Origin of the sequence: Streptomyces odontotermitis (assembly GCF_050510915.1) — a bacterium.
Taxonomy (GTDB): domain Bacteria; phylum Actinomycetota; class Actinomycetes; order Streptomycetales; family Streptomycetaceae; genus Streptomyces.
Window position 1 is genome coordinate 115,344 of sequence record NZ_JBNJLS010000016.1, and the last position, 91,879, is coordinate 207,222.

General features: G+C 70.7%; 89 protein-coding genes, 1 tRNA gene and 1 pseudogene (1 of these 91 running past the window's edge). 39 read left to right on the forward strand and 52 right to left on the reverse strand.

Annotated elements, in window-relative coordinates:
- From icmA to ACQB60_RS32920, 4 genes are all read right to left on the reverse strand, one after another.
- Positions 1-337: the 5' end (the start) of a coenzyme B12-dependent isobutyryl-CoA mutase large subunit gene (gene icmA, locus ACQB60_RS32905; protein ID WP_496929771.1), read on the reverse strand. 1,364 nt of this gene lie to the left of the window's left edge; only the first 337 of its 1,701 coding nucleotides appear in the window; its start codon is at positions 335-337; the stop codon falls past the left edge of the window.
- An 84-nt stretch (positions 338-421) separates the two neighbouring features.
- Entirely contained in the window at positions 422-754 is a 333-nt protein-coding gene (locus tag ACQB60_RS32910; protein WP_496929772.1) for a DUF3817 domain-containing protein, read from the reverse strand.
- Between the two features lie 77 nt (positions 755-831).
- A complete protein-coding gene (locus ACQB60_RS32915; RefSeq protein ID WP_496929773.1) occupies positions 832-1,341 on the reverse strand; it encodes a MarR family winged helix-turn-helix transcriptional regulator in 510 nt (169 codons plus the stop codon).
- A 9-nt stretch (positions 1,342-1,350) separates the two neighbouring features.
- The gene (locus ACQB60_RS32920; RefSeq protein ID WP_496929774.1) at positions 1,351-2,652 is read right to left on the reverse strand and encodes an MFS transporter; all 1,302 of its coding nucleotides are present in this window, start codon (positions 2,650-2,652) and stop codon (positions 1,351-1,353) included.
- 93 nt (positions 2,653-2,745) lie between these two features.
- On the opposite strand from ACQB60_RS32920, the gene ACQB60_RS32925 reads away from it, so the two are divergent.
- Positions 2,746-3,765, forward strand: coding sequence for an ArsR/SmtB family transcription factor (locus ACQB60_RS32925; protein ID WP_496929775.1), 1,020 nt, complete (start codon positions 2,746-2,748; stop codon positions 3,763-3,765).
- Between the two features lie 61 nt (positions 3,766-3,826).
- On the forward strand, positions 3,827-4,846 hold the full coding sequence (locus ACQB60_RS32930; RefSeq protein ID WP_496929776.1) for a glycoside hydrolase family 6 protein: 1,020 nt from the start codon (positions 3,827-3,829) through the stop codon (positions 4,844-4,846).
- Between the two features lie 60 nt (positions 4,847-4,906).
- Here the strand turns inward: ACQB60_RS32930 and glxA are convergent, their stop codons facing one another.
- From glxA to ACQB60_RS32965, 7 genes are all read right to left on the reverse strand, one after another.
- Positions 4,907-6,865, reverse strand: coding sequence for a radical copper oxidase GlxA (gene glxA / locus ACQB60_RS32935; RefSeq protein ID WP_496929777.1), 1,959 nt, complete (start codon positions 6,863-6,865; stop codon positions 4,907-4,909).
- 3 nt (positions 6,866-6,868) lie between these two features.
- Positions 6,869-8,659 carry a glycosyltransferase family 2 protein gene (locus tag ACQB60_RS32940; RefSeq protein WP_496929844.1) on the reverse strand — a complete coding sequence of 597 codons (1,791 nt, stop codon included), beginning with the start codon at positions 8,657-8,659 and terminating at the stop codon, positions 6,869-6,871.
- A gap of 265 nt (positions 8,660-8,924) precedes the next feature.
- A complete protein-coding gene (locus ACQB60_RS32945; RefSeq protein ID WP_496929778.1) occupies positions 8,925-9,617 on the reverse strand; it encodes a TetR/AcrR family transcriptional regulator in 693 nt (230 codons plus the stop codon).
- Complete coding sequence (locus ACQB60_RS32950) at positions 9,614-10,345, reverse strand: DUF4166 domain-containing protein (RefSeq protein WP_496929779.1); 732 nt, start codon at positions 10,343-10,345, stop codon at positions 9,614-9,616. The genes ACQB60_RS32945 and ACQB60_RS32950 overlap by 4 nt, the downstream gene beginning before the upstream one ends.
- The gene (locus tag ACQB60_RS32955; protein WP_496929780.1) at positions 10,342-11,088 is read right to left on the reverse strand and encodes a hypothetical protein; all 747 of its coding nucleotides are present in this window, start codon (positions 11,086-11,088) and stop codon (positions 10,342-10,344) included. The genes ACQB60_RS32950 and ACQB60_RS32955 overlap by 4 nt, the downstream gene beginning before the upstream one ends.
- 167 nt (positions 11,089-11,255) lie before the next feature.
- The gene (locus ACQB60_RS32960) at positions 11,256-11,549 is read right to left on the reverse strand and encodes an MTH1187 family thiamine-binding protein (protein ID WP_496929781.1); all 294 of its coding nucleotides are present in this window, start codon (positions 11,547-11,549) and stop codon (positions 11,256-11,258) included.
- Positions 11,546-11,890 (reverse strand): DUF3817 domain-containing protein, encoded by a 345-nt coding sequence (locus tag ACQB60_RS32965; RefSeq protein WP_496929782.1) that lies wholly within the window; start codon positions 11,888-11,890, stop codon positions 11,546-11,548. Before ACQB60_RS32965 ends, ACQB60_RS32960 begins: the two co-directional genes overlap by 4 nt.
- A 153-nt stretch (positions 11,891-12,043) precedes the next feature.
- On the opposite strand from ACQB60_RS32965, the gene ACQB60_RS32970 reads away from it, so the two are divergent.
- The 4 genes from ACQB60_RS32970 (at position 12,044) to ACQB60_RS32985 (ending at position 14,756) form a co-directional block, all read left to right on the forward strand.
- Complete coding sequence (locus tag ACQB60_RS32970) at positions 12,044-12,682, forward strand: AIM24 family protein (RefSeq protein WP_384844991.1); 639 nt, start codon at positions 12,044-12,046, stop codon at positions 12,680-12,682.
- Positions 12,682-13,332: an AIM24 family protein gene (locus ACQB60_RS32975; protein ID WP_496929783.1), complete on the forward strand. Its 651-nt coding sequence runs from the start codon at positions 12,682-12,684 to the stop codon at positions 13,330-13,332. The genes ACQB60_RS32970 and ACQB60_RS32975 overlap by 1 nt, the downstream gene beginning before the upstream one ends.
- A gap of 17 nt (positions 13,333-13,349) precedes the next feature.
- Positions 13,350-14,162 (forward strand): AIM24 family protein, encoded by an 813-nt coding sequence (locus tag ACQB60_RS32980; protein ID WP_496929845.1) that lies wholly within the window; start codon positions 13,350-13,352, stop codon positions 14,160-14,162.
- A gap of 117 nt (positions 14,163-14,279) precedes the next feature.
- On the forward strand, positions 14,280-14,756 hold the full coding sequence (locus ACQB60_RS32985) for a MarR family winged helix-turn-helix transcriptional regulator (protein ID WP_496929784.1): 477 nt from the start codon (positions 14,280-14,282) through the stop codon (positions 14,754-14,756).
- A gap of 72 nt (positions 14,757-14,828) precedes the next feature.
- Here the strand turns inward: ACQB60_RS32985 and ACQB60_RS32990 are convergent, their stop codons facing one another.
- Positions 14,829-16,310, reverse strand: coding sequence for a sensor histidine kinase (locus ACQB60_RS32990; protein WP_496929785.1), 1,482 nt, complete (start codon positions 16,308-16,310; stop codon positions 14,829-14,831).
- A complete protein-coding gene (locus ACQB60_RS32995; RefSeq protein WP_496929786.1) occupies positions 16,307-16,984 on the reverse strand; it encodes a response regulator transcription factor in 678 nt (225 codons plus the stop codon). The genes ACQB60_RS32990 and ACQB60_RS32995 overlap by 4 nt, the downstream gene beginning before the upstream one ends.
- A gap of 129 nt (positions 16,985-17,113) precedes the next feature.
- On the opposite strand from ACQB60_RS32995, the gene ACQB60_RS33000 reads away from it, so the two are divergent.
- A complete protein-coding gene (locus ACQB60_RS33000) occupies positions 17,114-17,746 on the forward strand; it encodes a PepSY domain-containing protein (RefSeq protein ID WP_496929787.1) in 633 nt (210 codons plus the stop codon).
- Between the two features lie 181 nt (positions 17,747-17,927).
- On the opposite strand, the gene meaB is transcribed toward ACQB60_RS33000, so the two are convergent.
- Both meaB and ACQB60_RS33010 read right to left on the reverse strand, forming a co-directional pair.
- Positions 17,928-18,884: a methylmalonyl Co-A mutase-associated GTPase MeaB gene (meaB, locus tag ACQB60_RS33005; RefSeq protein ID WP_496929788.1), complete on the reverse strand. Its 957-nt coding sequence runs from the start codon at positions 18,882-18,884 to the stop codon at positions 17,928-17,930.
- A gap of 50 nt (positions 18,885-18,934) precedes the next feature.
- Complete coding sequence (locus ACQB60_RS33010) at positions 18,935-20,137, reverse strand: acetyl-CoA C-acetyltransferase (RefSeq protein ID WP_496929789.1); 1,203 nt, start codon at positions 20,135-20,137, stop codon at positions 18,935-18,937.
- Between the two features lie 147 nt (positions 20,138-20,284).
- Here ACQB60_RS33010 and mce point away from each other — a divergent pair, with 147 nt between their 5' ends.
- The 5 genes from mce to ACQB60_RS33035 all read left to right on the forward strand — a co-directional run bounded on the left by mce (position 20,285) and on the right by ACQB60_RS33035 (position 27,831).
- Positions 20,285-20,725, forward strand: a complete 441-nt coding sequence (gene mce, locus ACQB60_RS33015; RefSeq protein WP_496929790.1) for a methylmalonyl-CoA epimerase — start codon at positions 20,285-20,287, stop codon at positions 20,723-20,725.
- 285 nt (positions 20,726-21,010) lie between these two features.
- Positions 21,011-24,868, forward strand: a complete 3,858-nt coding sequence (gene scy / locus ACQB60_RS33020; RefSeq protein ID WP_496929791.1) for a polarized growth protein Scy — start codon at positions 21,011-21,013, stop codon at positions 24,866-24,868.
- A gap of 182 nt (positions 24,869-25,050) precedes the next feature.
- The gene (locus tag ACQB60_RS33025) at positions 25,051-25,986 is read left to right on the forward strand and encodes a cellulose-binding protein (protein ID WP_496929792.1); all 936 of its coding nucleotides are present in this window, start codon (positions 25,051-25,053) and stop codon (positions 25,984-25,986) included.
- Between the two features lie 89 nt (positions 25,987-26,075).
- Complete coding sequence (locus tag ACQB60_RS33030; RefSeq protein ID WP_496929793.1) at positions 26,076-27,056, forward strand: ABC transporter ATP-binding protein; 981 nt, start codon at positions 26,076-26,078, stop codon at positions 27,054-27,056.
- 4 nt (positions 27,057-27,060) lie between these two features.
- Complete coding sequence (locus ACQB60_RS33035) at positions 27,061-27,831, forward strand: ABC transporter permease (protein WP_496929794.1); 771 nt, start codon at positions 27,061-27,063, stop codon at positions 27,829-27,831.
- A gap of 12 nt (positions 27,832-27,843) precedes the next feature.
- On the opposite strand, the gene ACQB60_RS33040 is transcribed toward ACQB60_RS33035, so the two are convergent.
- Entirely contained in the window at positions 27,844-28,713 is an 870-nt protein-coding gene (locus ACQB60_RS33040; protein ID WP_496929795.1) for a hypothetical protein, read from the reverse strand.
- A gap of 284 nt (positions 28,714-28,997) precedes the next feature.
- Here ACQB60_RS33040 and ACQB60_RS33045 point away from each other — a divergent pair, with 284 nt between their 5' ends.
- From ACQB60_RS33045 to ACQB60_RS33055, 3 genes are all read left to right on the forward strand, one after another.
- Entirely contained in the window at positions 28,998-29,888 is an 891-nt protein-coding gene (locus ACQB60_RS33045) for a hypothetical protein (RefSeq protein ID WP_496929796.1), read from the forward strand.
- Positions 29,889-30,030: 142 nt separating this feature from the next.
- Positions 30,031-31,197: an ATP-binding cassette domain-containing protein gene (locus tag ACQB60_RS33050; RefSeq protein ID WP_496929797.1), complete on the forward strand. Its 1,167-nt coding sequence runs from the start codon at positions 30,031-30,033 to the stop codon at positions 31,195-31,197.
- A 158-nt stretch (positions 31,198-31,355) separates the two neighbouring features.
- Complete coding sequence (locus ACQB60_RS33055) at positions 31,356-32,195, forward strand: ABC transporter permease (protein WP_496929846.1); 840 nt, start codon at positions 31,356-31,358, stop codon at positions 32,193-32,195.
- A gap of 21 nt (positions 32,196-32,216) precedes the next feature.
- Here the strand turns inward: ACQB60_RS33055 and ACQB60_RS33060 are convergent, their stop codons facing one another.
- A complete protein-coding gene (locus tag ACQB60_RS33060; RefSeq protein WP_384850439.1) occupies positions 32,217-32,555 on the reverse strand; it encodes an Rv1322 family protein in 339 nt (112 codons plus the stop codon).
- A 210-nt stretch (positions 32,556-32,765) separates the two neighbouring features.
- Between ACQB60_RS33060 and ACQB60_RS33065 the strand changes: the two genes are divergently transcribed.
- Positions 32,766-33,824 carry an LLM class flavin-dependent oxidoreductase gene (locus ACQB60_RS33065; RefSeq protein WP_496929798.1) on the forward strand — a complete coding sequence of 353 codons (1,059 nt, stop codon included), beginning with the start codon at positions 32,766-32,768 and terminating at the stop codon, positions 33,822-33,824.
- A 199-nt stretch (positions 33,825-34,023) separates the two neighbouring features.
- Here ACQB60_RS33065 and ACQB60_RS33070 read toward each other — a convergent pair whose 3' ends face one another.
- Positions 34,024-34,416, reverse strand: coding sequence for an SCO5389 family protein (locus ACQB60_RS33070; protein WP_384850433.1), 393 nt, complete (start codon positions 34,414-34,416; stop codon positions 34,024-34,026).
- Positions 34,417-34,636: 220 nt separating this feature from the next.
- Between ACQB60_RS33070 and nucS the strand changes: the two genes are divergently transcribed.
- The gene (gene nucS, locus ACQB60_RS33075; RefSeq protein ID WP_384850430.1) at positions 34,637-35,308 is read left to right on the forward strand and encodes an endonuclease NucS; all 672 of its coding nucleotides are present in this window, start codon (positions 34,637-34,639) and stop codon (positions 35,306-35,308) included.
- Between the two features lie 71 nt (positions 35,309-35,379).
- On the opposite strand, the gene ACQB60_RS33080 is transcribed toward nucS, so the two are convergent.
- The 4 genes from ACQB60_RS33080 to ACQB60_RS33095 form a co-directional block, all read right to left on the reverse strand.
- Positions 35,380-37,920, reverse strand: a complete 2,541-nt coding sequence (locus tag ACQB60_RS33080) for an ATP-binding protein (protein ID WP_496929799.1) — start codon at positions 37,918-37,920, stop codon at positions 35,380-35,382.
- 213 nt (positions 37,921-38,133) lie between these two features.
- A complete protein-coding gene (locus ACQB60_RS33085) occupies positions 38,134-38,457 on the reverse strand; it encodes an STAS domain-containing protein (protein WP_030792181.1) in 324 nt (107 codons plus the stop codon).
- Positions 38,458-38,604: 147 nt separating this feature from the next.
- Complete coding sequence (locus ACQB60_RS33090; RefSeq protein ID WP_496929800.1) at positions 38,605-39,453, reverse strand: 3-hydroxyacyl-CoA dehydrogenase family protein; 849 nt, start codon at positions 39,451-39,453, stop codon at positions 38,605-38,607.
- 147 nt (positions 39,454-39,600) lie between these two features.
- Positions 39,601-40,281, reverse strand: coding sequence for a TetR/AcrR family transcriptional regulator (locus ACQB60_RS33095; RefSeq protein WP_496929801.1), 681 nt, complete (start codon positions 40,279-40,281; stop codon positions 39,601-39,603).
- A gap of 98 nt (positions 40,282-40,379) precedes the next feature.
- Between ACQB60_RS33095 and ACQB60_RS33100 the strand changes: the two genes are divergently transcribed.
- Genes ACQB60_RS33100 through ACQB60_RS33110 form a run of 3 tightly spaced genes read left to right on the forward strand, consistent with a single transcriptional unit; the run spans position 40,380 to position 42,509 of the window.
- Positions 40,380-41,162, forward strand: a complete 783-nt coding sequence (locus ACQB60_RS33100; RefSeq protein ID WP_496929802.1) for an ABC transporter ATP-binding protein — start codon at positions 40,380-40,382, stop codon at positions 41,160-41,162.
- 5 nt (positions 41,163-41,167) lie between these two features.
- Positions 41,168-41,923 (forward strand): ABC transporter permease, encoded by a 756-nt coding sequence (locus ACQB60_RS33105; RefSeq protein ID WP_496929847.1) that lies wholly within the window; start codon positions 41,168-41,170, stop codon positions 41,921-41,923.
- Positions 41,924-41,936: 13 nt separating this feature from the next.
- Entirely contained in the window at positions 41,937-42,509 is a 573-nt protein-coding gene (locus ACQB60_RS33110) for a cob(I)yrinic acid a,c-diamide adenosyltransferase (RefSeq protein ID WP_496929803.1), read from the forward strand.
- A 33-nt stretch (positions 42,510-42,542) separates the two neighbouring features.
- Here the strand turns inward: ACQB60_RS33110 and ACQB60_RS33115 are convergent, their stop codons facing one another.
- Positions 42,543-43,112 (reverse strand): hypothetical protein, encoded by a 570-nt coding sequence (locus tag ACQB60_RS33115; RefSeq protein WP_496929804.1) that lies wholly within the window; start codon positions 43,110-43,112, stop codon positions 42,543-42,545.
- Between the two features lie 153 nt (positions 43,113-43,265).
- Here ACQB60_RS33115 and ACQB60_RS33120 point away from each other — a divergent pair, with 153 nt between their 5' ends.
- The 3 genes from ACQB60_RS33120 (at position 43,266) to ACQB60_RS33130 (ending at position 47,173) form a co-directional block, all read left to right on the forward strand.
- Complete coding sequence (locus ACQB60_RS33120) at positions 43,266-44,474, forward strand: sensor histidine kinase (protein WP_496929805.1); 1,209 nt, start codon at positions 43,266-43,268, stop codon at positions 44,472-44,474.
- Entirely contained in the window at positions 44,471-45,118 is a 648-nt protein-coding gene (locus ACQB60_RS33125; RefSeq protein WP_496929806.1) for a response regulator, read from the forward strand. Before ACQB60_RS33120 ends, ACQB60_RS33125 begins: the two co-directional genes overlap by 4 nt.
- 183 nt (positions 45,119-45,301) lie before the next feature.
- Positions 45,302-47,173 carry a glycoside hydrolase family 18 chitinase gene (locus ACQB60_RS33130; protein WP_496929807.1) on the forward strand — a complete coding sequence of 624 codons (1,872 nt, stop codon included), beginning with the start codon at positions 45,302-45,304 and terminating at the stop codon, positions 47,171-47,173.
- A 109-nt stretch (positions 47,174-47,282) separates the two neighbouring features.
- On the opposite strand, the gene ACQB60_RS33135 is transcribed toward ACQB60_RS33130, so the two are convergent.
- The 25 genes from ACQB60_RS33135 to ACQB60_RS33255 form a co-directional block, all read right to left on the reverse strand.
- Entirely contained in the window at positions 47,283-47,732 is a 450-nt protein-coding gene (locus ACQB60_RS33135; RefSeq protein ID WP_384850401.1) for a DUF2550 domain-containing protein, read from the reverse strand.
- A 164-nt stretch (positions 47,733-47,896) separates the two neighbouring features.
- Complete coding sequence (locus ACQB60_RS33140; RefSeq protein WP_384850398.1) at positions 47,897-48,271, reverse strand: F0F1 ATP synthase subunit epsilon; 375 nt, start codon at positions 48,269-48,271, stop codon at positions 47,897-47,899.
- A gap of 133 nt (positions 48,272-48,404) precedes the next feature.
- Positions 48,405-49,847 carry a F0F1 ATP synthase subunit beta gene (gene atpD / locus ACQB60_RS33145; RefSeq protein ID WP_384850395.1) on the reverse strand — a complete coding sequence of 481 codons (1,443 nt, stop codon included), beginning with the start codon at positions 49,845-49,847 and terminating at the stop codon, positions 48,405-48,407.
- Entirely contained in the window at positions 49,847-50,764 is a 918-nt protein-coding gene (locus ACQB60_RS33150) for a F0F1 ATP synthase subunit gamma (RefSeq protein ID WP_496929808.1), read from the reverse strand. Before ACQB60_RS33150 ends, atpD begins: the two co-directional genes overlap by 1 nt.
- A 20-nt stretch (positions 50,765-50,784) precedes the next feature.
- Positions 50,785-52,377 (reverse strand): F0F1 ATP synthase subunit alpha, encoded by a 1,593-nt coding sequence (gene atpA / locus ACQB60_RS33155; protein WP_496929809.1) that lies wholly within the window; start codon positions 52,375-52,377, stop codon positions 50,785-50,787.
- Between the two features lie 138 nt (positions 52,378-52,515).
- Positions 52,516-53,337, reverse strand: a complete 822-nt coding sequence (locus tag ACQB60_RS33160) for a F0F1 ATP synthase subunit delta (protein ID WP_496929810.1) — start codon at positions 53,335-53,337, stop codon at positions 52,516-52,518.
- Positions 53,334-53,882 carry a F0F1 ATP synthase subunit B gene (locus tag ACQB60_RS33165; protein ID WP_384850384.1) on the reverse strand — a complete coding sequence of 183 codons (549 nt, stop codon included), beginning with the start codon at positions 53,880-53,882 and terminating at the stop codon, positions 53,334-53,336. The genes ACQB60_RS33160 and ACQB60_RS33165 overlap by 4 nt, the downstream gene beginning before the upstream one ends.
- A 38-nt stretch (positions 53,883-53,920) precedes the next feature.
- Entirely contained in the window at positions 53,921-54,175 is a 255-nt protein-coding gene (gene atpE, locus ACQB60_RS33170) for an ATP synthase F0 subunit C (RefSeq protein WP_384850381.1), read from the reverse strand.
- Positions 54,176-54,253: 78 nt separating this feature from the next.
- A complete protein-coding gene (atpB, locus tag ACQB60_RS33175) occupies positions 54,254-55,072 on the reverse strand; it encodes a F0F1 ATP synthase subunit A (protein WP_496929811.1) in 819 nt (272 codons plus the stop codon).
- Between the two features lie 228 nt (positions 55,073-55,300).
- Positions 55,301-55,753 (reverse strand): Cg1360 family ATP-synthase-associated protein, encoded by a 453-nt coding sequence (locus ACQB60_RS33180; protein WP_384850378.1) that lies wholly within the window; start codon positions 55,751-55,753, stop codon positions 55,301-55,303.
- Between the two features lie 261 nt (positions 55,754-56,014).
- The gene (locus tag ACQB60_RS33185; RefSeq protein WP_496929812.1) at positions 56,015-57,343 is read right to left on the reverse strand and encodes an MraY family glycosyltransferase; all 1,329 of its coding nucleotides are present in this window, start codon (positions 57,341-57,343) and stop codon (positions 56,015-56,017) included.
- Positions 57,344-57,481: 138 nt separating this feature from the next.
- Positions 57,482-58,735: a serine hydroxymethyltransferase gene (gene glyA / locus ACQB60_RS33190; RefSeq protein ID WP_496929813.1), complete on the reverse strand. Its 1,254-nt coding sequence runs from the start codon at positions 58,733-58,735 to the stop codon at positions 57,482-57,484.
- Between the two features lie 225 nt (positions 58,736-58,960).
- The gene (locus tag ACQB60_RS33195; protein ID WP_496929814.1) at positions 58,961-59,641 is read right to left on the reverse strand and encodes an arsenate reductase/protein-tyrosine-phosphatase family protein; all 681 of its coding nucleotides are present in this window, start codon (positions 59,639-59,641) and stop codon (positions 58,961-58,963) included.
- Positions 59,638-60,285, reverse strand: a complete 648-nt coding sequence (locus ACQB60_RS33200; RefSeq protein WP_384850366.1) for an L-threonylcarbamoyladenylate synthase — start codon at positions 60,283-60,285, stop codon at positions 59,638-59,640. Before ACQB60_RS33200 ends, ACQB60_RS33195 begins: the two co-directional genes overlap by 4 nt.
- 53 nt (positions 60,286-60,338) lie before the next feature.
- Positions 60,339-61,184 (reverse strand): peptide chain release factor N(5)-glutamine methyltransferase, encoded by an 846-nt coding sequence (prmC, locus tag ACQB60_RS33205; RefSeq protein ID WP_496929815.1) that lies wholly within the window; start codon positions 61,182-61,184, stop codon positions 60,339-60,341.
- A gap of 51 nt (positions 61,185-61,235) precedes the next feature.
- Positions 61,236-62,312, reverse strand: coding sequence for a peptide chain release factor 1 (gene prfA, locus ACQB60_RS33210; protein ID WP_496929816.1), 1,077 nt, complete (start codon positions 62,310-62,312; stop codon positions 61,236-61,238).
- A 96-nt stretch (positions 62,313-62,408) separates the two neighbouring features.
- Positions 62,409-62,630 (reverse strand): 50S ribosomal protein L31, encoded by a 222-nt coding sequence (gene rpmE, locus ACQB60_RS33215; protein ID WP_016438250.1) that lies wholly within the window; start codon positions 62,628-62,630, stop codon positions 62,409-62,411.
- Positions 62,631-62,790: 160 nt separating this feature from the next.
- The gene (locus ACQB60_RS33220) at positions 62,791-63,912 is read right to left on the reverse strand and encodes an LCP family protein (RefSeq protein ID WP_496929817.1); all 1,122 of its coding nucleotides are present in this window, start codon (positions 63,910-63,912) and stop codon (positions 62,791-62,793) included.
- Between the two features lie 334 nt (positions 63,913-64,246).
- Positions 64,247-66,295 carry a transcription termination factor Rho gene (gene rho, locus ACQB60_RS33225; protein ID WP_496929818.1) on the reverse strand — a complete coding sequence of 683 codons (2,049 nt, stop codon included), beginning with the start codon at positions 66,293-66,295 and terminating at the stop codon, positions 64,247-64,249.
- 381 nt (positions 66,296-66,676) lie between these two features.
- Positions 66,677-67,594 carry a homoserine kinase gene (thrB, locus tag ACQB60_RS33230; RefSeq protein ID WP_496929819.1) on the reverse strand — a complete coding sequence of 306 codons (918 nt, stop codon included), beginning with the start codon at positions 67,592-67,594 and terminating at the stop codon, positions 66,677-66,679.
- Positions 67,595-67,864: 270 nt separating this feature from the next.
- Positions 67,865-68,923 carry a threonine synthase gene (gene thrC / locus ACQB60_RS33235; protein WP_496929820.1) on the reverse strand — a complete coding sequence of 353 codons (1,059 nt, stop codon included), beginning with the start codon at positions 68,921-68,923 and terminating at the stop codon, positions 67,865-67,867.
- Positions 68,924-68,929: 6 nt separating this feature from the next.
- Positions 68,930-70,219 (reverse strand): homoserine dehydrogenase, encoded by a 1,290-nt coding sequence (locus tag ACQB60_RS33240; protein WP_496929848.1) that lies wholly within the window; start codon positions 70,217-70,219, stop codon positions 68,930-68,932.
- 99 nt (positions 70,220-70,318) lie between these two features.
- Positions 70,319-71,710, reverse strand: a complete 1,392-nt coding sequence (gene lysA / locus ACQB60_RS33245) for a diaminopimelate decarboxylase (RefSeq protein WP_496929821.1) — start codon at positions 71,708-71,710, stop codon at positions 70,319-70,321.
- A 23-nt stretch (positions 71,711-71,733) separates the two neighbouring features.
- A complete protein-coding gene (gene nrtL / locus ACQB60_RS33250; protein WP_496929822.1) occupies positions 71,734-72,921 on the reverse strand; it encodes an ArgS-related anticodon-binding protein NrtL in 1,188 nt (395 codons plus the stop codon).
- An 89-nt stretch (positions 72,922-73,010) separates the two neighbouring features.
- Positions 73,011-73,526, reverse strand: coding sequence for a response regulator (locus ACQB60_RS33255; protein ID WP_496929823.1), 516 nt, complete (start codon positions 73,524-73,526; stop codon positions 73,011-73,013).
- A gap of 140 nt (positions 73,527-73,666) precedes the next feature.
- Between ACQB60_RS33255 and ACQB60_RS33260 the strand changes: the two genes are divergently transcribed.
- Both ACQB60_RS33260 and ACQB60_RS33265 read left to right on the forward strand, forming a co-directional pair.
- A tRNA-Arg gene (locus tag ACQB60_RS33260) sits at positions 73,667-73,738 on the forward strand.
- 314 nt (positions 73,739-74,052) lie between these two features.
- Positions 74,053-74,874, forward strand: a complete 822-nt coding sequence (locus ACQB60_RS33265; RefSeq protein ID WP_496929824.1) for a hypothetical protein — start codon at positions 74,053-74,055, stop codon at positions 74,872-74,874.
- Here ACQB60_RS33265 and ACQB60_RS33270 read toward each other — a convergent pair.
- Positions 74,871-75,824 (reverse strand): SDR family NAD(P)-dependent oxidoreductase, encoded by a 954-nt coding sequence (locus tag ACQB60_RS33270; RefSeq protein ID WP_496929825.1) that lies wholly within the window; start codon positions 75,822-75,824, stop codon positions 74,871-74,873. The two genes, ACQB60_RS33265 and ACQB60_RS33270, sit on opposite strands and share 4 nt — an antisense overlap.
- A gap of 55 nt (positions 75,825-75,879) precedes the next feature.
- On the opposite strand from ACQB60_RS33270, the pseudogene ACQB60_RS33275 reads away from it, so the two are divergent.
- Positions 75,880-76,287, forward strand: a pseudogene (locus ACQB60_RS33275) (MerR family transcriptional regulator); the annotation flags it as partial.
- 220 nt (positions 76,288-76,507) lie between these two features.
- Here ACQB60_RS33275 and ku read toward each other — a convergent pair.
- On the reverse strand, positions 76,508-77,629 hold the full coding sequence (ku, locus tag ACQB60_RS33280; protein ID WP_496929826.1) for a non-homologous end joining protein Ku: 1,122 nt from the start codon (positions 77,627-77,629) through the stop codon (positions 76,508-76,510).
- A gap of 91 nt (positions 77,630-77,720) precedes the next feature.
- On the opposite strand from ku, the gene ligD reads away from it, so the two are divergent.
- The 3 genes from ligD (at position 77,721) to ACQB60_RS33295 (ending at position 80,088) form a co-directional block, all read left to right on the forward strand.
- Complete coding sequence (gene ligD / locus ACQB60_RS33285) at positions 77,721-78,611, forward strand: non-homologous end-joining DNA ligase (RefSeq protein ID WP_496929827.1); 891 nt, start codon at positions 77,721-77,723, stop codon at positions 78,609-78,611.
- Positions 78,608-79,477, forward strand: a complete 870-nt coding sequence (locus tag ACQB60_RS33290) for an ATP-dependent DNA ligase (protein ID WP_496929828.1) — start codon at positions 78,608-78,610, stop codon at positions 79,475-79,477. Before ligD ends, ACQB60_RS33290 begins: the two co-directional genes overlap by 4 nt.
- 182 nt (positions 79,478-79,659) lie before the next feature.
- Positions 79,660-80,088 (forward strand): nuclear transport factor 2 family protein, encoded by a 429-nt coding sequence (locus ACQB60_RS33295; protein ID WP_496929829.1) that lies wholly within the window; start codon positions 79,660-79,662, stop codon positions 80,086-80,088.
- 29 nt (positions 80,089-80,117) lie between these two features.
- On the opposite strand, the gene ACQB60_RS33300 is transcribed toward ACQB60_RS33295, so the two are convergent.
- Positions 80,118-80,921, reverse strand: coding sequence for a nuclease-related domain-containing protein (locus ACQB60_RS33300; RefSeq protein ID WP_496929830.1), 804 nt, complete (start codon positions 80,919-80,921; stop codon positions 80,118-80,120).
- Between the two features lie 288 nt (positions 80,922-81,209).
- Here ACQB60_RS33300 and ACQB60_RS33305 point away from each other — a divergent pair, with 288 nt between their 5' ends.
- The 7 genes from ACQB60_RS33305 to ACQB60_RS33335 all read left to right on the forward strand — a co-directional run bounded on the left by ACQB60_RS33305 (position 81,210) and on the right by ACQB60_RS33335 (position 88,388).
- Positions 81,210-81,908, forward strand: a complete 699-nt coding sequence (locus ACQB60_RS33305; protein ID WP_496929831.1) for a hypothetical protein — start codon at positions 81,210-81,212, stop codon at positions 81,906-81,908.
- Positions 81,909-82,007: 99 nt separating this feature from the next.
- Positions 82,008-82,658 (forward strand): class F sortase, encoded by a 651-nt coding sequence (locus ACQB60_RS33310; protein WP_496929849.1) that lies wholly within the window; start codon positions 82,008-82,010, stop codon positions 82,656-82,658.
- A 49-nt stretch (positions 82,659-82,707) separates the two neighbouring features.
- Positions 82,708-83,487 (forward strand): hypothetical protein, encoded by a 780-nt coding sequence (locus ACQB60_RS33315; protein ID WP_496929832.1) that lies wholly within the window; start codon positions 82,708-82,710, stop codon positions 83,485-83,487.
- Complete coding sequence (locus tag ACQB60_RS33320) at positions 83,484-84,881, forward strand: ATP-binding protein (protein WP_496929833.1); 1,398 nt, start codon at positions 83,484-83,486, stop codon at positions 84,879-84,881. The genes ACQB60_RS33315 and ACQB60_RS33320 overlap by 4 nt, the downstream gene beginning before the upstream one ends.
- 208 nt (positions 84,882-85,089) lie before the next feature.
- Positions 85,090-85,473, forward strand: a complete 384-nt coding sequence (locus ACQB60_RS33325) for an SH3 domain-containing protein (protein WP_496929834.1) — start codon at positions 85,090-85,092, stop codon at positions 85,471-85,473.
- Between the two features lie 75 nt (positions 85,474-85,548).
- Entirely contained in the window at positions 85,549-86,934 is a 1,386-nt protein-coding gene (locus ACQB60_RS33330) for an FtsW/RodA/SpoVE family cell cycle protein (protein ID WP_496929835.1), read from the forward strand.
- Positions 86,931-88,388 carry a penicillin-binding transpeptidase domain-containing protein gene (locus ACQB60_RS33335; protein ID WP_496929836.1) on the forward strand — a complete coding sequence of 486 codons (1,458 nt, stop codon included), beginning with the start codon at positions 86,931-86,933 and terminating at the stop codon, positions 88,386-88,388. Before ACQB60_RS33330 ends, ACQB60_RS33335 begins: the two co-directional genes overlap by 4 nt.
- Positions 88,389-88,520: 132 nt before the next feature.
- On the opposite strand, the gene ACQB60_RS33340 is transcribed toward ACQB60_RS33335, so the two are convergent.
- Complete coding sequence (locus ACQB60_RS33340) at positions 88,521-89,627, reverse strand: ferritin-like domain-containing protein (RefSeq protein ID WP_496929837.1); 1,107 nt, start codon at positions 89,625-89,627, stop codon at positions 88,521-88,523.
- A gap of 199 nt (positions 89,628-89,826) precedes the next feature.
- On the opposite strand from ACQB60_RS33340, the gene ACQB60_RS33345 reads away from it, so the two are divergent.
- The 3 genes from ACQB60_RS33345 to ACQB60_RS33355 form a co-directional block, all read left to right on the forward strand.
- Positions 89,827-90,762, forward strand: a complete 936-nt coding sequence (locus ACQB60_RS33345; protein ID WP_496929838.1) for an AurF N-oxygenase family protein — start codon at positions 89,827-89,829, stop codon at positions 90,760-90,762.
- Between the two features lie 175 nt (positions 90,763-90,937).
- Complete coding sequence (locus tag ACQB60_RS33350; RefSeq protein ID WP_384849008.1) at positions 90,938-91,663, forward strand: TetR/AcrR family transcriptional regulator; 726 nt, start codon at positions 90,938-90,940, stop codon at positions 91,661-91,663.
- A 33-nt stretch (positions 91,664-91,696) separates the two neighbouring features.
- A partial coding sequence (locus ACQB60_RS33355; RefSeq protein ID WP_496929839.1) for a DUF8847 domain-containing protein occupies positions 91,697-91,879 on the forward strand: 183 nt, incomplete at its 3' end.

Consider the following 91,879-nt stretch of genomic DNA (forward strand, 5'->3'; position numbering starts at 1 on the left):
GCGTCGGCATGTCGAAGGCGACGCTCAGCCCGCCGCCGCCCGCGGCCAGGATCATCTTGTAGCGCTCGTTCGTCTGCTCGGCGTTGCCGAAGCCCGCGAACTGGCGGATGGTCCAGGTCCGGCCCCGGTACCCGGTCGGGTACAGACCGCGCGTGAACGGATACTCGCCGGGCCATCCGATCCGCTCGAAGCCCTCGTACGTGTCCCCGGGCCGGGGCCCGTAGGCGGGCTCGACCGGGTCGCCGGAGAGCGTGGTGAAATCCGCGTCGCGCTTCTTCGCGGCGTCATAGCGGGCCTGCCAGCGACGGCGGCCTTCCTCGATGGCGTCAGCGTCCATGCTTCAAATTTACTAGGACGTCCTAGTAAATGTCGATGGGCAACCGCCGTGCGCTTGCACACGGCGGGGGGACGCGTCGTCCGGTTACGCCTTGGAGAGGGCCGGGGAGGCGTCGGCGAGCAGCGGCTGGACCTCGCGGACGACCTTGCGCTCGACGAAGAAGGCGGCGGTCGGGATGGTCCCCGAGAGCAGCACCCACAGGAGCTTGCCGAACGGCCACTTCGCCTTGGAGCCCAGGTCGAAGGCGAAGATCAGGTAGATGATGTAGAGCACGCCGTGGACCTGGGAGACGACGAGCGTCAGGTCCTTGCCCGTGCCGAAGCCGTACTTGGCGACCATGCAGGCGCACAGGATGAGGAGCATGACGGCGGTGACGTAGGCCATCACCCGGTACCGGGTCAGCACGCTGGATTTCATGTATCCGAGCGTAACGGCCCCTTTTGCGCGATCTTCAGCACCCCCGGCCGGTCTCCCGCCCGTCCGCTGCTCGCCCGCTACTTGTCCTCGAAATCCTCGGCCGCCACCCGCAGGGGCCGCAGCATCGCGAAGATCTCCGCGCACTCCTCCGCGTCGTACACCCCGAGCCCGAAGTCCATCGCCATCAGCTCGCGCGTGGCCGCGTCGACGACCTCGCGCCCCTTGTCGGTGATGGAGGCGAGCGTGCCGCGCCCGTCGTTGGGGTTGGGCCGCTTGGCGACGAGGCCCGACTTGACCAGCCGGTCCACGGTGTTGGTGACCGACGTGGGGTGCACCATGAGCCGCTCGCCGATCTTCGACATCGGGAGCTCGCCCGCCTTCGAGAAGGTCAGCAGGACCAGGGCCTCATAGCGCGCGAAGGTCAGTCCGTACGGCTTGACGACCGCGTCGACCTCGGCCAGCAGGATCTGGTGCGCGCGCATGATCGAGGTGATGGCGCCCATCGCGGGAACCGAGCCCCAGCGCTGCTTCCAGAGCTCGTCGGCGCGGGCGATGGGATCGAAGGGAAGGCTGAGCGGCTTCGGCACGCTTCGACCTTACCCGCCGGTCATATGCTGGTCAGCCCCGTCTCGTGATTCGGTCGCGCGTTCCCGTACGGAGTGGCGCGTTCCCGTCGCGCCCGCCGCGGGCCCGGCGCCGCCGCGCGCGGTGGCCCGCACCTCGGCCACCAGCAGCAGACAGCAACAGCCCCCGAGCACACCCGCCCCCGCCACCACCGTGCCGACCGCGAAGAACTCGGCGGCGAGCCCGGCGAGCGCCATCCCGACCCCCTGCACCGTCATGAGCCCGGCCGTGTGCACGGTCATGGCCCGCCCCCGCAGCTCCTCGGGGACGGCGTCCACGAACCACCGGTCCAGGCCCAGGGTGTACGCGGATCCGGCCCCGGCGACCACGAGGGCGACGAGCGCCGGACCGAGCCCGGGCGTGAGCGCGAACGCGACGAGCGGCAGCAGCGTGACGGCGGCGAGCGGCAGCACGATCCGGGACCGGGCGGCCGTGGAGAGCGCGGAGCCGGCGTAGAGCTCCCCGGCGATGGTGCCGACGGGCAGAGCGCACATCAGGAGCCCGACGCCCGCGACGCCGATCCCGATCTGGTCCGCGTAGGGGGCGGCGAGCGCCTCCGGGGCGACCATGAACATCGGCGGCACCCAGAAGAGCAGCAGCAGCGCCCGCACCCGCCGGTCGCCGAGCACCTGCCGGGCGCCGCCGAGGGAGTACCGCACGAGGGCGGCGCCGGTGTCCCCGCGCGCGGGGCGCCGTTTCGTCCCGTACCGCAGCAGGAGCGCGGACGCGGCGAACGTGCAGACGGTGAGCACGAGCGCGCCGCGCGGCGTCACGAGGGTGAGCAGCACGCCGCCCAGCCCGAAGCCGACGAGGACGGAGCTCTGCGAGACGATCCGCAGCAGGGAGCGGCCGAGCACGAACAGGTCGCCGTCGCCGAGGACATCGGTGAGGGTCGCCATCCGGGTGCCGTTGAAGACGGGCGAGACGACGGCGATGAGGCAGCGCAGCGCGAGCAGTCCCGCGACGGGGGTGGCGGGCAGCGCCATGAGCCCGGCGCACCCGGCGCAGAGCACGTCGCAGCCGACGAGCACGCGGCGCGGCGGGTACCGGTCGGCGATCCCGGACAGGAGCGTCCCGCCCACCAGATAGGGCAGCATCCCGAGCGCGAAGGTGAGCGCGCCGAGCAGCGGCGAGCCGGTGAGCCCGTACACGAGGACGGTCAGCGCGATCTCGCTGACGACGACGCCGAGCAGCGAGAGGGCGTGCGCGGCGAAGACGGCGCGGAACTCGCGCACGGCGAAGACCCGGGCGTACCCGGCGGGTTCTGCTGGCATGGAGGCACCCTGCACGGGAGGGCGCCGTCCGCCCTAGAGTTTCGGCCCCAGGCGAATCTTCGGCGTCGCACGGGGGCCACGAGGGGGGATTCCGTGCCGTTCCGCATGCACTTCGGACAGGACGACCTGCTGCGCTGCCGGTTCGCGGTGTCGCCGCTGTGGGAGACGCAGGAGGCGGTACGGACCCTGAAGCGGCCCGACCGGCACGGGTACCACCCGCACTGGCTGCGCCGCGTCGCCGAGGCGGGCCGCGGGCTCGACCTCGATGCGCTGTGGCTCCTGATGCCGCGCCGCGGACACTCGCCCGACTTCCTCGGGCCGCCTCCGATCGGCCCCTCGGCCTCCTTCGCGGAGGAGATCGCGGGCGTGCGGGCGGCCGATCCAAAGGCGGCGCGGGAGGACATGGCACGGGCGCTCGCCTGTACGCCGGGCGCCGCCGAGTCGCGCAAGGGACGGGCGCTGCTTGCCGATCCGGCGGGCGCGGTGAGGGAGTTGGCGGATGCCCTGGAGGCCGCCTGGCGCGCCCTGATCGAGCCGGACTGGCCGCGTCTTCGCGCCCTCCTGGAGGCGGATGTCGCCTTCCACTCCCGGCGGCTCGCCGAGGTCGGCCTCGGCGGGCTGCTCGCCGAGCTCGACCCCCGGCTCAGCTGGGACGCGGGCACGCTGACCGTGGAGTGGCGGGACGAGCACGTGCGCCATCTGGCGGGGCAGGGCCTGGTGCTGATCCCGAGCGTGTTCACCTGGCCCGAGGTGATCAGCGGCTTCGAGCCGCCGTGGCAGCCGACGCTCGCCTACCCGGCGCGCGGCATCGGCGGGCTGTGGGACGAGCCCGCCGCCCACACGCCCGACGCGCTCGTGCGGCTCCTCGGCCGCGGCCGCGCCACGGTGCTCACCGCCCTGGAGGAGCCCGCCACCACCACGGGCCTCGCGCACCGGCTCGGCCTCGCGCCGTCGTCCGTCTCCGCCCATCTGGCGGCGCTGCGCGACGCGGGGCTGCTGCTGTCGCGGCGGTACGGGCACCAGGTCCTGTACGAGCGGACGCCGCTCGGCATCGCGCTCGCCGCCGGGGGCGGGGCCGGGGGCGGGGCCGGTGTCGCGCAGGGGCGGACTTAGCCCTTTATGTCACGATTGCCGGGCTGACTGACCGTCACCTTCGCGCGCCCAAGGGGTCTGGATGCACCGGCTGCTCCGCACGTTCACGGCACTCACGGCACTCGCCGCCCTCGGGTTCGCGGCGGGCTGCTCCTCAGGCTCCGGCGCCGAGAAGACGGCCGCCGTGCGCGGCCCCTCCACCGGGCCTTCCCAGCCCCCGCAGAACGCCTTCTGGGTGGACCCGGACAGCGCGGCCGCCCGCCAGGTCGCGCAGTGGCAGGGCGAGGGCCGCGCCAAGGACGCGGAGGTGCTGCGGCGGATCTCCGAGCGCCCGGTGGCGCTGTGGCCCGCGGGCGACAACCCCGCCCCCGACATCAAGACGGCCACCGCGGGCGCGGCCGAGGGCGGCCGCACCACGGTGCTCGTCGCCTACAACATCCCGCACCGCGACTGCGGCCAGCACTCGGCGGGCGGCGCGGGCAGCCCCGAGTACTACCGGAACTGGGTCGACGCCTTCGCGAACAGCATCGGCGCCAGCCCGGCCGTGGTGGTCCTGGAGCCCGACGCGGTCCCGCACATCGTGGACGGCTGCACCCCCGCCGAGTACCACGAGATGCGCTACCAGCTGCTCTCCGGGGCCATCGAGCGGCTCAAGCGCCAGCCGCGGACCAAGGTCTACCTCGACGCGGGCAACCCGGGCTGGATCAACGACGCGAACAAGCTCGCCGAACCGCTGCAGCGGGCCGGGATCGCCCGGGCCGACGGCTTCTCCCTGAACGTCTCCAACTTCCAGAGCGACGAGACGACCAAGGCGTACGGCCGCACCCTCTCCGGCCTCCTCGGCGGCAAGCACTTCGTCATCGACACCAGCCGCAACGGCCGCGGCCCGCTGACCGGCGACCGCCAGGACGCCTGGTGCAACCCGCCGGGACGCGGCCTCGGCACCCCGCCCACCGACCGCACCGGCGACCCGCTGCTCGACGCCATCCTGTGGATCAAACGGCCCGGCGACTCGGACGGCCCCTGCCGGGGCGGCCCGGCGGCCGGCAAGTGGTGGCCGGACTACGCGCTGGGGCTCGCCCGCAACGCGAAGTCCGCGTAGCTCGACGGCTGACAGAATTCAGCTGACCGATGACAGATTCTGAAATCTGTCATCCCGACGTCACTTCACCTGGATCCACTTCGCCTCGGACGAGGCACCGTCCTTGTCCGTGACGAACAGCATGTACCACCCGGGCGGCACCAGTGCGGTGTCGCCCTTCGGTACGTCCACGGTCACCGAGTCCTTGTTCTTGGTGAGGCCGAGGGCGATGGAGCGCTGCTCGACGTCCGTGGTGTGGGTGACCGCGCTCGGGCGCATCAGACGGGCCGAGGCGATCGTGTCGGGGTGCGCGGTCTTGAAGGTCGCGCGGCCGCTGTCGGCGAGCGTCTCGGGCCCGTCGCCGAGGACGGGGCGCTTGTCGCCCGCCTGGTGCAGGGACGGCGGGGTGTAGATCTCCATGCGCTGCTCGAAGTGGCCGAGCTTGGTGTTCTGTTCGTTGTCGTAGAGCGGGTCCGAGCCGAAGGACGCGACCCGGCCGTCGGGCAGCAGCAGCGCCTCGGAGTGGTAGTTGCGGCCCACCTTGGGCTCGGCGGCCTCCCGGAAGGCGTTCTCCTTGGGGTCGTAGAACTGCGCCTTCAAGATGTTGCTGGCGCTGCGGCCCCGGTAGTCGGAGGAGCCGTTCGTCGTGAACACCGAGTCGTCCGGCATGATCACGCTGTTCAAGTAGCGGGTGCCCTGCGGGAGTTGCGGGCCCGTCTTGAAGGAGGGGTTGTCCTCCTTGAGGTCGACGACGGCGGTGCGCTTGGTGGACTTCTTGGACTCGCCGACGCCTCCGCCGCCGAGGATCATCACCTTCTGGTCCTGCGCGGGGGGCAGCAGCAAGGAGGAGGACGTCTCGGTCTGGTCGAGGTCGTCGAGGCCGGGGACCTTCTCGAACGTGTTGGTCTTGATGTCCCACAGGCCCGGCTCACGGCCCTTGTCGGCGGGTCCGTACCCGGCGTTGGAGGCCGGGTAGAAGAGCTTGCCGCCCTTGGTGAGAAAGAGCGCCGGGTAGGTCGGGAAGTAGCGCTTGGGGCCGTCGGTCCACTTCTTGGTCTTCGGGTCGTAGATCTCGTTGTCGCCGGGGTCGATCATGCCGACGTCGTCGAGCCCGGAGACCGCGAGGACCTTGCCGTCCTCGAGGCCGACCAGGGTCGGGTACCAGCGGGCCTTCTCCATGGGCTCGACGGGCACGTACTTCTCGGCCTTGGGGTCGAACTCGTAGGCGGCCTTGATCCCTTGGAAGTCCTGCTTGTCCATGGTGAGCTTCTCGGAGATGCCGTACGTGTTGTCGGCCTCCTCCCCGGTCAGCCCCTCGATCTCGTACTGGGCCGACTTGCCGGTCTCGGCCTGCTTGCCGCTGTCGAGCGCCTCCACGAAGACGCGGGACTCGCTCGCGGTGACCTTGGTCTTCCAGGGCTGCATCACTCCGGACCGGGAGTACGTGATCTCGAAGTCCCGCTTGGCCTTGGGGACCTTCACGTCGAACTTGGAGACGTACTCGATGCCGGAGGGCGAGCGGAACTTGGTGCCCTTCTTCAGGACGACGGCCTTGTCGGGGTTCTCGTTCTTGACGCGCATGCCGCCGCCCGCGCGCTTCACCTCGCCGTCGAGCAGCTCGTAGCGCGCGGTGCCGCCTGCCACCAGGAGGCGACCGTCCGGGAGTTGGGCGTGTCCGGAGCAGAAGAAGTCCTCCGGGGTCGCGATCTTCTTGAAGGTGTTCTTCTTGGGGTCCCACAGGATGGTGTCGAAGGACCCCGCGTCGAACTTCTTCTGCTCGTTGCCCGAGCCCGCGACGATGAGCACCTTCCCGGTGTGCAGGAGCGCGGCGTGGATGGCGTTGGTCCGGTACTCCTCCGGGATGTCGATCTGCTTCCAGGAGCCGTACTTCTTCTTGTAGCCGGGCTGGGCGATCTTGTAGTCGTGGTACTTCTCCTCGGCGAAGGAGAGCGCGGCGGGGGCGTTGAGCCCCACGAGGAGGGCGCCCGCCCCGACTCCCAGGAGCGTCTTCTTGGTGCGCTTCGAAGGCCGGTATGCCATGGGTCAGTTGCCTCCTGTCGTGGTTCCGGTGGCGAAGGCGGGCTCCGGCTCGCCGTCCGCGGCCCGCTGGGCGGCCCGCTGCCGGGCCGCTGCCTTGCGCAGCCTGCGCTCCCTGACCTGCGTGAATCCCCAGATGGTGACGGGGGCGAGCGAGATGACGAGGGCCAGCACCGCCCAGGTCCGCATCGCCACGTGGGTGTGGCCGAGCATGAAGGAGGCCACGAGCGAGCTGACGAGCACGGCCGACCAGAACAGATGGATACGGAAGGTCAGCAGCCGGTCCGGGCTGGCGTCGCCGCCCTTGGGGGTGACCACGAAGCGGCTCGGGCGGCGCAGGAAGGCCGCGCCGAGCGACTTCAGGTAGATGGGCGCGGAGAGCGCGGACATGGCCATCCCCGCGAGCCCTCCGGACCCCTCCGGCTCGTGCGGCGAGACGTTGTGCCGCCGGTTCCACAGATAGAGGCCGATCTGCAGCGCGGCGGCGTCGCTGTAGAGCATGAGCCAGACAGAGGCGGCGACCTGCGTGCCCGACGCCCCGAACCACAGGAAGAGCACACAACTCACGATGCCGAGCAGCCAGTTGACGGCCGTCATCGGGTAGTAGACGAGCATCAGCGAGTACGAGAAGAGCCGCCCGGGAGGCATCGTGAAGGGCGCCTTCCAGTACTGCTTGAAGAGCGTCTCGTACGTGCCCCGGGACCAGCGCATCTGCTGGGTGAAGAAGTCCGTCCAGGAGGCGGGCCCCTCCCCCACGGCGAGCACGTCCGGCGTGTACACGGACCGCCAGTGGCGCCGCGTCAGCGGGTTCTTGTGCCGGTGCAGCTCGAACCCGGTCGCCATGTCCTCGGTGATGGAGTCGTAGAGCCCGCCGACCTGCTTGAGGGCGGCGATCCGCACCACGTTGTTGGTGCCGACGAACATGGGGGCGCGGTAGCGGTTGCCCGCGCGCTGGATGAGGGCGTGGAACAGGAACTGCTGCGACTCGGCGGCCTTGGTGACCGGAGAGGTGTAGTTCCCGTACACCTGCGGCCCGACGACGAAGGCGACGTCCGGGTCCCGGAAGTAGCCCATCATCCGCTCGAGGAAGTCGGGCAGCGGCACGTGGTCCGTGTCGACGGAGGCGAAGAAGTCGTAGTCGCCGTGGTGCAGGGCGAGCCAGGCGTTGTAGTTGCCGTGCTTGGTGCGGGCCTTGTGGGGGCCCTTCTTGCGGTTCCACTCCGGGACGCCGTTGCGGGTGAAGTGCCGGACACCGAGCTCGGCGCAGAGGGCCTTGGCGTCCGGATCGTCGCCTTCGTCGAGCAGCCATACGTCGAGGGGACCGCTGTGGGTGATCCGGGTCGCGCCCTCAAGGGTGGCGCGCACCATGGCGAGAGGCTCTTTCCCGGGCACGTACGTCGTGAGGAAGGCGACGCGCGTCCCTTCCTCGGGCACGACGGGTATCGGATCCCGGGCGACCATCGTGGCGTGCGCGATGGATATGACGTTGACGAGCATGAACAGCTCGATCAGCCCGATCGCGACGAGCATCGTGATGTCGAGCCCGACGAGCCACCGCTCACCGCCCTCGCGCTCGGTCCAGTGCGTGGGCCAGACGAGGTAGACGAGCAGGGCCCCGGTGAGCAGCGGGGCGAGCGTCATCAGCAGGACGGCGCGTATTCGGTGGGGCTCGCGGGACAGGAGCGACCGGTACTGGACCCGATAGGGCTCGCCGCCGTCCTCGCCGTCGCCGTGGGGCTCGGTGAGCGGTCCGGCGAGCCGGCTGTGGGTGTCGTAGTCGTAGCCCTCCGGCCGCACAGCGCCCTCCAGGTTCTGGTGATCGAACGAGCCGATACCCACACAAAAGTGGAGTTTCCGCGGCGTGTCGAACCGGATGCGTCCGTGCGAGCGATTTATCGTGGCGGGTTTCGCGGGGCGGGTTTCGCGGTACGCCGGACGAGCAATCAGCCCGTCCGGCGTTTGAGGACGACCCCTTGAGGCGATATCGGGTGCCCCAGGGCCGACGGAGTCGGCGGATTCGGGAAGGGGCGGGACTGGGGAAGAAGCGCCGCAGGCGACCGCCTCAGCGCCGCACCGACCTCCGCAGCCGATGCCGCACCGCCCGCTGGGCCACCGGCCCGAGCTCCTCCAGCGCGGCCGCCACGACCCCCAGCTGCTCCAGCGCGTCGAACCCGCTCGCCGCCCCCTCCGGATCGACCCCCTCGTACAGCTCGATCCCCACGAAGGACGCCCCCACCGCCCGCGCAAGGCCGGCAGGATCGGCGAACTCCCCCAGCGGCGTGGCCGCGAGCACCCGCACCAGCACCTTCTCGATCTCCTCGATCCACAGCGCGAGCCCCGCCGCCGTGGCCCGCGCGAGGGCGGGCTGGGTCTGGGCGCCGGCGAGCAGCTGTCCGAGCACGGCGACATGCCCCTCCGCCCGCTCCCGCTCATGCATCTCCCGCCCGAACGCGAGGAGTTCGGAGAGCGACCGCACCTCGCCGAGCCGCTCGCGGTAGAGCGAGACCCGCTGCTCGGTCCCGTACCGGCAGGCGGCGGCGAGGAGCTCGTCGACGGACCCGAAGTGGTAGAAGACCAGCGCCTGGTTGACCCCGGCTGTCGCCGCGATGGTGCGCGCGGAGGTCTTGGCGATGCCTTGTTCGGTGAGGGTGCGCAGGGCCCCTTCGAGGAGCTTCTCCTTGGTCTCCTGCCCCTTGGCGGGGTCTTTGGCGGAACCCTTGCACGCAGGCGCGTTCCCGTTCCCGGCAGGGCTCACGCCCGCACCTCCTCGCGGACGGGCCGCAGCCCGGCCCGCACCCCGCACGCCCGTACGTCCTGGTACGTCGCCGTGAACGACCCCTCGTACCCGAAGAGCGGCCCGAAGTACCGGTTGGTGACCCGGACTTGGATGCGGAAGCGGCCCGCCGCGTCGTCGAAGGACTCGCGGACCTCCGCGTCACCGCCGATGAACTCCGGCACCCGGGCGTCCACCGGCCCCTCCCGGAAGCGGTGCGTGCCGGACCGGATGAGCAGGGAGCCGTCGGGCTCGGCGCTCAGGTGGAGGTCGCTGGCGAGGTGCTGGTGGGTACCCAGGTAGTCGAGGATCCGGTCGCCCTGGGGGGCGAGGACCATCTGGGCGTCGAAGCGGCGGGAGCGGCCGGGCAGGTCGAAGGTGCGCACGAAGCTCACCGTCTCACGGCCGAAGGTGTCGGTGTACGGCACGTTCTCGATGATGAAGGGAACGCGGCGCCCCGCGCGCGGGACGAGGATGTTGCGGGTGCCGCCGAGCGCGAGGAACGGCTTCACGAAGCCCCGGCCGTGCCAGATGCGGTCCATCACGCCCCGCCCGGTGCACGCCTCCCCACTGGCCAGGCCCACGGAGAAGCGCCGCTGGAGCTGCGGGTGGAGGCGCTCGAAGTCGGCGCCCATGACGGTGCGGAAGATCGAGGCGGCCGGAGCGGACGGCACAGACGAAGCGGTCGGACCGGAGAAAGTGACTGTCATGACTGGTGCTGCTCCTGAGGCGTGGCAAGGCTGGCGAGGATGCGGGGCGCCCGCGCGCGGGAGCGCTCGGGCGGGGTGCGCAGACAGCGCCGCGCGGCGGGTGTGCCGGGCAGCGGCGGCAGCATGAGGGCGACCGCCGCGGTGGCGAGCGCGGTCATGGGCGCGAAGAGCACGGCGGCGAGCACCGCGAGGACGCGCACCAGCACCTCGCCGACGCCCTGCAGCAGCGCCCGCTCGGGCGTGACGCCGCGCTCCAGCCAGAGCCGCAGCCGGTCGAAGGACCAGGCGGTGGCCCAGCCCATCAGCGGCCGGAAGGCCAGGCGGTCGGCGAGGGCGCCGAAGCGGCCCCAGCGCGGCCGGTAGTCGTAGCCGGTGACGAAGCGGACGCCGTCCTCGGTGGGTACGTAGCGCCAGTAGCCGCTGCCTTCGGCGAGCAGCGAGAGCGGGTGGGGCGAGGCGAACCGCAGCGCCGAGGTCCGGGTGCCGTCCGGGCGGCGCCGCTCCCCCGCCGAGATCCCCGTGCCCGCGACGGTGACGAAGGGCAGCACGCGCGTGGCGTACCGGAAGTGCTGCGGCTCGCCCTCGGCCTTCGGCAGGTACGTGATCTCGGAGAAGCGAAGGTCCCAGCGCTGGTGCCGAGCGGGTTCCTGGGTGCGCGCCCAGAGCTCGTCGAGCTCCGCCCGTATGCGCGCCTCGACATAGAGACCCGGTGCCTGCTTCTGCCGCTTCTTCTGCTGCTTCACGAGAACCCCCACGTCAATACGTGTTTGAGCGACTGCTCAAACAGAAGGTACAGCTGTTTGAGCAGTCGCTCAAGTACGAAGGCGCACTCCTGGAGAGAGCAGAGAGCACAGAAAAGGCCCCTGCCGGAATCGGCAGGGGCCTCGGGAGACGTCAGGGCGTCGCGGCTCTACGGCGCGAGGTGTCGCTCCACCGTCTCGACCTTCGACGTCAGACCGTCCGTCACGCCGGGACGGATGTCGGCCTTCATGACCACGGAGACGCGCGGCGCCCGCTCCTCCACGACGGCGACGGCGCGCTTGATGACGGCCATCACCTCGTCCCACTCCCCCTCGACCGAGGTGAACATCGCGTCGGTGCGGTTCGGCAGACCGGACTCACGGACGACCCGGACCGCGTCGGCGACGTACTCCCCCACGTCCTCGCCGACGCCGAGCGGCGTCACGGAGAAGGCGACGATCATGCGTTCACGACCCCCTCGCGACGGGCGCGCGACGCGATCACCGCGGCCTCGGCCTCGCGCTTGAGCTTGCGCTCGGCGAAGAAGCCGCCGGTCGGCAGGACCGAGAGGATGAAGTAGAGGGCGGCCGTCTTGATGTCCCACTTCGTGCGGTTCCAGGCGTCGAGCCAGAAGAGCACGTACAGGATGAAGAGCACGCCGTGGACCATGCCCATCACCATGACGCCGTCGAACGACGTGGTCCGCTTCAGCACCGAGCAGACGAGCAGCAGCAGGAAGGAGACGGCCTCGGGGGCCGAGACCAGGCGAAGTCGACGGAGTGCGGATGCGGTCTTGATGTCCACGGCAGGGCACCTTCGGTGTCGGGGTTGATCTTGTGAATGCATGCACAAGGGTTCAACCATTCTGACAGTCAGGGTTCAACCGTCCGATTTTGGGGGTCGCGTCAGGGCCGGAAGCCCTGTTCCGGAGCGCTCCGGCGCCGCTAACGTCGTGCCGTGGCTACCTTCCGGCTTCAAGGCAGCAGGGTGCTCGCCGTCGACATGACAGGCGACGCCGTCAAGGCGAAGAACGGCTCGATGGTCGCGTACGACGGCCATGTGTCCTTCAAGAAGATGACGGGCGGCGGCGAGGGCATACGCGGCATGGTGACCCGCCGTCTCACCGGCGAGCAGATGACGGTGATGGAGGTGAGGGGGAACGGCACCTGCTGGTTCGCCGACCGGGCGACGGAGATCAGCCTTGTTCAACTGCAGGGCGACAAGCTCTTCGTCGAGTCCAGCAACCTCCTCTGCTCCGACGCCGCGCTGCGCACGGGCACGACGTTCACCGGCCTCCGCGGCGCCACCCAGGGAAACGGACTGTTCACGACGACGGTCGAGGGCACGGGCCAGGCCGCGATCATGTCGGACGGCCCGGCGGTGGCGCTGCGGGTGAGCGGCGACTATCCGCTGACGGTGGACCCGGGCGCGTACATCGCGCACCAGGGGAACCTCCGGCAGAAGTTCCAGTCGGGAGTGACCTTCCGCACCCTCATGGGCGAGGGCGGCGGCGAGGCGTTCCAGATCCGCTTCGAGGGCGACGGCCTCGTCTATGTCCAGCCCAGTGAGCGCAACACGATCGGGGGCGACGTCTGATGCCCTTCCGCGAGATCAACTCGAAGATGGTCGAGGCCACGGTGGCCCCGGGCCAGAAGCTCTTCAGCCAGCGGGGCGCCATGCTCGCCTACCGCGGGGACGTCTCCTTCACCCCCAACATGCAGGGCGGGCAGGGCGGGCTGATGTCCATGATCGGCCGCAGGCTCGCCAACGAGGCGACGCCGCTGATGACGGTCGAGGGCAGCGGCACGGTCATGTTCGGGCACGGCGGCCACCACATCCAGGTGATCGGCCTCTCCGGGGACACCCTCTGCGTGGAGGCCGACCGGCTGCTCGCCTTCGACGGCACGCTCCAGCAGGGGACGCTGTTCCTGGGCTCCCAGGGCGGCGTCATGGGCATGGTGCGCGGCCAGGTCTCGGGCCAGGGCCTGTTCACCACGACCCTGAAGGGCCACGGCTCGGTCGCCGTCATGGCGCACGGCGGAGTCGTCGAGCTCCCCATCACCCCGCAGCGCCCGGTCCACGTCGACCCCCAGGCGTACGTCGCGCACCACGGCGACGTGCGCAACAAGCTGTCCACGGCGCTCGGTTGGCGCGACATGGTGGGGCGCGGCTCCGGCGAGGCGTTCCAGCTGGAGCTCTCCGGAAGCGGCGCCGTCTACGTCCAGGCATCGGAGGAGAAGCTGTGAACGCCCCTGTGTCCCCGATGGCGCACGGCCCCGCCGTCTTCGACCCGATGACGCTCCCGTCCGACGACAACGTCAACCCGTACACCTTCTGCGTGGAGCTCAAGGGCAACCAGTGGTTCATGCAGAAGGGCAAGATGATCGCCTACTACGGGCGGGTGGACTTCAACGGCATCGGGCACGGCCGCCTCGACCACTTGGTGCGAACGAGCTTTCATTCGCCGCTGCACGCGAGCGACTGGGTCGTCGCCGAGGGCCAGGGCAAGATGCTCCTCGCCGACCGGGCCTTCGATGTGAATTCGTACGACCTCGACGACGGCAACCTCACCGTTCGCTCAGGCAATCTGCTCGCTTTTCAGCCAACTCTTTCGTTGAAACAGTCCATCGTTCCGGGCTTCCTGACACTGATCGGCACGGGCAAGTTCGTGGCCGCGTCGAACGGCCCGGTGGTGTTCATGGAGCCCCCGCTCCGCGTCGACCCCCAGGCGCTCGTGGGCTGGGCCGACTGCCCCTCGCCCTGCCATCACTACGACCACGGATACATGACCGGCATCCTCGGCGGAGTGCGGGCCCTGACCGGGATCGGCGGGAGCTCGGGCGAGGAGCACCAGTTCGAGTTCGTGGGTGCGGGGACGGTCCTGCTGCAGTCGTCGGAGGCACTCATGGCGGAGCAGGCGACGGGCGCCGTGCCGGACCAGGCGGGGGTGCCCGGTGGCCGCGGCGGAGCCGGGCAACAGCCCCAAGGAGGGCAACGGGGTCAACAGGGACAGCAGCCGGGAACACCGCGCCTTCCCGGACAACTGGGGGACCTCCAGCGTCGCTTCGGCCTGTGAGCGGTAGTCTGCGGAGTGTGACGGCGAACGCCTGTACCCCTCCTTCCCGAGAGGGGTGCGAGGCGTGTCACACTCATCACTCGTTCACCTTTCAACTTCTTAGGTAGAATCGAATCCATGGAGACCGATACGGCACCGCAGTGGCTGACCGACGAGGAACAGTGCGCCTGGCGTACTCACGTGGAGGTCAACAGGATGCTGACTTATCAGCTCGAAAAGGACCTCCAGCCCTTCGGTCTGACCATGAACGACTACGACATCCTCGTGCACCTCTCCGAATCCGACGAGCACCGGATGCGCATGAGCGATCTCGCCGCCGCAACCCTGCAGTCCAAGAGCCGCCTGTCCCACCAGATCACCCGCATGGAGAACGCGGGCCTGGTCCGCCGCGAGAACTGCGAGTCCGACCGCCGCGGCCTCTACACCGTCCTCACCGACGAGGGCATGGAGACCATGAAGAAGGTCGCCCCGCACCACGTCGCCTCCGTGCGGCAGCACTTCGTGGACCTCATCTCGCCCGAGTCCCTGGGCGAGCTGCACAGCGCGCTCACGCCCATCGCCGAACATCTACGCGCGCAGCGTGGCAGGCCCTGACCCCCGGCCGCCCACCCGCACGCCGCACCGTCCCCGCACACCAGCCCCCGACCCCGTACCGCGCCGCGGCCCTCAGACCCCGGGCCGCACCAGCGGCAGCCGCAGCTCGAACAGGGCGCCCCCAGAAGGCGCCTGACGGACCGTGAGCGTTCCCGCGTGGCCCGTCGCGACATCGCGGGCGATCGCGAGACCGAGCCCCGCACCCCCGTCGTCCCGGCTGCGCGCGTCGTCGAGCCGCACGAACCGCTCGAAGATCCGCTCCCGTTCGGAGTCCGGCACGCCGCTCCCGTCGTCGGCCACCGCGAGCACCGCCCAGCCGTCCTCGGCGCGTGCGGTGACGGTGACCAGGGAGCGCGCGTGCCGCTGCGCGTTGTTCACGAGATTGCCGAGCACCCGCGCCAACTGCCCGCGAGATCCGGCCACTTCGAGCGGCCCGTCGAGCCGCTGCCGCACCTCGGCGCGGTCCCCGGACCGCTGCGAGAGCTCCTCGTGGGCGAGGGCGGCCAGGTCGACGCGGCCCCCGCCCGGCTTCTCGCCGGCGTCGAGCCGGGCCAGCAACAGCAGATCGGCGGCGAGCTCCTGCAGCCGTACGGTGTCCTCCACCGCACCCTCGACGTCCAGCAACTCCGGGTGTGCGGCGCCCACTTCGAGCTGGGTGCGGAGCGAGGCGATGGGGCTGCGCAGCTCGTGCGAGGCATCGGCCACGAAGCGGCGCTGCCGCTCCACCGACGCCTCCAGGGCGGCCAGCGTCTCGTTGGTGGTGCGGGCGAGGCGGGCCACCTCGTCGTGGGTGTCCGGCTCGGGCACCCGGCGGGCCAGGTCCTCGGAGGCGGTGATCGCGGCCATCTCGCCGCGGATGGCGTCGACGGGCCGCAGCGCGCGCCGCGTCACCAGCCAGGTCACGGCGGCGATGACGGCGAGCAGCAGCGGGAACCCGATGAGCATGGCCGTCAACGCCGTGGCGACGGCGCTCTGTTCGGCGTCCAGCGGGGCCCCCGCGTACACCGTGAGGTCACCCTTCGACTCGACGTTCACCTCGACCGCGGCGAAGCGGTAGTCGGCGGTGTCGCCGTCTACGGTGGCGGAGCCGTCGCTGAAGCGGGCGTCGTCGTCGATCTCACCGGGCTTCAGCCGGTCGCCGTCACCGTCCTTGCCCTCGTCGTCACCGCCGTCCCCGCCGTCACCGCCGTCCCCGTCATCGGAATCACCACTGCCGCCAGGGGACTTGGGACGGACCTGGTCGACCCCCGTCCCGCTGATCCGCTCCAGGTCCTCGCTCACCGCGACGACGCGGCCGTCCCCGTCGACGACCTGCACCGGGTGGTCCTCGCTGTCGGGCCACTCCAGATCGCGGTACGGGACGTTGGCGGCGAGCTGCGAGGCGACCTTGCGGGCGGCGGACTCGGCCTGGGTGCCCGCCTGGTCGGTGAGCGTGGCGCGCAGCGCGAACAGCACGGCGGCGCCCGCGACGACCAGGGCGAGCGCCACGACGAGGGTCGCGCCGAGCGCGGCCCGCGCCCGCACCGAACCGAAGAGCCTCCTGGGCCACCTCATCGCGGGGCCTCCAGGCGGTACCCGGCGCCGCGCACGGTCGTGATGAGCCCCGCGCCGAGCTTGCGCCGCAGCGCGCTCACGTACACCTCGACGATGTTGGGATCGCCTTCGTACGCGAAGTCCCACACATGCTCAAGGATCTCGCCCTTGGACACCACCTGCCCCAGCCGCGTCACGAGCTGCTCGAGCACCGCGAACTCCTTGGCGGTGAGCACCACTTCGACTTCGTCGCCCGCCTCGCCCTTGAGGACCCGGCGCGCGGCGGTGTCGACCCGGAGCTCGCCGACCACGTGCACGGGCGAGGCACCGGAGGAGCCCCGCCGCCGCAGCAGCGCCTTCACGCGGGCCACCAGGACGACGTACGAGAAGGGCTTGGTCAGGTAGTCGTCGGCGCCGGTGTCGAGGCCCTCGGCCTCGTCGTACTCGCCGTCCTTGGCGGTGAGCATCAGGATCGGCACGTCGTGCCCGGCGGCACGGAGCGCGGCGCAGACCCGGTAGCCGTTCAGGCCCGGCAGCATGATGTCGAGGACGACCAGGTCGTACGTCCCCTCGCTCGCCCGGTGCAGCCCCTCGGTCCCGTCGTGGACGACGTCCACGGCGAACCCCTCGGCGGTCAGTCCCTTGGCGAGGGAGAGGGCCAGCCGCTTCTCATCCTCGACGATCAACAGGCGCATACGTAGAGGGTCGCAAACCGAACCTGAAGAACGCTTCAGGCGGCTTCAGGCTGGCTTCAGCATCGCTCAGCCAGATTGGTCCACGTCGAAAGCGAACGGCCCGAACAGCCTGATCCGGGAGGAACCCCCATGAAGCGCAAGCTCGTCATCGCCACCGTCGCCGCCGTGGCACTCGTCGGCGGCGGCACCGCCACGGCCCTCGCGGTCAGCGGCGGGGACGACGACGCGTCGGCGGCCTCGAAGTCGAGCGTCCAGGTCAAGAACGACCGGGACGACGACAGGGACGACCGTAACGACCGCGACGACAAGGCGGACGACGCGGAGGACCGGGCCGAGGCCAGGGCGGCGAAGGTGACGGCCGCCGACGCGATCGCCGCGGCCCTGAAGCACACCCCGGGCACCGCGGTCTCCGCCGAGCTCGACGACGAGGACGGCGGCCTGGTCTGGGACGTGGACGTCCTCAAGAGCGGCACGTGGCACAGCGTCGAGGTCGACCCGGGCACGGGCAAGGTCCTCGGCTCGTGGACCGAGAAGGACGACGACGGGGACGCCTCCCGGGTGGCGTCGGCCCTGAAGGGCGCGTCGGTCTCGGCGCAGGACGCGGCGAAGGCGGCGGCCGCCAAGGGCGCGGTGACGTCGGTGGACCTGGACGACGACGACCACCACGGTGCGGCGGCCTGGGAGACGGAGACCACGAAGGGCGACTGGAAGGTCGACCTGAAGACGGCGCAGGTCACGCCGGACCACGAAGACCGCGACTGATTCCCCGCACCCGCCGACGCCGGACGGGCTGGGACCACTCAGCCCGTCCGGCGCTCGAGGACGAGCCCTTGAGGCGATACAGGGTGCCCCAGGGCCGACGGAGTCGGCTGATTCGGGAAGGGGCGCCCGCGCGCGGAGCGCGCTCATGGATGCAGCGGGGAAGAAGCCCCGCAGGGCAACCTCAGCTGCCCGTGACCCCCTCCACCAACTCGTCCGCGGCCCGATAGGGATCAAGCTCCCCCGCCACGATCCGCTCGGCCAGGGCGCCCAGCCTCCGGTCCCCCCGCAGATCCCCGATCCGCTCCCGCAGCGCGGTCACCGCGATCGTCTCCACCTCCCGCGCCGCCCGGGCCACCCGCCGCTCGTTCAGCACCCCCCGCTCCTCCATCCACGCCCGGTGCTTCTCCAGCGCCTCGACGACCTCGTCGGTCCCCTCGCCCCGCGCCGCCACCGTCTTCACGATGGGCGGGCGCCAGTCGCCCGCGGACCGGGACTCCCCGAGGCCCAGCATGTGGTTGAGCTCGCGCGCGGTCGCGTCGGCACCGTCGCGGTCCGCCTTGTTGACCACGTACACGTCGCCGATCTCCAGGATCCCGGCCTTGGCCGCCTGGATGCCGTCGCCCATCCCCGGCGCGAGCAGCACCACCGAGGTGTCGGCCTGCGAGGCGATGTCCACCTCCGACTGGCCGACACCGACGGTCTCGACCAGGACCACGTCGCACCCCGCCGCGTCCAGCACCCGGATCGCCTGCGGCGCCGCCCAGGCGAGCCCGCCCAGGTGCCCGCGCGTGGCCATGGAACGGATGTAGACGCCCGGATCCGAGGCATGATCCGACATCCGCACCCGGTCGCCCAGCAACGCGCCCCCGCTGAACGGCGACGACGGGTCCACGGCCAGCACCCCGACCCGCTTCCCGGCCCGCCGGTACGCGCTGACCAGGGCCGACGTCGACGTGGACTTGCCGACGCCGGGCGATCCTGTGAGGCCGACGACATAGGCGTGCCCGGCGAGCGGGGCGAGCGCCGCCATCACCTCGCGCAGCTGCGGCGACGCCCCCTCGACCAGTGAGATCAGCCGGGCCACGGCCCGTGGCCTGCCCTCGCGGGCCTGGGCCACCAGGGAGGGGACGTCCTGCATCACAGCTCCGTTCCGTTCCTACGTACGAGAAGTGCCGTCGCGGACAAGCGTCAGCCCTTGGCCACCTTCACGATCAGCGCGTCGCCCTGGCCACCGCCACCGCACAGCGCGGCCGCGCCCACACCGCCACCGCGCCGCTTCAGCTCAAGGGCGAGGTGCAGCACGAGGCGGGCGCCGGACATACCGATCGGGTGACCGAGGGCAATGGCGCCGCCGTTGACGTTCACCTTTTCCGAGGACACCCCGAGGTCCTTCATTGACTGCACCGCGACCGCGGCGAAAGCCTCGTTGATCTCGATCAGGTCGAGGTCCTCGACGCCGAGCCCCTCCTTCTTCAGGGCGTGCAGGATCGCGTTCGACGGCTGCGACTGGAGGGAGTTGTCCGGGCCCGCGACGTTGCCGTGTGCCCCGATCTCGGCGATCCAGTCGAGGCCCAGCTCCTGCGCCTTGGCCTTGGACATGACCACGACCGCGGCGGCGCCGTCGGAGATCTGCGAGGCCGAACCGGCCGTGATCGTGCCGTCCTTGGCGAAGGCGGGGCGCAGCTTGGCGAGGCTCTCCGCCGTCGTGTCCGCGCGGATGCCCTCGTCCTCGGAGACGAGGACCGGCTCGCCCTTGCGCTGCGGGATCTCGACCGGGGTGATCTCGGCCCGGAACAGGCCGTCCTTCTGCGCCTTGGCGGCCCGCTGGTGCGACTGCGCGGCGATCTCGTCCTGCTCGGGGCGGGCGATGCCGAGGCGGGTGTTGTGCTTCTCCGTCGACTCGCCCATGGCGACGCCGTCGAAGGAGTCGGTCAGGCCGTCGTGCGCCATGGAGTCGAGCATCTCGATGGCGCCGTACTTGTGGCCCTCGCGGGACTTGGGGAGCAGGTGGGGGGCGTTGGTCATGGACTCCTGGCCGCCCGCGACGACCACGTCGAACTCACCGGCGCGGATCAGCTGGTCGGCGAGCGCGATGGCGTCGAGGCCGGAGAGGCAGACCTTGTTGACGGTGAGCGCGGGGACGTTCATGGGGATGCCCGCCTTGACGGCGGCCTGGCGCGCCGGGATCTGCCCCGCCCCGGCCTGCAGCACCTGCCCCATGATCACGTACTGCACCTGGTCGCCGCCGATCCCCGCACGGTCGAGGGCGGCCTTGATCGCGAAGCCGCCCAGGTCGGCGCCCGAGAAGGACTTCAGGGAACCGAGGAGACGGCCCATGGGCGTGCGCGCGCCCGCGACGATCACTGAGGTGGTTCCGGTCGTTCCAGACATGTGGCACGGCCCCTTCCAGCGTTGAAGCTGAGGAGAGTGAACGAGGGTTTACTTGAATGTACTGAGCGGTAAGCCGTGCGTCACCGGCCATCCGGTGTGATCGCGCGCACGTTGCGTAATCGCCTTCCGGCGCGCTGCACTTGAAGCATGCTGACGCGAATCGACCACATCGGGATCGCCTGTTTCGACCTCGACAAGACCGTCGAGTTCTACGAGAAGACGTACGGCTTCACGGTGTTCCACTCCGAGGTCAACGAGGAGCAGGGCGTGCGCGAGGCCATGCTCAAGATCAATGAGACGAGCGACGGGGGCGCCTCCTACCTCCAGCTCCTCGAGCCCACCCGCGAGGACTCCGCGGTCGGCAAGTGGCTGGCCAAGAACGGCGAGGGCGTGCACCACATCGCCTTCGGCACCGCGGACGTGGACGGGGACGCCGCCGCCATCAAGGACAAGGGCGTACGGGTCCTCTACGAAGAGCCGCGGATCGGCTCCATGGGGTCACGCATCACGTTCCTGCACCCCAAGGACTGCCATGGAGTCCTCACAGAACTGGTCACCTCCGCGCCCCAGGACTCCCCGGAGCACTGACCTCCGCATACTCGGGCCGGTAGGGTTGGGTGCGGCCGTCCACTCGTGGGGCGGTCGCGAACCGGGGTCCGGGTATCGGGGGGCGTGCGTCGGGGCAGTGCGGCCCCTGCTCCGCTGTTGATCTGACACCATTCCCCGGGGGCCCCGTTCGGCGGATGGACGGGGTCGTTTGGAGCGACTTACGACCAGGAGTGGGGCTCCCCTGCTCAATGGGGCATCCCCTGCTCGAACGGAGTTGAGAGCTTGGGGAGGGAGCCGAGAGCTTGGGGAAGGATGGGGCCGGCAGTGCGGGGCTACGAACGCCAGGAGAGCTCGCGGGCTGAGGCAGGCCGTACCGACAGCCTTTCGCGGTTCGAGGCCGAGATGGACCGGCTGAAGACCGAGCGCGAGAAGGCCATCCAGCACGCCGAGGACCTCGGCTACCAGGTCGAGGTGTTGCGCGCCAAGCTGCACGAGGCGCGCCGCAACCTCGCGTCCCGCCCTGCCTACGACGGCGCGGACATCGGCTACCAGGCCGAGCAGCTGCTCCGTAATGCCCAGATCCAGGCCGACCAGCTGCGCGCCGACGCCGAGCGCGAGCTGCGCGACGCCCGCGCCCAGACGCAGCGCATCCTCCAGGAGCACGCCGAACAGCAGTCCCGCCTCCAGTCCGAGCTGCACGCGGAGGCCGTCTCCCGGCGCCAGCAGCTCGACCAGGAGCTCAACGAGCGCCGCCAGACCGTCGAGTCGCACGTCAACGAGAACGTGGCGTGGGCCGAGCAGCTCCGCGCCCGTACCGAACAGCAGGCCCGCCGCCTGCTCGACGAGTCCCGCGCCGAGGCCGACCAGGCCCTGGCCGCCGCCCGCGCCGAGGCCGAGCGCCTCACCGAGACCGCCCAGCAACGCCTCGCGAGCGACGCCGAGTCGGCGCGCACCGAGGCCGACGCGATCCTGCGCCGTGCCCGCACCGACGCCGAGCGCCTCCTGAACGCGGCGTCGACGCAGGCCCAGGAGGCCACCGACCACGCCGAGCAGCTGCGCTCCTCCACGGCGACCGAGTCCGAACAGGCCCGCCGCCAGGCCGCCGAGCTGGCCCGCACCGCCGAGCAGCGCATGGCGGAGGCCGAGACCGCCCTGCGCGAGGCGCGCAGCGAGGCGGAGAAGGTCATCGCCGAGGCCAAGGAGGCGGCGGCCAAGCAGCTGGCGTCCGCCGAGGCCGCCGGCGAGCAGCGCACGCGTACCGCCAAGGAGCAGGTGGCGCGGCTGGTCAGCGAGGCCACCAAGGAGGCCGAGGCCACCAAGTCCGAGGCCGAGCAGGCCGTGGCGGACGCCAAGGCCGAGGCCGAGAAGCTGATCGCGGAGGCCGGCGAGAAGGCCCGTACGGTCACGGCCGAGGAGACCGCCTCCCAGCTCGCCAAGGCCGCGCGGACCGCGGAGGAGGTCCTCAACAAGGCGTCGGAGGACGCCAAGTCGACCACGAAGGCCGCCGCCGAGGAGGCCGAGCGGCTGCGCTCGGAGGCCGAGGCCGAGGCGGACCGGCTGCGCAGCGAGGCGCACGACATCGCCGAGGAGCTCAAGGGCGCGGCGAAGGACGACACCAAGGAGTACCGCGCCAAGACCGTCGAGCTGCAGGAGGAGGCCCGCCGTCTTCGGGGCGAGGCCGAGCAGCTGCGGGCGGACGCGGTCGCCGAGGGCGAGCGGATCCGCGGCGAGGCCCGGCGCGAGGCCGTCCAGAAGATCGAGGAAGGCGCCAGCTCCGCCGAGGAGCTGCTGACGAAGGCGAAGGCCGACGCCGAGGAGCTGCGCACCTCCGCCGCCACCGAGAGCGAGCGGGTCCGTACCGAGGCCATCGAGCGCGCCACGACGCTGCGCAAGCAGGCCGAGGAGACCCTGGAGCGCACCCGCGCGGAGGCCGAGCGGCACCGCGAGGAGGCCGCCGAGCAGGCCGAGGCCACCAAGTCCGAGGCCGAACAGGCCGCGCGGGCGCAGCGCGAGGAGACCGAGCGGGCCATAGCGGCACGCCAGGCCGAGGCCACCGAGGAGCTGACGCGGCTGCGCACGGAGGCCGAGGAGCGCCTCGCCACCGCCGAGCAGTCCCTGACGGAGGCGCGCGCCGAGGCCGAGCGCCTCCGCAAGGAGGCCGCCGACGAGACGGAGCGGCTGCGCACGGAGGCCGCCGAGCGCATCCGTACGCTGCAGTCGCAGGCGGAGACCGAGGCCGAGCGGCTGCGCACCGAGGCCGCCGCGGACGCCTCGCAGGCGCGCGCCGAGGGCGAGGCCGTCGCCGTGCGGCTGCGCACGGAGGCCGCCGCGGAGGCGGAGCGGCTGAAGTCGGAGGCCCAGGAGTCCGCGGACCGCGTCCGCGCCGAGGCCACCGCCGCCGCCGAGCGCCTGTCCACCGAGGCCGCCGAGGCGCTCTCCGCCGCCCAGGAGGAGGCCGCGCGGCGCCGCCGGGAGGCCGAGGAGACCCTCAGCTCCGCGCGCGCGGAGGCCGATCAGGAGCGCGAGCGGGCCCGCGAGCAGAGCGAGGAGCTCCTCGCGTCGGCGCGCACCCGCGTCGAGGAGGCCCAGGCCGAGGCGGTCCGCCTGGTCGAGGAGGCCGACCGGCGGGCCACGGAGCTGGTGTCGAACGCGGAGTCGACGGCCCAGTCCGTACGGGATTCCGTGGCCGGGCTCCAGGAGCAGGCGCAGGAGGAGATCGCGGGCCTGCGCAGCGCCGCCGAGCACGCGGCGGAGCGCACCCGCAAAGAGGCTCAGGACGAGGCGGACCGGGTCCGCGCCGACGCGTACGCGGAGCGGGAGCGGGCCTCGCAGGACGCGACCCGCACGCGCGGCGAGGCCGCGGAGGAGGCCGAGGCCGCCAAGTCCCTCGCGGAGCGCACGGTTTCGGAGGCGATCGCGGAGTCCGAGCGGATGCGCGCGGACGCCGCGGAGCACGCCCAGCGGGTGCGTACGGAGGCGTCGGACGCCATCGCGTCGGCCGAGCAGGACGCCTCCCGCACCCGCGCCGAGGCCCGCGAGGACGCCAACCGCATCCGCAGCGACGCCGCGAGCCAGGCCGACACCCTCATCGGCGAGGCCACCAGCGAGGCCGAGCGGCTGCAGGCGGAGACCGCCGCCGAGGCCGAGCGGGTGCGCGCGGAGTCGGTGGCGAAGGCCGAGAAGCTCATCTCGGACGCGTCGGGCGACGCGGAGCGGCTGCGCGCCGAGGCCGCCGAGACCGTCGGCTCCGCCCAGCAGCACGCCGAGCGGATCCGCAGCGACGCCGAGCGCGTCAAGGCGGACGCGGCGGCGGAGGCCGAACGCCTCACGTCCGAGGCCCGCGACGAGGCGGAGCGCACCCTGGACGAGGCCCGCCAGGCCGCGAACAAGCGCCGCTCCGAGGCCGCCGAGCAGGTCGACAAGCTCATCACGGAGGCGGCCGCCGAGGCCGAGAAGCTCACCACTGACGCGCAGGAGAAGGCGCTGAAGGCGACGACCGACGCGGAGGCGCAGGCCGACACGATGGTGGGCGCCGCCCGTACGGAGGCCGACCGCCTGGTCTCGGAGGCGACCGTCGAGGGCAACTCCCTGGTGGAGCGGGCCCGTACGGACGCGGACGAACTGCTGGTCGGCGCGCGCCGGGACGCGACGGCGATAAGGGAGCGCTCGGAGGAGCAGCGCGACCGCCTCACCGCCGAGATCGAGGAGCTGCACGAGCGGGCCCGGCGCGAGTCGGCGGAGCAGATGAAGGCCGCGGGCGAGCGCTGCGACGCGCTGGTGAAGGCCGCCGAGGAGCAGCGTGCCGAGGCGGAGGCGAAGGCCAAGGAGCTGGTCTCGGACGCGAGTTCGGAGGCGGGCAAGGTGCGCATCGCCGCCGTCAAGAAGGCCGAGGCGCTCCTCAAGGAGGCCGAGCAGAAGAAGGCCGAGCTGGTGCGCGAGGCCGAGAGCATCAAGGCGGCGGCCGAGGCCGAGGCGCAGCGCATGGTCGACGACGGCAAGCGCGAACTCGACGTCCTGGTCCGGCGCCGCGAGGACATCAATGCGGAGATTTCCCGTGTCCAGGACGTGCTGGAAGCGTTGGAATCTTTCGAGGCCCCACCGAGCGCAGGCAAGGACGGTGGCGTCAAGGCCACAGCCGCGGCCGGGTCAACTCGTTCGAGTGGCAAGCCGTCAGAGGGCTAGCCAAAGAGCATCTCCCGTGCTTGGTAAGGACCTTCGGCACTGTTGCTTGCAAGCGCTCCGGCGGTACGCCACTCAAAAGGGGTGTCATTCTCCAGATCAAACGGGCATCTGCTCGATGACACGCCGCTTGGACCCCTAGGATTCCCTCTATCACCTCACCGGTCTCATTCGACAGGAACCCCATGAGCGACACTTCCCCCTACGGCTTCGAGCTTGTGCGGCGTGGGTACGACCGCGCTCAGGTGGACGAACGTATCTCCAAGCTCGTCTCCGACCGTGACAGCGCTCTTGCTCGTATCACTGCTCTGGAAAAGCGCATCGAGGAGCTCCACCTCGAGACGCAGAACGCCCAGGCCCAGGTCGCCGACGCCGAGCCGTCGTACGCCGGGCTCGGCGCGCGCGTCGAGAAGATCCTCCGCCTCGCCGAGGAGGAGGCCAAGGACCTGCGCGAGGAGGCCCGGCGCGCGGCCGAGCAGCACCGCGAGCTCGCCGAGTCGGCCGCCCAGCAGGTGCGCAACGACGCCGAGTCGTTCGCCGCCGAGCGCAAGGCCAAGGCGGAGGACGAGGGCGTCCGGATCGTCGAGAAGGCCAAGGGCGAGGCCAACGCGCTGCGGGCCGAGGCCCAGAAGGACGCGCAGTCCAAGCGCGAGGAGGCGGACGCCCTCTTCGAGGAGACCCGCGCCAAGGCCGCCCAGGCGGCCGCGGACTTCGAGACGAACCTCGCCAAGCGCCGTGAGCAGTCCGAGCGCGACCTGGCCTCGCGTCAGGCCAAGGCCGAGAAGCGGCTCGCGGAGATCGAGCACCGCGCCGAGCAGCTCCGCCTGGAGGCCGAGAAGCTCCGCACGGACGCCGAGCGCCGCGCCCGCCAGACGGTGGAGACGGCCCAGCGCCAGGCCGAGGACATCGTGGCGGACGCCAATGCCAAGGCCGACCGCATCCGCAGCGAATCGGAGCGCGAGCTGGCGGCGCTGACGAACCGTCGCGACTCGATCAACGCCCAGCTGACCAACGTCCGCGAGATGCTGGCGACGCTCACCGGTGCGGCCGTGGCCGCCGCCGGCGCGCCCGCCGAGGACGAGTCGATCTCTCGCGGGGTCCCCGCGCAGCAGACCCGCTAGTCCCCTGGTCCCCACCCCTTCGGGGCACGCCGAAGCCCCCTGCCACGCTTAAGTGGCAGGGGGCTTCGTCCCGTTCTAGCGTTGCGGTCATGATCGAGCTCGAGGGGCTGACCAAGCGGTACGGCGAGAAAGTGGCCGTCAACAACCTGACCTTCACCGTGCATCCCGGTGTCGTCACCGGCTTCCTCGGGCCGAACGGCGCGGGCAAGTCCACGACCATGCGCATGATGCTCGGCCTCGACCGGCCATCGGCGGGCCGCGTCCGGATCGACGGCCGCGCCTACGACCAGATCAGGCACCCGCTGAAGTACATCGGCGCCCTGCTCGACGCGAAGGCCATGCACGGCGGCCGCAGCGCCTACAACCACCTGCTGTGCCTCGCACAGTCCAACGGCATCCCCGCGAGCCGCGTCCATGAGGTCCTCGACACGGTCGGGCTCACCGCGGTCGCCAAGAAGAAGGCCAAGGGCTTCTCGCTCGGCATGGGCCAGCGGCTCGGCATCGCGGGCGCGCTCCTCGGCGACCCCGAGATCCTGATGTTCGACGAGCCGGTCAACGGGCTCGACCCCGAGGGCATCCACTGGATCCGGAACCTGATGAAGGGTCTGGCCGCCCAGGGCCGCACGGTCTTCGTCTCCTCGCACCTGATGAGCGAGATGGCGCTGACCGCCGACCACCTGGTCGTCATCGGCCAGGGCCGCCTCCTCGCGGACACCTCGATGGCCGACTTCATCAAGCAGAACTCCCGCGGCTACGTACGGCTGCGCTCCCCCCAGCAGGAGCGGCTGCGCGACGTGCTGCACGAGGCCGGGATCGCCGCCGTGGAGGCGGGCAACGGCACCCTCGAGGTGGACGGCCGCTCCTCCGACGAGATCGGTGAACTCGCCGCGCAGCACCAGCTCGTGCTGCATGAGCTGAGCCCGCAGCAAGCCTCCCTGGAGGAGGCGTTCATGCAGCTCACGGCCGAGTCCGTGGAGTACCACGCACACTCCGAGACCAAGCCTCCGGACACCAGCGGCTGGGGCGGGCAGTGGTCGCAGCAGTCACAGCAGAAGCAGCAGGAGGGCTGAGCCGATGTCATCGACACGGGTTCTGAAGTCGGAGTGGACCAAGATCCGCTCGGTCTCGTCGACGGTGTGGACGCTCGGCCTGTCCCTGGTGGTCACGGTCGCCCTCGGGCTGCTGATCAGCATCCTGGCGAAGAACGACTACGACTCCCTCGACGCCCAGGACAAGCTCACCTTCGACCCCACGTACACGAGCTTCGCCGGGATGGGCCTCGGCCAGCTCGCGATGATCGTCTTCGGCGTGCTCGTGGTGTCGAACGAGTACAGCACCGGCATGATCCGCACCTCGCTCGCGGCCGTCCCGCAGCGCGGAAAGTTCCTGTTCAGCAAGATCGCCGTCGCCACCGCGCTCGCGCTCGTCGTCGGCATGGCCACCGCCTTCCTGACGTTCTTCGTGGGCCAGGCGATGCTCGGCTCCCACAAGGCGCAGATCAGCGACCCGGGCGTGCTGCGCGCCGTCATCGGCGGCGGGCTCTACATGACGCTCATCGCCGTGTTCTCGATGGCCGTCGCCACCATGCTGCGCAGCCCGATGCTGTCGCTCGGGATCCTGATGCCGTTCTTCTTCCTGATCTCCAACATCCTGGGCAATGTGTCGGCGACGAAGAAGATCGGCCGCTTCCTGCCGGACCAGGCGGGCAGCAAGATCATGCAGGTGCGGACGCCGTTCGACGACGACACCCCGTACGGGCCCTGGGGCGGGCTCGCGATCATGGTCGCGTGGGTGGTGGCGGCGCTGATCGGCGGGTACGCGCTGCTGAAGAGGCGCGACGCGTAGCCGTACGGCGGTTCAGTCGTCCTCCGCCGTCGCCGCCGGCGGCGGCAGCAGCTCGTCGAAGCCGTCCCACCCTTCCCATGTCCACACGTCCCGCTCCAGGTCCGGCTGGAGCGGGACGAAGCGCCCGAGCTCGAAGTCGCCCTCGTCCACGTCGAACCATCTCTCGTCGGCGACCTCGGTGCCCAGGCGCACGGTCCGTGCCGTCAGCCGCACGAGCAGCTTCACTCCGTACGACCGGCTGAGGTCCTTCTCCTGGATCTCGGTGAACGGCAGCTCCGACACCGGCGCCCCCACCGGTATCCACACCGTGAAGGGCGCCCCGCGCTCGACCGCGAGCCAGTAGCGCTCGTCGGCCGGCTGGCCCTTCTCGTCCAGGACCTTCAGCCACTTCTTGTAGATGACGAGGCTGCCGTCGTGCGGCGAGCGCTCCAGGTAGCGCAGGTGCGCGCGGGCGCGCAGGTCCACGACGGAGAGGTTGTCGAAGCGGTTGTAGAAGCGCACCGCGATGATCGCGTCCTGGCTCTCGGCGTGCTCGCGCGCGTAACCGGGGAAGTCGGCGGTCCACGCCTGCGAGATGCTCGCCTTCTCCCGCCACACGAAGGGCCGCAGGGCGAACATCTTGATCACCACGATGCCGAGGAGCACCGCGGGCGCGAGCGCGCCGGTCACCGAGGCGAGGGTGGCGAGGAGCTGGTGGGCGGTGGAGTGCGGCTCGGGGTCGAGGTTGTCGGTGCCCACGCCGGCGCGCAGCACGGTCAGGCTGATGTCGAGGACTCCCTCGACGTCGGTGAACCGCTCCTTCATGGAGCGGGGTGAGCTCTCCGTCAGCGTCCACACCACGCCGACGACGACGGAGAACACCGCGAGCGCGGCGAGCGTCATCAGCAGCAGCGCGTGGACGGAGCGTCCGGCGATCCACCAGCGAACAGAAGTCCGGTATCGGGGGTGCGCTCTCGGCGCACCCCCGCCCCACCAAGCCCCCACGCCCCTCAACTCCCCTCCCATTGCGCCGAGTTGGCGCCCCCTCCCTAGAATGGGATGGCATCTTGCCCGGTAGCCGCTTCGGCCAATCACCCGACGCGGCGCGATTCCCGGGCACAGCACGGGTAGACCACGCGTGGAAGGCTGTGCACCTCCATCGCGCGACCACCCCGAAGGGCGTCACCGTGACGACGAAGGACCGAAGCCTCGCGGCACTGGGCCTGGACGACGTGCCGGCCCAGGAGCCGCTGACCTACCCCGGGCGGCCGACCCCGGGCCCCTCCCTGCTCACCGGCGAGGAGCTGCTGCGCCTCGGCGTGCGCCGCCTCCGGCTCGGCGAGTGGTACGTCGAGGAGCAGCGCGGCGACCAGCGGCTCGACGAGGCACTCACGGACCTCGGCCAGGTCGTCACGGGCCGCCGCCACCCGGTCATCGCCGTCGGCTCCAACGCCTCGCCCGGACAGGTCGCGCACAAGCTGACCCGGCTCGGCATCCCGGCCGCCGTGCCGATGGTCCCGGTCACGGTGCGGGGCATCGCGGTGGGCTGCTCGGGCCACATCAGCCCCGCCGGCTACGTCGCGGGCACCCCGTACGTGGACCGCGCCGCCGAGGCGTCCTTCGTGGTGACCTGGCTGGACTCGACGCAGCTGAAGGCGGTCGACGACACCGAGTTCCCCGACTACCGGCGGGCGATACTGCCGGGCGACGAGTTCGCCATGACGATGCCGTCCGGGGAGCGGCTCGGCGGCGCGTACATCTACTTCAGCGCGCACGGCGTCCTGGCCGACCCCGCGACGGGCCGGCCCCGGCCGGGCGGCGGCGACCAGGCGGACCTGCTCGCCGCGCTCCTGAAGGACTCCGACAGGCTGAGCGCGCTGCTCGGCCCCGACCCCGCGACCTGGGTACGGCGCGCGGGCGGCGACCCGGCCCTGCGCGCCCGGGGCACCCGCCTCTTCGGCGAGGAGGGCTGGGTGCTGCCGCAGACGGACTTCCTGCCGTACGTGGACGACTCGGCGGAGCTGCGCCTCTACGACGACCTGCCGCCCCTCGGAGGCTCCCTCTCCCCGTCCGCCTGACCCGCCGCCGCCAACAGCATCAAGGTGCACGCTGCACCGTCTTTTACTTCCTCTTGGCTGGAACCGTCAGCGCCCCGATATCCTCCTAACCCTTACGGGGGCGTGTGCCCCGACGTCCTGAACCATTCGATGGGTGCGGAGAATGATCGAGGCAGTCGGCCTGACGAAGCGCTACGGCGCCAAGACAGCCGTGTACAACCTTTCCTTCCAGGTGCGGCCCGGTACCGTCACCGGCTTCCTGGGCCCCAACGGCTCGGGCAAGTCCACGACGATGCGCATGATCCTCGGGCTCGACGCGCCCACCCAGGGCCAGGTGACGATCGGCGGCTACCCCTACCGCAAGCTCCCGAACGCGCCGCGGCAGGTCGGCGCCCTGCTCGACGCGAAGGCGGTGCACGGCGGCAGGCACGCCCGCAACCACCTCCTGTGCCTCGCGCAGCTCTCCGGCATCCCGGCCCGCCGGGTGGACGAGGTGCTCGGCGTGGTGGGCCTCCAGGAGGTGGCGAAGAAGCGCTCCAAGGGCTTCTCGCTCGGCATGGGCCAGCGGCTCGGCATCGCGGCCGCCCTCCTCGGCGACCCCCAGGTGCTGCTCTTCGACGAGCCGGTCAACGGCCTCGACCCCGAGGGCATCCTCTGGGTCCGCAACCTGATGAAGTCGCTCGCGGCGGAGGGGCGCACGGTCTTCGTCTCCTCCCACCTGATGAGTGAGATGGCGCTCACCGCCGAGCACTTGATCGTGATCGGCCGCGGCCAGCTGCTCGCCGACATGAGCGTCAAGGACTTCATCTCGCACAACTCCGCCGACTTCGCCCGGGTGCGCACCCCGGACAGCGAGCCGCAGGCGCGCGAGAAGCTCACCGCCGCGCTGACCGAGGCGGGCGGCCAGGTGCTGCCCGAGCAGGACGGCGCGCTGCGGATCACCGGCCTGCCGCTGCCCCGCATCAGCGACCTCGCGCACGGCGCGGACGTACGCCTGTGGGAGCTCTCCCCGCACCAGGCGTCGCTGGAGGAGGCGTACATGCGGATGACGCAGGGCGCCGTCGACTACCGCTCGACCATCGACCAGCGCACGGGCCTCCAGGAGCCGGTGCCGCAGGGCGCGCTGCCCGGCGGCATGCCCGGCGGGATGCCGCAGGGCCAGATGCCGGTGCCCGGCCAGGGCCAGCCCGGCTGGTACGCCCCGCCGCCGCCGCAGCAGGGCGGTCAGCCCTTCGCGATGCCGCAGACTCCCCCGGCCCAGCCCGCCGCTCCGGCGGCCCCGGCCGCCCCCGCCTCCCTGACCAAGCCCAACAACGAGGACCAGCGATGACCACGCCTCCGACTCCGCAGCAGCAGCCGCAGGCGCAGCCCCAGCAGGCCCCGCAGCCCCAGCAGGTGCAGCAGCCCCAGCACCAGCAGCCGCAGCAGGCGTACGCGATGGCGCCGCAGGGCGCGCCCGCCCCGGCCGCCGCGCCGGGCGGCGCCCCGATGGCCCCGCCGCCCGCCGCCCCCGCACCGCCCTCGGCCTGGCAGCAGGCGATGAACAACGCCTACACCTCGCCGATCCCGGTCAAGAAGACCCACCTCGGCAATGCCCTGAGCTCCGAGTGGACGAAGATCAAGTCGGTCCGCTCCACGATGTGGACGCTCGGCATCTTCCTGCTCCTGGTCATCGGCATCGGCCTGCTCGCGGTGGCGAACACGCAGCCGCGCGACTACGCGGAGGTGCCGTTCACGATCCCGGCCTTCTTCGGCCTGATGCTCGGCCAGATCTGCCTGATCACGCTCGGCGTCCTGGTGACCTCGTCCGAGTACGGCACGGGCATGATCCGTACGACGTTCACGGCGTCCCCGCAGCGCCACCGCGTCCTCGCGGCGAAGATCCTGATCTTCTTCGTGGTCGCCTTCGTCGTCTCCGCGGGCTCCATCCTGTTCGTCGGCCTCGTGGCCTCGGGCGTGAACAGCGGCCCGGAGGCGGGCGACGAGCCGTGGATGGGCACGGTCTTCAAGGGCGGCCTCTACGTCTCGCTGCTGGGCGTGCTCGCCCTCGCGGTCGGCTCCATGCTGCGGCACTCGGCGGGCGCCATCACGGCCATGCTGGGCGTGGTCCTCGTGCCCGCGATCCTGCCCGCGTTCCTGATGATCTGGGAGTCCACCCGCTCGCTGGCCGAGAAGATGATGGACTACAACGCCATCAACTCCCTCGCCAAGATCTTCGGCGCGGACGACGCGGGCTCGACCGGCACCTCCCAGCTGATGACGCTCGTCGTGGTCACGGTCGCCGCCGTGGTCGGCGCCTTCGCCCTCCTGGAGAAGCGCGACGTGTGAGACGGCTTCGGGGCTACTCGGCTAGTACCTCGGCGCGTTACGGGACCGCTGCACCTTCGTGGTGCGGCGGTCCTTCGCGTTCCAGCACGCCTTGTGCCAGTGCCGGCGCTCGTCGACGCCCGAGTGCTCGGGCCAGGCCACCACGTGCGCGAGCCCCGAGGGGATCTCCTGGTCGCAGCCGGGGCAGCGGTAGCGCTTCCCGGCGGCGCTCGCGCCCGCCACGTGGCGCACGCTCCACTGCTCCCCCTGCCAGCTCTCGGCGGACTGGAAGCCGCCGTACCGGCCCCCCTGCTCGGATCCGCCGCCCCCGCTCTGCCGGGACTCTGCGCCGCCCTTCGGGCGGTTTCTGCGCGGGGACACGGGACACCTCACTGCCATGGCCGGGGATCAGAGGGTGACCAGCCTACGCGCCGCGGACAGGGGTAGACGTGGTTCACGAACCACCACAGAACGCCCCTCATCGCGCAGAAAATCCGCCAATCCGCTTGGTAAGCCGTGCCCTTGGCACGTGTCATGCGTTGTTGCCTTTGGGGGGAGCGCCCGCGTCGGCGCCAAGGAGGCAGGAGTGCGATGCGCTTAGGAACATTTGTACTGGCCGCTCAGTTCCCGGGCCAGGGAGCGGGGGAAGCACTGCACCGTGCGGTGCGCTCGGCAGAGGTCGCCGAGGAGTCGGGGCTCGACTCCGTCTGGCTCGCCGAGCACCACTTCGTGCCGTACGGCACCTGCCCCTCCGCCGTGACGCTGGCGGCGCTGTTACTGGGCCGCACCCGCCGGATCCGCGTCGGCACGGCCGTCACGGTCCTGCCCACCTCCCACCCCGTCGCACTCGGCGAGCAGGCCGCGCTGCTGCACCTCACCTCCGGCGGGCGCTTCACGCTCGGCGTGGGGCGCGGCGGCCCCTGGGTCGACCTGGAGGTCTTCGGCACGGGCCTGGAGGCGTACGAGCAGGGGTACCCGGAATCCCTCGACCTGCTGCTGCGCTGGCTGCGCGAGCCCCGCGTCGCGGGCACCGGGGACCGCTTCTCCTTCCGCGAGGTCGCCGTCGTGCCCCGCCCGCAGGAGGCCCTCACCGAGGCGGGGGCGGACGGCACCGGACGACCGGAGGCCGAGGGCCCCGAGGTGGTCCTCGCCTGCACCTCGCCCGAGAGCGTGCGGCGCGCCGCCGAGCGGGGTCTGCCCATGCTGCTCGGCATGCACGTGGGCGACGACGAGAAGGCGGAGATGGTCGCCCTCTGGCAGCGGCACGCACGGGCCGCGGGGCGCACGCCGGACGAGATCCGGGCCGCGCCCCATGTGTCCGCCGGCGTCGCCCAGATCGCCGACCGCCGCCTGGACGCGGTGGAGTCGCTGCAGAAGGCGATGCCGGGCTGGCTGAAGCAGGGCCTCGACGCGCATGTCACCGTCGACGGCCGCGTCCGGGCGATGCGCGACCCGCACGCGTACACCGAACTGCTCTGCGGGCTGCACCCGGTGGGGACCCCCCAGGTGTGCGCCGACCGGATCGCGGCGACCTCGGAGCGGACGGGCATCACGCGCTTCGCGCTGCTCGTCGAGGGCTCGGGCGACCTCGCGGCGACGGAGGAGAACGTCCGCAGGCTGGGCGCCGACGTGCTGCCACAGCTGCGCTAGGGCCTGTCCGGCGGATCAGGCCGCATGATTCGAGCTTTGAGCTTGCCAGACCCCACGCCCGCGGCAAGAACCGCCGGACAGGCCCTAGAGGAGAAGCAAGCGGTACGGAGAGCCGGGGTGCCGGGTCAGGGCCTCTCGGCGGGGAGCTGCCGCTCCGGTACTAGTACACCTCCCGCGTACGGAGCGGCAGCAAAAGACGTCAGCAGTCCCGCAGTTCGGGCGACTGGTTCAGCAGCTGGCCCCTGATCGACGTGAAGCGGGCCAGCCTGTCGTCCACGGACGCATCCAGGGGGAACACCGCCACACGGTGGCAGTTCTGGAAGGCGAGCCGCACACCGAAGTGCCGCTGAAGAGCGCCGCGAATCGCGTCACTCGCGAGCGCGCGCAGCAGCTGGCCGCGCGCCTGCTCGTTCGGCGGCGGCGTCTGGTTGTCGGCGAACTCGCCGCCGTCGACCTTCAGCTGGGCCACCAGGGAGCTGATCATCTCCCATGCGTAGGGCAGGGAGGTCCGGACGCAGTCGACGAAAGCTGCTTCGTCGACCTCGCCTCGCTCGGCCTGTTCCAACAGTGCCGGTGAGACGTCGAGCGACATGGGTTCTCCTCTCGCACCCCCGGGGAGCGGGGGTTGACGGACAGGGAAGAAGGCTGATTGCACACATACGCAGCGTGCACGCATGACGACCTCCTGCTTATACGGTAGGCAACGCGCCGTGGCCGCACCAGGAGATTGGGAACATAACCGGCCAGGTTCGAAGGGGCCGATCAAGGGAGAAATCGCGTGCACCACCCGGTGTCGAGTAGCGTTGCCCACCATGCGTCTCGTCATCGCCCGCTGCTCCGTGGACTACGCGGGCAGGCTCACAGCCCATCTCCCGTCGGCCCCCCGTCTGATCCTCGTGAAGGCGGACGGCAGTGTCTCGATTCACGCGGACGACAGGGCTTACAAACCTCTCAACTGGATGTCCCCGCCCTGCACATTGAAGGAGGGATCGGGGGACGACGACGGTGTGTGGACCGTCGTGAACAAGGCGGGCGAGAAGCTCATCATCACGATGGAGGAGATCCTGCACGACTCCTCGCACGAGCTGGGCGTCGATCCCGGTCTCATCAAGGACGGCGTGGAAGCACACCTTCAGGAGCTCCTCGCGGACCGGATCGAGACGCTCGGTGAGGGGTATTCACTGATCCGCCGCGAGTACATGACCGCGATCGGCCCGGTCGACATCCTGTGCCGCGACGCCGACGGCGGCACGGTCGCGGTGGAGATCAAGCGGCGCGGCGAGATCGACGGTGTCGAGCAACTCACCCGCTACCTGGAGCTGTTGAACCGCGACCCGCACCTCGCGCCGGTCAAGGGCGTCTTCGCCGCCCAGGAGATCAAGCCGCAGGCCCGCGTCCTGGCCACGGACCGCGGCATCGACTGCGCCGTCCTGGACTACGACGCGCTGCGCGGCATCGAGGACGACAAGTTGCGCTTGTTCTGAGGCAGTTGAGCACGAAGAAGGGGCCGGGTCCACCAGGACCCGGCCCCTTCTCTCGTACGTTCTCGTACGCCTCAGATCACCGACGAGGCGGACGTGCTCGGCGCGCTCGACGAGGCGGACGCACTCGTCGAGGCGGGCGCGCTGCTGGCCGGGCCGCTCGCCGACGTGGAGGTGTCCGGCGAGGACGGGGCCTGGCTGGTCGGCGGGTTCGACGTCGGAGGCTTCGACGTGGGCGGCTGCGACGTCGGGGGCTTGCTCGTGGGCGGCTTGGACGTCGGGGGCTTCGATGTCGGCGGCTTGGACGTCGGGGGCTTGCTCGTGGGCGGCTTCGAGGTCGTCGGCGGCTTCGACGTCGTCGGGTCGTCCGAGGGGGTGCCGGACGGCGTCTGCGAGGGCTCGCCGCTCGTGCCGGGCCGTGTCGCGCCCGAGGTGCCCGGGGCGGGCACGCCGGGGCCGCTGGTGCCGTCGTCCGTGGGCTCGTCGGCGGGGAGCTTGCCGCCGTCCTTGTCCTCGCTCGCGGACTGCTCCGTCTTGACCTTCTCGGGCGGCGAGTCGTTGTCCGACGTCGCGCCGAGGGTCACCACGGTGCCGAGGACCGCGGCGAGGAGGGCGCCCGCGCCCGCGGCCACCAGGTTGCGGCGGGTGCCGCGCACGATGCTGCGGCGGCTCGGTGCGGCGCCGGAGCCCGCGGCCGGGGACGCCTGCCGGGTCACCAGGGTGTCCGGCTCTTCGGGGGGCTCGGGCAGCGCGAACGCCGCCGGTACGCCGCCGGGGGGCGACGCCGACTCCTCGTAGCGGGCGTCGGGCACCTCCTCCCCCGACGTCGAGCCGCCCGTCGAGGCGTTCGCCGCGCCCTCGGCCGGCAGCGCGCCACCCGAGCGGTCGGAGACCAGGGCGAGGGCTCTGCGGCCCGCGAACATGCCCCGCTTGTCGGCGAGGGCGCCGCGCAGCCCGACGGACGCCTCCAGCTCGGCGCGGGCCCGGTCCAGCTGACCGCCGCAGAGCGCGAGGATGCCCAACTCATGGTGGAAGTACGCCTCTTCGGCGACCTCGCCCGCGCTCCGCGCCGCCTCCTGCCCGGCCCTGAGCGCCCGCTCCCAGGCGCCCCAGTTCAGCCCGCCCGCGAAGGCGGGCGCGACCGTACGGGCCAGCAGGACGGCCGCGCTGGACTCACTGCCCGAGCCACCCGAGCCGCCGGCACCACCAGTACCACCAGCACCACCCGCGACCAGAGCCCCCAGCGCGGCAAGCACCGCGTCCGACTCCCCGGCCACCCGCTCCGGGCCGACCGAGGGATGCCCGGCCCACCACGCGTAGTGCTGGGCCGCGGTCTGCGCGCGCTCCGCCGCGTCGTCCGCGTACCCGGCGGCCTCCAGCTGAACGTGCACGCCCGCCGCGAGCCGGTAGTGCGCGCCGACCGGCGTGACCAGGGCGGTGGAGACCAGCTCGGACAGGGCGGCGTCCGCGTGGGTGTCGCCGACGAGCGCGGGCAGGTGCGCGGGGTGCGGCAGCCGGCCGCCGAGCGCCATCGCGAACCGCAGCGTGGCGCGGGCCGAGGGGCTCAGCCGCGAGGCGAGCAGGGCCGCGGGCGCGGCACCGTCGGCGAGCGAGGGCAGCGGCACGTCCTGAGGACCGTGGCCGCCGTCCGAGCCGAAGGGCGCGTCGAAGGGGGAGTCGAAGGGCGCGTCGACCGGAGCGGCGCCGGCCCCCTCGTCATCGCCGTACGCGGCAAAGGCGTGGGGGTCGGCGCGCAGCTGGTCGCGCTGGGCGAGCAGCGCTCCGGCCTGGACGAAGCGCAGCGGCAGCCCCTCGGACTCGAACCACAGGTCGCCCGCCCAGTTCGCCTCCTCGTCGGTGAGGACCCGCCCCACGACGCGCTCCAGGAGCTCCAGGCCGCCACTGCGGTCGAGCCCGCCGAGGAAGACCTCCTCGAGGTGGGAGTCCGGGGACGGCGCGGCGACGTCGGGCGTCGCCGCGACCAGGAAGGCGCACTCGGGCGTCGCGTCGAGCAGCTCCTCCAGGGCGGCCCCGCCGAACTCCAGGTCGTCCAGGACGACGACGGCGCCGATGTCGTGGACGAGTTCGAGCAGCAGCGCGCGGTCGGGGCGGTGCAGCGGCGCGTTGTAGACGGAGGTGAAGAGGTCGTACAGCAGGTCGGCCGCGCTGCGGTGGTGGCCGCTCAGGCGGACGATGCCGTCGGGCGCGAGGTCCGCGCAGTCCTCGGCGACGGCGTTGAGCAGCGAGGTGCGCCCGGATCCCGCGGGTCCGGTGAGCCGCACGGAGCGGCCGCGGGCGAGCAGCCGGACGAGCCGCTCGCGCTCCTCCTGCCGCTGCAGCAGCGGCATGCGGGGCAGCGCGGGCCCGGGCGGCAGCGGCGGTGCCGCGGCCCGGCGCAGCTCGGTGCGCTCGGCGGCGCCGTACTTCATGGGCCGCTCGGGCCGCTCCCCCGGAGGGCAGGGCTCTATCTCACTGCCGTCGACGGGGTTCACGGTGAGCAGGAAGTCGCCCGTGACGAGCTGCACGGTGCGGGCGAGCGCCGGCGCGGGCTGGCCGAAGTCGGGTGTCAACGGCGTATCGCGCCTCCCGCGGCGCGCCGAGCCGTCGTCAGTCATGCCGTTGTCCATGGTCAAAGCCCCCCAGATGCGTGGTGTGCCCGGCCCCCTCCGGCCTTGTGCACACTGCGCTGTCGCTTCTGGTCCGGTGCCCCCGTGTGGGTTCGTCTCATATCGGTGGGCGACCGAACCCTAGACCTTTGCTCAGTATCTACGGGAGGGCGGGGTACCGCCCTGCCCGAGACGTCACAGTCTCGTGAGGATTGTGGGTGCTCAGGCTCTGGGGAGCGATTCGACCCCGATGCCGCCCTCGATCGCGAGGATGCGGTGCAGTCGGGTGGCCACCAGGAGGCGCTGCATCTGGGGCGGCACATGGCGCAGTACGAGCCGCCGCCCGCACCGCCCGGCACGCCGGTGCGCGCCCATGATGACGCCGAGTCCCGTGGCGTCCCACGAGTCGAGTTCGGACAGGTCGAGCACCAGGTCGCCGGCTCCGTCGTCGACGGCCGAGTGCAGGACCGTACGGGCGTCCGCCGCGCTGCGTACGTCGAGGCGTCCCCCGACGACCAGCTGGGCCTGGTCGCCCCTGATGTGCATATGTGCTCCCCGAGATACGAGAGGTATCCATGTGATCTGGGTATGTCACTGCAACTGACTGGCCCAAGGGGCCAGAAGTTGCCGTCTGTAAGCGAACCGATACCGAATTCACTCCGTGAGGTGACCCGCGGGGCGTGACGTTCGGTGTCAGTGCTTGTAGAAGCCCTGCCCGCTCTTGCGCCCGATGTCACCGGCGTCAACCATCCGGCGCATCAGCTCCGGCGGCGCGAACTTCTCGTCCTGCGACTCCGTGTAGATGTTCTCGGTGGCGTGCAGCAGGATGTCGACGCCGGTCAGGTCGGCGGTGGCGAGCGGGCCCATGGCGTGCCCGAAGCCGAGCTTGCAGGCGATGTCGATGTCCTCGGCGGTGGCGACGCCCGACTCGTACAGCTTGGCGGCCTCGACGACGAGCGCCGAGATCAGACGGGTCGTCACGAACCCGGCGACGTCGCGGTTGACGACGATGCAGGTCTTGCCGACCGACTCCGCGAACTCCCTTGTACGGGCGAGGGTTTCGTCGCTCGTCTTGTAGCCGCGGACCAGCTCGCACAGCTGCATCATCGGGACCGGCGAGAAGAAGTGGGCGCCGACGACCCGCTCCGGACGCTCCGTCACAGCCGCGATCTTCGTGATCGGGATGGCGGAGGTGTTGGAGGCGAGCACGGTGTCCTCGCGCACCAGCTTGTCGAGGGTGCGGAAGATCTCGTGCTTGACCTCGAGCTTCTCGAAGACGGCCTCGACGACGATGTCCGCGTCGGCCGCCGCGTCCAGGTCGGTGGTGGTCGTGATGCGGCCGAGGGCCGCCTCGGCGTCGGCCGCGTCGAGCTTGCCCTTGCTCACGAACTTCTCGTACGACGCCTTGATCCCGTCGGTGCCACGGGTCAGGGCCTCATCGGTGACATCGCGCAGAATGACGTCCCAGCCCGCCTGGGCGGAGACCTGAGCGATGCCGGACCCCATGAGTCCGGCTCCGATGACGGCGAGCTTCCGTGCCACTGTGCGACTCCCCTTACCGACGGTTTACATTGCTCTTTGCCGGACCTTAGCGGCCGTCACCGCCGTGTGGGGCGCTTCGAGATGCGCGTCACGTCTCATCTGACGGACATCACACTCGAGATGAGCCCATCAGGCCCCCGAGAGGGCTCATTTGGCCGCGCGTACCGCGTAGTTGAGGACCTTGTCGCTCAGCAGGTCCGCCATCTCGTCGAGCAGGGCGAGGGCGTCGCGGGACACCTTGGTGGCCTTGCGCCCCTTCATCATCTCCGCGCCGATGTAGCGCACGAGGGCGCTCTCGACCCAGGCGAGCTGGCCGCCGATGAGCAGCGGCAGGGGGTCGTCCTCGTCGGCCCCGGTCTCCTCGCGCAGCGTCGCCACGATGGAGTCGAGCACCTGCTGCTGGAGGAGGAAGAGGCGGGCCTTGAGGGTGGGCGCTCCGTTGATCACGTGCATGAAGCGGTCGTAGCCGTCGACCAGGCCGACCCGGGGCGACACGGCCTGGATGTCGTGGCGCAGCTCGCGCACGACGGCGGCGGCCGCCGACTCTCCCGGCTCGCGGCCGCGCACCGTGCGCGAGAGGCGGCCCTGGACGCCGTCCATCCGGTCGAGGAAGAGGTCCTCCTTCGCCGGGAAGTAGTTGTAGACGGTGTTGACGGAGACGTCCGCGGCGGCGGCGATCTCCGCGATCGTCACGGCGTCGAAGCCGCGCTCCAGGAACAGCCCCGTCGCCACGTCGGAGATGTGCTGCCTGGTCCGGCGCTTCTTCCGCTCCCGCAGGCCCTCGGCCCGCGGCTCCTCGGCGGCCTTGGCGCCGCGTGCCTCTGCCATGCGTTCATCGTAGGCGTCGCCGGGCTCACTGAAAACTTGGAGTCATCGTAAAACTTGGTGGCATTGCAAAATTTAAGACGCTCTGTTTTTCTTGGGCCATGGCAATCATCAGTACCGCCGGACTCGCCCACACGTTCCGGACCAAACAGGGCACCGTCGACGCCGTGCGCGGCATCGACCTGCGCGTACAGCCGGGCGAGATCCTCGGCTTCCTCGGCCCGAACGGCGCGGGCAAGACCACGACCCTGCGGATGCTCACCACGCTCCTGACGCCCACCGGCGGCGCCGCCACGGTCGCGGGCCACGACCTGCTCCGCGACCCCCAGGGCGTGCGCCGCAAGATCGGGTACGTCGCCCAGTCCGGCGGCGTCGACCTCAGCGTCTCCGTACGCGAGGAGCTGGTCACCCAGGGCCGCCTCTACCGCCTGCCCAAGGACCAAGCAGCCGTGCGCGCCGAGGAGTTGGCGCACGACCTGGGCCTCACCGAGCTGCTCGACCGCAAGTGCGCGGCGCTCTCCGGGGGCCAGCGGCGCCGCCTCGACCTCGCCATGGGGCTCACCCACCGCCCGGAGATCCTCTTCCTCGACGAGCCGACGACGGGGCTCGACCCGGGCAGCCGCGCCGACCTGTGGCAGCTGGTGCGCGGCCTGCGCGACGAGTACGGCACCACGGTCGTCCTCACCACGCACTACCTGGACGAGGCCGACGCCCTCGCGGACCGGATCGTCGTGGTGGACCGGGGAGTCGTCGCCGCCGAGGGCACGCCGGGCGCGCTCAAGCTGCGGTACGGCGGCTCGCTCGACGCCTCGCTCCAGGACACGTTTCTCGCGATCACCGGCCGCGGTGCGGCGCCGGTGGACCAGACCCCGGTGGCGGTGTGACCTCGATGCAGACCTTCCTCTTCGACATCGCACTCGTCTTCGGGCGCTATGCCCGCCAGACCCTGCGCTCCAAGTTCCAGATCCTCTTCGGCGTCCTGATGCCGCTGCTCTACCTGCTCTTCTTCGGCCCGCTCCTCACCGACCTGCCGCTCGGTGCGCGGGGCGACTCCTGGCAGGTCCTGGTGCCGGGGCTGCTGCTTCAACTCGCCCTGTTCGGAGCCTCGTTCAGCGGCTTCGCGCTCATCATCGAGAAGCAGTTCGGGGTGGTCGAGCGGATGCGGGTGACGCCGGTCAGCCGGCTCGCGCTGCTGCTCGGGCGGGTGCTGCGGGACGCCGCGCTGTTCGTGTTCCAGTCGGTGCTGCTGGTCGTGGCGGCGGTGGCGATGGGGCTGCGCGCTCCGGTGGGCGGCGTCCTCATCGGGTTCGCCTTCGTGGCGTTCCTGTCGGCGGCGCTCGCCGCCCTCTCGTACGCCCTCGCGCTGAAGGTCGACAAGGCGCACGAGTTCGGCCCCGTCATCAATGCGCTGACCATGCCCTCGATGCTGCTCTCCGGCCTCATGCTGCCGATCGCGCTCGGCCCCGCCTGGCTGGACGTCCTGTCGCACTTCACGCCGTTCCGCTACCTGGTGGACGCGGTGCGGGCCGCCTATGTCGGCGACTACGCGAGCACGGCGATGCTCTACGGCGTCCTGATGGCCCTCGCGTTCGCCGCGCTGTCCGTGACGGTGGGCACACGCGTCTACCGGAAGGCCGGGGCCTAACTACGCTGGCCGCATGGTCAATCTGACGCGCATCTACACCCGTACCGGCGACCAGGGCACGACCGCCCTCGGGGACATGAGCCGCACCGCCAAGACGGATCTGCGGATCTCCGCCTACGCCGACGCCAACGAGGCCAACGCCGTCATCGGCACCGCCATCGCCCTCGGCGGCCTCCCCGAGGAGGTCGTCAAGGTCCTCGTACGGGTCCAGAACGACCTCTTCGACGTCGGCGCCGACCTGGCGACCCCCGTCGTGCCGGACCCGGAGTACCCGCCGCTGCGCGTCGAGCAGTCCTACGTCGACAAGCTGGAGGCGGACTGCGACCGGTTCAACGGGGAGCTGGAGAAGCTGCGCAGCTTCATCCTGCCCGGCGGCACCCCCGGCGCGGCACTGCTGCACCAGGCGTGCACGGTGGTGCGCCGGGCCGAGCGCTCCACCTGGTCGGCCCTTGAGGTCCACGGCGAGACGATGAACCCACTCGCGGCCACCTACCTCAACCGCCTCTCCGACCTCCTGTTCATCCTGGCCAGGACGGCCAACAAGGAGGTCGGGGACGTGCTGTGGGTGCCGGGCGGGGAGCGCTAGCCCCCGCGCCCGGCGCCCTCGGAGCTCGCGGCCTCAGAGCTTGCTGAGGGACTGCGGGCGCTCGCTCCCGCTCGTCGCGGGCGCCTTCTTCGGGAAGACCGTGTAGCTCAGCGCGATGATCACGTTGATGGCGATCAGGAACAGCATGCGCTGCTGCCACTGCCGCAGGGGGTCGGTCGCCCCGTCCGGACCGACGTACCAGATCGCGCCCTGGAGCAGCCCCATCGCGATCAGCGCGGCGAGCACCCAGCGGGCGGCGATCTTCCACTCGTTGACCGCGTGGGCGGCCCCGTAGAGCTTGACCGGCGGCGGGCCGCCCGCGAAGCGGTGGGCGACGCGGACGTCCACCCACTTGATCGTGTAGTGGCCGAGCGCGATCGAGTAGCCGATGTAGACGGCGGCCAGGCCGTGCTTCCAGTCCGGCTCGGCGCCGTTCTTCAGGTCGATGGCGGTGACCACGAACAGGAGCACCTCGAGCAGCGGCTCGCACAGCAGCACGGCCACGCTCGCGCGGGGCTTCTTCGCCCAGTAGCGCAGGGCCAGGCCGCCGGCCAGCAGCAGCCAGAATCCGACCTCGCAGACGATGATGAGTGTGACGATCACGGCTCGCTCCTCTCGGTCACCCCTCAAGGCTCCCGCCGCGGTCGGCCCCGATCGTCGTCGCCAGTGACGAAGTGCGGCTGCATCCTTCGATGTACTCGGGGTTCGCCCCGCATGCGGAGGTCGGGGCCGCGTCCACCGTGTTGGATGGAGGTCATGGCCGCCGTATCCCCGTTCCGCCCGCACCGCGACGACGTGCGCATCGCCGTCGCCGGACTGCTCGGCGGGCTCGCACTGTGGGGGCTCGGCCTGACCACGCAGCAGGCGCGGCCGATCGGCGGGGCCTGGCTCCTCGTGCCGCTCGTCCTGATGGCGTGCCTGGAGCTGCTGCGCAGGACGGCCCCGCAGCCCGCCCTCATCCTCGCCACCCTGCTCCTGATCGCGGACCAGTTCACGGCCGGGAACCTGATCACCGTCCTGATGTTCACGGACATCATGTACGCGGCCGTGGTCTACGGGACCCCGGCCGCCGCCCGCCGCATCCCCGTCACCACGGCCCTCATCACCGTCGGCATGACCGTGGGCTTCCTGGCCTGGTGGCACACGGCGGAGGCGCTGCTCATCGGCGTCGCCACGGGCCTCGTCGCCTTCACGCCCGCCGCCACCGGTGTCCTCGTGCGCAACCACCGCGAGGCCGCCGACGCCGCCCGGCTGCGCGCCGAACAGACCGCCCTGCTGGCCGAGATGGACCGCACCCAGGCCGTCGCCGCCGAGCGCGCCCGGATGGCCCGCGAGCTGCACGACATGGTCGCCAACCACCTCTCCGCCATCGCCATCCACTCCACGGCCGCGCTCTCCCTCGACGACCCGAAGACGACGAAGGACGCCCTCGCCGTCATCCGCGAGAACAGCGTCGACGGCCTCGCCGAGATGCGCCGCCTCATCGGCATCCTCCGCGACGCCGCCGACGACAACGGCGAGCCCGCCGCCGCCCCCACCCTCGACGGCCTCCCCGCCCTCGTCGCGGGCGCCCGCACCAACGGCCTGGAGGTGCGCCTCGACGACGCCCGCCCCGAGGACGGACCGAAGCTCCCGGCTCCGGTCGAGCTCGCCGCGTACCGCATCGTCCAGGAGTCCCTGACCAACGCCCTCAAGCACGCCTCGCCCGGCACCGTCTCCGTGTCCGTCACCCAGCGCGAGGACGCCCTGTGCGTCCGCGTCACCAGCCCCTACGGCGAGACCTCCGAAGGGCCCCGCGCACCCGGCTCGGGGGCGGGCCTGGTCGGCATGCGGGAGCGCACGGCGCTGCTCGGCGGCAGCTTCGAGGCCGGGCCCGAGCCCGCCCCGGACGTTCCGGGCGGCAAGATCTGGGACGTGCGGGCACAGCTGCCCGTCGTCCCCGCAGACGAAGGAGCAGAGTTTTGATCCGTGTGCTGGTCGCCGAGGACCAGTCCGCCGTACGTGCGGGCCTGGTCCTGATCCTGCGCAGCGCGCCCGACATCGAGGTGGCGGGAGAGGCCGCGGACGGCGAGGAGGCGGTGGCCCTCGCCCGCGAACTGCGGCCCGACGTCGTCCTCATGGACGTCCAGATGCCGCGCCTCGACGGCGTCTCCGCGACCCGCCAGATCGTCGCCGAACAGCTCGCGGACGTGCTCGTCCTGACCACCTTCGACCTCGACGAGTACGTCTTCGGGGCGCTGCGCGCGGGCGCCGCCGGCTTCCTCCTCAAGAACACCGAGGCGCGGGCCCTGCTGGAGGCGGTGCGCACGGTGGCGGGTGGCGAGGGCCTGATCGCCCCGGCCGTGACCCGCCGCCTGATCGCCGAGTTCGCCTCGCCGAAGGCCGTACGCGACCAGAAGGCCGCCGACCGCTCGGTCCTGGACGCCCTCACCCGACGCGAGCGCGAGGTCCTGTCCTGTCTCGGCGAGGGGCTGTCCAACGCGGAGATCGCGGGCCGTCTCGCCATGGCGGAGGCCACGGTGAAGACTCATGTCAGCCGGCTTCTCGCCAAGCTGGAGCTGCGCAGCCGGGTCCAAGCGGCTGTCCTGGCGCAGGAGTTGGGGGTCTGACGCCCCCGGACGGACGCTGACGCACTGTCCGAGGTCCAGACCTCTTGACGCCTGGTCCAGACCTTTCTAATCTCACGCTCACTGCGGTGAGCGGCTCCTGACAGAGCGTGCTCACGGGCGGCGCAGGGTTGGTCCCACCGTTCCACCCCCATCACGTCCGTACCTCTCCCGAGGAGGCGCAGCATGCGCTTCATCCACATACGCTCCAGACACAGATCCACGCACGCGCGCAGAGCCGGCGTGGGGCTCACCGCACTGGCGCTCCCCCTCGCCACCCTGGTCGCCCTGGGCGGCCCGGCGAAGGCGGCACCCGACGCCGCTGCCCAGGTCACCGCCGCGTACACGAAGACGCAGGACTGGGGCAGCGGCTTCGAGGGCAAGTGGACCGTCAAGAACACCGGCACCACCTCGATCAGCGCCTGGGCCGTCGAGTGGGACTTCCCCTCCGGCACCAAGGTCACCTCCGCCTGGGACGCCACCGTCACCAACTCCGGCGACCACTGGACCGCGAAGAACGTCGGCTGGAACGGGACGCTCGCCCCCGGCGCCTCGGTCTCCTTCGGCTTCAACGGCACCGGCTCCGGCGCGCCCGCCAACTGCACGGTCAACGGAGGCAGTTGCGACGGCGGCCAGGTCCCCGGCGACAACCCGCCGAGCGCCCCCGGCACCCCCACCGCCTCCGGCATCACCGACACCTCGGTGCAGCTGGACTGGAAGGCGGCCACCGACGACAAGGGCATCAAGAACTACGACGTGCTGCGCGACGGCGCCAAGGTCACGACGGTGACCGGCACTTCGTACAAGGACACCGGCCTGACGGCGGGCACGGACTACTCCTACACCGTCCAGGCCCGCGACACCGCAGGCCAGACCGGCCCCGCCTCGGACGCCGTGAAGGTGCACACGACGGGCGGCGGCACCGACCCGGGCCCCGGCCCCGGTGACACGGTCAAGCTGGGCTACTTCACCGAGTGGGGCGTCTACGGCCGCAACTACCACGTGAAGAACATCGACACCTCGGCCTCCGCCGGCAAGATCACGCACATCAACTACGCCTTCGGCAACGTCACCGGCGGCAAGTGCGCCATCGGCGACGCCTACGCCGACTACGACAAGGCGTACACCGCCGACCAGTCCGTGGACGGCAAGGCCGACACCTGGGACCAGCCGCTGCGCGGCAACTTCAACCAGCTCCGCAAGCTGAAGGCCAAGTACCCGAACCTGAAGGTCATCTGGTCCTTCGGCGGCTGGACCTGGTCGGGCGGCTTCACGGAGGCCGCGAAGAACCCGGCCGCGTTCGCCGAGTCCTGCTACAACCTGGTCGAGGACCCCCGCTGGGCGGACGTGTTCGACGGCATCGACATCGACTGGGAGTACCCCAACGCCTGCGGCCTGTCCTGCGACACGAGCGGCCCGGCGGCCTTCAAGACCCTGATGTCGGCCCTGCGCACCAAGTTCGGCTCGAAGAACCTCGTGACGGCGGCCATCACCGCCGACGCCTCCTCCGGCGGCAAGATCGACGCCACGGACTACGCGGGCGCCGCGGCCTCCGCCGACTGGTACAACGTGATGACGTACGACTTCTTCGGCGCATGGGACGCGAAGGGCCCGACGGCCCCGCACTCCCCCCTCACCTCCTACTCGGGCATCCCCAAGGACGGCTTCAACTCCGCCGCGGCGATCGCCAAGTTGAAGGCCAAGGGAGTCCCGGCGAAGAAGCTCCTGCTGGGCATCGGCTTCTACGGCAGAGGCTGGACGGGCGTCACCCAGAAGGAGCCCGGCGGCACGGCGACCGGCCCCGCCGCCGGCACCTACGAGCAGGGCATCGAGGACTACAAGGTCCTCAAGAACTCCTGCCCGTCCAACGGCACGGTGGCCGGCACGGCGTACGCCTACTGCGGCTCCAACTGGTGGTCGTACGACACTCCCGCGACGATCCGCTCCAAGATGGCCTGGGCCAAGGACCAGGGCCTCGGCGGCGCCTTCTTCTGGGAGTTCAGCGGCGACACCGCCAACGGTGAACTGGTGAGCGCGATCAACGACGGCCTGAAGTAGCCGTCGGCTCGCTCCACTTGACCGAAGCCGGGTGAACGGGAACGCCCCTCGTTCGCCCGGCTTCTTCCCTGCCCACGAAGTCTTCGCCGGGCCTGCCCGCCGGAGCGGGCTACGCCACGTTCACCCGCTGGCCGGGAGGCGCCGCCTCCAGCCACGCCAGGAACCCCGTCAGCGCGTCCTCGCTCATGGCGAGCTCGAGGCGGACCCCACGGTGCGAGCACCCCAGCACGACGGCGTCGGACAGCAGCGCCAGCTCCTCCTCGCCGTCCGGCGCCCGCCGGTCCACCACCTCGATCGCAGAACGCTCCAAGACCCGCTTGGGCCTCGGAGCGTAGGAGAAGACACGGAACCACTCGACCCGGTCACCGTTGTACCGGGCCACCCCATACCCCCAGCCTTTGCCGGAGGTGTCCCCCTTCTCGGGGGCGTCCCACCGCAGGCTGCAGTCGAAGGTGCCGCCGGACCGCTGGATGAGCCGCCGCCGCAGACCGAAGACGAACAGTCCCACCAGCACCAGCGCGACCAGCGCAAGTCCGCACACAAGCGATACGAGGATCATCTCCCGCCGTCCTCCTCGCCTCTCCCGTCGGTCAACGGACCGTGACCGACAACGGACCAACACATTGCACCCGAACTGCACCCGCATCGCCTCAGCCGCGACCGGTTCCGGAGGAGCTCCGGAACCAGCCGCGGCTGAGTCACATCAAGCCGACGCGCCGAGGGTCAGCGCGTCGCCACCGCCCGCAGTCGGACGTCCGCGCGACGCTCGGCGGACGCGTCCGCGTCCGACTTCGCGCGCTCGAGCGCCCGCTCCGCACGCTGGACGTCGATCTCGTCCGACAGCTCGGCGATCTCGGCCAGCAGCGACAGCTTGTTGTCCGCGAAGGAGACGAATCCGCCGTGGACAGCGGCGACGACAGTGCCGCCGTCGCTCGTACGAATGGTCACCGGGCCCGACTCCAGCACACCGAGCAGCGGCTGGTGACCGGGCATGACGCCGATGTCGCCGGACGTGGTGCGCGCGACGACCAGGGTGGCCTCGCCGGACCAGACACTGCGGTCCGCGGCGACCAGCTCGACATGCAGCTCAGCAGCCAAGGGTGGCTCCTCGGGTCACCACCCGGCGGGTTCAGCCGGGTGTTGGGTCAAATTCTAGTGGGCGTATGAAGAGGGGCGGGACGCGGTCCCCCGTCAGGGGGTGCACCCGCCCCTCTCCGATGAGCTACGGGGCTCAGGAGACGCCGAGCTCCTTGGCGTTCTTCTTGAGGTCCTCGAGACCACCGCACATGAAGAACGCCTGCTCCGGGAAGTGGTCGTACTCGCCGTCGCAGATCGCGTTGAAGGCCGCGATCGACTCGTCGAGGGACACGTCCGAACCGTCCACACCGGTGAACTGCTTGGCGGCGTGGGTGTTCTGGGACAGGAAGCGCTCCACGCGACGGGCACGGGCGACGACGAGCTTGTCCTCTTCGCCGAGCTCGTCGATGCCGAGGATCGCGATGATGTCCTGGAGGTCCTTGTACTTCTGCAGGATCGTCTTGACGCGCATGGCGGCGTCGTAGTGGTCCTGCGCGATGTAGCGCGGGTCCAGGATGCGGGACGTGGAGTCCAGCGGGTCCACGGCCGGGTAGATGCCCTTCTCCGAGATCGGACGGGAGAGCACCGTCGTCGCGTCGAGGTGGGCGAACGTGGTGGCCGGGGCCGGGTCGGTCAGGTCGTCCGCGGGGACGTAGATCGCCTGCATCGAGGTGATCGAGTGACCACGGGTCGAGGTGATGCGCTCCTGGAGGAGACCCATCTCGTCGGCCAGGTTCGGCTGGTAGCCCACCGCGGAGGGCATGCGGCCGAGCAGGGTCGAGACCTCGGAACCGGCCTGCGTGAAGCGGAAGATGTTGTCGATGAAGAACAGCACGTCCTGCTTCTGGACGTCACGGAAGTACTCCGCCATCGTCAGACCCGCGAGGGCCACGCGCAGACGGGTGCCCGGCGGCTCGTCCATCTGACCGAAGACGAGGGCGGTCTTGTCGAGAACGCCCGCCTCTTCCATCTCGACCATGAGGTCGTTGCCCTCACGGGTGCGCTCACCGACGCCCGCGAAGACCGACACACCGTCGTGCAGCTTGGCCACACGGACGATCATTTCCTGGATCAGAACGGTCTTACCGACACCGGCACCACCGAACAGACCGATCTTTCCACCCTTGACGTACGGGGTGAGAAGGTCGACGACCTTCAGGCCGGTCTCGAACATCTCGGTCTTGGACTCGAGCTGGTCGAAGGCCGGGGCCTTGCGGTGGATGCCCCAGCGCTCGGCGCCCTCGACGGAGGACGGGTCGTCGTTCAGGACCTGGCCGAGGGTGTTGAACACCCGGCCCTTGGTCACGTCGCCGACCGGCACCGAGATGGCGTTGCCCGTGTCGGTCACCGGGGCCTGGCGGACCAGGCCGTCGGTGGGCTGCATCGAGATGGTGCGGACCACGCCGTCACCCAGGTGCTGGGCGACCTCGAGGGTCAGCGTCTTCTTCTCGCCCTCCAGCGCCGGGTCGTCGACCTCGACGTGCAGAGCGTTGTAGATGTCCGGCATCGCGTCGACGGGGAACTCCACGTCGACGACCGGGCCGATGACCCGGGCGACGCGGCCCGTAGCCGTGGCCGTCTCAACAGTGGTCGTCATTACTTGTCACTCCCCGCGGTCGCGTCGGCCAGGGCTGCGGAGCCACCGACGATCTCGCTGATTTCCTGGGTGATATCGGCCTGGCGGGCCGCGTTGGCAAGCCGGGTGAGGCTGGTGATCAGGTCCCCGGCGTTGTCGGTGGCCGACTTCATCGCACGGCGCGTGGCGGCGTGCTTGGAGGCGGCCGACTGGAGCAGCGCGTTGTAGATACGGCTCTCGACGTAGCGCGGCAGCAGGGCGTCGAGGACGTCCTCCGCCGACGGCTCGAAGTCGTACAGCGGAAGAAGCTCGTTCTTCGTCGTCGACTCCTCGGCTACCTCTTCGAGGCTGAGCGGCAGCAGGCGGCCGTCGACCGCCGTCTGCGTCATCATCGAGACGAACTCGGTGTAGACGATGTGGAGTTCGTCCACGCCGCCCTCCGCCGTCTCCTTCTCGATGGCCTCGATCAGCGGCGCCGCGATGGTCTTGGCGTCACCGTACGAGGGCTCATCCGTGAAGCCCGTCCACTGCCCCGAGATCGTGCGCTCGCGGAAGTTGTAGTGGGCCACACCGCGGCGGCCGACGATGTAGACGTCGACCTCCTTGCCCGCTTCCTCGAGCCGCGCGGTCAGCTGCTCAGCGGCCTTGATGGCGCTGGAGTTGAACGCACCGGCCAGACCACGGTCGCTGGTCAGGAGCAGGACGGCGGCACGCGTGGCCGCCTCCGGCTCCGTCGTCAGCGGGTGGTTGGTGTTCGAACCGGTACCGACCGCCGTGACCGCGCGCGTGAGCTCGGTCGCGTACGGCGTGGAGGCCGCCACCTTGCGCTGCGCCTTGACGACGCGCGAGGCGGCGATCATCTCCATCGCCTTGGTGATCTTCTTGGTCGCGGTGACGGATTTGATGCGACGCTTGTAGACCCGGAGCTGGGCTCCCATGAGTCAGGTCCCTTCCGTCGTCACTTGCCGGCAGCGGCAGGAGCGTCCTCGCCGAGAAGCTTGCCGTCCGAGGTCTCGAACTGCTTCTTGAACTCCGCGACGGCGTCACCGATGGCCTGGATGGTGTCGTCCGACATCTTGCCGCCCTCCTTGATGGAGGTCATCAGGCCCTGCTCCTTGCGGTGCAGGTAGTCGAGCAGCTCGCGCTCGAAGCGGCGGATGTCCGCGACCGGGACCTCGTCCATCTTGCCGGTGGTGCCCGACCACACGGAGATGACCTGGTCCTCGGTGGCCATCGGCTGGTACTGGGGCTGCTTCAGCAGCTCGACCATGCGCTGACCGCGCTCCAGCTGGGCCTTGGACGCGGCGTCCAGGTCGGAGCCGAAGGCGGCGAACGCCTCGAGCTCACGGAACTGGGCGAGGTCGACCCTCAGACGTCCTGACACCTGACGGATCGCCTTGTGCTGCGCGGAACCACCGACTCGGGAGACGGAGATACCGACGTTGAGCGCGGGGCGCTGACCGGCGTTGAACAGGTCCGACTCCAGGAAGCACTGGCCGTCGGTGATGGAGATGACGTTGGTCGGGATGAACGCCGACACGTCGTTCGCCTTCGTCTCGACGATCGGCAGACCGGTCATCGAGCCCTTGCCCATGTCGTCCGAGAGCTTCGCGCAGCGCTCGAGCAGACGGGAGTGCAGGTAGAAGACGTCACCCGGGTACGCCTCGCGCCCCGGCGGGCGGCGCAGGAGCAGCGACACGGCGCGGTAGGCGTCGGCCTGCTTTGACAGGTCGTCGAAGACGATGAGGACGTGCTTGCCCTCGTACATCCAGTGCTGGCCGATGGCCGAACCGGTGTACGGCGCCAGGTACTTGAAGCCGGCCGGGTCGGACGCCGGAGCCGCGACGATGGTCGTGTACTCCAGGGCGCCGGCCTCTTCGAGGGCACCACGCACGGAGGCGATGGTGGAACCCTTCTGACCGATGGCGACGTAGATGCAGCGCACCTGCTTGTTCACGTCACCGCTGCGCCAGTTGTCGCGCTGGTTGATGATCGTGTCGACGGCCAGGGCGGTCTTGCCGGTCTGGCGGTCACCAATGATCAGCTGACGCTGGCCACGGCCGATCGGGGTCATCGCGTCGACGGCCTTGTAGCCGGTCTCCATCGGCTCGTGCACCGACTTGCGCTGCATGACCGTGGGGGCCTGCAGCTCGAGGGCGCGACGACCGCTGGTCTCGATCTCGCCGAGGCCGTCGATCGGGTTGCCGAGCGGGTCGACGACGCGGCCGAGGTAGCCCTCGCCCACGGCGACCGACAGCACCTCGCCGGTACGGCTGACCGACTGGCCTTCCTCGATGCCGCTGAACTCACCGAGGACGATCGAACCGATCTCGCGCTCTTCCAGGTTCAGCGCAAGACCGAGCGTGCCGTCCTCGAACTTCAGCAGCTCGTTGGCCATGGCCGAGGGCAGGCCCTCGACCTTCGCGATGCCGTCGCCGGCAAGGGTGACCGTACCGACCTCCTCGCGCGAGGCCGCGTCCGGCTTGTACGCCTGGACAAAGTTCTCCAGCGCGTCCCGGATCTCCTCCGGCCGGATCGTGAGCTCCGCCATCTGGGTTCCCTGCTCTCCTTGTTGGGCCCGAAGTGTTCTTGGGGGGTCTGGGGCTGTGTCCCTTAGCGGCTTGCGCCGCGGGCCCCCAGGAATCCTCTGCACGGCCCAACTAGGGCCGTAGTCATACGTGTTGAGTTACTAGCCCGCCATGCGGCGGTGTGCGTCCTCGATGCGGTCCGCGATGCTGCCGTTGATGACCTCGTCGCCCACCTGCACCGTGATCCCGCCGAGGACCTCGGGGTCCACGTCCAGGTTCAGGTGCATCTGGCGGCCGTAGACCTTGGCCAGGACGGCACCGAGTCGCTGCTTCTGCTGGTCCGAGAGCGGAACAGCGGACGTCACGACGGCGACCATGCGGTCCCGGCGGTCCGCGGCCAGCTTGGAGAGGGACTCGAGTCCCCCTTCCAGGCTACGTCCACGCGGCACGGTCACAAGGCGCGAGACGAGTCGCTCCGTGACCTCGTCGGCGCGGCCGCCGAGCAGGCTGCGCAGCAGCTCGCCCTTGGCTGCGCCGGTGGCGGCGCGGTCGGTGAGCGCGGCCCGCAGCTCCGTGCTGGAGGAGACGATCCGGCCGAACCGGAAGATCTCGTCCTCGACGTCGTCGAGCGAGCCCGCCTTCTGCGCGGCCGTCAGGTCGGCGACGTTGGCCAGCTCCTCCAGGGAGTCGACCAGGTCACGCGAGCGCGACCAGCGCGAGCGCACCATCCCGGACACGAGGTCGGCGGTCTCGCCGCCCACCTTGTCGGACAGCAGACGCCCGGCGAGCTCGGCCTTGGCCTCACCGGCCTGCGCCGGGTCGGTCAGGACCCGACGCAGCGACACCTCGCGGTCGAGCAGCGCGGTGACCGCGGCCAGCTCGTCCCCGAGCTTCCTCGCGTCGACCGACGTGTTGTCGGTCAGCGCGTCGAGACGCTCACGCGCGGCGGCCAGGGCCTCGCGGCTGGCTCCGTGCGCTGTCATCGAGCCGCCTCGGCCTTCTCCTCGAGCTCGTCGAGGAACCGGTCGATGGTGCGGCTCTGCCGGGCGCTGTCCTCGAGGGACTCGCCGACGAGCTTGCCGGCCAGGTCGGTGGCCAGCTGGCCCACGTCCTGGCGCAGGGTCTGCGCGGCGGCCTTGCGGTCGGCCTCGATCTGGGCGTGACCGGCGGCGACGATCTCCTCGCGCTGCCGCTGACCCTCGGCGCGCATCTCGGCGATGAGCTGGGCGCCCTGCTCCTGCGCCTCCTGGCGCAGACGCGCGGCCTCGTGCCGGGCCTCGGCGAGCTGAGCCTTGTACTGCTCGAGCACGCTCTGGGCCTCGGTCTGAGCGGCCTCGGCCTTCTCAATGCCGCCTTCGATCGCCTCGCGGCGCTCTTCCAGAACCTTGTTGATGTTCGGGAGGAGCTTCTTCCAGAAGAAGAAGAAGACGATGGCGAAGGCAATGGCGCCGACGAGCAGCTCAGGGCCCGGAGGCACGAGGGGGTTCTGCTCCTCCTCGGCCGCCAGCTGAACCAGGTTGGCGATCACATCAGTGCCTTTCGTCGAAAAGTGTCAGTAAGTGGTGATTACTTACCGAACACGAACGGCATAACGATGCCGATGAGGGCGAGCGCCTCACAGAAGGCGAAACCAAGGATCTGGTTGGCGCGGATCAGGCCGGCGGCCTCGGGCTGGCGGGCCAGGGCCTGGGTGCCGTTACCGAAGACGATGCCGACGCCGATGCCGGGGCCGATCGCGGCGAGGCCGTAGCCGATGGAGCCGGTGGAGCCGTGCAGGCCCTTCTCAGCGGCGATGTTGACCATGTCGAGAGCAGCGGACATGCCGTTACTTCCTTCTCTTTCACTGGCCGGTGGGGGTTGGCCACCGGACGATCTGGGGGCTTGGCGGGTTCAGGGAGCTCAGTGGTGCTCGGCGGTGGCGCCCTGGATGTACGAGCAGGCGAGGAGCACGAAGACGTACGCCTGGACGGCCTGCACGAAGAGCTCGAAGAGGACCATGGTGATGGTCATCACGAAGGAGACGCCGGCGGCCGGGATCATGTAGCTGTTCAGGAGGTACCAGGAGGCGACGGTGAACATCACCAGCATCAGGTGACCCGCGAACATGTTGGCGAAGAGTCGCACCGCGTGCGTGAAGGGACGCACGAGGAGGTTCGAGAAGAGCTCGATGAAAGAAACGAGCCACTTGATCGGGCCGAGCGAGTTGTCGTAGCCGGTGATGTTCTTCCAGCCGCCGACGAACCCGTGACGCTTGAAGGTCAGCGGCACCCAGATCAGGTAGACGATCAGGGCGAGCACGGCCGGGTAGGCGATGACCGACGAGACGGGGAACTGGGTCAGCGGCACGACCGACCAGATGTTCATGATCCAGATGAAGAAGAACATCGAGACCATGAGGGGGACGTACTTCTCGCCCTCCTTCTTGCCCAGCGTCTCGTAGACGATGCCGCGCCGGACGAAGTCGTAACCGGCCTCGGCGGCCAGCTGGAGCTTGCCCGGGACCACCTTGGCCTTGCCGAAGGCGGCGTAGAAGAAGGTGACAACGACGAGCGTGGTCAACAGGGCAAGAAGCATCACCTTGTTGAACTCGAACCCGCCGACGGTGAACATCGGCTTGAAGAGGAACGAGTGCAGGCCCGGAGCCGGGAAGCCGCAGCCGTTGTCGGACATGATCCGACAGCTCCAGTCAAAGGCGAGCTCGGTCTGGTCAGCACTCACCGCGGGCTCCTTCGGCGTGACGCATAGGTACGGCAACCTCGTTGTCGTGTCGGCGCGGCGCGCAGCCGCGAGTCGGCACCGGACTGGTGTTTCGGATGTGGGGGCGGCAATCAGGCATCGAGCCTCGCGATCGTGCAGGCGTCAGCTCAGATGCCCGCGCCAGCAGTGCCGCAGTTGGCACCGGACGATAGCAGCAACCTGAACGTGCATTTATCCCGCCCCTACCCTTCACGTGGACGACCCCGACTTCTCCGGCTTGTCACTCTTCGAGGAGTCGCTTTTGCCGGAATCGGGCTCTACGTAAAGGATCTTGGCCTTCATATGCGCTCGGGCCTGCGACGCCATCCATACGACGGTCGCCACGACAAGTCCGGCGGCGAATGCCTTCGGGTTGAACAGCGTGGTGTCCCTGAAGATGCCCACGAACATGAGCAGCAGCAGGAGTTGGGCGACATAGAGCATCAGCCCCATCGCCTGGAAAAGGTGCGGAAGCGATTTTGCCGTCCACTGCAGGACGAACATTCCGAGCCCCATGAAGATGATGGCCAGCGCGGTGCCGACGACAGCGCCGAGCGCCCCCTCGCCGCCGGCGACCACGGCACTGACGACGGCTGCGATCGCGCCGACGGCAGCCGTGGGTACGGCGCACTGAAGGAGAGTACGGGTGTCTTGAGACGGCATGGCGGCAACTCCGCTTGCTGATGGGGGCAGGGTGTCGTCATGGACGAGCGTAGTCCCGGGTCGAGAAGGTCCCTCGGTCCAATGGACCGTCGCACTACGGTCCTTCGGCTCTATCCCCGGGTCTCGTGAACCGTATCACAAACTATTTGATGCGGTCTTTACCTAGTAGGTGTGCTCACTGTCACACGTGAGAGGTAACCCGCGCGTCTGTGCACCCAGGGCGTCAACTTGTCTGGTATTGGGGTGCTTTGGCGTTGGCCGTCAACCTGACGTACCCGCCTTGCGCCGATCCTGGAAGCGCGAGCGGGGGCCAACTGCTGTCGCTCCGTTGACGCCTGCGGGGACGGGGGTCCGCTCTTCGGTGTCCGATTCGTTCTTATCGGTCTCGTACGAGACGTCGGCCGGGATCTCGTCGGCAGCGCGCCCGCGGCGGTAGCGCGGCGGCACGAACGCCTCCGCCCAGCGCGGGGTGCGCGGAGTGAAGCGGGGCAGCAGGAGCAGCACCAGACCCACCGCGCTGAGCGCGACGATCACCAGCAGGATCCACATGCTCGTCGAGTGCACCGAGTACGAGACGGTGCCGAAGGCGATGAGCGCCGACCAGAAGTACATGATCAGCACCGCGCGGCTGTGGGAGTGGCCGATCTCCAGGAGCCGGTGGTGCAGGTGGCCGCGGTCGGCGGCGAACGGCGACTGGCCGTTCCAGGTGCGGCGGACGATCGCGAGGACCAGGTCCGCGAACGGGATCGCGATGATCGTCAGCGGCATCAGGAGCGGGATGAAGACGGGGAGCATCGCGTGGGTCGCGTCCCGGACGCCGCCGAAGTTCAGCTTCATCGCGTCCGGGTCGACCTGCCCGGTGATGGAGATGGCGCCCGCGGAGAGCACGAGGCCGATGAGCATCGAGCCCGAGTCGCCCATGAAGATCCGCGCGGGGTGCATGTTGTGCGGCAGGAAGCCCAGACACATGCCCATGAGGATGGCCGCGAAGAGCGTGGCGGGGGCCGCGGCCTCGATCCCGTAGCCGTACCAGAGGCGGTAGGCGTACATGAAGAACGCCGCGGCGGCGATGCAGACCATGCCCGCGGCGAGACCGTCGAGACCGTCGACGAAGTTGACGGCGTTGATGGTGATGACCACGAGGGCGACGGTGAGGAGCGTGCCCTGCCACTGGGTGAGCGCGACGGTGCCGACGCCGGGGACCGGGATCCACAGGATCGTCAGACCCTGCATCACCATGACGCCCGCGGAGATCATCTGGCCGCCGAGCTTGATCAGGGCGTCGATCTCGAACTTGTCGTCGAGGACGCCGATCAGCCAGATCAGGGCGGCTCCGGACAGGAGCGCCCGCGGCTCGTGCGAGTTCTCGAAGGCGTCGCTGAGGTTCGGCAGATGGTCCGCCACGAGCAGGCCCGCGCACAGCCCGAAGAACATGGCGATGCCGCCGAGCCGCGGCGTGGGCTCACGGTGCACGTCACGGGCGCGGATCTCCGGCATCGCCCCGGCCACGATCGCGAACTTCCGCACCGGGCCGGTCAGCAGATAGGTCACCGCGGCCGTGATGCAGAGCGTCAGCAGGTATTCACGCACGGGCTTCCCCACAGGTATCGCTGGCCATCTCAGCCCCACACCCTAGCTTTGCGCGCATAAGGATGAGGACTTTCGGGTAGCGACGATGGTTGCACGAATACGCGGCTCCTCCGGCCCGCCTACCCTCCGGCGGCCCCCTTACTGCCCCGGATAGGGCGGAAATCTCGCGGCCAGTTCACGCACCGCGGCACGCGCCTGCGGCTCCTCCCGTACGGCGTCCCGCAGCAGCCCCGCGATCCGCACCATCTCCGCCTCCCCCATCCCCTGCGTGGTCACGGCCGCGGTGCCCAGGCGCAGTCCGCGGTCGTCGCGGTGCGGCAGCGCGCAGGTGTCCAGGACGAGGCCGGCGGCGGCGAGACGCCCGCGCGCGACATGTGCCTCCACCCCGTACGGAGCGGGGTCGGCCAGGACGACATGGGTGTCGGTGCCGCCGGTGCTGATCTCGAACCCCGCGGTGGCCAGCGCCTCGGCGAGGGTCCGGGCGTTGGCGACCACCTGATGGGCGTACCCGGTGAACGCCGGGGTGGCCGCCTCCCCGAAGGCGACGGCCTTCGCGGCGATGGCGTTCATCTGTGCGCCGCCCTGGGTGAAGGGGAACACCGCCCGGTCGACGCGCTCCGCGAGCTCGGCCCCGCACAGCAGCATCCCGCCGCGCGGTCCGCGCAGCACCTTGTGCGTCGTCGCACACACCACGTCGGCGTACGGCACCGGGCTCGGTGCCGCTCCCCCGGCGACCAGACCGATCGGGTGCGCGGCGTCCGCGATCAGATAGGCGCCCACGTCGTCGGCGATCTCGCGGAAGGCCGCGTAGTCGATGTGCCGGGGGTAGGCGATGGAACCGCAGACCAGCGCCTTGGGCCGGTGGCTGCGGGCGAGGGCGTGCACCTGCTCGTAGTCGATGAGCCCGCTCTCCGGGTCGACCCCGTACCCGACGAAGTCGAACCACCGCCCCGAGAAGTTCGCGGGCGAACCGTGCGTGAGGTGGCCCCCGTACGGCAGGCCCAGGGCGAGGACGGTGTCGCCGGGGCGGAGCAGCGCGGCGTACGCGGCGAGGACCGCCGAGGACCCCGAGTGCGGCTGCACGTTGGCGTGGTCGGCGCCGAACAGCGCGGTGGCCCGCTCGACCGCGGTGCGCTCGGCGACGTCGACCAGCTCGCAGCCGCCGTGGTGGCGGGCCCCGGGGTAGCCCTCGGCGTACTTGTTGGCGAGCGGGGAGCCGAGGGCGGCGAGCACCGCGGGCGAGGTGAAGTTCTCGGCGGCGATCAGCTGGAGCGTCGTCGACTGGCGGTCGAGCTCGCCGAGGAGGATCCCGGCGAGCTCGGGGTCCTGGCGGCGGAGCGCGTCGAAGTCCGCGTACGCCTGGGCGGCGGGCCGTTCAGTGGTCACCGGCATCTTGGGCTCCGGGCCTTGGCGGGAGTTTCCTCCAATGTAGGCCGGGGTGCGAGGTGGCGCCTCCGGCGGTCCTATATCGCCGGACGGGCCAGGGACAGCCCGTCCGGCGATTGAGGACGAGGCGCATTCAGCGCCGACAGGGGGTCCAGGGGCGAAGCCCCAGGAGGCCCGCCCAGGGGCGACGGAGTCGCGGATTCGGGTAGGGGCGGGATCGGGGAAGGGAGACTAGGCCCGCGCGGGGACGCCGGTGAGCGCCGTCACCACCGGGTCCAGCGCCTGGCTGATCTCGTCCCCGACGGAGCGGAAGAACGGCAAGGGCGCCCCGTACGGGTCGTACACCTCGTCCGCCTCCACACTCGGAGCGAGCAGCCACCCCCGCAGCGCCGCCGCGGCCCGCACCAGCGCACGGGCCCGCTCGACGACCCCGTCGGCCAGCGGATCCGGCAGCGTCGCCGGGTCTATCGCCCGGACGAGCCGGGTGAACTCCTTCAGCGTGAACGTGCGCAGACCCGCCGAGTGTCCCATCGAGATGACCTGCGCCCGGTGGTCCCGCGTCGCCGTCAGGACGAGGTCCGCGCGGATCACGTGGTCGTCGAGGAGCTCGCGCCCGAAGAACCCGGTCGCGTCCGCGCCGAAGTCGGCGAGGACCGTCTCGGCGTTGGTCTCCATGGGGGCGCCCTCGTGGCCCCAGGTGCCCGCGCTCTCCACGATCAGCCCGCCCGTCGAGGGGTCGCCGAGCCGGTCGCTCAGGGCATGCCGGGTCAGCCGCTCGGTGATCGGCGAGCGGCACACATTGCCGGTGCTGACGTGGAGGATGCGGAAGGTGTCCCCCGTATGAGGGTCCCTCGTACGAGAGAGGTCGTCGAGGTCGCCCGCTATGCCACGCCCCGTCTCAGGGGCTGTCAATTCGCCACCTCAAGGTCGGGTACGACCTTGCGCAGCTCGTCCGCGTCGAGGGCGCCGGCGCGCAGCAGGAGGGGCACCTTGCCGGTCACGTCGACGATGGACGAGGGAACGATGCCGGGGGTGGGGCCGCCGTCCAGGTAGACGGAGATGGAGTCGCCGAGCATCTCCTGCGCGGCGTCGCAGTCCTCGGGCGCCGGGTGCCCGGTGAGGTTGGCGGAGGAGACGGCCATCGGGCCGAACTCGGTGAGCAACTCGATCGCGACGGGGTGCAGCGGCATCCGGATCGCCACCGTGCCCCGGGTGTCGCCGAGGTCCCACTGGAGCGAGGGCTGCTGCTTGGCGACGAGGGTCAGGGCGCCCGGCCAGAAGGCGTCGACGAGCTCCCAGGCGGACTCGGAGAAGTCCGTGACCAGGCCGTGGAGGGTGTTCGGGGAGCCGATCAGGACGGGCGTGGGCATGGCGCGGCCACGGCCCTTGGCGTCGAGGAGATCGGCGACCGCCTCCGGGCTGAACGCGTCGGCCCCGACCCCGTACACGGTGTCCGTGGGCAGCACGACAAGCTCGCCGCGGCGGACGGCGGACGCGGCCTCGCGCAGACCGGTCGCGCGGTCGGTCACGTCGTTGCAGTCGTATCGCCGAGCCATTTAGCGGGCCTCCTCGTACACGTACAGGGTCAGGAAGTAGGGGGTGGCGGCCATTACGGCAGCGCCTTGCGGGCGGTCGCGAAGCGCGGCCTGTTGTTGAGGTCGGGGTGGTCGGCTGCGTCCGCCCAGCCCCGCTCCTCGGTGAAGATCCACGGCACCTGGCCGCCCTGGGTGTCGGCGTGCTCGATGACGACGACGCCGCCGGGGCGGAGCAGGCGGTGTGCGGTCCGCTCGATGCCGCGGATCAGGTCGAGGCCGTCCTCGCCGGAGAACAGGGCGAGTTCGGGATCGTAGTCCCGGGCCTCGGGGGCGACGTACTCCCACTCCGTGAGCGGGATGTACGGCGGGTTGGAGACGACCAGGTCCACCTGGCCGTCGAGCTCCGGGAGCGCGTCCCTCGCGTCCCCCTGGTGGAGCTGGACCCTGGACCCCTCGACGTTCTTGCGGGTCCACTTGAGGGCGTCGTCGGAGAGCTCCACGGCGTGCACCCGGGAGCGGGGCACCTCCTGCGCCATGGCGAGCGCGATGGCTCCGGACCCGGTGCAGAGGTCGACGATCAGGGGCTCCACGACGTCCATCGCGCGCACCGCGTCTATGGCCCACCCGACGACCGACTCGGTCTCCGGGCGCGGCACGAAGACGCCGGGCCCGACCTGGAGCTCCAGGTAGCGGAAGAAGGCGCGCCCGGTGATGTGCTGGAGCGGTTCGCGGGCCTCACGGCGCGCGATCGCCTCCCAGTACCGGGCGTCGAAGTCCGCGTCCTTGACGGAGTGCAGCTCGCCCCGCTTGACGCCGTGCACGAACGCGGCGAGCTCCTCCGCGTCGTTGCGCGGCGAGGGCACGCCTGCGTCGGCCAGCCGCTGGGTGGCCTGGGCCACTTCCGCGAGCAGCAGGTTCACGCTGGTCCTCCGGGGCTGAGCGGGCTGAGCGGTGGTCGGTTGCGGGCTGCCTCAGGCGGCGGCGAGCTTGGCGGCGGAGTCCGCGTCGACGCACGCCTGGATGACCGCGTCCAGCTCGCCGTCGAGCACCTGGTCCAAGTTGTACGCCTTGAAGCCGACGCGGTGGTCCGAGATCCGGTTTTCCGGGAAGTTGTACGTCCGGATCTTCTCGGAGCGGTCGACGGTGCGGACCTGGCTGCGGCGGGCGTCCGCGGCCTCCTTCTCCGCCTCCTCCTGGGCCGCCGCGAGGAGCCTGGAGCGCAGAATACGCATCGCCTGCTCCTTGTTCTGCAGCTGGCTCTTCTCGTTCTGGCAGGAGGCGACGACGCCGGTGGGGATGTGCGTGATCCGCACCGCGGAGTCGGTCGTGTTGACGGACTGGCCGCCGGGCCCGGACGAGCGGTAGACGTCGATGCGCAGGTCGTTGGCGTGGATCTCGACGTCGATCTCCTCGGCCTCGGGCGTGACGAGAACACCGGCGGCGGAGGTGTGGATGCGCCCCTGCGACTCGGTGGAGGGCACGCGCTGCACGCGGTGCACACCGCCCTCGTACTTCAGCCGGGCCCAGACGCCCTGGCCGGGCTCGGTCGCGCCGCCCCCGCCCTTGGTCTTCACGGCGACCTGGACGTCCTTGTAGCCGCCGAGCTCGGACTCGGTGGAGTCGATGATCTCGGTCTTCCAGCCGACGCGCTCCGCGTACCGCAGGTACATGCGCAGCAGGTCGCCGGCGAACAGGGCCGACTCGTCGCCGCCCGCGCCCGCCTTGATCTCGAGGATGACGTCCTTGTCGTCGGACGGGTCGCGGGGCACCAGGAGCAGCCGCAGCTTCTCGGTGATCTCCTCGCGCTGCTGCTCCAGGTCCTTCACCTCGGCGGCGAACTCCGGGTCGTCCGCGGCGAGTTCACGGGCCGTCTCGATGTCGTCGCCGGTCTGCTTCCAGGTCCGGTACGTGGCGACGATCGGGGTCAGCTCGGCGTAGCGCTTGTTGAGCTTGCGCGCGTTGGCCTGGTCCGCGTGCACGGAAGGGTCGGCGAGCTGCTTCTCCAGGTCGGCGTGCTCGCCGATGAGTTCCTCGACCGCCTCGAACATCTCGGGCTCCTGAATTCTTACGAAGGGGTGTGAGCGACCAAAAACGCCGGTCCCGGCCACCCCGAGGGGCGGCCGAGGACCGGCGCAGGTGGCTCGCTACTTCTTGGAGCCGGCGGCCTTGCCGAAGCGGGCCTCGAAGCGGGCCACACGGCCACCGGTGTCGAGGATCTTCTGCTTGCCCGTGTAGAACGGGTGGCACTCGGAACAGACCTCGGCACGGACGGTGCCGCTCGAGATCGTGCTACGGGTGGTGAACGACGCGCCACAGGTGCAGCTGACCTGCGTCTCGACGTACTCGGGGTGGATGTCGCGCTTCAAGGTGTCTCCTATTTTCGGGAGGGCGCCGGGTCGCCTACGCGGGATGCGGGGGCGTGAACCGGAGCCGACGTACCAGTCTGCCAGGACTGGCCGCATCTGCCCAAACCGGGGTGGGGGCGGAACTATTCCCGCACCCCGGCCGGACACGCTGCGGACACGCTCAGTTACTGGTCACCACGTCGCCCGCGGAGCCCTTGTCGCCCGCGGACTTGTCGGTGGCGGACTTGGGAATGGGCTGGTCGGCGCGGAGCGCGTCCCAGACCTCCTGGTCGGCCTTCTCCAGGGGCAGGACGCGGTTGGGGTCGGCCGGGTCGTACTGGATGGGGAGCGTCACCATCTTCATGTCGCCCGCGCCGATGCCCTTGAGCCCGCCTGCGAAGCTCGCGAGGGACTTCACGTCGTTCAGGTCGGAGTCGGTGGTGATGGCGCTGGTGGCGTCGTCCGCGAGGTCGAAGGTCTTCTTCCAGTTACTGAAGATGCCAACGTCCTTGACCTGGTTGATCAGAGCCTTGATGAACGCCTGCTGGAGCTGGATGCGGCCGAGGTCGCTGCCGTCGCCGACGCCGTGCCGGGTGCGGACCAGGCCGAGGGCCTGCTCACCGTTGAGGGTGTGCGAGCCGGGCTTCAGGTTCAGGTGGCTCTTGTCGTCGTTGATGGCCTTCTTGGTGGTGATGTCGACGCCGCCGAGGGTGTCGATGAGCTTCTTGAAGCCCGTGAAGTCGACCTCGACGTAGTGGTCCATGCGGATGCCGGACATCTTCTCGACGGTCTTGACGGCGCAGGCGGGGCCGCCCACCTCGTAGGCCGTGTTGAACATCTGGCGCTGCCCGCCCGGGTCGGTCTTGCCGTCGCCGGTCGCGCACTCGGGCCGGGTGATGAGGGTGTCCCTGGGTATGGAGACGACGCTCGCCTTCTTGTGGCCCTTGTAGACGTGGACGATCATCGCGGTGTCCGAGCGGGCGCCGCCCTCGTCCTTGCCGTACTTGGAGTTGTCGCCGGAGCGGGAGTCGGAGCCGAGGACGAGGATGTCCTGCGAGCCGTTGTCGACGTCGTCCGGGCGGTCCGTGCCGAGGGCGGCGTTGATGTCGACGCCCTTGATGTTCCCGTTGAGCTTGAAGTAGACGTAGCCGAGCCCCGCTCCGCCGAGCACGATCACCGAGGCCGCGGTCCAGGCCGTGACGACCAGGGTCTTGCGGCCCCTGCTGGTCGGCTTGCGGCGTCGGCCGCCACCGCCCTTGCCCCTCTTGGGCTTCGCAGTCGCCGCCGTGCTGTCGTCGGTCATGTGCTCCTCAGTCCTCGTCGGGTCGGGTACCCCCTGCTTTCAGGGTCAGGCGCGGTTTGTCGTCACTTGTCAGACGTGGAAACCGAAAGAAGGGTTGCACAGCAGGTTGAGCGCGGCCCGGGGTCCGACGACTCCGGAGCGTGGCCGAACGTCTAGTACTTTTGGCCCCCCACCTGCGGTTTCTTCCTTACGCGGGCTACGGGCTGTGACCGTGAGAATCTCTTATGTGTGTGGCCAAGGTCTCTCTTCGGTCTCACTTTCCGCACGTCACGACAGAGGGCCGCCCCCGTCACAGGCGTGACGGGGGCGGCCCTCTGAGCTGCTGACGACGGGGTCAGTCGTTGCCGTTGCCCGGCGTCGGCGTCGTCTTCTGGATCTGCAGCAGGAACTCCGCGTTGGACTTCGTCTGCTTCATCTTGTCCAGGAGGAGCTCGATCGCCTGCTGCTGGTCGAGCGCGTGCAGCACCCGGCGCAGCTTCCAGACGATGGACAGCTCGTCGCTGCCGAGCAGGATCTCTTCCTTACGGGTGCCGGACGCGTCCACGTCCACCGCCGGGAAGATGCGCTTGTCGGCGAGCTTCCGGTCGAGCTTGAGCTCCATGTTGCCGGTGCCCTTGAACTCCTCGAAGATCACCTCGTCCATGCGGGAGCCGGTGTCGACGAGCGCGGTCGCGAGGATGGTCAGCGAGCCGCCGTCCTCGATGTTGCGCGCGGCACCGAAGAAGCGCTTCGGGGGGTACAGGGCGGTGGAGTCCACACCACCGGACAGGATGCGCCCGGAGGCCGGGGCCGCGAGGTTGTACGCACGGCCGAGGCGGGTGATGGAGTCCAGCAGGACGACGACGTCGTGACCGAGCTCGACGAGCCGCTTCGCGCGCTCGATGGCGAGCTCGGCGACCGTGGTGTGGTCCTCGGCGGGACGGTCGAAGGTCGAGGAGATGACCTCGCCCTTCACCGACCGCTGCATGTCGGTGACCTCTTCCGGACGCTCGTCGACCAGGACGACCATCAGGTGGCACTCGGGGTTGTTGTGCGTGATCGCGTTGGCGACCGCCTGCATGATCATGGTCTTGCCGGTCTTCGGCGGGGCCACGATCAGACCGCGCTGGCCCTTACCGATGGGCGAGACGAGGTCGATGATGCGGGTGGTGAGCACGCCCGGGTCGGTCTCCAGACGGAGCCGGTCCTGCGGGTAAAGAGGCGTCAGCTTGTTGAACTCCGGCCGCCCGCGCCCGGATTCGGGCGCCATGCCGTTGACCGAGTCGAGGCGCACGAGCGCGTTGAACTTCTCGCGGCGCTCGCCGTCCTTGGGCTGACGCACCGCGCCGGTGACGTGATCGCCCTTGCGCAGACCGTTCTTGCGGACCTGGGCGAGGGAGACGTACACGTCGTTGGGACCGGGGAGGTAGCCCGACGTACGGATGAAGGCGTAGTTGTCGAGGATGTCCAGGATGCCCGCGACGGGGATCAGGACGTCGTCCTCGGAGACCTGCGGCTCGTTGCCGAAGTCGTCGCGGCCACGACGGCCACGGCGGTCCCGGTAACGACCGCGGCGGCCGCGGCGGCCACCCTCGAAGTCGTCGTCGTCCTGCGGGCCGTTGTCCCGCTGCCGGTCCTGACGGCCGCCCTGCTGCTGGCGGTTGCCGCCCTGCTGGTCGTCGCCCTTGTTGCCGCGGCGGTCGCGGTCGCGGCCACGGCCCTGACGGTCGCGGCGGCCCTGGCGGCCCTCCGTGTTGCCGTCCCCGGAGCCGTCGTTGTTCTTGCCCTCGGGCTGCGCGTCGGCCTTGGCCTCGCCCTTCGCCTCGGCGGTGACGGTCTCCGGGCTGCCCGCGTCCGCGGTGGCCCGGCGCCGGCGGCGGTCGCCCGTGCCCTTGTCGTCTCCCCCGAGCTCTCGGCTGCGCTCGAGCAGGGAGGGACCCCCCTCGGGCTGGCCCGGGATGTCGATCTGCTGCTGGCCCGCGGCCTTCGAGGTGGCCTTCTCGGCCTCGCTCTTGTCGGCGCCGCCCGCCTTCGCGGCCTTGTCACCGCTGTCGCCCTTGCCGGCCTTCTCCGCCTGGTCGGCGGCGGCCTCGCCGGTGCGGGCCTTCGAGGTGGCCCTGCGCTTCGGCTTGGTCTCGGTAGCGGCGTCGGCGGCCTTCGCCGGGGCCCCTCCCCCGGCCTGCGCCTCCTTGATGACCTCGATCAGCTGGCTCTTGCGCATCCGCGCGGTGCCCCTGATGCCGAGGCCCGATGCGACCTGCTGCAGCTCCGCCAGCACCATGCCCTCAAGGCCGGTGCCGCGGCGCCGCCGGGACCCGGCCGAAGCACCGGTGGCAGGCGCCGCAGAGGCGTCCGTGGCGGGCGTGTCGGCAGTCACGCCCATCAGATCGGTGGTGTCGCTCACGAAGGGTCCTTCCCTGGAGCGGACGTCGGCCTTCTGGCTCGGCGACCGGTTGTGCTGTCCGGCGGTCCTTGCTGTGTGGACCGTGCCGGGGCGGTGGTCCGCCAACGCGGCGGAAGAATTCACTGGTGATGGCGATTCCCGATGCGATGCCACAAAGGAGCTGTGTCACCCGGCTCGGTCACGCCGGTTCCGGAGCGTGCTCGGCACCGCTCAGTGCAGGGCACAGAGCAGTTTGGGAGGCTCCCGGAAGGATGGTTGTCCCGGACGGGGACACGAAGCACCTCGCCATGGATGGGTCGGGTGCAGACTTGAGGTTAACACTACCGGATCCAACAAACATTCCCCCTCTCGAAATCCGGCGACCTACCGGACATCACTGCGTCAGGGCGCAAGCGGCAGCACGCTCGCCCCCGCGGAATCAAGGGCGAGGCGGTTGGCCGCCCAGCCCTCGCCCGCAAGCCGTGCGACCTTGTCGGCCGCACTGTCGTCGACCAGCGCGAGGACCGTGGGTCCGGCGCCGGAGATCACCGCGGGGACGCCGTCCGCGCGGAGCCGCTCCACCAGGGCGGCGCTCTCCGGCATCGCGGGAGAGCGGTATTCCTGGTGCAGCCGGTCCTCGGTGGCGGGCAGCAGCAGCTCGGGGCGCCTGGTCAGGGCCTCGACGAGCAGGGCCGCACGGCCCGCGTTGACCGCCGCGTCCACGTGCGGGACGGTGCGCGGGAGCAGCCCGCGGGCGGTCTCGGTGAGTACCGGCTTCCCCGGTACGAAAACCACCGGAACGATGGAATCGACGGGGTCCATCCTGATCGCACGCGCCGCTCCCCCGTCCATCCAGGAGAGCGTGAAGCCACCGAGCAGACAGGCCGCGACGTTGTCGGGGTGTCCCTCGATCTCGGTGGCGAGCTCGAGCAGCGCGGCGTCGTCGAGCCGGGCGTCGCCCCCTATCGTCACGGCGCGCGCGGCGACGATGCCCGCGCAGATGGCGGCGGACGAGGAGCCGAGGCCGCGGCCGTGCGGAATGCGGTTGGCGCAGACGATTTCCAGTCCGCGCGGCTGGCCGCCGAGGAGGTCGAAGGCCGTGCGCAGGGAGCGCACGAGGAGATGTGACTCGTCGCGCGGGAGCGTCTCGCTGCCCTCGCCTGCGATGTCGATGTTCAGGCCGGAGTCGGCCACCCGGACGACCACGTCGTCGTACAGCCCCAGCGACAGGCCGAGGGCGTCGAAGCCCGGGCCGAGGTTGGCGCTGGTGGCGGGGGTGCGCACCCGGACGGCGGCGGCGCGGAACGCGGGACCGGCCATCGCTCGATGACTCTCCTTGAACTGCGTGATGTGTGGGACGTGCCACCGACGTGCCGGATGAACGACATCGCCCGAAGGCCCTGGGCGGCGGCAGTCCCGCGGCATATGCGGCGGGACGGGTTCGGTACAGCCTATCGAAGGAAGGTTCTGTGGCGACATAGGGCGCACAGGAGGCGCACGATGCGTGTCGCGAGCCCCCTGTGCACCCCCAACGGACGGCCGCCGGATGGAGCTTGGGGTTCCGGGGCGTAGTGCCCCGGTCGAGGCAGGTTATGCCAGGCCGAGGCGCTCGGCTGCGGCGGCCGCGTCGACCGGGACCGTGACGGGCTGCGGGGCGCCCGCGACCGCCCAGTCCGGGTCCTTGAGGCCGTTGCCGGTGACCGTGCACACGATCTTCTGGCCCTTGTCGACCTTGCCCTGCTCGGCGGCCTTCAGCAGACCGGCGACCGAGGCGGCCGACGCGGGCTCCACGAAGACGCCCTCCTGGGACGCCAACAGCTTGTAGGCGCGCAGGATCTCACGGTCCGTCACCTCGTCGATGAAGCCGCCCGACTCGTCGCGTGCGGCGAGCGCGAAGTCCCACGACGCGGGGTTGCCGATGCGAATCGCGGTGGCGATGGTCGAGGGGTCCTTGACGATTTCGCCGCGGACGAGGGGCGCGGAGCCGGACGCCTGGAAGCCCCACATGCGCGGCGTGCGCGTGGAGACCGAGTCCGCCGCGTACTCCTTGTAGCCCTTCCAATAGGCCGTGATGTTCCCGGCGTTGCCCACCGGCAGGACGTGGATGTCCGGGGCGTCGCCGAGCGCGTCGACGATCTCGAACGAGGCGGTCTTCTGGCCCTCGATGCGGAACGGGTTGACCGAATTGACCAGCGCCACCGGGTAGTTCTCGGAGAGGCCGCGGGCCAGGTTCAGGCAGTCGTCGAAGTTGCCGTCGACCTGGAGGATCTTCGAGCCGTAGACGAGCGCCTGGCCCATCTTGCCGAGCGCGATCTTGCCCTGGGGCACCAGGACGGCGCAGACCATGCCCGCGCGTACGGCATAGGCGGCGGCCGAGGCCGAGGTGTTGCCGGTGGAGGCGCAGATGACGGCCTTGGCGCCCTCCTCCTTGGCCTTCGTGATCGCCATCGTCATGCCGCGGTCCTTGAAGGACCCGGTCGGGTTGGCGCCCTCGACCTTGAGGTGGACCTCGCAGCCGGTGCGCTCGGAGAGCACCTGCGCGGGCACGAGCGGCGTGCCGCCCTCGCGGAGCGTGACGACCTGCGTGGTGTCCGAGACCGGGAGGCGGTCCCGGTACTCCTCGATGATTCCGCGCCACTGGTGGGTCATTGCTGGTTACTCTCCTTCAACCCGCATGATGCTGGCGACACCACGCACGGTGTCGAGGTTCCGCAGCGCGTCGACGGTGCCGCTGAGGGCGGCGTCGGGCGCGCGGTGGGTGACGACGACGAGGGATGCTTCCCCGTCCTTGCCCGACTGGCGGACCGTATCGATGGATACGCCGTGCTCCGCGAAGACCGTCGCCACCTGGGCGAGCACGCCCGGCTTGTCGGCCACGTCGAGGCTGATGTGGTAGCGCGTGACGACCTCGCCCATGGAGCCGACGGGCAGCTGGGTGTACGCGGAGTCGCCGGGCCCCGTTGCCTCGGCGAGCTTGTTGCGGCAGACGGCGACGAGGTCGCCGAGGACCGCGGACGCGGTGGGCGAGCCGCCCGCGCCGGGGCCGTAGAACATGAGCTGCCCGGCGGCCTCCGCCTCGACGAAGACGGCGTTGTACGCGCCGCGCACCGAGGCCAGCGGGTGGCTGAGCGGGATCATCGCGGGGTGGACGCGGGCGGTCACGGAGCCCCCGTCGGCGGCCCGCTCGCAGATGGCGAGCAGCTTGATGGTGCAGCCCATGCGCTTCGCGGACGCGAAGTCGGCGGCGGTCACCTCGGTCATGCCCTCGCGGTGCACGTCGTCCAGGCGCACCCGGGTGTGGAAGCCGATGCCGGCGAGGATCGCGGCCTTGGCGGCGGCGTCGAAGCCCTCGACGTCGGCGGTCGGGTCGGCCTCCGCGTAGCCGAGCGCGGTGGCCTCGTCGAGGGCCTCCTGGTAGCCCGCCCCCGTCGTGTCCATGGCGTCGAGGATGAAGTTCGTCGTCCCGTTCACGATGCCGAGGACGCGGTTCACCTTGTCGCCGGCGAGGGACTCGCGCAGTGGCCGGATGAGCGGGATGGCACCGGCGACGGCGGCCTCGTAGTACAGGTCGCGGCCGTGCTCGACGGCGGCGGCGTGCAGGGCCGCGCCGTCCTGGGCGATGAGCGCCTTGTTCGCGGAGACGACCGAGGCGCCGTGCTCGAAGGCGGTGGTGATGAGCGAGCGGGCGGGCTCGATGCCGCCGATGACCTCGACGACGACGTCGATGTCACCGTGTTTGACGAGCGCCGTGGCGTCGGTGGTGACCAGGGCGGGGTCGATGCCCTCCCGCACCTTCGAGGGGCGGCGGACGGCCACCCCGGCCAGCTCGACCGGGGCGCCGATGCGCGCCGTGAGGTCATCGGCGTGCGTCGTCATGATGCGCGCCACCTCTGAGCCGACTACCCCACAGCCCAGCAGCGCCACCTTCAGTGGACGCGTACGCATCATGCGACCTCGTTTCCTTCTACTACTTACGACGGGTTAAGTCTCACCCACCGGAACGGACTTTCTAGCCCTTGTCCGGATCGTGAGACGTATATTTCATTAGCCGACATCGAGACGCAGGAGATCTTCCTCCGTCTCGCGCCGGACGACGACCCGCGCCCGACCGTCGCGCACAGCGACGACCGGGGGGCGCAGGGAGTGGTTGTAGTTGCTGGCCATGGAGCGGCAGTACGCGCCGGTCGCGGGCACGGCGATGAGGTCACCGGGCGCCAGGTCGGCGGGCAGGAACGCGTCCCGTACGACGATGTCGCCGCTCTCGCAGTGCTTGCCGACGACGCGGGCGAGCATCGGCTCCGCGTCCGAGGTGCGGGAGACCAGGGCGACGCTGTACTCGGCGTCGTACAGCGCGGTGCGGATGTTGTCCGACATGCCGCCGTCCACGGACACGTAGGTCCGCAGGCCCTCCAGCGGCTTGATGGTGCCGACCTCGTACAGCGTGAAGGCGGTCGGACCGACGATGGCGCGGCCGGGCTCGACGGAGATGCGCGGCATGCGCAGCTTCGCCGCCTCGCACTCGCGCGCCACGATCTCGTTGAGCGCCTTGGCGATCTCGTGCGGCTCGCGCGGGTCGTCGTCGCTCGTGTACGCGATGCCGAGGCCGCCGCCGAGGTCGATCTCGGGGAGCTCGACGCCGTGCTCGTCGCGCACCTCGGCGAGCAGCTGCACGACGCGGCGGGCGGAGACCTCGAACCCGGCCATGTCGAAGATCTGCGAGCCGATGTGCGAGTGGATCCCGATGAGTTCGAGCCCGTCGAGCTTCAGCGCACGCCGCACGGCTTCCGCGGCCTGCCCGCCCGCCAGCGCGATGCCGAACTTCTGGTCCTCGTGGGCGGTGGCGATGAACTCGTGGGTGTGCGCCTCCACGCCCACGGTCACGCGGATCTGCACGGGCTGCCGCTTGCCGAGGCGCTCGGCGGTGTGGGCGACGCGGACGATCTCCTGGAAGGAGTCGAGCACGATGCGGCCGACCCCGGCCTCGACGGCCCGCTCGATCTCCTCCTGCGACTTGTTGTTGCCGTGGAAGGCGATGCGCTCGGCGGGCATCCCGGCGGCGAGAGCGGTGGCGAGCTCGCCGCCCGAGCACACGTCGAGGTTGAGCCCCTCCTCGTCCAGCCACTTCACGACGGCGCGGGACAGGAACGCCTTCCCGGCGTAGAAGACGTCGGCGTCGGGCCCGAAGGCGTCCCGCCAGGAGCGGCAGCGGGTGCGGAAGTCGTCCTCGTCGAGGAAGTACGCGGGGGTGCCGAACTCCTCGGCGAGGCGCGTCACTTCGATCCCGCCGACGGACACGGCACCGTCGGCGCCCCGGGTCACGGTGCGGGACCAGACCTTCGGGTCGAGGACGTTCAGGTCGGCGGGCGGGGCGGTGTAGTGGCCCTCGGGCAGGACGTCGGCGTGGCGGGGGCCTGCGGGGTGTGCGGAACGGCTCATGTCTCAGTCGTCTCTCTCACGTCTCACAAATACTCAGGGGCGCTGAAGCCGAGCAGGGACAGGCCACCGGCGAGCACCGTCCCGGTGGCTTCGGCGAGGGCGAGCCGGGACCGGTGGGTGGCCGAGGGTTTCTCGTCACCGAGCGGCAGGGCCGTGTGCTGGCAGGCCAGGAAGGCGTCGGAGGTGTCGACGAGATACCGCGCGAGCCGGTCGGGTGCGTGCCGGCGGTCGGCGGCGGCCAGGGTGCGGGGGTAGTCCGCGAGGGCTTCGAGGAGCGTGCGCAGAGGCGCGGCCTGCTCCGTCCGTACGTCACCGGGCTCGGGTCCGAAACCGAGATCGGCGGCATTGCGGAGGAGGGCGCGGGTGCGGGCGTGGGCGTACCGGACGCGGAAGAGCGGGTTGGCCTCGCCCTGCACCAGGTGGGAGCCGTCGATGCGGGGCCGGTCGTGGGCGGCCGGGTGCAGCAGGGCCCAGCGGGCGGCGTCGGCGCCGAGCCGCAGCAGTTCGTCGTGGTCCGCCGGGCGGACGGGCACGGGCCGGAGAACGGAGATCCTCTCCTGGTCCTCGGCCGACGGGGCCCCGTACACATCGGCGTGCACCCCGAGCGCCTCCACCCAGGCGGGCTCGGGGGCGGCGTCGCAGCTGACGCGGACGAGGGCGCCCTGGGAGCGGAGGATGCGGCGCAGGGCGTCGGCGAGGACGAGGGCGCGGGGCTCGCGCGGGGTGTGGAGCCGGACGAGGCGCTGCTCGCCGCCGGCCGCCTGGGCGGGGTGGACGTGGCCGTAGTGCGGCCCTTGCTGGAGGACGTCGCGGACGACGGCTGCTTCGACGCCCGGGGCGGACCCTCCGCCCCCCGGGGAACGACCGCCTCCGAGGACTCGGACATCTCCGAGACCTCCGAGATCTCCGGCGGCTTCGGGATCTCCGGCGGCTTCGAGGGTGATGTTGAGGAACCCGGGGCCGGTGATCCCGACGTCGCCGATGCCGGGCTCCTGGCGGAGCCGGGCGGAGAGGATCTCGGCGACGCTCAGCGGGGGCTTGCCGGCGTCCCGCGCCACCTGCAGGGCCAGGTTCGTCGCGTAGTCCCCGTGCCCTCCGGCCCGCGGCCGCTCCACCACGACGCGCTCGGGCACGTCGCCGCACAGCTCACCCGCGTCCACCGCGCGGCGCATGGCGCGCAGCACGGTACGGGAGAGCTCGACGGGGGTCATGAGGCAAGGGTATGGGAGGAGGGGGCACCGACCGCGACCCGGTTTCCCGATTCCGGGGCTGCCCCGACCCGCCCGTCCACGTCGCGCGGTCAGCCTCGGGTGCGCCCGGCGCGCTCGGTCTCGCCGGTCCGGTCCCTGGGCTCCAGCGGGTCGACCGCCGATCCGGCCGCGGCCCCGCCCGCGGCCCGCTCCCTCAACTGCCGTACGGTCCGTACGAGTTCGGTGGGCTCGAAGGGCTTGGCCACGAAGGCGTCCACGCCGACGTCGAGGCCGCTCTCCACCTCGTACTGGGTGCAGGCGCTGACGATGACGACGGGGACGGCGGCCGTCCGCGCGTCGGCACGCAGTCGCGCCGCGGTGCGCAGGCCGTCGAGCCGGGGCATCACCACATCGAGCGTGACCACGTCGGGCCGCACTTGGTGGATGACGTCCAGGCACTCGGCACCATCGGCCGCGGTCACGACCTCGAAGCCCTCCAGCTCGAGGTTGACCCTGATCAGTTGCCGAATGACCTTGTTGTCGTCCACAACAAGCACGCGGCCGGACACGCCTGACACAACTCGAGAGTAGGTCCGCGCCCACCGCCGCGTCCGGGTTTTCCCCACTTCCGCCCCGTGCGGGGGCTCGGGGCGGGGGCTGCGGCGGGGTCGGGCCGGACCCCTGCGGGTGCGGAAATACCTGTTCATGGGGAGCCCGTGGGAGCTGGTAGGGTTCTACCCGTCGCCGCGCCCGCCGCGGATGACACGCCCCCGTAGCTCAGGGGATAGAGCAACGGCCTCCGGAGCCGTGTGCGCAGGTTCGAATCCTGCCGGGGGCACAGCAGCCGGAACAGCGCGATCACGTCGCTGACCAGCCAAGTGCCACGTACGAAGAGCCGGACTCAGTCTCACTGAGTCCGGCTCTTCGTCGTTCTCACGCGTGTGCGCGTGTGTTCCGAGTGAGAAGCGAGCATTGCCGCTGCACCAGTGGCGCGGTCAGCCCGCCTCGCGCAGTCCCAGCGACCTGATCAGGTCGAGCAGTTCGCTGCGGTAGAGGCCGCCGGGGGGCGCGTCTTGTGGTCTTGTGGCTTCGGTGATGCACGGACCCTTCCGTAATTTGCCTGTTTTGGATCATTTCGATGAGGCTTTCCTCATGCACCACACCGCCCCACGGCCCCGCCGCCTCGCCACCGCCGCATCCGTCGTCGCCCTGTCGGCGCTGGCCGCGGCCTGCACCGAGGCGGGCGCGCCTCGTGCCGACTCGACGCGCAGTGCGACCGCCGCTCCCAGCGCCTCGCCCACGCCGACAGCCACCCCCGCGCCCACGCCCACGCCCAGCAGTGGGCCGCTCACCACAGCGCAGCTCGGTTCCGTGTTGCCGCGGGCTCAGCAGTTGCCTCGGGGGTGGAGCGAGGACAAGGGCCTCACCGACGCTGAGGAGTTCGGGACGGCCGAGGCTGCTATCGGGCTGGCGGACTCGTCCGCGTGCCAGCCGCTCTTCGACGGTGTCATCGGTGGATTCCTCGGTCTCGTTCCCGAGTCGTACGGCTCCCGGGGGTTCGTCACCGGCGACGGCAGCGGTCTCATGTTCACGGGCGTCGCCGCGTACGGCGACGAGCGCGAAGCGGCGGACTTCTTCAAGGAGGAGGCCAAGAAGCTGTCCAAGGCCGGCGCGCTCCCCGCCTGCCGGGAGGCGAAGGCCAAGACCTTCGCCCAGGAGAAACTCACCTACCGGCATCGCCTGTTGGAACCGGACGGCCTGGGCGACGAGTCGACGGGGATTCGCCTCACCAGCCATGGAGACCCTGAGGGCGGGCCCACCCGGCAGGACGTGATCGCGGTCCGCGTCGGGCACACGATCATCAGCGCCTCGCACTTTACCGCCGGCGTGGCGGACTCGAAGGCGCTGCACCAAGCGCTGCGCGCGGCCGTGTCCAACCTCCGGGGTCTGGATGGGGAACCAGTACCCGCCTAGTACAAGGCGTTCACGTTCGTGAGTTCGGCCGACAAGGTCCAGAGGCGGGACGCTGCGGTGGGGTCCGTGGCGTAGGCGCGTACGCCTGTCCATGCCTCTTCGCTGGTGGTGAGTTCGGCGATGTCGCAGTCCTCGCAGTAGGCGCCGCCCCGGTCGTCGAGGAGGGGGGACGTGGCCGCCCAGACCGTGGTCGCCGCGCCCTGTTCGGGGGTTTTGAAGTCGGGGTGGATGACCGTTCCGGCCTCGTCGATCCAGCCCTTGGCGATCAGGTCCGCCCGGTCGAGGTGGCGCAGGAGCGGGGTGACGATGGCGCCGGGGTGGAGGGAGTAGGCGTGGATGCCGGAGGGCGCGGCGAGGGTGTCGAGGTGTGTGGCGAAGAGGGCGTTGGCCGTCTTGGCCTGGCCGTAGGCGAGCCACTTGTCGTAGCCCTCGGTGAAGTGGGGGTCGTGCCAGCGGATGTCCGAGAGCTGGTGGCCCGCGGAGGAGACCGCGACGACGCGGGCACCGGGGGCGAGCGCGGGCCAGAGGTGGTTGACGAGGGCGTAGTGACCGAGGTGGTTGACCGCGAACTGGGCCTCCCAGCCGGGGCCCACCCGGCGCTCGGGGCACGTCGCGATGCCCGCGTTGGTGATGAGGAGGTCGATCGCGCGGCCCGTCGCCAGGAAGGTGCGGGCGAAGTGCTCGACGCCCGACAGGTCGGCCAGGTCGAGAGGTGCTGTCTCGGTTCGGGGGATCGTGGCGGTCGCCTGCTGTGCCGTCGCGGGGCGGCGGGCCGGGACCACGACGTGTGCTCCCGCGCGGGACAGTGCGCGGGTGACCTCCAGGCCGAGGCCCGAGTAGCCGCCGGTGACGACGGCCAGCCTGCCCGTGAGGTCGGTGCCGTGCAGGACCTCGTCGGCGGTGCTGCGGGCGCCGAACCCCGAACCGATCTTGTGCTGCGGTGTTCCCATGGCCAGGACCGTAGGAGCTGGACCGCGGTCTAGGTCAACGTCGTAGCGTGGGGGCATGGTTGACGGCGGGGACAGCAGGGGCGGGCTGAGCATCGGGCAGGTTTCCGAGCGCACCGGGTTGAGCGTGCACACGCTGCGGCTGTACGAGCGCGAAGGGCTCCTCGTCGAGCCGGTGCGGCGGGATTCCGGTGGCCGTCGTCTCTACAGCGAGCTGGACGTGGAGTGGCTCGGCAACTGCATGAAGTTCCGGGCCTCCGGGATGCCGCTCGCCACCATCCGCCACTTCGCCGAACTCGCCCGCCGCGGACCGGGGAACGAGGCGGAGCGGCTCGCCCTGCTGCGGCAGCACGAGGCGGAGGTCCGGCGCCGGATCGCGGAACTCGACTCCTGCCTTGGCCTGATCCGGCGGAAGGTCGGCGTCTACGAGGAACTCGTGGCGAACGGCGTGGCCGAGGATCCTTGGAGCTCCCGTCCCGAGAGTTCCCGTCCCGAGAGCTCCGGTCCCGAGAGCTCCGGTCCCGAGAGCTCCGGTCCTGAGAGCTCCCCTTCCGCGGGCACTCATTCCCCGAGCGGCCATGACGAGAGCGTCCACTCCGCGTCGGGGGCGTAGCGCTCGGGCCGCAAGAAGGGCCGGGGAAGGGCCAGGGAAAGGGCCGGGGAAAGGGCCGGGAGCGCCGTAGGGCTCAGGCCGACGCGCGTTTCTTCGGTGTCGTCTTCTTCGCCGTCGTCTTGGACTGCGCCGTCTTCTTCGCCGTCGTCGACTTCCGCCCGCTCGTCGATGACGACGCCGTGCCCGTCTTCTTCGCCGGTGTCGATGCCGACGTCGATGCCGATGTCGATGTCGATGTCGACTTCGCCTTCTTGGCCGGGGGCTTCTTCGCCGACTTGGCCGTCTTCGCCGTCGACTTCTTGCCGCCCACCTGCTTGGGCTCCGCGCGGGCCGACTTGCGGGCGGGGAGGGGGGTGACCCGGGCGACCTTGCCGTCGTCCTTGTCATCGGCCTTGCCGTCGTCCGGTTCCTCGCCGCGGGCCGTGCGGGCCGCGCGGACGCTGTTCTCCAGGGCGGCCATCAGGTCGATGACCTTGCCGCCGCCCGCCTCGGCCGCGGGAGCCGGGGCCTCGGGGGTGCCGCCCTCGACCTTCGCGGCGATGAGGTCCTCGACGGCCGCGCGGTAGTCGTCGTGCAGCGTCGAGATGTCGACCTCGCCCAGGGTGTCCATCAGGGCGTCCGCCAGGTCGAGTTCGGCGTCCCGCACGGTCACGTGGCTGTCGGGGGCCACGCCCTCGGGGACGCGGATCTCGTCGGGCCACAGGAGGCCGTGCATCGCGATGACGTCGTCCACGACGCGGAGCATGCCGAGGCGCTCGCGGCCGCGCAGGGCGAACTTCGCGATGGCCACCTTCTGGCTGCGCTTGAGGGCCTCGCGGAGGAGCGTGTAGGGCTTGGCCGCCGGGACGCCGTTGGCCGCCAGGTAGTACGCCGCGTCCATCTGGAGCGGGTCGATGCGGTCCGCGGGGACGAAGGCCACGATCTCGATCGTCTTGGCCGTGGGGATCGGGAGGGACGACAGGTCCTCGTCCGTGATCGGGATGATCGAGCCGTCCGCGTCCTCGTATCCCTTGCCGATCTCGGCCTGGGTGACCTCGCGGTCCTCCAGCTCGCAGACCTTGCGGTAGCGGATGCGGCCGCCGTCCTCCGTGTGGATCTGGCGGAAGGAGATCGAGTGGTTCTCGGTCGCGTTCACGAGCTTGATCGGGATGCTGACCAGACCGAAGGAGATCGCACCGTTCCATATGGATCGCACGTCCGGCACCTCACACCAGTAGGGAGGGGGGTGGAGGGAAGGCACCCCCGCCGTAGGGGCGGTTTATCCGTGTTTGTGTGAGTCTCATCGTATGACGCCGATCACAGAGGTGGAGGGCCGACGCCTTGCGCTCAGCAATCTCGACAAGGTCCTCTATCCCGCGAGCGGCTTCACCAAGGGCGAGATGCTGCACTACTACGCGACGGCCGCGGGGTCGCTGCTCGCCCACCTCTACAACCGGCCCGTCTCCTTCCTGCGCTTCCCCGACGGGCCCGACGGCCAGCGCTTCTTCGCCAAGAACGTGCCGCCCGGGACCCCCGCCTGGGTGCGCACCGCCGACGTCCCGCGCTCGGACGGCACCGCCCGGCAGATCCTCGTCCAGGACATGGCCACGCTGATGTGGGCGGCCAATCTGGTGACGGAGTTCCATACGCCGCAGTGGCAGGCCGACGCCCCGGGGCTGGCCGACCGGCTCGTGCTCGACCTCGACCCGGGCGCTCCGGCCACCGTCGTGGAGTGCTGTGCGGCCGCGCTCTGGCTGCGCGACCGGCTCGCCGCCGACGGGCTGCACGTCTGCGCCAAGACCTCCGGGAGCAAGGGGCTGCACCTGCTCGCGCCGCTGGAGCCTACGCCGTCCGAACGGGTCACGGCGTATGCGAAGGAGCTCGCCGTCGAGGCGGAGCAGGCGCTGCCGGAGCTCGTCGTGCACCGCATGACGCGGAGCCTGCGCCCCGGCAAGGTCTTCGTCGACTTCAGCCAGAACGCGGCCTCGAAGACCACCGCCGCCCCGTACACGCTGCGGGCCCGGCCGGAGCCGACCGTCTCCACGCCGGTGACGTGGGAGGAGGTCGAGCACTGCCGGGAGACGGCGGACCCGTCGCTGCTCGTCTTCCGGGCGCCGGACATCGCGCCGCGGCTGCGGCTGTACGGCGATCTGCTCGGCCCGCTCATCAACCTCAACCGCGCCCGGCCGCTGCCATGACCGCACTCCCCTTTCCCACCCCGGTCTCGGTCGAGCTCGCCAAGGCGGTCAACTCGCTTCCGGAGGGCGGGGGTTGGGCGTACGAGCCGAAGTTCGACGGGCATCGGCTCGTCGTCCTCGTACGAGGCGGGAGTGAGGGTGGGGGTGGGGGTGGTGTCGGGCTGCAGGCGCGGTCCGGGCGGACCGTCACCGCCGCCTTCCCCGATCTCGCCGCGGCCGCGGCGGGGCTACCGCCGGGCACGGTCCTGGACGGGGAGGTCGTCGTGTGGCGCGACGGACGCATCGACTTCGGTGCCGTGCAGCAGCGGGCGAACGGCACACGCGCGCGTGCCGCCGCGCTCGCGCGCTCGCTCCCCGCCTCGTACGCCGCCTTCGACCTGCTCGCGGAGGGCGGTGCGGACTGCCGGGGGCTGCCTTACGAGGAGCGGCGCGCGCGTCTCGTACGGCTGCTCGGGCCGCTCGGGCCGCCGCTGCAGGCGGTACCGATGACGACGGACCGGGAGCAGGCCCTGATCTGGTACGAGACGCTGCCCGCGACCGGGGTGGAGGGGCTGGTGGCGAAGCGGCTCGACTCGGTCTACCGGGGTGGGGCGCGGGCCTGGCTGAAACTGCGGCACAGCGATACGCGGGACGCGGTGGTCGTGGGCTTCACGGGGAGCAGGGGGCGGCCGCGGGCGCTGGTGGTGGTGTTGCCGGGGGACGGGAGTCCGGTGGTGTCGTCGCCGCTGGCGCCGGGGGTGCGGGTGGGGCGCCGTCGTCGTGGTGGGCCGAGGTGGTGGGTCGCAGCCCGGCGACGTCGGGGGCCGCCCCGTGCCCACCCGTGCCGCCCCCTGGGCGGCCCAGCTGCCCACGGGACGGCGGACTGACTGCCGGGCTGACGGGCTGACGGGCTGACGGCGCTAGCTAGGCAGGTGGCCACGGGACGGCGGGGTCACGGGGTCACGGGGTCACGCTCGTAATCAAGTTTGACTAATGGTGGGTTCGAGTATACGGTCTTCGGCAGCTGGTCAAACTTGACTTGCTGGAGGGCGAAGTGACAGGAGACCGCGTGACCTTTCTTCCCGAGACCGGATACGTCCCGACCGATGAGGACCGGGCCAGCCTCGATGCCTGGTTCGCTGCTTATGACGTGCAGAGCGGCAAGCGCGATGTGGAGGGCATGGCCGACCTGGCCGTGTTCCCGCTCAACCTGGTCAGCGACGACTCCGCGGGGAACGGGCGGACGGCGCAGTGGGACCGGGAGCAGTTCGTCGCGACCATGACGCAGGTGATGGGGGAAGGGAGCGAGGACATCGTCTTCGAGTCCCGGCGGACGCCCGTCTTCCTCTCCTCCGCGCTTGCCGTCGTGTTCACCGACTCGACCATGACCGCGGGCGGTGAGAGCCAGCAGCTGCGGTACGCCGACATCCTGGTCAAGCGGGACGGGCAGTGGGCGTTCCAGACCATGATTCAGGGCGGGTGGGGCGACAACCTGTGAGCCCGTGCGGTGCCGAGCGCAGGCAGCGGTCAGACCCGTAGCCAGGTGTGGCGGTCGCGGGCCAGTGCGTGCAGGGCCTCCACGTCCGCCGCCTTCAGCACGGCGCCCGCGCGGGCCAGCGCCGCCACGTCCGTGTCGTACACGATCCGCACGTCGCGCGGCGGTGCCGCGACATCGAGGTCCGCTCCCCCGGCCACGGCCAGGACGGGGCGGACCTCGGCCGTGAGGGCGAAGGAGGCGCGGCTCGCGTCCGCGCGGAGCGTGCGCAGGACGGGCCGCGGCTCCGTGCGGCCGACCGTGACCATCGGGTCGGCGATGCGCACGCGCTGCTTGCGGGCGTAGAGCGTCGTGACGCAGAAGAGGCCGCCGGGGCCGATCAGCAGGTGGTGGATGCGGGAGCCGCCGGGCAGCGGGATGGAGTGCAGGGTGTGCCAGCCCGCGCCGTCGAGCCGGTCGAGCGCGTCCCCCACGGCCTGTTCGGCGGTGAGGGCGCGGTGGCGCGCGTCGGAGCGCAGCCTGCGGGCCGGGACCGGGTCGCGGTCGAGGGAGATCTGGAGGGCCTCGCCGGGGCGGTTCGGGGCCAGGTCGTCGTCCGGGTGGAGGGTGAGGCGGGCCAGCTCGGCCGGGGTCGGCACGGGCGGCGGGCCGACCGTGACGCTGCCGGTCAGGAAGGGTGCCAGGACCTGCATGACATCCGCCTTGCGGTCCTCGCTGAGGAGGTTGACCCGGGCCGCGTCCCGGTCGTACCAGGCGACATTCCTGCCGTTCGCAAGGCAGACGTACAGGCGTTCCTGACCGTGCCTCCAGGCCGGCATGACACGCAGTCCGGTCACGCTCACCACCCCCTCGACCATGGGAGCAGCAGGGACGGCCCGGGGGCAAGAACCTCGCAGCCGCCAACGGAAGTTGGGGCGGTTTTGGGCCGTGTGCGGGCTGAGGCGTGGGAACTCCGTAACGGCACCGTCTGCACAGTTATGGCGCGCTGTTACAAAGCCGAAGAATCGCCGCAATAACGGACATCTAAGTTCGTTGTTGTCCAGCCGATGAGGCCGGAAACGATCAGCCGACCGACCCGCAGCAGGCCGACCGCAGGCCAGCCGACAGAGCGTAAGGAACGTCCCGTGAGCACCAAGCGCCGCCACTCCCTCGTCCGCACCGCCGCCCTCACCACTGTCGTCAGCGGGGCCCTGCTGATACCGGCCACCGCCGCCTTCGCCGACTCCCCCTCGACGGAGCCCACCACCCAGACCCAGACGCCGCAGCCCGACAAGGACAAGGGCGGCGACAAGGGCACGGACCACGACAAGGGCACCGACAAGAAGACGGACGACACGTCCGGCAAGAAGCAGGACAAGGGCGAGAAGGACAAGGACAAGGGCGGGAACAAGTGGGGGCCGGTCTACGAGGTCACCCTGGGCAACGGCGCCAAGGCGAAGATCCAGAATCGCGGCGGCGCGTACGTCGCGACGATCATCGTCGGCGGCAAGAACATCGCCACCCTCTCCTCCACCCACCCGACGATCACGTACAACGGCGTGAAGTACGAGGTCTACCCCTCCAACGGCCACGTCGGCATCACGTACCTGAACGGCAAGAAGGACCAGGGCGGCAAGGGCGACAAGAAGGACCAGCACAAGGTCACGCCGCAGGACCGCAAGGGCGAGAAGACCGTCACCCCGAAGGGCGGCGTCAAGGCCGGCGCCGAGGGCGTGAGCGAGAGCGGGGACCCGGCCTTCCTGGTGGCGGGCGGCGGCATGGCGGCCGCCGGTGCCGCGGGCCTCGGCTTCGCGATGCTGCGCCGCGGCCGGAGCGAGAGCTGATCCACCCCGTCCCCACCCGGATGGCCCGCTCCTGGCGGGCCATCCTTCCCCGTGCCTAACCTCCCCTCAGGAGTTCTCGTGAGCACCCCCACCGACACCCTGCCGCCCGAGTCCCCCGCCGACGGGACCCCCTCGCCCGCCCGGCGGCGCGGCACCCGGCTCGCGGTCGCCGCGGCCCTCACCACGGCGCTCGGCCTCGGCCTGATCGCCTGCGGCGAGAGCGGCAACAGCGGGCACGCGCCCGACGTGAAGGTCGACAACGCCTCGGCCGCGCACGCCAAGTCGGGCGCCACCCCGATGAAGAAGTCCAAGCCCACCGGCCTGCGCATCCCGTCCGCGGGCGTGGACGCGTCGTCGATGCTGGACCTCAGCGTGGGCGACGACGGCGAGCTCGCGGTCCCGCCGGTCAGCAAGGCGGACGAGCCGGGCTGGTGGACCGGGGGCGTCACTCCGGGCGAGAAGGGCGCGTCCGTGCTCGTCGCGCACTACGACACCGCGAACGGCCCCGCGCTGATGAAGAACGTCGCGAAGGTGAAGGTCGGTGACACCATCGAGGTGCCGCGGGCCGACGGTTCCACGGCGAAGTTCAAGGTGCGCGAGATTCAGCAGGTGGACAAAAAGAATTTCCCCACCAATAAGGTGTACGGGGCGACCGACCGTCCGGAGCTGCGCCTGCTGACCTGCGGCGGGCCCATCGTGGGCGGTCACCGCGCCGACAACATCATTCTCTACGCCGACCTCGTGCAGTAGACCGCCACCACCGGCGGCGGCTGCGCGGCCCGCAGGAGTCAGGAGTGCCGTGAAGCGCCGCAGCCACCTCGTGGTCGCCGCCGTCCTCGCCGTGTCCGTCGCGGCGCTGGCCGGCGGCTGCGGCGATCCCGGCGGGGTGCGCGGCGCGGGGCCGACGCCGACCGCGGACGGGCCGACCCGCCTCTGGCCGAATCTGCCCCCGGCGTCCTCCCCCGCCGAGGACTACGGCGCCATAGAGAGCGTGACCGTCGACGACGTCGCCGTGCCCGGCGGGGACCTGCGCAAGGTCGACCCCGTCAAGGTCGTGCGCGCCGACTTCGCCGCCCACCCGGGGACGTACAGCCGCGGCGACACCGCGTACGAGAAGACCCTCCAGCAGTTGGAGAAGTGCGGGGAGAACGCGGGCGGCGGGGACGGCGGAGGGAGTGGCGGCTCCTGTCCGCTCCAGAAGGCGTACTACCGGGATCTGACCGGGGACGGCAAGGACGACCTGATCGTCGGCGTGCACATGGCCAACGACGAGCTGGACATCCGCGTCTACGCCATGGAGCAGGGGAAGCTGACGCAGATCATGGAGATGGGGGACGCCGTCATCGGGGTGGAGCTGGCGGGGCGGCAGCTGATCGTCCGGGCCGTCTCCAGCCTGCCCGGATACGAGTACCGGACCTCCTGGTCCTGGGACGCGCACCAGAAGACGATGCTGCCGGCGAACGACGAGATCGTGCGCTCCAAGAGTGCGCCGCCGTCCGGGGCCGCGGTGCCGAAGCCGTCACCGGAATCACCTTCCCTCTCCGAGTCGCCCTCGCCCTCCGCGGGGGGCGGGCGGTGACCGGGCACCGGCTGCCGCGCGGGCCGCGGTGGCCCGCGTGGGCCTCGACCCTGACGTGGAAGGCCGCGGTCTTCATCACCGTCATGTGCTGCGCGCTCGCCGCGCTGCTCGGCATCCTCGTCCATGTCTCGGTGACCAACCAGACCGTGAACCAGGCCCGTGAGCGCGCGCTGACCCGGCTCGAGGACGCCACCACGCACTACCAGGCGGGCGACCGCCTCGGGCCCGGGGCGGGCGTCGATCCGCCGGGCCTCCCCGAACAGCTGCGCAAGCTCGCGGTGAGCGGGCAGCGCGCCACGATGGTCGGCGACCACGACTCCCAGCCGACGATGTGGGCGGCCGGGCCCGCGGACGGGGGCCGGGCGATCGCCGTCGAGGTCGACTACGGGCAGGGGGCCCGCACCATCGACGGGCTCGACCGGGCGATCGTCGGTTCCTCGGCGCTCGCGATCGGGGCGACGCTGCTCGTGGGCGCCTTCGCCGTGACCCGGGTGACGCGGCGGCTGCACCAGACCGCGCAGGTCGCGCGGAAGATCAGCAAGGGGGACCTGGACGCCCGCGTGAACGACCTGCGGACCCATGACCCCGCACGCCACCAGGACGAGGTGGCCGCCGTCGCCGGGGCCCTCGACACCATGGCCTCCACGCTGCAGGGCAAGCTCCTGAGCGAGCAGCGGTTCACCGCGGACGTGGCGCACGAGCTGCGGACGCCGCTGACCGGGCTGCACGCGGCGGCCGAGCTGCTGCCACCGGGGCGGCCGACGGAGCTGGTGCGGGACCGGGTCGCGGCGCTGCGCACCCTCACCGAGGACCTGCTGGAGATCTCGCGGCTCGACTCGCGCAGTGAGCGCCTCGACCTGGACACCGACCGGCTCGCTCCACTGGCGGAGCGGGTGGTGCGGGCTTCCGGGACGGAGACGGAGATCCAGGTGGTGCGGGACCTGCGGGTCGAGACGGACCGGCGGCGCCTTGAGCGGGTGCTGGGGAATCTCGTCGCCAACGCGCACAAGCACGGGGCGGGGCCCGTGGTGCTCACCGTGGACGGGCCCGTGATCACTGTGCGGGATCACGGGGAGGGGTATCCGGACTATCTGGTGGAGCACGGGCCGCAGCGGTTCCGTACCGAGGGGGGCACGAAGGGGCATGGGCTGGGGCTGACGATCGCGCTGGGGCAGGCGCGGGTGCTGGGGGCTCGGCTGGGGTTCGCCAATGCGGTGGACGGGGGTGCCGTGGCCACATTGACCCTGCCGGGAGTCGACGGGGGCGCGGGCGAGGGTGCCCCAACTGGCGTATCCGGGCGGTCGGATGTGCGGGATCGGCCGGATGTGCGTGATCGGCCGGATGTGCGTGATCGGTCCGATGTGCCGGATCGGTCGGATGTGGCCGAGCCGTAGGTTTCTTCGCCCCCCCCTCCACCCCTGCCCGTCCCCGTTCCCGGGGCTCCGCCCCGGACCCCGTTCGGCCTGAACGGCCTTGTCCTCAAGCGCCGGACAGGCTCGGGTGCGCTGGAAGTGCGGGGGCCCAAGGGCGCTTTTAGTGTGAATTGCGGCCTGTGTGGGCCATGGGCCGCCTCGGTCCTGTCCTTCCCTCAGAGGAGGCCCCATGTCACAGCGGTCGACCCGTACGCTCACCCGGTTCGGCATAGCCGTCGCCGGTGGTGCTCTCACCGCACTCACCGCCGTCGGTCCCGCCGTCGCCGCCGACAGCGCCGGCAGCGCCGGCAGCGCCGGCAGCGCCAACAACCCGCCGCCCGTCTACAAGGGGCGCGTCACCGCCAAGTCCGGGCTGCTGCTCCGCGACGCACCCACCCGGGGCAGCCACGTCATCCGCAGTGAGCCCTACGGCAAGGTCGTCACCATCTTCTGCAAGACCACCGGTGACACCGTGAACCGCAACAACCTCTGGTACCAGCTCACCGACGGCACCTGGGCATGGGGCGCCGCGTACTACATCGACAACATCGGGCAGGTGCCCCGCTGGTGCTGAGCGCCCCCTAGGTCGATTTGGCCGACATCGTGCGCAATCAGTCGATTGGGGCACCTTGCTTGCTACGTTCCCGGCATGACCGGAACAACCGCGGACAAGGCACCCCACGGTGTCCCCGATGTCCCCGCCGTCCCCCCGGTCCGACTCCCCCGGCGGCGTGGCACCGAGCTCACCCTGATCGTCGTCGCCGTCCTGCTCTCCGTGTACGGCTACTGCGATGTCGGCCTCGCGCACAACGGCTCCGTCCCGCCCGGCGCCGCAGGTTACGGCGCCGGGCTCGGCGTGCTCGCGCTCCTCGCGCACCTCGCGGTCCGCCTCCGCGCCCCGTACGCGGATCCGCTGCTCCTTCCCATCGCCGTACTGCTCAACGGGCTCGGGCTCGTGCTCATCTACCGGCTCGACCTGGAGACACCGGGTGACGAGGCCGCGCTCACGCAGCTCGTCTGGTCGACCGTCGGGGTCGCCCTCTTCATCGGGGTCGTGGTGCTGCTGCGCGATCACCGGGTGCTGCAGCGGTACGCGTACGTGTCCGTGGTCGCCGCGCTCGTGCTGATGATCGTGCCCATCTTCTTCCCCGCCGTGAACGGGGCCCGCATCTGGATCCGGATCGGGGGCTTCTCCATCCAGCCGGGCGAGTTCGCGAAGATCCTGCTCGCCGTCTTCTTCGCCAGCTACCTCGCCGCCAACCGCAACGCCCTCGCATACACCGGCCGCACCCTGTGGAAGCGCCTCAAGTGGCTGCAGCTGCCCACCGGCCGGGTGCTCGGGCCGGTCGTCGCCATCTGGCTGATCAGTGTCGGGGTGCTCGTCCTTGAGCGGGACCTCGGGACGTCCCTGCTGTTCTTCGGGCTGTTCGTGGTGCTGCTGTACGTGGCCACCGGGCGCATCGGGTGGATCGCCGTGGGGCTGCTGCTCGCGGGGGTCGGGGCGTTCGTGGTCGGCTCGCTGGAGCCGCACGTGCACCAGCGCGTCGAGGACTGGCTGCACCCTTTCGCCTCCATCGACGCGGGGCAGGGGCCCAATCAACTCGCCCAGTCCCTCTTCGCGTTCGCGGCCGGGGGCATGCTCGGCACCGGGCTCGGGCTCGGCCATTCGATCCTCATCGGGTTCGCCGCGAAGTCCGACTTCATCCTGGCGACGGCGGGCGAGGAGCTCGGGCTCACCGGGCTGTGCGCGATCTTCCTGCTGTACGCGCTGCTCGTGGAGCGCGGCTACCGGGCCGGGCTCTCGCTGCGGGACCCCTTCGGGCGGCTCCTCGCGATCGGGCTCGCCTCGATCGTGGCGCTCCAGGTCTTCGTCATCGCGGGCGGCGTCATGGGGCTCATTCCGCTGACGGGTATGGCCATGCCCTTCCTCGCGCAAGGAGGTTCGTCCGTCGTCACGAACTGGATCATCGTCGCGCTGCTCATCCGGGTCAGCGACTCCGCACGCTCCCAGCCCCTGGCGGAGGGGGTCGCATGACGAGGTACATCCGGCACGCCGCCGCCTTCTGCGCGCTGCTGCTCGTCGCGCTCCTCGTCAACGCCACGCGCGTGCAGGTCGTGCAGTCCGGGTCGCTCGACGACAACCCCGCCAACCGGCGCAAGGCCATCGTCCGCTTCGACCAGCCGCGCGGCGACATCATGGTGGACGGGCGCGCGGTCACCGGGTCCAAGGACACCGGCGAGCAGCTCCGCTATGAACGGACGTACACGAACGGGCCGTTGTACGCCCCCGTCACCGGCTTCGCCTCCCAGGTCTACGGCACCACCTTCCTGGAGCACGCCGAGGACGACATCCTCTCCGGCACCGACCCGATGCTCGCCCCGCTCCCCCTGTGGAACGACATCACCAGGAGCCAGAACCCCGGCGGCAAGGTCGTCACCACCCTCAAGCCGGGCGCCCAGCAGGCCGCCTACTCCGGTCTCGGCGGCAAGAAGGGCGCCGTCGCGGCGATCGAGCCCGCCACCGGGAAGATCCTCGCCCTCGTCTCCACCCCCTCGTACGACCCGGGACGGCTCTCCGGCACCAGCTCGTCCGTCGCCAAGAGCTGGTCCTCGCTCAACTCCGACCCGGACAAGCCGATGCTGAACCGGGCGCTGCGGCAGACGTATCCGCCGGGCTCCACGTTCAAGGTGGTGACGGCGGCGGCGGCGCTCGACGCGGGGACGGTCACCGACCTGGACGCGCCGACCGAGTCCCCCGACCCGTACACGCTGCCCGGCACCAGCACGCAGCTCAGCAACGAGGTGGAGGGCTGCACCGACGCGCCGCTGCGGTACGCCTTCGAGTGGTCCTGCAACACCGTCTTCGCGAAGCTGGGGGCCGATACGGGGCTCGCGCCCATGGTCTCCACCGCGCAGAACTTCGGCTTCAACGAGGGGGATCTGAAGGTGCCTTCGAGCGTGGCGAAGTCGAACTTCGACACCTCCATGGACAAGGCCCAGCTGGCTCTTTCCTCGATCGGACAGTACGACACCCGGGCCACGCCCCTGCAGATGGCGATGGTCTCGGCCGCCGTGGCGAGCGGGGGGTCCGTCAAGTCGCCGTATCTGGTGGACAAGACGACCACCGAGGACGGGGACACGGTGAACTCCGGCGGCACGAAGACGCTGCACCAGGCGATGAATCCCGGGACCGCGATGCAGCTGCGGGAGCTGATGACCGACGTCGTGGAGGAGGGGACCGGGAAGAACGCGGCGATTCCCGGGGTGACGGTGGGGGGCAAGACGGGGACGGCGCAGCACGGGGTCGACAACTCCGGGACGCCGTACGCGTGGTTCATCTCGTGGGCGCAGGGGCCCGATGACGGGGAACCGGCCGTGGCGGTGGCCGTGGTGGTGGAGGACGCGTCCGCCGACCGGGGGGACATCAGTGGGGGCGGGAGTGCGGCGCCCATCGCTCGGGCCGTGATGGAGTCGGTGCTGGGCTCCTAGCGTTTGTTCTTCTTCCCCGATCCCGCCCCTTCCCGAATACGGCGACTCCGTCGCCCCTGGGGCACCCCTTGGGGGCTTCGCCCCTTGCCCCCATATCGGCCTGAACGGCCTCGTCCTCAAACGCCGGACGGGCTATTCCCCCTCCCCTGCCTTGATGGCCTCGCGCACCTCGTCCACCCGCTCCTGCTCCTCCGCCGCGAACCTCTCCGCGTCCAGCTTCTCCGCGATCTCCTCGTCCTGCTCCATGAGCTGGTCGAGGTTGGCGTTGCCCAGGTCGAAGACGCCCATGTCCACGTATGCCTCCTGGAGGCGTTTGCCCCACAGGCCGATGTCCTTGACGCAGGGGACGATGCGGGAGAAGAGCAACTGGCGGAAGAGGGCCAGGTATTCGGACTGTTCGCTGTACTCGTCCGCCTCCGCCTTGGAGATGCCGAGGTTCTCGAGGACCTCGACGCCGCGCAGGCGGTCGCGCATCAGGTAGCAGCCCTCGATGACGAACTCCTCGCGCTCGCGGAGTTCGGCGTCGGTGAGCTGCTTGTAGTAGTCGCGCAGCGCCATGCGGCCGAAGGCGACGTGGCGGGCCTCGTCCTGCATCACGTACGCGAGGATCTGCTTGGGCAGGGGCTGGTCCGTCGTGTCGCGGATCATGCCGAAGGCGGCCAGGGCGAGCCCCTCGATGAGGACCTGCATGCCCAGGTACGGCATGTCCCAGCGGGAGTCGCGCAGGGTGTCGCCGAGCAGCGACTGGAGGTTGTCGTTGATCGGGTAGAGCCGGCCGACCTTCTCGTGCAGGAAGCGGCCGAAGATCTCGGCGTGCCGGGCCTCGTCCATGGTCTGGGTCGCGGAGTAGAACTTCGCGTCCAGGTTGGGGACGGACTCCACGATGCGGGCCGCGCAGACCATCGCGCCCTGCTCGCCGTGGAGGAACTGGCTGAACTGCCAGGAGGCGTAGTGGTTGCGCAGCTCTCCCTTGTCCTTGTCGGTCATCTTCGCCCAGTGGCGGGTGCCATAGAGCGTCAGGGCCTCGTCGGGGGTGCCGAGGGGGTCCTGCGGGTCGACCTCCAGGTCCCAGTCGATGCGCTTGGCGCCGTCCCACTGCTTGTCCTTGCCCTTCTGGTAGAGGGCGAGGAGGCGGTCGCTCCCGTCGTCGTACTCCCAGCTGAAGCGGGCTGAACCGGCCGCGGGCACCGACCAGTTGGGCTCACTCGGCGGCTTCGTGTAGAGCTCATGCGTCGACATACTCCGCAGGCTCACACGCTCCTAGACGTGGGGTCAACAAGTTGTACAGGGGCGTGCGCGAGGGATTGACGACGTTGCTGACAGGTAGTCTCATAAACAGTGACCGGCGGTAACTCGCCACCTGTGCAGGCGAGTTCGAGTACACCCAGTTATCCAGATATCCAGTCACCCAGTACGTCACGAGAGTTCAGGGGCAGTCATGACGACCATGACGGACGACGACCTGACCGCGCTGCGGGACGCGCTCGGGTTCCTCAAGGACCGTGAGCAGGTGGCCGAGCGCCTCCTCGAGTCCTCCGCCAAGCACTCCTTCGACCCCGACCAGGAGCTCGACTGGGAGGCGCCGGTCGAGGACGGCAAGTGGTTCTGGCCGCCGGAGCTGGTGTCGCTGTACGACACCCCGCTGTGGCGGCGGATGTCCGAGGAACAGCGGATGGACCTGGCCCGGCACGAGGCGGCGTCCCTTGCCTCGCTCGGCATCTGGTTCGAGATCATCCTGATGCAGCTGCTCGTCCGGCACATCTACGACAAGCCGTTGACCAGCAAGCACGTGCGGTACGCGCTGACGGAGATCGCCGACGAGTGCCGGCACTCCATGATGTTCGCGCGCATGATCCAGAAGGGCGGCGCCCCCACGTACCCCGTCACCTGGATCAACCACAACCTCGCCCGCGTGCTGAAGACGGTCTCGACGACGCCCGGCTCCTTCGCCTGCACGCTGCTCGGCGAGGAGATCCTGGACTGGATGCAGCGGCTGACCTTCCCGGACGAGCGCGTCCAGCCCCTCGTACGGGGCGTCACGCGCATCCACGTGGTCGAGGAGGCCCGCCATGTCCGGTACGCACGCGAGGAGTTGCGGCGCCAGATGGTGTCGGCGCCCGCCTGGGAGCGCGAGCTGACGCGGCTCAGCTGCGGGGAGGCGGCGCGCGTCTTCTCCCTCGCCTTCGTGAACCCCAAGGTCTACTCGGACGTCGGGCTCGACCGGCGCCAGGCGGTGGCGCAGGTGAAGGCGAGCGGGCATCGGCGGGAGGTCATGCAGACCGGGGCGAAGCGGCTGACGGACTTTCTCGACGACATCGGGGGGATGCGGGGGGTCGGGCGGAGGCTTTGGAGGTCTTCGGGGTTGTTGGCTTAGGGGTTCGTTTCCCTTTTGGGTCGGCGGCTTCGGGTTGGCGACTTCGAGCTGGCGGCTTCGGGTTGGCGACTTCGAGCTGGCGGCTTCGGGCTGGCGGCTTCGGGTTGCCGGCTTCGGGTTGCCGGTAGGGCATCTCACCCCTCAGGTGTGCGAAAACACGGTTACGCTGCGGAGCATGACCTCGCCCGCTCCCACCCGCGCCTACCGGCGCCTCAGCGTCGAGGAGCGGCGGCGGCAGATCATCACCGCCGCGCTCACCCTCTTCGCGCACCGCGCCCCCGAAGAGGTCTCCCTCGACGACGTGGCGGAGGCGGCCGGGGTGTCGCGGCCGCTGGTGTACCGCTACTTCACGGGCGGCAAGCAGCAGTTGTACGAGGCCGCGCTGACCTCCGCCGCCGACGCGCTCACCGACTGCTTCGACGAGCCGCCGGAGGGGCCGCTCTCGCTGCGGCTCGCGCGGGCGCTCGACCGGTACCTGGCCTTCGTCGACGAGCACGACGCGGGGTTCAGCGCGCTGCTGCAGGGCGGCAGCGTGGTGGAGACCTCGCGGACGACGGCGATCGTGGACGGGGTGCGGCGGGCCGCGGCCGAGCACATCCTGTCCCACCTGGACGTGGCGGATCCGGGGCCCCGGCTGCGGATGACCGTCCGGATGTGGATCACGTCCGTGGAGGCGGCCTCGCTGATCTGGCTCGACGCGGAGAAGGAACCGCCGGTGGAGGAGTTGCGGGACTGGCTCGTGGAGCAGTTCATGGCGGTGCTCACGGTGACGGCCGGGCGGGATGCGCAGACCGCGGACGTCGTGCGGTCCGCGCTCGGCATGGAGACGTCGGAGGGGCCGGTCGCCGCGCTGGCGCGGCGCGTGCTGCCTGTGGTGAGTGACGCGGCGCATCTGCTGTGAGGCGTGGTGGGGGTCAGCTGTGACACTGGTCCGGTGAAGAGCGAAGACACCCCGTTCGTGGGCGGGCCCCTGGACGGCCGCGTCCTTCCTGTTCTGCTGGGCCCGACGGGTCACCCGCCGAAGGTCTACCGCGTCCCGGTGCCGGACGACGCGGGCGGGCCCCCGACCGTCCTCGTGTACCGCCGGGTCCAGGCGGCGAGGAGTGGGCGGTTGGGG

Bases quoted from the DNA above. Each gene is read 5' to 3' on its own strand.
- ACQB60_RS32910 (WP_496929772.1), bottom strand. From the start codon at position 754: ATGAAATCCAGCGTGCTGACCCGGTACCGGGTGATGGCCTACGTCACC.
- ACQB60_RS32920 (WP_496929774.1), bottom strand. From the start codon at position 2,652: ATGCCAGCAGAACCCGCCGGGTACGCCCGGGTCTTCGCCGTGCGCGAG.
- ACQB60_RS32930 (WP_496929776.1), top strand. From the start codon at position 3,827: ATGCACCGGCTGCTCCGCACGTTCACGGCACTCACGGCACTCGCCGCC.
- glxA (WP_496929777.1), bottom strand. From the start codon at position 6,865: ATGGCATACCGGCCTTCGAAGCGCACCAAGAAGACGCTCCTGGGAGTC.
- ACQB60_RS32950 (WP_496929779.1), bottom strand. From the start codon at position 10,345: ATGACAGTCACTTTCTCCGGTCCGACCGCTTCGTCTGTGCCGTCCGCT.
- ACQB60_RS32960 (WP_496929781.1), bottom strand. From the start codon at position 11,549: ATGATCGTCGCCTTCTCCGTGACGCCGCTCGGCGTCGGCGAGGACGTG.
- ACQB60_RS32975 (WP_496929783.1), top strand. From the start codon at position 12,682: ATGCCCTTCCGCGAGATCAACTCGAAGATGGTCGAGGCCACGGTGGCC.
- ACQB60_RS32980 (WP_496929845.1), top strand. From the start codon at position 13,350: ATGGCGCACGGCCCCGCCGTCTTCGACCCGATGACGCTCCCGTCCGAC.
- ACQB60_RS32985 (WP_496929784.1), top strand. From the start codon at position 14,280: ATGGAGACCGATACGGCACCGCAGTGGCTGACCGACGAGGAACAGTGC.
- ACQB60_RS32990 (WP_496929785.1), bottom strand. From the start codon at position 16,310: ATGAGGTGGCCCAGGAGGCTCTTCGGTTCGGTGCGGGCGCGGGCCGCG.
- ACQB60_RS32995 (WP_496929786.1), bottom strand. From the start codon at position 16,984: ATGCGCCTGTTGATCGTCGAGGATGAGAAGCGGCTGGCCCTCTCCCTC.
- ACQB60_RS33000 (WP_496929787.1), top strand. From the start codon at position 17,114: ATGAAGCGCAAGCTCGTCATCGCCACCGTCGCCGCCGTGGCACTCGTC.
- meaB (WP_496929788.1), bottom strand. From the start codon at position 18,884: ATGCAGGACGTCCCCTCCCTGGTGGCCCAGGCCCGCGAGGGCAGGCCA.
- ACQB60_RS33010 (WP_496929789.1), bottom strand. From the start codon at position 20,137: ATGTCTGGAACGACCGGAACCACCTCAGTGATCGTCGCGGGCGCGCGC.
- mce (WP_496929790.1), top strand. From the start codon at position 20,285: ATGCTGACGCGAATCGACCACATCGGGATCGCCTGTTTCGACCTCGAC.
- ACQB60_RS33025 (WP_496929792.1), top strand. From the start codon at position 25,051: ATGAGCGACACTTCCCCCTACGGCTTCGAGCTTGTGCGGCGTGGGTAC.
- ACQB60_RS33030 (WP_496929793.1), top strand. From the start codon at position 26,076: ATGATCGAGCTCGAGGGGCTGACCAAGCGGTACGGCGAGAAAGTGGCC.
- ACQB60_RS33035 (WP_496929794.1), top strand. From the start codon at position 27,061: ATGTCATCGACACGGGTTCTGAAGTCGGAGTGGACCAAGATCCGCTCG.
- ACQB60_RS33040 (WP_496929795.1), bottom strand. From the start codon at position 28,713: ATGACGCTCGCCGCGCTCGCGGTGTTCTCCGTCGTCGTCGGCGTGGTG.
- ACQB60_RS33050 (WP_496929797.1), top strand. From the start codon at position 30,031: ATGATCGAGGCAGTCGGCCTGACGAAGCGCTACGGCGCCAAGACAGCC.
- ACQB60_RS33055 (WP_496929846.1), top strand. From the start codon at position 31,356: ATGGCCCCGCCGCCCGCCGCCCCCGCACCGCCCTCGGCCTGGCAGCAG.
- ACQB60_RS33065 (WP_496929798.1), top strand. From the start codon at position 32,766: ATGCGCTTAGGAACATTTGTACTGGCCGCTCAGTTCCCGGGCCAGGGA.
- ACQB60_RS33070 (WP_384850433.1), bottom strand. From the start codon at position 34,416: ATGTCGCTCGACGTCTCACCGGCACTGTTGGAACAGGCCGAGCGAGGC.
- nucS (WP_384850430.1), top strand. From the start codon at position 34,637: ATGCGTCTCGTCATCGCCCGCTGCTCCGTGGACTACGCGGGCAGGCTC.
- ACQB60_RS33080 (WP_496929799.1), bottom strand. From the start codon at position 37,920: ATGACTGACGACGGCTCGGCGCGCCGCGGGAGGCGCGATACGCCGTTG.
- ACQB60_RS33085 (WP_030792181.1), bottom strand. From the start codon at position 38,457: ATGCACATCAGGGGCGACCAGGCCCAGCTGGTCGTCGGGGGACGCCTC.
- ACQB60_RS33095 (WP_496929801.1), bottom strand. From the start codon at position 40,281: ATGGCAGAGGCACGCGGCGCCAAGGCCGCCGAGGAGCCGCGGGCCGAG.
- ACQB60_RS33100 (WP_496929802.1), top strand. From the start codon at position 40,380: ATGGCAATCATCAGTACCGCCGGACTCGCCCACACGTTCCGGACCAAA.
- ACQB60_RS33105 (WP_496929847.1), top strand. From the start codon at position 41,168: ATGCAGACCTTCCTCTTCGACATCGCACTCGTCTTCGGGCGCTATGCC.
- ACQB60_RS33110 (WP_496929803.1), top strand. From the start codon at position 41,937: ATGGTCAATCTGACGCGCATCTACACCCGTACCGGCGACCAGGGCACG.
- ACQB60_RS33120 (WP_496929805.1), top strand. From the start codon at position 43,266: ATGGCCGCCGTATCCCCGTTCCGCCCGCACCGCGACGACGTGCGCATC.
- ACQB60_RS33130 (WP_496929807.1), top strand. From the start codon at position 45,302: ATGCGCTTCATCCACATACGCTCCAGACACAGATCCACGCACGCGCGC.
- ACQB60_RS33135 (WP_384850401.1), bottom strand. From the start codon at position 47,732: ATGATCCTCGTATCGCTTGTGTGCGGACTTGCGCTGGTCGCGCTGGTG.
- atpD (WP_384850395.1), bottom strand. From the start codon at position 49,847: ATGACGACCACTGTTGAGACGGCCACGGCTACGGGCCGCGTCGCCCGG.
- ACQB60_RS33150 (WP_496929808.1), bottom strand. From the start codon at position 50,764: ATGGGAGCCCAGCTCCGGGTCTACAAGCGTCGCATCAAATCCGTCACC.
- atpA (WP_496929809.1), bottom strand. From the start codon at position 52,377: ATGGCGGAGCTCACGATCCGGCCGGAGGAGATCCGGGACGCGCTGGAG.
- ACQB60_RS33160 (WP_496929810.1), bottom strand. From the start codon at position 53,337: ATGACAGCGCACGGAGCCAGCCGCGAGGCCCTGGCCGCCGCGCGTGAG.
- atpE (WP_384850381.1), bottom strand. From the start codon at position 54,175: ATGTCCGCTGCTCTCGACATGGTCAACATCGCCGCTGAGAAGGGCCTG.
- ACQB60_RS33180 (WP_384850378.1), bottom strand. From the start codon at position 55,753: ATGCCGTCTCAAGACACCCGTACTCTCCTTCAGTGCGCCGTACCCACG.
- glyA (WP_496929813.1), bottom strand. From the start codon at position 58,735: ATGCCGGTGACCACTGAACGGCCCGCCGCCCAGGCGTACGCGGACTTC.
- ACQB60_RS33200 (WP_384850366.1), bottom strand. From the start codon at position 60,285: ATGGCTCGGCGATACGACTGCAACGACGTGACCGACCGCGCGACCGGT.
- prfA (WP_496929816.1), bottom strand. From the start codon at position 62,312: ATGTTCGAGGCGGTCGAGGAACTCATCGGCGAGCACGCCGACCTGGAG.
- ACQB60_RS33220 (WP_496929817.1), bottom strand. From the start codon at position 63,912: ATGACCGACGACAGCACGGCGGCGACTGCGAAGCCCAAGAGGGGCAAG.
- thrB (WP_496929819.1), bottom strand. From the start codon at position 67,594: ATGGCCGGTCCCGCGTTCCGCGCCGCCGCCGTCCGGGTGCGCACCCCC.
- thrC (WP_496929820.1), bottom strand. From the start codon at position 68,923: ATGACCCACCAGTGGCGCGGAATCATCGAGGAGTACCGGGACCGCCTC.
- ACQB60_RS33240 (WP_496929848.1), bottom strand. From the start codon at position 70,219: ATGCGTACGCGTCCACTGAAGGTGGCGCTGCTGGGCTGTGGGGTAGTC.
- lysA (WP_496929821.1), bottom strand. From the start codon at position 71,710: ATGAGCCGTTCCGCACACCCCGCAGGCCCCCGCCACGCCGACGTCCTG.
- nrtL (WP_496929822.1), bottom strand. From the start codon at position 72,921: ATGACCCCCGTCGAGCTCTCCCGTACCGTGCTGCGCGCCATGCGCCGC.
- ACQB60_RS33265 (WP_496929824.1), top strand. From the start codon at position 74,053: ATGCACCACACCGCCCCACGGCCCCGCCGCCTCGCCACCGCCGCATCC.
- ACQB60_RS33270 (WP_496929825.1), bottom strand. From the start codon at position 75,824: ATGGGAACACCGCAGCACAAGATCGGTTCGGGGTTCGGCGCCCGCAGC.
- ligD (WP_496929827.1), top strand. From the start codon at position 77,721: ATGACGCCGATCACAGAGGTGGAGGGCCGACGCCTTGCGCTCAGCAAT.
- ACQB60_RS33290 (WP_496929828.1), top strand. From the start codon at position 78,608: ATGACCGCACTCCCCTTTCCCACCCCGGTCTCGGTCGAGCTCGCCAAG.
- ACQB60_RS33325 (WP_496929834.1), top strand. From the start codon at position 85,090: ATGTCACAGCGGTCGACCCGTACGCTCACCCGGTTCGGCATAGCCGTC.
- ACQB60_RS33330 (WP_496929835.1), top strand. From the start codon at position 85,549: ATGACCGGAACAACCGCGGACAAGGCACCCCACGGTGTCCCCGATGTC.
- ACQB60_RS33335 (WP_496929836.1), top strand. From the start codon at position 86,931: ATGACGAGGTACATCCGGCACGCCGCCGCCTTCTGCGCGCTGCTGCTC.
- ACQB60_RS33340 (WP_496929837.1), bottom strand. From the start codon at position 89,627: ATGTCGACGCATGAGCTCTACACGAAGCCGCCGAGTGAGCCCAACTGG.
- ACQB60_RS33345 (WP_496929838.1), top strand. From the start codon at position 89,827: ATGACGACCATGACGGACGACGACCTGACCGCGCTGCGGGACGCGCTC.
- ACQB60_RS33350 (WP_384849008.1), top strand. From the start codon at position 90,938: ATGACCTCGCCCGCTCCCACCCGCGCCTACCGGCGCCTCAGCGTCGAG.